At 41.8% G+C, this 115,343-nt stretch carries 117 protein-coding genes, 2 riboswitches and 1 other annotated feature (1 of these 120 cut by a window edge); of the genes, 35 read left to right on the top strand and 82 right to left on the bottom strand.

Going from position 1 to position 115,343, the window contains the following annotated elements:
- The first annotated feature begins 97 nt into the window (after positions 1-97).
- Positions 98-2,410, top strand: coding sequence for an ATP-dependent helicase (locus MHH65_RS05740; RefSeq protein WP_335351104.1), 2,313 nt, complete (start codon positions 98-100; stop codon positions 2,408-2,410).
- A gap of 16 nt (positions 2,411-2,426) precedes the next feature.
- Here the strand turns inward: MHH65_RS05740 and MHH65_RS05735 are convergent, their stop codons facing one another.
- The 5 genes from MHH65_RS05735 to MHH65_RS05715 form a co-directional block, all read right to left on the bottom strand.
- Positions 2,427-2,684, bottom strand: a complete 258-nt coding sequence (locus tag MHH65_RS05735; protein WP_008348417.1) for a stage VI sporulation protein F — start codon at positions 2,682-2,684, stop codon at positions 2,427-2,429.
- A 138-nt stretch (positions 2,685-2,822) separates the two neighbouring features.
- Positions 2,823-2,960 (bottom strand): YjcZ family sporulation protein, encoded by a 138-nt coding sequence (locus MHH65_RS05730; RefSeq protein ID WP_024426457.1) that lies wholly within the window; start codon positions 2,958-2,960, stop codon positions 2,823-2,825.
- A gap of 84 nt (positions 2,961-3,044) precedes the next feature.
- Positions 3,045-3,266, bottom strand: a complete 222-nt coding sequence (locus tag MHH65_RS05725; RefSeq protein ID WP_024426458.1) for a hypothetical protein — start codon at positions 3,264-3,266, stop codon at positions 3,045-3,047.
- Positions 3,267-3,355: 89 nt separating this feature from the next.
- Positions 3,356-3,484 (bottom strand): hypothetical protein, encoded by a 129-nt coding sequence (locus tag MHH65_RS05720; protein ID WP_259279657.1) that lies wholly within the window; start codon positions 3,482-3,484, stop codon positions 3,356-3,358.
- 71 nt (positions 3,485-3,555) lie between these two features.
- Entirely contained in the window at positions 3,556-3,906 is a 351-nt protein-coding gene (locus MHH65_RS05715; protein ID WP_024426459.1) for a DUF1360 domain-containing protein, read from the bottom strand.
- A 168-nt stretch (positions 3,907-4,074) separates the two neighbouring features.
- Between MHH65_RS05715 and MHH65_RS05710 the strand changes: the two genes are divergently transcribed.
- From MHH65_RS05710 to MHH65_RS05690, 5 genes are all read left to right on the top strand, one after another.
- Positions 4,075-4,470 carry a spore coat protein gene (locus MHH65_RS05710; protein WP_231506869.1) on the top strand — a complete coding sequence of 132 codons (396 nt, stop codon included), beginning with the start codon at positions 4,075-4,077 and terminating at the stop codon, positions 4,468-4,470.
- Positions 4,471-4,512: 42 nt separating this feature from the next.
- Positions 4,513-4,848, top strand: a complete 336-nt coding sequence (locus tag MHH65_RS05705) for a hypothetical protein (RefSeq protein ID WP_024425013.1) — start codon at positions 4,513-4,515, stop codon at positions 4,846-4,848.
- Positions 4,849-4,936: 88 nt separating this feature from the next.
- Positions 4,937-5,440, top strand: a complete 504-nt coding sequence (locus MHH65_RS05700; protein ID WP_041117155.1) for a spore coat protein — start codon at positions 4,937-4,939, stop codon at positions 5,438-5,440.
- Between the two features lie 146 nt (positions 5,441-5,586).
- Complete coding sequence (locus MHH65_RS05695; RefSeq protein ID WP_003211658.1) at positions 5,587-6,078, top strand: CotY/CotZ family spore coat protein; 492 nt, start codon at positions 5,587-5,589, stop codon at positions 6,076-6,078.
- A gap of 203 nt (positions 6,079-6,281) precedes the next feature.
- Entirely contained in the window at positions 6,282-6,725 is a 444-nt protein-coding gene (locus tag MHH65_RS05690) for a CotY/CotZ family spore coat protein (protein ID WP_024425015.1), read from the top strand.
- Positions 6,726-6,760: 35 nt separating this feature from the next.
- Here the strand turns inward: MHH65_RS05690 and MHH65_RS05685 are convergent, their stop codons facing one another.
- From MHH65_RS05685 to MHH65_RS05640, 10 genes are all read right to left on the bottom strand, one after another.
- Positions 6,761-7,447: a CotO family spore coat protein gene (locus tag MHH65_RS05685; RefSeq protein WP_208946592.1), complete on the bottom strand. Its 687-nt coding sequence runs from the start codon at positions 7,445-7,447 to the stop codon at positions 6,761-6,763.
- 114 nt (positions 7,448-7,561) lie between these two features.
- Complete coding sequence (gene fabI / locus MHH65_RS05680; RefSeq protein ID WP_024425017.1) at positions 7,562-8,338, bottom strand: enoyl-ACP reductase FabI; 777 nt, start codon at positions 8,336-8,338, stop codon at positions 7,562-7,564.
- 150 nt (positions 8,339-8,488) lie between these two features.
- Entirely contained in the window at positions 8,489-9,295 is an 807-nt protein-coding gene (gene thiD / locus MHH65_RS05675; protein ID WP_197172780.1) for a bifunctional hydroxymethylpyrimidine kinase/phosphomethylpyrimidine kinase, read from the bottom strand.
- A gap of 16 nt (positions 9,296-9,311) precedes the next feature.
- Entirely contained in the window at positions 9,312-10,325 is a 1,014-nt protein-coding gene (locus MHH65_RS05670) for a thiazole biosynthesis adenylyltransferase ThiF (protein ID WP_024426465.1), read from the bottom strand.
- Positions 10,322-11,089, bottom strand: a complete 768-nt coding sequence (locus MHH65_RS05665) for a thiazole synthase (protein ID WP_025093416.1) — start codon at positions 11,087-11,089, stop codon at positions 10,322-10,324. The genes MHH65_RS05670 and MHH65_RS05665 overlap by 4 nt, the downstream gene beginning before the upstream one ends.
- A gap of 4 nt (positions 11,090-11,093) precedes the next feature.
- Positions 11,094-11,297 carry a sulfur carrier protein ThiS gene (gene thiS, locus MHH65_RS05660; RefSeq protein WP_024426466.1) on the bottom strand — a complete coding sequence of 68 codons (204 nt, stop codon included), beginning with the start codon at positions 11,295-11,297 and terminating at the stop codon, positions 11,094-11,096.
- Positions 11,294-12,406, bottom strand: coding sequence for a glycine oxidase ThiO (gene thiO, locus MHH65_RS05655; RefSeq protein ID WP_098676821.1), 1,113 nt, complete (start codon positions 12,404-12,406; stop codon positions 11,294-11,296). Before thiO ends, thiS begins: the two co-directional genes overlap by 4 nt.
- Positions 12,390-13,007, bottom strand: coding sequence for a thiazole tautomerase TenI (gene tenI / locus MHH65_RS05650; RefSeq protein ID WP_098676838.1), 618 nt, complete (start codon positions 13,005-13,007; stop codon positions 12,390-12,392). Before tenI ends, thiO begins: the two co-directional genes overlap by 17 nt.
- Complete coding sequence (gene tenA / locus MHH65_RS05645) at positions 12,982-13,692, bottom strand: thiaminase II (protein WP_041110154.1); 711 nt, start codon at positions 13,690-13,692, stop codon at positions 12,982-12,984. The genes tenI and tenA overlap by 26 nt, the downstream gene beginning before the upstream one ends.
- A gap of 78 nt (positions 13,693-13,770) precedes the next feature.
- Positions 13,771-13,880: riboswitch (TPP riboswitch) on the bottom strand.
- Positions 13,881-13,939: 59 nt separating this feature from the next.
- Complete coding sequence (locus tag MHH65_RS05640; protein WP_098676820.1) at positions 13,940-15,781, bottom strand: monovalent cation:proton antiporter family protein; 1,842 nt, start codon at positions 15,779-15,781, stop codon at positions 13,940-13,942.
- 162 nt (positions 15,782-15,943) lie between these two features.
- Between MHH65_RS05640 and prpE the strand changes: the two genes are divergently transcribed.
- Positions 15,944-16,687 (top strand): bis(5'-nucleosyl)-tetraphosphatase PrpE, encoded by a 744-nt coding sequence (prpE, locus tag MHH65_RS05635; RefSeq protein WP_087975598.1) that lies wholly within the window; start codon positions 15,944-15,946, stop codon positions 16,685-16,687.
- Between the two features lie 39 nt (positions 16,688-16,726).
- On the opposite strand, the gene MHH65_RS05630 is transcribed toward prpE, so the two are convergent.
- The 4 genes from MHH65_RS05630 to MHH65_RS05615 form a co-directional block, all read right to left on the bottom strand.
- Entirely contained in the window at positions 16,727-17,620 is an 894-nt protein-coding gene (locus tag MHH65_RS05630; RefSeq protein WP_172400640.1) for an RluA family pseudouridine synthase, read from the bottom strand.
- Positions 17,621-17,637: 17 nt separating this feature from the next.
- Positions 17,638-18,438, bottom strand: a complete 801-nt coding sequence (locus tag MHH65_RS05625; protein WP_003211364.1) for an NAD kinase — start codon at positions 18,436-18,438, stop codon at positions 17,638-17,640.
- Between the two features lie 63 nt (positions 18,439-18,501).
- The gene (locus tag MHH65_RS05620; RefSeq protein WP_075622820.1) at positions 18,502-19,131 is read right to left on the bottom strand and encodes a GTP pyrophosphokinase family protein; all 630 of its coding nucleotides are present in this window, start codon (positions 19,129-19,131) and stop codon (positions 18,502-18,504) included.
- Between the two features lie 33 nt (positions 19,132-19,164).
- Positions 19,165-19,530, bottom strand: a complete 366-nt coding sequence (locus MHH65_RS05615) for a hypothetical protein (protein WP_041110150.1) — start codon at positions 19,528-19,530, stop codon at positions 19,165-19,167.
- Between the two features lie 235 nt (positions 19,531-19,765).
- Between MHH65_RS05615 and MHH65_RS05610 the strand changes: the two genes are divergently transcribed.
- The 5 genes from MHH65_RS05610 (at position 19,766) to MHH65_RS05590 (ending at position 23,184) form a co-directional block, all read left to right on the top strand.
- Positions 19,766-20,344, top strand: coding sequence for a CYTH domain-containing protein (locus MHH65_RS05610; protein ID WP_087975599.1), 579 nt, complete (start codon positions 19,766-19,768; stop codon positions 20,342-20,344).
- Positions 20,345-20,365: 21 nt separating this feature from the next.
- On the top strand, positions 20,366-21,133 hold the full coding sequence (locus MHH65_RS05605) for a lytic transglycosylase domain-containing protein (protein ID WP_098676819.1): 768 nt from the start codon (positions 20,366-20,368) through the stop codon (positions 21,131-21,133).
- 275 nt (positions 21,134-21,408) lie between these two features.
- Positions 21,409-21,807 (top strand): thiol management oxidoreductase, encoded by a 399-nt coding sequence (locus tag MHH65_RS05600; RefSeq protein ID WP_098676818.1) that lies wholly within the window; start codon positions 21,409-21,411, stop codon positions 21,805-21,807.
- A complete protein-coding gene (locus tag MHH65_RS05595) occupies positions 21,804-22,715 on the top strand; it encodes a ClpXP adapter SpxH family protein (protein WP_024425033.1) in 912 nt (303 codons plus the stop codon). Before MHH65_RS05600 ends, MHH65_RS05595 begins: the two co-directional genes overlap by 4 nt.
- Before the next feature lie 295 nt (positions 22,716-23,010).
- Positions 23,011-23,184: a hypothetical protein gene (locus tag MHH65_RS05590; RefSeq protein ID WP_024425034.1), complete on the top strand. Its 174-nt coding sequence runs from the start codon at positions 23,011-23,013 to the stop codon at positions 23,182-23,184.
- Between the two features lie 107 nt (positions 23,185-23,291).
- Here MHH65_RS05590 and pepF read toward each other — a convergent pair whose 3' ends face one another.
- The 4 genes from pepF to mecA all read right to left on the bottom strand — a co-directional run bounded on the left by pepF (position 23,292) and on the right by mecA (position 28,929).
- The gene (pepF, locus tag MHH65_RS05585) at positions 23,292-25,118 is read right to left on the bottom strand and encodes an oligoendopeptidase F (protein WP_283241882.1); all 1,827 of its coding nucleotides are present in this window, start codon (positions 25,116-25,118) and stop codon (positions 23,292-23,294) included.
- Positions 25,119-25,332: 214 nt separating this feature from the next.
- Positions 25,333-26,493, bottom strand: a complete 1,161-nt coding sequence (locus MHH65_RS05580; RefSeq protein WP_098676817.1) for a competence protein CoiA family protein — start codon at positions 26,491-26,493, stop codon at positions 25,333-25,335.
- Positions 26,494-26,655: 162 nt separating this feature from the next.
- Positions 26,656-28,176: a cardiolipin synthase gene (gene cls / locus MHH65_RS05575; RefSeq protein WP_098676816.1), complete on the bottom strand. Its 1,521-nt coding sequence runs from the start codon at positions 28,174-28,176 to the stop codon at positions 26,656-26,658.
- Between the two features lie 87 nt (positions 28,177-28,263).
- Positions 28,264-28,929, bottom strand: coding sequence for an adaptor protein MecA (gene mecA, locus MHH65_RS05570; RefSeq protein WP_024425038.1), 666 nt, complete (start codon positions 28,927-28,929; stop codon positions 28,264-28,266).
- A gap of 264 nt (positions 28,930-29,193) precedes the next feature.
- On the opposite strand from mecA, the gene MHH65_RS05565 reads away from it, so the two are divergent.
- Positions 29,194-29,859, top strand: a complete 666-nt coding sequence (locus MHH65_RS05565; protein WP_034282060.1) for a TerC family protein — start codon at positions 29,194-29,196, stop codon at positions 29,857-29,859.
- A gap of 39 nt (positions 29,860-29,898) precedes the next feature.
- Here the strand turns inward: MHH65_RS05565 and spxA are convergent, their stop codons facing one another.
- The 8 genes from spxA to MHH65_RS05525 all read right to left on the bottom strand — a co-directional run bounded on the left by spxA (position 29,899) and on the right by MHH65_RS05525 (position 37,229).
- Positions 29,899-30,294: a transcriptional regulator SpxA gene (gene spxA / locus MHH65_RS05560; protein WP_003211421.1), complete on the bottom strand. Its 396-nt coding sequence runs from the start codon at positions 30,292-30,294 to the stop codon at positions 29,899-29,901.
- Positions 30,295-30,487: 193 nt separating this feature from the next.
- Positions 30,488-31,066, bottom strand: a complete 579-nt coding sequence (locus tag MHH65_RS05555) for a GNAT family N-acetyltransferase (protein WP_034282062.1) — start codon at positions 31,064-31,066, stop codon at positions 30,488-30,490.
- A gap of 137 nt (positions 31,067-31,203) precedes the next feature.
- Positions 31,204-31,491: a hypothetical protein gene (locus MHH65_RS05550; RefSeq protein ID WP_034282065.1), complete on the bottom strand. Its 288-nt coding sequence runs from the start codon at positions 31,489-31,491 to the stop codon at positions 31,204-31,206.
- A 104-nt stretch (positions 31,492-31,595) separates the two neighbouring features.
- Positions 31,596-32,516, bottom strand: a complete 921-nt coding sequence (locus MHH65_RS05545; RefSeq protein WP_024425041.1) for an ATP-binding cassette domain-containing protein — start codon at positions 32,514-32,516, stop codon at positions 31,596-31,598.
- Position 32,517: 1 nt separating this feature from the next.
- The gene (locus tag MHH65_RS05540) at positions 32,518-33,606 is read right to left on the bottom strand and encodes an ABC transporter ATP-binding protein (protein WP_087975602.1); all 1,089 of its coding nucleotides are present in this window, start codon (positions 33,604-33,606) and stop codon (positions 32,518-32,520) included.
- A gap of 3 nt (positions 33,607-33,609) precedes the next feature.
- A complete protein-coding gene (locus MHH65_RS05535; protein WP_024425043.1) occupies positions 33,610-34,527 on the bottom strand; it encodes an ABC transporter permease in 918 nt (305 codons plus the stop codon).
- A gap of 3 nt (positions 34,528-34,530) precedes the next feature.
- Positions 34,531-35,475: an ABC transporter permease gene (locus MHH65_RS05530; RefSeq protein WP_024425044.1), complete on the bottom strand. Its 945-nt coding sequence runs from the start codon at positions 35,473-35,475 to the stop codon at positions 34,531-34,533.
- 116 nt (positions 35,476-35,591) lie between these two features.
- Positions 35,592-37,229: a peptide ABC transporter substrate-binding protein gene (locus tag MHH65_RS05525; RefSeq protein ID WP_034282068.1), complete on the bottom strand. Its 1,638-nt coding sequence runs from the start codon at positions 37,227-37,229 to the stop codon at positions 35,592-35,594.
- 482 nt (positions 37,230-37,711) lie between these two features.
- Positions 37,712-37,932, top strand: a binding site (T-box leader).
- Positions 37,933-37,985: 53 nt separating this feature from the next.
- Between MHH65_RS05525 and trpS the strand changes: the two genes are divergently transcribed.
- Complete coding sequence (trpS, locus tag MHH65_RS05520; protein ID WP_061109672.1) at positions 37,986-38,981, top strand: tryptophan--tRNA ligase; 996 nt, start codon at positions 37,986-37,988, stop codon at positions 38,979-38,981.
- Between the two features lie 35 nt (positions 38,982-39,016).
- Here the strand turns inward: trpS and MHH65_RS05515 are convergent, their stop codons facing one another.
- The 9 genes from MHH65_RS05515 to MHH65_RS05475 form a co-directional block, all read right to left on the bottom strand.
- Entirely contained in the window at positions 39,017-39,769 is a 753-nt protein-coding gene (locus MHH65_RS05515) for a YjbA family protein (protein WP_024426484.1), read from the bottom strand.
- Positions 39,770-39,914: 145 nt separating this feature from the next.
- Positions 39,915-40,814, bottom strand: coding sequence for an oligopeptide ABC transporter permease (opp4C, locus tag MHH65_RS05510; protein WP_098676812.1), 900 nt, complete (start codon positions 40,812-40,814; stop codon positions 39,915-39,917).
- 33 nt (positions 40,815-40,847) lie between these two features.
- Positions 40,848-41,798, bottom strand: a complete 951-nt coding sequence (locus tag MHH65_RS05505; RefSeq protein WP_024426486.1) for an ABC transporter permease — start codon at positions 41,796-41,798, stop codon at positions 40,848-40,850.
- Between the two features lie 214 nt (positions 41,799-42,012).
- On the bottom strand, positions 42,013-43,647 hold the full coding sequence (locus MHH65_RS05500) for a peptide-binding protein (RefSeq protein ID WP_046310550.1): 1,635 nt from the start codon (positions 43,645-43,647) through the stop codon (positions 42,013-42,015).
- Positions 43,648-43,732: 85 nt separating this feature from the next.
- On the bottom strand, positions 43,733-44,755 hold the full coding sequence (locus tag MHH65_RS05495) for a dipeptide ABC transporter ATP-binding protein (RefSeq protein ID WP_098676811.1): 1,023 nt from the start codon (positions 44,753-44,755) through the stop codon (positions 43,733-43,735).
- On the bottom strand, positions 44,752-45,732 hold the full coding sequence (locus tag MHH65_RS05490) for an ABC transporter ATP-binding protein (protein ID WP_034282076.1): 981 nt from the start codon (positions 45,730-45,732) through the stop codon (positions 44,752-44,754). Before MHH65_RS05490 ends, MHH65_RS05495 begins: the two co-directional genes overlap by 4 nt.
- 149 nt (positions 45,733-45,881) lie before the next feature.
- On the bottom strand, positions 45,882-46,685 hold the full coding sequence (locus MHH65_RS05485) for a DUF2268 domain-containing protein (protein WP_098676810.1): 804 nt from the start codon (positions 46,683-46,685) through the stop codon (positions 45,882-45,884).
- Positions 46,686-46,762: 77 nt separating this feature from the next.
- A complete protein-coding gene (gene fabF / locus MHH65_RS05480) occupies positions 46,763-48,004 on the bottom strand; it encodes a beta-ketoacyl-ACP synthase II (RefSeq protein WP_098676809.1) in 1,242 nt (413 codons plus the stop codon).
- 21 nt (positions 48,005-48,025) lie between these two features.
- On the bottom strand, positions 48,026-48,964 hold the full coding sequence (locus MHH65_RS05475) for a beta-ketoacyl-ACP synthase III (protein ID WP_034282079.1): 939 nt from the start codon (positions 48,962-48,964) through the stop codon (positions 48,026-48,028).
- 171 nt (positions 48,965-49,135) lie between these two features.
- Between MHH65_RS05475 and MHH65_RS05470 the strand changes: the two genes are divergently transcribed.
- Entirely contained in the window at positions 49,136-49,369 is a 234-nt protein-coding gene (locus tag MHH65_RS05470) for a hypothetical protein (RefSeq protein ID WP_098676808.1), read from the top strand.
- 9 nt (positions 49,370-49,378) lie between these two features.
- Here MHH65_RS05470 and MHH65_RS05465 read toward each other — a convergent pair whose 3' ends face one another.
- From MHH65_RS05465 to MHH65_RS05450, 4 genes are all read right to left on the bottom strand, one after another.
- Entirely contained in the window at positions 49,379-49,576 is a 198-nt protein-coding gene (locus MHH65_RS05465; protein ID WP_034282083.1) for a ComZ family protein, read from the bottom strand.
- Between the two features lie 12 nt (positions 49,577-49,588).
- Positions 49,589-50,551, bottom strand: coding sequence for a BMP family ABC transporter substrate-binding protein (locus tag MHH65_RS05460; RefSeq protein WP_024425055.1), 963 nt, complete (start codon positions 50,549-50,551; stop codon positions 49,589-49,591).
- A 91-nt stretch (positions 50,552-50,642) separates the two neighbouring features.
- The gene (locus MHH65_RS05455; RefSeq protein WP_024426490.1) at positions 50,643-51,218 is read right to left on the bottom strand and encodes a hypothetical protein; all 576 of its coding nucleotides are present in this window, start codon (positions 51,216-51,218) and stop codon (positions 50,643-50,645) included.
- A 73-nt stretch (positions 51,219-51,291) separates the two neighbouring features.
- On the bottom strand, positions 51,292-52,032 hold the full coding sequence (locus MHH65_RS05450; protein WP_024425057.1) for a hypothetical protein: 741 nt from the start codon (positions 52,030-52,032) through the stop codon (positions 51,292-51,294).
- A 212-nt stretch (positions 52,033-52,244) separates the two neighbouring features.
- Here MHH65_RS05450 and MHH65_RS05445 point away from each other — a divergent pair, with 212 nt between their 5' ends.
- On the top strand, positions 52,245-52,439 hold the full coding sequence (locus MHH65_RS05445) for a YjzD family protein (protein WP_003211779.1): 195 nt from the start codon (positions 52,245-52,247) through the stop codon (positions 52,437-52,439).
- A gap of 112 nt (positions 52,440-52,551) precedes the next feature.
- Here the strand turns inward: MHH65_RS05445 and MHH65_RS05440 are convergent, their stop codons facing one another.
- From MHH65_RS05440 to MHH65_RS05380, 13 genes are all read right to left on the bottom strand, one after another.
- Positions 52,552-53,817, bottom strand: coding sequence for an MFS transporter (locus MHH65_RS05440; RefSeq protein ID WP_041117120.1), 1,266 nt, complete (start codon positions 53,815-53,817; stop codon positions 52,552-52,554).
- Positions 53,818-53,980: 163 nt separating this feature from the next.
- Positions 53,981-54,160 carry a YjzC family protein gene (locus tag MHH65_RS05435; protein WP_008348517.1) on the bottom strand — a complete coding sequence of 60 codons (180 nt, stop codon included), beginning with the start codon at positions 54,158-54,160 and terminating at the stop codon, positions 53,981-53,983.
- Between the two features lie 102 nt (positions 54,161-54,262).
- Positions 54,263-55,213 (bottom strand): ornithine carbamoyltransferase, encoded by a 951-nt coding sequence (argF, locus tag MHH65_RS05430; RefSeq protein WP_046310537.1) that lies wholly within the window; start codon positions 55,211-55,213, stop codon positions 54,263-54,265.
- On the bottom strand, positions 55,210-58,290 hold the full coding sequence (locus tag MHH65_RS05425) for a carbamoyl phosphate synthase large subunit (RefSeq protein WP_335350982.1): 3,081 nt from the start codon (positions 58,288-58,290) through the stop codon (positions 55,210-55,212). The genes argF and MHH65_RS05425 overlap by 4 nt, the downstream gene beginning before the upstream one ends.
- Positions 58,283-59,344: a carbamoyl phosphate synthase small subunit gene (locus tag MHH65_RS05420; RefSeq protein WP_098676806.1), complete on the bottom strand. Its 1,062-nt coding sequence runs from the start codon at positions 59,342-59,344 to the stop codon at positions 58,283-58,285. Before MHH65_RS05420 ends, MHH65_RS05425 begins: the two co-directional genes overlap by 8 nt.
- Before the next feature lie 71 nt (positions 59,345-59,415).
- Positions 59,416-60,567 (bottom strand): acetylornithine transaminase, encoded by a 1,152-nt coding sequence (locus tag MHH65_RS05415; protein WP_098676805.1) that lies wholly within the window; start codon positions 60,565-60,567, stop codon positions 59,416-59,418.
- The gene (argB, locus tag MHH65_RS05410; RefSeq protein WP_025093396.1) at positions 60,564-61,340 is read right to left on the bottom strand and encodes an acetylglutamate kinase; all 777 of its coding nucleotides are present in this window, start codon (positions 61,338-61,340) and stop codon (positions 60,564-60,566) included. The genes MHH65_RS05415 and argB overlap by 4 nt, the downstream gene beginning before the upstream one ends.
- Positions 61,341-61,354: 14 nt before the next feature.
- The gene (argJ, locus tag MHH65_RS05405) at positions 61,355-62,575 is read right to left on the bottom strand and encodes a bifunctional ornithine acetyltransferase/N-acetylglutamate synthase (protein ID WP_061109664.1); all 1,221 of its coding nucleotides are present in this window, start codon (positions 62,573-62,575) and stop codon (positions 61,355-61,357) included.
- Positions 62,576-62,597: 22 nt separating this feature from the next.
- On the bottom strand, positions 62,598-63,635 hold the full coding sequence (gene argC, locus MHH65_RS05400) for an N-acetyl-gamma-glutamyl-phosphate reductase (protein ID WP_061109663.1): 1,038 nt from the start codon (positions 63,633-63,635) through the stop codon (positions 62,598-62,600).
- Positions 63,636-63,771: 136 nt separating this feature from the next.
- Positions 63,772-64,320: an MFS transporter gene (locus MHH65_RS05395; RefSeq protein WP_061109662.1), complete on the bottom strand. Its 549-nt coding sequence runs from the start codon at positions 64,318-64,320 to the stop codon at positions 63,772-63,774.
- Entirely contained in the window at positions 64,317-65,762 is a 1,446-nt protein-coding gene (locus tag MHH65_RS05390; protein WP_061109661.1) for an FAD-binding oxidoreductase, read from the bottom strand. Before MHH65_RS05390 ends, MHH65_RS05395 begins: the two co-directional genes overlap by 4 nt.
- Positions 65,763-65,885: 123 nt before the next feature.
- Positions 65,886-66,194: a metal-sulfur cluster assembly factor gene (locus MHH65_RS05385; RefSeq protein ID WP_024425066.1), complete on the bottom strand. Its 309-nt coding sequence runs from the start codon at positions 66,192-66,194 to the stop codon at positions 65,886-65,888.
- A gap of 46 nt (positions 66,195-66,240) precedes the next feature.
- On the bottom strand, positions 66,241-67,026 hold the full coding sequence (locus tag MHH65_RS05380; protein WP_024426501.1) for a prolyl oligopeptidase family serine peptidase: 786 nt from the start codon (positions 67,024-67,026) through the stop codon (positions 66,241-66,243).
- A gap of 137 nt (positions 67,027-67,163) precedes the next feature.
- On the opposite strand from MHH65_RS05380, the gene MHH65_RS05375 reads away from it, so the two are divergent.
- The 3 genes from MHH65_RS05375 (at position 67,164) to MHH65_RS05365 (ending at position 68,402) form a co-directional block, all read left to right on the top strand.
- On the top strand, positions 67,164-67,976 hold the full coding sequence (locus MHH65_RS05375) for a Cof-type HAD-IIB family hydrolase (RefSeq protein WP_024425068.1): 813 nt from the start codon (positions 67,164-67,166) through the stop codon (positions 67,974-67,976).
- A gap of 88 nt (positions 67,977-68,064) precedes the next feature.
- The gene (locus tag MHH65_RS05370; RefSeq protein ID WP_024425069.1) at positions 68,065-68,214 is read left to right on the top strand and encodes a hypothetical protein; all 150 of its coding nucleotides are present in this window, start codon (positions 68,065-68,067) and stop codon (positions 68,212-68,214) included.
- On the top strand, positions 68,211-68,402 hold the full coding sequence (locus MHH65_RS05365) for a DUF3813 domain-containing protein (RefSeq protein ID WP_024425070.1): 192 nt from the start codon (positions 68,211-68,213) through the stop codon (positions 68,400-68,402). Before MHH65_RS05370 ends, MHH65_RS05365 begins: the two co-directional genes overlap by 4 nt.
- A 51-nt stretch (positions 68,403-68,453) precedes the next feature.
- Here MHH65_RS05365 and MHH65_RS05360 read toward each other — a convergent pair whose 3' ends face one another.
- Together MHH65_RS05360 and MHH65_RS05355 are read right to left on the bottom strand one after the other, a co-directional pair.
- Positions 68,454-68,909 carry a BsuPI-related putative proteinase inhibitor gene (locus MHH65_RS05360; protein ID WP_024426502.1) on the bottom strand — a complete coding sequence of 152 codons (456 nt, stop codon included), beginning with the start codon at positions 68,907-68,909 and terminating at the stop codon, positions 68,454-68,456.
- A gap of 14 nt (positions 68,910-68,923) precedes the next feature.
- Entirely contained in the window at positions 68,924-69,766 is an 843-nt protein-coding gene (locus MHH65_RS05355; RefSeq protein ID WP_024425072.1) for a YitT family protein, read from the bottom strand.
- Between the two features lie 139 nt (positions 69,767-69,905).
- On the opposite strand from MHH65_RS05355, the gene MHH65_RS05350 reads away from it, so the two are divergent.
- A complete protein-coding gene (locus MHH65_RS05350; RefSeq protein WP_024425073.1) occupies positions 69,906-70,757 on the top strand; it encodes a DegV family protein in 852 nt (283 codons plus the stop codon).
- 47 nt (positions 70,758-70,804) lie between these two features.
- On the opposite strand, the gene MHH65_RS05345 is transcribed toward MHH65_RS05350, so the two are convergent.
- The 3 genes from MHH65_RS05345 to MHH65_RS05335 all read right to left on the bottom strand — a co-directional run bounded on the left by MHH65_RS05345 (position 70,805) and on the right by MHH65_RS05335 (position 74,422).
- Positions 70,805-72,454, bottom strand: coding sequence for a methyl-accepting chemotaxis protein (locus tag MHH65_RS05345; protein ID WP_024426503.1), 1,650 nt, complete (start codon positions 72,452-72,454; stop codon positions 70,805-70,807).
- A complete protein-coding gene (locus MHH65_RS05340; protein WP_024426504.1) occupies positions 72,451-73,428 on the bottom strand; it encodes a BMP family ABC transporter substrate-binding protein in 978 nt (325 codons plus the stop codon). Before MHH65_RS05340 ends, MHH65_RS05345 begins: the two co-directional genes overlap by 4 nt.
- Before the next feature lie 145 nt (positions 73,429-73,573).
- A complete protein-coding gene (locus tag MHH65_RS05335) occupies positions 73,574-74,422 on the bottom strand; it encodes a S1 RNA-binding domain-containing protein (RefSeq protein ID WP_024426505.1) in 849 nt (282 codons plus the stop codon).
- 225 nt (positions 74,423-74,647) lie between these two features.
- Between MHH65_RS05335 and MHH65_RS05330 the strand changes: the two genes are divergently transcribed.
- The 4 genes from MHH65_RS05330 (at position 74,648) to MHH65_RS05315 (ending at position 81,663) form a co-directional block, all read left to right on the top strand.
- The gene (locus tag MHH65_RS05330) at positions 74,648-75,139 is read left to right on the top strand and encodes a YajQ family cyclic di-GMP-binding protein (protein WP_012009527.1); all 492 of its coding nucleotides are present in this window, start codon (positions 74,648-74,650) and stop codon (positions 75,137-75,139) included.
- 81 nt (positions 75,140-75,220) lie between these two features.
- A riboswitch (SAM riboswitch) is annotated at positions 75,221-75,339 on the top strand.
- A 78-nt stretch (positions 75,340-75,417) separates the two neighbouring features.
- Positions 75,418-77,259, top strand: coding sequence for a bifunctional homocysteine S-methyltransferase/methylenetetrahydrofolate reductase (locus tag MHH65_RS05325; RefSeq protein WP_024426506.1), 1,842 nt, complete (start codon positions 75,418-75,420; stop codon positions 77,257-77,259).
- Positions 77,243-80,671 (top strand): methionine synthase, encoded by a 3,429-nt coding sequence (metH, locus tag MHH65_RS05320; protein ID WP_098676802.1) that lies wholly within the window; start codon positions 77,243-77,245, stop codon positions 80,669-80,671. The genes MHH65_RS05325 and metH overlap by 17 nt, the downstream gene beginning before the upstream one ends.
- Positions 80,672-80,805: 134 nt before the next feature.
- Positions 80,806-81,663 carry a GNAT family N-acetyltransferase gene (locus MHH65_RS05315; protein ID WP_046310514.1) on the top strand — a complete coding sequence of 286 codons (858 nt, stop codon included), beginning with the start codon at positions 80,806-80,808 and terminating at the stop codon, positions 81,661-81,663.
- A 43-nt stretch (positions 81,664-81,706) separates the two neighbouring features.
- Here the strand turns inward: MHH65_RS05315 and MHH65_RS05310 are convergent, their stop codons facing one another.
- The 6 genes from MHH65_RS05310 to MHH65_RS05285 are packed head-to-tail and all read right to left on the bottom strand — an operon-like array spanning position 81,707 to position 90,008.
- The gene (locus MHH65_RS05310) at positions 81,707-83,521 is read right to left on the bottom strand and encodes an IucA/IucC family siderophore biosynthesis protein (protein WP_098676801.1); all 1,815 of its coding nucleotides are present in this window, start codon (positions 83,519-83,521) and stop codon (positions 81,707-81,709) included.
- Positions 83,522-83,534: 13 nt separating this feature from the next.
- Complete coding sequence (locus MHH65_RS05305) at positions 83,535-84,884, bottom strand: lysine N(6)-hydroxylase/L-ornithine N(5)-oxygenase family protein (protein WP_268412985.1); 1,350 nt, start codon at positions 84,882-84,884, stop codon at positions 83,535-83,537.
- Positions 84,859-85,413 carry a GNAT family N-acetyltransferase gene (locus MHH65_RS05300; RefSeq protein ID WP_024426511.1) on the bottom strand — a complete coding sequence of 185 codons (555 nt, stop codon included), beginning with the start codon at positions 85,411-85,413 and terminating at the stop codon, positions 84,859-84,861. The genes MHH65_RS05305 and MHH65_RS05300 overlap by 26 nt, the downstream gene beginning before the upstream one ends.
- Positions 85,410-87,191: an IucA/IucC family protein gene (locus tag MHH65_RS05295; protein WP_024426512.1), complete on the bottom strand. Its 1,782-nt coding sequence runs from the start codon at positions 87,189-87,191 to the stop codon at positions 85,410-85,412. The genes MHH65_RS05300 and MHH65_RS05295 overlap by 4 nt, the downstream gene beginning before the upstream one ends.
- Positions 87,188-88,675: an aspartate aminotransferase family protein gene (locus MHH65_RS05290; protein WP_335350984.1), complete on the bottom strand. Its 1,488-nt coding sequence runs from the start codon at positions 88,673-88,675 to the stop codon at positions 87,188-87,190. The genes MHH65_RS05295 and MHH65_RS05290 overlap by 4 nt, the downstream gene beginning before the upstream one ends.
- Positions 88,662-90,008, bottom strand: coding sequence for an aspartate aminotransferase family protein (locus MHH65_RS05285; RefSeq protein WP_024425084.1), 1,347 nt, complete (start codon positions 90,006-90,008; stop codon positions 88,662-88,664). Before MHH65_RS05285 ends, MHH65_RS05290 begins: the two co-directional genes overlap by 14 nt.
- Before the next feature lie 384 nt (positions 90,009-90,392).
- Here MHH65_RS05285 and MHH65_RS05280 point away from each other — a divergent pair, with 384 nt between their 5' ends.
- Positions 90,393-90,929 (top strand): serine acetyltransferase, encoded by a 537-nt coding sequence (locus tag MHH65_RS05280; protein WP_098676799.1) that lies wholly within the window; start codon positions 90,393-90,395, stop codon positions 90,927-90,929.
- On the opposite strand, the gene MHH65_RS05275 is transcribed toward MHH65_RS05280, so the two are convergent.
- The 3 genes from MHH65_RS05275 to MHH65_RS05265 all read right to left on the bottom strand — a co-directional run bounded on the left by MHH65_RS05275 (position 90,924) and on the right by MHH65_RS05265 (position 92,724).
- The gene (locus tag MHH65_RS05275) at positions 90,924-91,181 is read right to left on the bottom strand and encodes a hypothetical protein (protein ID WP_034282121.1); all 258 of its coding nucleotides are present in this window, start codon (positions 91,179-91,181) and stop codon (positions 90,924-90,926) included. The two genes, MHH65_RS05280 and MHH65_RS05275, sit on opposite strands and share 6 nt — an antisense overlap.
- A gap of 95 nt (positions 91,182-91,276) precedes the next feature.
- Positions 91,277-91,843, bottom strand: coding sequence for a GNAT family protein (locus tag MHH65_RS05270; protein ID WP_098676798.1), 567 nt, complete (start codon positions 91,841-91,843; stop codon positions 91,277-91,279).
- Positions 91,844-91,857: 14 nt separating this feature from the next.
- Positions 91,858-92,724 carry an AraC family transcriptional regulator gene (locus MHH65_RS05265; protein ID WP_041117083.1) on the bottom strand — a complete coding sequence of 289 codons (867 nt, stop codon included), beginning with the start codon at positions 92,722-92,724 and terminating at the stop codon, positions 91,858-91,860.
- Positions 92,725-92,837: 113 nt separating this feature from the next.
- Between MHH65_RS05265 and MHH65_RS05260 the strand changes: the two genes are divergently transcribed.
- Complete coding sequence (locus MHH65_RS05260) at positions 92,838-94,214, top strand: MATE family efflux transporter (RefSeq protein ID WP_081124235.1); 1,377 nt, start codon at positions 92,838-92,840, stop codon at positions 94,212-94,214.
- A gap of 25 nt (positions 94,215-94,239) precedes the next feature.
- Here MHH65_RS05260 and MHH65_RS05255 read toward each other — a convergent pair whose 3' ends face one another.
- From MHH65_RS05255 to asnB, 4 genes are all read right to left on the bottom strand, one after another.
- Positions 94,240-95,079, bottom strand: coding sequence for a phytoene/squalene synthase family protein (locus tag MHH65_RS05255; protein WP_034282127.1), 840 nt, complete (start codon positions 95,077-95,079; stop codon positions 94,240-94,242).
- Positions 95,072-96,547 (bottom strand): phytoene desaturase family protein, encoded by a 1,476-nt coding sequence (crtI, locus tag MHH65_RS05250; RefSeq protein WP_041117079.1) that lies wholly within the window; start codon positions 96,545-96,547, stop codon positions 95,072-95,074. Before crtI (MHH65_RS05250) ends, MHH65_RS05255 begins: the two co-directional genes overlap by 8 nt.
- Positions 96,544-98,061, bottom strand: a complete 1,518-nt coding sequence (gene crtI / locus MHH65_RS05245; RefSeq protein ID WP_098676797.1) for a phytoene desaturase family protein — start codon at positions 98,059-98,061, stop codon at positions 96,544-96,546. Before crtI (MHH65_RS05245) ends, crtI (MHH65_RS05250) begins: the two co-directional genes overlap by 4 nt.
- A gap of 147 nt (positions 98,062-98,208) precedes the next feature.
- Entirely contained in the window at positions 98,209-100,050 is a 1,842-nt protein-coding gene (asnB, locus tag MHH65_RS05240; protein ID WP_041117075.1) for an asparagine synthase (glutamine-hydrolyzing), read from the bottom strand.
- Between the two features lie 154 nt (positions 100,051-100,204).
- Between asnB and MHH65_RS05235 the strand changes: the two genes are divergently transcribed.
- Entirely contained in the window at positions 100,205-100,732 is a 528-nt protein-coding gene (locus MHH65_RS05235) for a DUF2777 family protein (protein WP_041117073.1), read from the top strand.
- A 38-nt stretch (positions 100,733-100,770) separates the two neighbouring features.
- Here MHH65_RS05235 and MHH65_RS05230 read toward each other — a convergent pair whose 3' ends face one another.
- Positions 100,771-101,139 carry a YisL family protein gene (locus MHH65_RS05230; RefSeq protein WP_034282135.1) on the bottom strand — a complete coding sequence of 123 codons (369 nt, stop codon included), beginning with the start codon at positions 101,137-101,139 and terminating at the stop codon, positions 100,771-100,773.
- A 92-nt stretch (positions 101,140-101,231) separates the two neighbouring features.
- Positions 101,232-102,137, bottom strand: a complete 906-nt coding sequence (locus MHH65_RS05225) for a fumarylacetoacetate hydrolase family protein (RefSeq protein WP_061109645.1) — start codon at positions 102,135-102,137, stop codon at positions 101,232-101,234.
- A gap of 949 nt (positions 102,138-103,086) precedes the next feature.
- Here MHH65_RS05225 and MHH65_RS05220 point away from each other — a divergent pair.
- From MHH65_RS05220 to MHH65_RS05185, 8 genes are all read left to right on the top strand, one after another.
- Entirely contained in the window at positions 103,087-104,181 is a 1,095-nt protein-coding gene (locus MHH65_RS05220; protein WP_041117067.1) for a CotH kinase family protein, read from the top strand.
- 122 nt (positions 104,182-104,303) lie between these two features.
- Positions 104,304-104,465: an aspartyl-phosphate phosphatase Spo0E family protein gene (locus tag MHH65_RS05215; RefSeq protein ID WP_029707539.1), complete on the top strand. Its 162-nt coding sequence runs from the start codon at positions 104,304-104,306 to the stop codon at positions 104,463-104,465.
- 125 nt (positions 104,466-104,590) lie between these two features.
- Positions 104,591-104,812 carry a spore germination protein gene (locus tag MHH65_RS05210; protein WP_003211745.1) on the top strand — a complete coding sequence of 74 codons (222 nt, stop codon included), beginning with the start codon at positions 104,591-104,593 and terminating at the stop codon, positions 104,810-104,812.
- Positions 104,813-104,826: 14 nt separating this feature from the next.
- Complete coding sequence (locus MHH65_RS05205) at positions 104,827-105,060, top strand: spore germination protein GerPB (RefSeq protein ID WP_003210877.1); 234 nt, start codon at positions 104,827-104,829, stop codon at positions 105,058-105,060.
- 30 nt (positions 105,061-105,090) lie between these two features.
- Positions 105,091-105,705 carry a spore germination protein GerPC gene (locus tag MHH65_RS05200; protein ID WP_041117065.1) on the top strand — a complete coding sequence of 205 codons (615 nt, stop codon included), beginning with the start codon at positions 105,091-105,093 and terminating at the stop codon, positions 105,703-105,705.
- Positions 105,702-105,878, top strand: coding sequence for a germination protein GerPD (locus tag MHH65_RS05195; RefSeq protein WP_003210893.1), 177 nt, complete (start codon positions 105,702-105,704; stop codon positions 105,876-105,878). Before MHH65_RS05200 ends, MHH65_RS05195 begins: the two co-directional genes overlap by 4 nt.
- The gene (locus tag MHH65_RS05190) at positions 105,878-106,309 is read left to right on the top strand and encodes a spore germination protein GerPE (protein WP_061109643.1); all 432 of its coding nucleotides are present in this window, start codon (positions 105,878-105,880) and stop codon (positions 106,307-106,309) included. Before MHH65_RS05195 ends, MHH65_RS05190 begins: the two co-directional genes overlap by 1 nt.
- A gap of 22 nt (positions 106,310-106,331) precedes the next feature.
- Complete coding sequence (locus MHH65_RS05185) at positions 106,332-106,550, top strand: spore germination protein (RefSeq protein ID WP_003211468.1); 219 nt, start codon at positions 106,332-106,334, stop codon at positions 106,548-106,550.
- Between the two features lie 47 nt (positions 106,551-106,597).
- Here MHH65_RS05185 and MHH65_RS05180 read toward each other — a convergent pair whose 3' ends face one another.
- The 5 genes in view from MHH65_RS05180 to addB are tightly spaced (at most 26 nt apart) and all read right to left on the bottom strand, a layout consistent with a single transcriptional unit that may run on beyond the window.
- Positions 106,598-106,897, bottom strand: a complete 300-nt coding sequence (locus MHH65_RS05180; RefSeq protein WP_034282144.1) for a hypothetical protein — start codon at positions 106,895-106,897, stop codon at positions 106,598-106,600.
- A gap of 19 nt (positions 106,898-106,916) precedes the next feature.
- Positions 106,917-110,312: an SMC family ATPase gene (locus tag MHH65_RS05175; RefSeq protein ID WP_034282146.1), complete on the bottom strand. Its 3,396-nt coding sequence runs from the start codon at positions 110,310-110,312 to the stop codon at positions 106,917-106,919.
- Positions 110,309-111,484 carry an exonuclease subunit SbcD gene (gene sbcD / locus MHH65_RS05170; protein WP_070325681.1) on the bottom strand — a complete coding sequence of 392 codons (1,176 nt, stop codon included), beginning with the start codon at positions 111,482-111,484 and terminating at the stop codon, positions 110,309-110,311. Before sbcD ends, MHH65_RS05175 begins: the two co-directional genes overlap by 4 nt.
- A 26-nt stretch (positions 111,485-111,510) precedes the next feature.
- Positions 111,511-115,215: a helicase-exonuclease AddAB subunit AddA gene (addA, locus tag MHH65_RS05165; RefSeq protein ID WP_098676795.1), complete on the bottom strand. Its 3,705-nt coding sequence runs from the start codon at positions 115,213-115,215 to the stop codon at positions 111,511-111,513.
- On the bottom strand, positions 115,193-115,343 hold the 3' end of the coding sequence (gene addB, locus MHH65_RS05160; RefSeq protein ID WP_098676794.1) for a helicase-exonuclease AddAB subunit AddB. 3,359 nt of this gene lie beyond the right edge of the window; only the last 151 of its 3,510 coding nucleotides appear in the window; its start codon lies off the right edge, out of view; its stop codon occupies positions 115,193-115,195. The genes addA and addB overlap by 23 nt, the downstream gene beginning before the upstream one ends.

Here is a 115,343-nt window from a genome sequence, read left to right as displayed (position 1 = left end):
TCTACTATTCCCTAATTATGACTGTTTGAAACACGCCTCATTTGATATGATTAGATGTGTTTCATTTTAAGATTGATTGACTATTGGAGGACTAGCTTTGAAATGCGCACGACGACATGATCGAACGATCTCATTACATACGTATTCGAGAGAACACTATCAATTCCTCCATGACGAGGGAAAAAAAGGACAATTATTCTGCCCATATTGCGGACAACCGGTCTTTTTTAGATTAAATATACATGATGAACCTGCCTTTATTCATAAGCACATGTCTCAGCAAGAGATTTGTGAAAAAGCTGAAGAACAAGCTGATCACAATAAAACGGCAGATCAAGAGGAAAGGGATTCTTATAAAGAACTTGGCGGCTTCCGTTTTCCAACCGGGAAACAGATCATCTCGCAAACGAACGAATCATATGACTGGCAGGAACCTAGGTCAATTCAATTTAGCGACGCCTTACATTTAGAAGAGAATGAACAAGTTCATACGATCGACCTCTTTCCGCATATCACCTTCAGCACACCACAGCTTCAAGCTGTCACACATCAAGATGGTCCGATGCTTGTGCTGGCTGGTGCCGGCAGCGGGAAAACAAGAGTCCTGACGGCTAGAGCGGCTTATCTCATGTCCCATCATCATATTCCTGCTCATCATATTTTACTCGTGACCTTCACGACCAAAGCGAGCAGTGAGATGAAAGAAAGGCTGCGCAAGCAATACCAGCTTCATCCTTCACAAGCCAGCCAAGTAGTGACAGGCACCTTCCACAGTCTTTTTTATAAAATGCTGCTTCACGATGACGCAAGCAAATGGAACGGCCAGCATCTGATCAAGTTTGACTGGCAAAAGGAGCAATACATTCGAAAAGCCATAATGAATGAAGGGCTTGATGAAAAAGACTACCCTACTGATCAAGTACTGCAATCGATCGGCTATTGGAAAAATGCCTTTTTACCAGGTGAACTTCCTGATTTGAAGGATGAAAAGGAAAAACATATGTGGACGATCTATCAATCATATGAACAGCAAAAACGAGACAATCAGCAATTTGACTTTGATGATATGGCGATTGCCTGCTTACATATGCTGACAGAACAGCCCGAACTGCTAAAACGGTATCAAGAACGATTCCAGTATATTTTAGTGGATGAATTTCAGGATATTAATCCAGTACAATATCAATTGATTCAGCTTTTAGCCGGAGAATCAGAGCAGTTATTTTGTGTAGGGGATGATGATCAAGCCATTTACGCCTTTAGAGGGAGCAATCCTGCTTTCATTCTTGAATTCAAACAAGACTATCCTTCTGCTCAGATCGTCCATTTACATGCGAATTACCGGTCTCACCATACGATTGTCGCAAGTGCTGATGCGATTATTAAGAAAAATCAGCATCGCTATGAGAAGACGTTAAAAGCCGTGCGCGAGGAGAAAATTCCTCCGACGCTTTTTTATCCATATGATGAAGAAGAGGAAGCGACGATGATTGTCGCAGATATTCAGGAGAAAATTAAAAACGGTGCAAAGCCGAATGACTTCTGCGTGCTGTTTCGAACGAACACAGGCGGCCGTGCGATTTATGAACGGCTGCATCAATCGGCCATTCCGTATGAAACGGATGCCGGCGTCAAAGCCTTCTATAGCAGACGAATGGTTCGGGTTCTCCTCGCCTTTCTATCTTTAAGTCAGGATGCAGATGATGTGGCCGCCATAAAACAGCTGCTGCCCGTTTTCTTTTTAAAGCAGCAAACCCTGAATACACTAAAGGCACTGACCATCACAGAAGATTGCTCAATGATAGAAGCGCTCGGAAAACTGACAGATATACAGCCGTTTCAACGGAAAAAGCTGCAATCAATTGTTCCTTTGTTCCGAACGTTACGGACGTTAAAGCCATCGGACGCGGTGACATTTATTGAACAAAAGATGGGACTCGGGGATTACTTAAAAAAACGGGTGAACGATACGAATGTACTTGAAAAAGGAGCGGATGATGTACGTGATGTGAAAACAGCCGCCAAACGCTTTGAAACGATTGAAGCCTTTCTCGCACATGCCGAACATATGAAGTCTGCCGAAAAGGAAAAAACAGCTGAACCCGGTGTTCAGCTCATGACGATCCACCGCGCAAAGGGACTTGAATTCCAGACCGTATACATCACTTGTGTGGTCGACGGAGCACTCCCTCATGATTTCTCACTGGATGAACTCAGAAACGGTCATGAAGAAGCGCTGGAAGAAGAGCGCCGTTTATTATACGTGGCCATGACAAGAGCAGAACAATCTCTTTATCTGTCTGTTCCTTCATTTAGACGAGGAAAAACGGCTCATCGTTCTCGCTTTTTGTATCCTCTTCTAAAGAAAAACCGTGAATTATTTACGCAAAAACAACAGGCCCCCCTTTAAACGGAGAGCCTGTTGTTTATTTTTTGTTGTTCATCATTTTAGCGATTGTATTGAAATCAAGCTTTTCTTTTCCACTTGTAATCGATTGAACGATTTTGTCTTCCATTTCTTTAGGTACACGTTTGTTCGCAAGCTGCGCTACTTTTTTAATGACACCTCGAACGGTATTCTCATCTTTAAAGTTGGCATTTTGCAAAGAGCCTGCAAGTTTAAACACATCATTCATATTCACACCGGTTTTGTTTTCTACGCTTTTAAAGAATTTATTATCCATTCATTTGCCTCCTCTTTGTGGAGTAATCACTTTACTATATGAAAATAGGCGGGATATGTGCCTATCCTAAAGCCTTGTTTGACCAAAGAGAAAGGAAAGCAAAAGGCTTCCCCCTTGCTTCCCTCACCTTCTTACTGTTTAGTAGTTAAAGAAAGAAGCACCAACGATGATTAGAAGGATGAAAAGCACGACAACAAGAACAAATGTTGATCCATATCCGCCGCCGTAGCCTCCACCGTAGCCGCCGCAAGAACCGCCACCGTAACCGTAACTCATATTTAAGCACCTCCTCTTCTCCCTTACAAAGTATGAAAAATGCAAGAAATGGTTTGGACGATCACATAAAAAAGTGCGGAATTTTTATTTCTGCTGTTTAAAGATGTAATCTGCCTCTCTATGACGCACCATGAATGCTTCTGTTTCTTTCGCAAAAGCCTCCATCTTCACGCCAAATGCTTTTAAGTGCTCCTCAAGATCATTCGCTTTATCCGTTAGATCCATTTCAGCCTTTTCGTGCGCTTGTTCTTTCCCATCATGGGGTTTAGTGAACAAGGAACCGATTAATTGTTCGAATGCATCCATTCTGGTCACCCCTTCTCTCTTACATATGCACCACTCAAAAAAAGGCAACAAAAAAACCGGATAAATCCGGCTTTTGTTTTTCTCTTCTATTATTGAGGTTTCTTTTTGTTTCCACAGCCGCAGCCATTTTTTTTGATTTTCTTCGTATATACAGATTGTTGATTTGACTGCGCTGGATAACCTTGAAGCATATGTGACGGCGTTTCAGTTGGTTTCATCGCAACCCTTCCTTTCCTATTCCATGATAGTATATGCATTTATTGAAAGCGTGTCTGATCAGAATGCCTGTTTATTTCACAAGCTTCGAGACGACCGCTTCAATGATGCCTGCTGCTGCGGCAATCGCTAATAGTAAATTAAGCCACATGCTGATGACAGGAAAAAGTATGTATATCAGAAGCAAGGCAGCAGTGCACCATATGCCAGTACACCAATAACAGCTTAACAGTTCTCCAACCCAAGACCGCAGTCCTTCCCCTTTAATGATGATATATGTTTCGACCTCACCTTGTTCGTTTACCTCTTCCTGTTCTTCATGAAATAGACGGCGGAAAGGGGCTGTAATGGTATCAAACACAATCAGTCTCGTCAGTCTAAAGGATGCGAGGGCAAACACGACAAATGACAAAGCACCGCTCAGGGAGCCTCCACCTCCTTCTTTCTTCTTTTTCCGTCCTTTCTTTATATATGCAAGAAAAAAGACCGTCATGATGAATCGAGCGGAAATAAAATTGGGTTGTACTTTTTCACACTTTCCGATTCCACCTTGCGTCCTTGTTGCATTAAATAATGTATAGATAAGAAAGGAGTGAAAGTATTGTCTATTGAAGAAAGTGCTGAAACATTATATACGCAACTGTTAAACGAATTAATCAGCAATTATGATGATTTCATTGAGATCAAAGATTCCGAAAATGTCACAATTCATAAAACAGATGTAACAGCCGCACTCTCCCTTCAAGCGACCGTAACGACAATCATTACTCTTTTAATCCAAATTCTTGTACCAGACGATGAATTGGCTGCTGACATCACAGACCAGCTTTTATCCACACAACAAGTGGAAGTCCAAAAGAAAACTGTGATTCAAATCATCAACTGCTATAACATTACGATTACATTATCAGATGCATCCATTATGAACTCCGTCCAAATTCTCACTCAAACATTGAATGTGCTCTTAGTTGAAGCCGGCATTCTTTGACCCTTTCTTTTTCTAATGACGTATGAAAGAGGTGAAATCATCGTGGCTGAAGAGAACGAAAAAAAGGAGTTTCAAATCAATACTGATATTGACCCATTAACAAGTCTTCTTGTCAGTGATGTGTTAAACAAAAACAATATCACTGATGATCAGAAAGCAAAAATTTCAGACGATCAAAGAAGAATGATTTTGAAATTAGTCGAGGACTTACAAAAGAAAGCAAATGATTTCGTAGAACAGCAGCAGGAGAAAAAAAGGCAGGCTGAGGCAGCAAAACAGCCGGAAGAAGTAGTGCCTGAACCAAAAGTACGTCCAAATCGAAACTCACTTCGAAATCGTATTCAGCAGCGTCGTAATGCGCAGCGTAATAACGATTAAATAAAAATGGGTTGCCTGCTAGGGTAAATGCCCGAGACAAAACCACGCATTCCAGCATTTAATAAAGTAAACGGAAGGAGGAATAGAAATGGATTCTAAACCATATTCTTGGGTCGCTCTAGATCGTAACTGTTCACACCACGGACACCACAGATACCACGAACGCCACGACGATTGCAACTATGAAAGAAAAGCACTTTGTGACGACTATTATGATGATGAAGATGTCTTACAAGACTTGGATCAAGTAAGCTTCACAAAGCAGACATCTGAGGAAGTCATTATCGTCAGAGACTCTTGTGACATTAACGTATCTTCTGTTGATGCACAGGTTGCAGCATCTATCCAAGTAGCGATTCAAACAGCGATCATCACCATTACAAATATCTCAATCGCAGACGGTGATTTGGCAGACCGCGTCACGCAGGATCTCTTACAAGCAGCTACTCACAAACAAACAAACCGCCAAAAACTTGTCATCGAAAATTCAAGAAACGTTACAGTCTCTACAATCGATGCGGACATCTCTATCGCAATCCAAACACTTACACAAACACTTGTTGCGACAATCGTTGCAATCGGTATCCTCTAATGTCCAAAAGCAGAGCGAAAAGCTCTGCTTTTCCTTTTATAAAAATACAACAAATATAAATGGTCATTTACCCACACCAACTAGAGGGCGCATACATATGTTGTTAAGGACTAAAGTCAAATACCTTGTTAAAGGAGCTGAAATCCATGAGCTGCGGAAAACACCATGGCCGACATGATGAAAACTGTGTATGCGATGCGGTTGATAAGATTTTAGCAGAGCAGGAAGCTGTAGAAGATAAATGTCCTACGAGCTGCTACAGTAATTTATTAAGCCCAACAGTTTCTGGAAAAGATACAATTCCGTTTTTACTTTTTGATAAAAAGGGCGGGTTGTTCTCTACTTTCGGAAACATTGGAGGATTCGTTGACGATTGCCAATGCTTCGAATCTATTTTCTTCCGGGTTGAAAAATTACACGACTGCTGTGCTACGTTATCTGTATTAAGACCAGTTGATGTACACGGACATACGCTGAGCGTGTGTCACCCTTGTGACCCTGACTTCTTTGGTCTAGAAAAAACGGACTTTTGTATTGAGGTTGATTTAAACTGCTTCTGCGCAATCCAATGCTTAAACCCAGAGCTTGTCGACAGAGTCATGCCATCGAAAGATAAAAAGCATCATCACCACGGCTAAATCAACAGGCCGCTGATCTAACTTGTCATAAGTCAAAGCATCCCCTTCCTCACGAATGACAGCCAATCATGCGGAGCAGTCAGCATAAGAAGCGGCCGCTTCCGCATTGGTTAAAAGTAGATGCACGAGCCGGCAAAGATAGCTTGTAGATGATGACAGTGCTCAAACACTCAAACAAATTTCCTAGTATAGGAGGGTTGAATATGAGCCGCAACCATTCATGGAGCTGTGTAACAGAGGCTGTTGAAAACATTAGCGACTTGCAAAATGCTGTCAAAGAAGAGTGCCCGACAAGCTGTTACAGCAATCTCCTTTCTCCATCACATTCATTAGGTGACACTGTCCCGTTTGTTCTCTTTACATCCAAATCAAAACCATTCGTCGCATTCGGAAACGTCGGAGAAGTAGATCCAGGCCCTTGCTTCAGCACTGCATTTTTCAGAGTCGAACATATCTGTGATCACTGTGCAACACTCAGCTTGCTTATCGCATTTGACAAAGACCGTCATATTTTAGATTTTACAGATAAAGATTCCTTATGTGATGTGTTCCGATTAGAAAAATCGAAATATTGCATTGAAGTAGACCTTGACTGCTTCTGCGCAATCGAGTGCCTAAACCCACGACTCATCAATCGTAACTGCTAACAAAAAAAGTCCCTATAAGGGACTTTTTTTATTAGTTAAAAACCTAGCGGATGGATGGAAGTAATCTCAGCAATCGCTAATTCGACTGGATTTCCCCCGCCTGCTGTACGAATGATCACAGTATCATCTTTTCGATCCATGATGATTCCTCTATATGTTTTACCATCAGCTTCAATCAGACAAAGAGCTCTTGGCATATTATGAGGCAGTCTTGTGAGAAAATCGACTTTTTCATCAATACTCATCTGACTTAAAGGCTTTTTCACTCGTTTTCTTCTTGGTTCTTCTTTTGTTTCATGAAAGACACCTTCTGGCTGATTTCCCTCTTCTTCTTGAGGCTCTCGCTTTTGTATGAGCTCTGGTTCTTGTGTGATTTCTTGTTCCTGTGTACGTTCGGCTTCTTGTGTATCCTCTTGTTCCTGTGTAGCCTCTGCTTCTTGTGTGATCTCTTGTTCTTCTGTAAACTCAGATTCGTTTGTCATATCTCGTTCTTGTTGAAGTTTAGGCGGCTCGGCTTCTTTTTTTTGCTCTATTTCTTGAGCGGCAGGTTCCTCCTGCGTGCTTTCTTTGATCACATCTTTTGCATTGGTCTCACTTTCTGGCTGTTTTTCTGATTTCTTTCGCTTTCTCACAATATTTTGCATGGCCGGCTTTGATTCTTGATAGCTCGGCTGAACAATATACATCAGCGGCTTTTGATTCTCATCACCTTTATTTGACATACTAATCCCTCCCGAATGATTCATTCCTTATATATATGAACGGAGGCCTCAAATCAGAAGAAAAATAAAAAAACAGCATACCCTTCATCGGTATGCTGCAAGTCATGTATTCGTTTAGCGGGCAATGATATGGAAGCCGGAATCAACATGCAGATTCTCACCTGTCATGCCGCGAGATAGATCACTGAATAAGAATAGAGCTGTATCGCCAACTTCTTCAGGAGTTGTTGTACGGCGGAGCGGTGCACGCTCTTCAATATCCTTCAGAATGGTATTAAAGCCGCTGATGCCTTTTGCAGATAACGTACGAATAGGACCAGCAGAAATACTATTCACGCGGATACCTTCTGCGCCTAAATCAGCTGCTAAATATTTCACACTTGCTTCAAGTGATGCTTTCGCTACACCCATTACGTTGTAGTTTGATACAACACGCTCTCCGCCTAGGTATGTAAGCGTCACAATGCTTCCACCCTCTGTCATCAATGGACGTGCTGCTTTGGCTACAGCAGTTAATGAGTATGCACTAATGTTGTGCGCCAAAAGGAAACCTTCACGGTTCGTGTTCAAGTATTCGCCAACAAGCTCTTCCTTGTTTGCAAATGCAATGGCATGCGCAACGCCATGAATGACTTGTACTTTTTCTTTAATTGCAGCGAAACATTTTTCGATTTCTTCGTCACTTGTCACGTCACATGGAAGAATAATAGAATCATCACGCTCAAGTGTGCTTGCCAGCTCTTTTACCGATTCAGCAAGACGATCTCCGACATAAGTAAAAATCAAACGAGCTCCAGCTTCATGAAGTGAGCGGGCAATTCCCCAAGCGATGCTTCGTTTATTGGCAACACCCATCACCACGATATTACGGCCTTCTAAAGAAAAGTTCATATGTAATAAAGCCTCCTATTTTTTCAAGACATAGTATTAGTACCTGATCATAATATTATCACAGATCATAAGAGAATGACAATTTCCGCTGAAAGAAAGTTTCATTTTCGCGAAAAAACCGTCTTCATAAGTGAAGACGGTTCGATTCCTTTATCGTTTGATTCTGTTTTGCTGATAAGCAAAATGGTTCGTAGGTCCGTGTCCAGATCCAATACGTAAAGGGAATTTAATGGCTTCATGAACAAAGGTTTCTGCTGTTTCAAAGGCTTCCTGCATCGAATATCCTTTCGCAATTTCAGCTGTTAATGCTGCTGCAAACGTGCAGCCTGTGCCATGTGTATGCGGTGTATCAATATGTTCATTTGTGACTTCAATAAAGCCTTTTCCATCATACAGCAGGTCTGTAATCATCCCATCAGATGGACCATGGCCGCCTTTAATCACGACATGTTTCGTACCTAGCTCATAAAGGCGCTCCGCCGCCACATAGCGGTCCTTTTTCGTCTGAATTTGTATCCCTGTCAGTACTTCTGCCTCAGGAAGATTCGGCGTTACAGCATAGCTGACAGGCAGCAAGTGTGTTTTCATCGCAGCGACCGCATCTTCATTTAATAAAGAGGCCCCTCCTTTTGCGATCATGACTGGATCTACAATCAGCTTCATATCATATTGAACCGTTTTTTCAGCTACAATCTTGATCATGTCTGCACTCCACAGCATCCCTGTTTTGACGGCATCTGGCAGTAAGTCTTCTGCCACTGCATCTATTTGACGCTCTAACGCCTCAATTGAAAGCGGGTATATCCCGTGAACACCTAGTGTGTTTTGCGCAGTAATCGCTGTGATCGCAGACATTCCGTACACACCGAGCTCCTGAAAAGTTTTCAAATCTGCCTGAATACCTGCTCCGCCGCCAGAATCAGAACCCGCGATTGTGAATGCTTTTTTGATCGTCATTTCTTCACACCTCTCATTAGCCAATCCATTGATGATAAATGGTTCTTGCTTTGGCAATATCATTCGTACCATGAACAAGCGCTCTGCCATCTTTAAATAAGACAAGCTTAAACTCATCCTTTTGACACGAAAGCAAATATGGATTCTCAAGCACATCCATTCCTGCCCTCTTTAACCGAAGAGCTACTTCATGTATAGGCGGTGGTGTTTCTGCTGCACTGCGGATTTGTACCGTATTGCGGCCGCATAGTACATCCGCCTTCGCTCTCTTGTCATATGAAAGAAATGGATACGTCTTCAGTCCACAGCTTGGACATTGCTTCTTCTTTAAAGACACGGCCGACCGAATGTCAGATCGTTCATTTTTCCATAAATCGAAGGATTTTAATATTGGCGTCACTTGATGTCCTGTTAAATATTTAAGTGCATCTGCCACTTGATATGCGGCCACCTGCTGCACAACTGGACTAATGATACCTGCTGTATCACATGTCATGCCTTGTGCGGGCAAATGTTCAAGCAGACAGTGTAAACACGGCGTCTCACCAGGGATCACAGTGAATTGAATGCCATAACTGGCTACACAGGCCCCATAAAGGAACGGAATTTGATGTTTGACAGCGGCATCATTTGCAATCATTCTTACCTCAAAATTATCCGCTGCATCGACAATGATTGAAGCCTCACTGACAAGTTCGTCAATATTGTGAGCAGTCACATCGATTACGATTCCTTTGATGTGCACGTCACTGTTTACTTGCTTGAGTCTTTTTTCAGCCGCCACAGCTTTTGGCAGTCGATCCTTCACGTCTTGCTCCGTGTAGAGCTGCTGACGCTGAAGGTTGCTCCATTCAATATAATCTCGGTCCAAAATGGTGACAGAACCAACGCCGGCACGAACGAGCATTTCAGCACTTGCGGTTCCAAGTGCCCCCGCTCCAATAATGACCGCCTTTGAGTCATTTAGCCTCTTTTGACCCTCTGTTCCGATTGGCTGAAAAAGCTCCTGGCGTGAATAACGAGTGCTCAAAATGACGGCATTCCTTCCTGTGGACTGCTCGCTGTCCCATAGTTTTTTAGCGGAATACGTCCTGCCTCATAGCCTAGTCTTCCTGATTCAATCGCGAGTTTCATTGCTTTTGCCATTTTCACAGGATCCTTTGCACCAGAGACAGCGGTATTTAGTAATACAGCGTCAGCTCCAAGCTCCATCGCATAAGCTGCATCCTTCGGAGAACCTACGCCAGCATCAATAATGACCGGCACCTTCGCCTGCTCAATAATAAATGAGAGATTCAAAGGATTTAGTAAGCCTTGGCCTGAACCAATTGGTGAAGCACCTGGCATGATGGCATGGACACCGAGTTCTTCTAATTTTCTTGCCAGCACCACATCATCAGATGTATATGGCAGCACGATAAATCCTTCCTCGAGCAGCATTTCAGATGCTTTTAATGTTTCAACTGGATCTGGCAAAAGAGACCTTGAACAGCCAATGACTTCTACCTTGATCATGTCACAAAGTCCAGAAGCCTTTGCTAAACGGGCAATACGCACTGCCTCTTCTGCTGTACTTGCTCCAGCTGTATTCGGAAGCAGCGTATATTTTGATAAATCAAGCTGCTCCAAAAAATTAGGCTGAGATGCTTCGAATATGTTCATTCTTCTGACAGCAAAGGTTAAAATTTCGGCTTCCGATACGTTCACCGCTTCTTTTTGAACCTCAAATGATGGGTACTTTCCTGTTCCGAGTAATAGTCTTGATGTGAATGTTTTTCCGCCAATGTGCAGCATTGGATCATCCTCCTCCTACGAAATGAACGATTTCAATCGTGTCATTTGGTTGAATTTCTACTTGTTGAAACGCTTCTTTATCAATGATTTCATGGTTCTTTTCAACGATCACCACACGGTTTTCAAGCTGATAGGCTGATAGCAGATCATAGATCGTTCCATTCTCTTGATCGAAATCAACGATTCTGCCATTCAATTGAATCTTCATACGAATAGTGCCTCCTTTCGTCCAATACGAAACGCGTGTAGCCATTCCTCTTTGACCGGTTCGTCTAATATCAGGTCACGAATGATTTCTCCAGTAATCGGCGCAAGTAAAATGCCATTCCTGTAATGCCCTGCAGCAAAAAGAATACGCTTGTCTTCTGGATGTCTTCCGATATAGGGATGCCGATCGTTTGTCGCCGGACGAAGGCCTGCCCAGCACTCTTCAATCGGCATCTCCTTAATAGAAGGCATAAGCTGAGACGCCTTTTGAATCACAGCTTCCATGCCGCCAAGCGTTGGAACAGCCTGCCACTCGTTTGGCTTCATTGTTGCGCCGATAACAAGCTTTCCGCTATCTCGCTGAACGATATAACAATGATCATGATAAATGGTGTGTGCGAGCGCCGGACCATTATTCCATACAGACACACATTCCCCTTTTACTGGATAAAGAGAATGCGATAATCCGAGTTCTTCAAAAAAACGGCCAGACCATACACCACTTGCGATTGTCAGATCATCACATGTGAATGTGCCCTTCGTTGTTCTGACAGTTAACGCTTCTTTGCCCCGCTTCACATCGATCACAGGTGTACACTCTTTCACATCTGCTCCGTACCGGACCGCCGCCTGCCATAAAGCCCTGCATACAGCGTAAGGCTCCACATGCACATCCTCTTCAATCAAACCTGCTCCCAGCATGTGATCTGTAACTTGAGGCATACATTTTTTTACGCTGCTAGCGTCAAGCCATTTAAATGTAGACAAATGCTGCATCCGGCAAAGGGCTTGTTTCTCTTCTTCTGTAAAGGCGACCTTCATGATACCGCCCGCTGAAGTTCGAATATCAATGCCTGATTCATGCAGAAGATCGACTTTTAATTTTTCGTACAATGCCTGGCTTGCTCTGCCTGCCTGAAAGAAAACATCCTCATGACCCTCTCCTTCAGCATGTGCACCGAGCATCCCGGCAGCCGCACTTGTCGTTTGCTTCCCTATCTCACTCGCTTCAAATAAGACCACCTGTTTTCCTGCTTTTGCAAGGTGATAGGCGATGGAGACCCCTATGATTCCACCACCAATGATTGCAACGTCATAATGCTTTTTCATAAGGATTCTCCTTTACCTTTTCAGAAAATGCTTGTGCCATCATACGCGGCTGATGATGAGCAAAAATCCCAGACATGACAGCAATTCCTTCCACATTTGCGTGTTTCAATTCTGGAACTCGTACTGGGGTCACCCCGCCGATGGCCACCACTGGAATTGTTAGTGCAGAAGTCAGTTCTTTCACAAGCTGTACACCTCTTGCCTGAAGTCCTGGTTTACAAGAGGTGTCATATACGTGCCCAAACATGACATACTCTGCTCCATTTTTCTCTGCTTCTTTCGCTTCTTCTATCGAATGGACAGATACTCCCGCATGAAGGTGAGGAAATTTTTTTCGCAGCTCTTTTGGCGAAAAGCTGTGGCCCGGGAGATGCACCCTGTGAATATTGGTAAGCAGCGCAACGTCTACTCTGTCATTGATCACGAGCTTTTCTTTCGGCACACCTTCTAAAAGGAGATTCTTCACGAGATCAACAAGCTCACTTGCTGTTTTAGACCGTTCCCGAATATGAATAAAATCCACTTCAGACGCTATGGCTTTTATTTGTTTGATCAGTTCACCCGCAGAAAGGGAATCATTTGTCACTGCGTGGAGTTCCATTTGCACCAACCCCATCTAAGCAAGCTGTTTGCCACATTTCTTTTTGATACGCCATCTCCCAAAAGTGATATTCATAATAGCTTGAAATCACGAAATTTTCTTTCATATTGGCCCGTACATGGTCTGGTGCTTTTTCTGCTAGTTCATCAAAGCGGTTCACTTGTTCGAAGACGAGTTCCTTAAACCAATCGCCTCCGTATGTCAAAATCCATTCTTGGTAAATTGGATGGTCAGGTGTTGTTTGTTTCAGCTTTTCACCTACCTCATAATAGAGCCAGTAACACGGTAATAACGCGGCTAAAATCTCTTCAAACCGTCCACTTTTTACAGATCGGTACATATGAGAGGTATACGCATAAGCAGTGGGAGAAGGCTTAAAGTTCTCAATGGCTTCATCAGAAATTTGCAGAAGCTCTGTAAATTTCCTATGCAGCGACAGCTCTGCTTCATACGTGCCCTGGGCATGATACGCCATTCTGCCCGTCGTATGTAAGTCCTCACTCATCGCCGCTCCATATGCCTGCACCTTTGCAAAATGAGTTAAATAATAAGAATCCTGCATCACGTAATAGGTGAAACGATCGAGTGAAAGTGTTCCATCTCCAATCCCTTTGACAAAAGGATGTGTAAAGCTTCCATTCCACCATGTTGCTGCAGCCTCTTTACATTCTGTTGAAAACGTCATGTTCCTCTCCTCCTGTTTTTCCATATAAAAAAGCCACTTTCCGCGTGGAAAGTGGCTTGGAATTTGTAAAAAGCATAGTCAAAAACCGCACCACTTCCCTACGCAGGTATGAACCTGTTCAGGTAATGAGGGTCTAAAAGTGAACACTTTTATCTCAGCCCTTTTAAAGGACTCCCCTAGTGGATCAAATATATGATGTTGTACCTCTATCTTAATCAGGAATTGTTCATTGGTCAAGGGTTCATTGTCATTCTAATTGGGCTCTTAGTCCTGCCACATACTCACGAGAGCCCGATACAAGCACACGGTCGCCGCTTCTGAGTGTCGTATCTCCATGCGGTACTAAGCTGTCTATCCCTCTGAAAATGCGGACAAATACCAAATCACCGGTGAAAGGAAATTCTCTCAGCATGACATTATGATAACGATGATTGTTCATTTGAATTTGATACAAAGAAGAATCCTCATTTGTTAGCAATCGAATCGCATCAGGTGCTTCAATCAAAGCTCTTAGCACCGTTTTAGATGAAAGGAAAGTAGAAAACGTATCAATGCCCGCTTCCTTCAAAGTCAACTCTGCCTCTGCTTTGTTGACACTTGCAATGACTTGTTTCGCTCCTTCTTCTTTTGCAAATAAAGCAATTTCCTTATTTTTCGTCTCACTGCCTGTTGCGACGACAAGGACATCCTCTTGACCGACGCCTGCCTTTCTCAGCGTCTCATCGTCGTATTGTTCAATTGATTCGACTTCAAAGATAGAGTCTGCCAGCAGTGCTTCCTTATTTTCTTGAAACACATGCAAAATCCGAATGTCATATTCATCTTGATGTAAATCAAGTGTGACAGGTAAGGTCAGCTGATTTGCTCCAATAAAGGTCACACGCTTCTTATGGCTTGCCGCTTGTTCTTTTTTAAACAGCGCTTTAAACCAAACAGGTGTTAAAATACTCGTTAGCACAGCAACTAAAATCAGCGCTCCTGACATTTTATGATCAATGACACCTAGCCGCTCACCAATCGTCGCAGCTGCAATGACGAGAGATAGCGTTGAAGTTAATAAAAAGCCGGAGCCAATGACCTTTTTCATGTCATACCATTTTTTCAAATAAAGAATCGGGATGAGCTTACTCATAAGCAGCGCAATAAACAGCAGCGGAATCATGATCATGATGGTTGGGTCTTTAAACAGTGCCCATATATTCAGATCTACTCCGACCATCACAAAAAAGATCGGGATTAAAAATCCGTAGCCAAATGAGTCCAGTTGCTGAACGAGTTCTTTATTTGGCGAAAGAAGGGACACAAGCACGCCAGCTAAAAACGCCCCTAGAATATTTTCAGCCCCGAGTGATTCAGATAAGGCAACTAAGACTATAATGAGAGTAAAGATTGCCCTTGTCCCAATTTGCACGGTTCCTTTAGACATCGACTGAAAAATTGACTTTGTCTTAAATACGCGGCCAAATAAATAAAGAAGAATGCCTGCAGCAAATAATAAGAGCAGGAGCCACATGTTCCCTGTTCCATCTCCATAAATGGAGGAAAACACAGCAAGCAAAATCATCGTGACCAAATCGGCAATGACAGCTACAAGCAGAATGATTTGACCGATATTCGTCTGCATCAACTTTTCCTCTTTTAAAGTTGGAACCACTACGCCTAATGAGATGGTAGAGATAATGAGTGTCATTAAAAAGGCATTTTGGATAAACCCTGCGAGTACAAACGCATAGGACAGAATAAAAGAAATACAAAATACCCCAAGAAAAATAATGGTGGCAGCTTTAAATGTATTTGGTTCTTTTAATCCATTTGGAAGTTCTCGTGCTTTCTTCTTTGACTCAAAAGAAGAAAAATCTATTTCAAGTCCACTTAAAAACATCAGAAAAATAAAACCGAGCATGGATAATGTATCTAACCACGCATCATGTTCGACAACCAGTTGAAGACCGCTTTTCCCAATGATGAGCCCCATGATGATTTCAGCTACAACGACCGGAATGGTCAGCTTAAATCGGTGCAATAAAATAGGGGTGAAAAAGGCGACAATGATAACGACAACGAGTGATGAAACAGATGTATGCTCCATTGGCTAAAGCCTCCTAACATTCATGTTTAATTTTTTAAGTCTTACGTTAAAGCATTGATTCTAACAATTGCCCAAATGAAATGAAAGCCATTCGTTATATTTTCTAAAATTCAAACTTCTTTATATCCGACGAATGGATGAAAAAAATCAGGAGGAAACCTTATGAAATTCGATATCATTGGCGATATCCACGGCTGCTACGAAGAGCTGCTTACCCTCATACACAAACTAGGATACGAACTCAAACATGGATTACCCGTCCATCCTGATAAGAGAACGCTGGCCCTTGTTGGTGATCTAACAGATCGTGGACCTCAGTCAGTAGACGTCATGCGATTTGTCATTCATGCCTATTCACACGGCGCAATCCGCTATGTACCTGGCAACCATTGCTTTAAGCTTTATCGTTACTTAAAAGGAAATCCCGTCAAATTGCTTCATGGCATCGAAACCACAGTGAACGAAATAAAAAAACTGCCAATTCATGAACAAAATAAATTGTCACATGAATTTAAGCAGTTATTCGAGAAGGCTCCGCTTTATGATGTACTCATTCCTGATGAGCTGATCATTGCACACGCAGCGATCAAGGAAAAGGATATTGGAAAAAAGCCGAATAAACAAATGCGGTCCTATTTATTATTTGGTGCCGTCACAGGAGAAACATGGCCAGATGGACGACCTGTTCGCAAGGACTGGGCAAAGGAGTATCACGGAAAACCGTGGATTGTGTATGGCCATACACCAGTGAAAGAACCTCGATTCGTTGGCAGAACCGTCAATATTGACACAGGCTGCGTATTTGGCAACAAGCTGTCTGCCCTCACATACCCTGAGCTTAAAACGGTCTCCGTTCCTTCATCCATGCCTTATGATGAGTCAAGATTTCAGCATTTCACATCATAAAAAACCCGGCCCTGCGCTGCAGGTGACCGGGTTCTCTATTTAAAAAAGCAATGATTTCATATCATCAGGAAGCGGGGCTGAAAATGTCATTTGCTCACCTGTCATCGGATGAGGAAATACAAGGGTTTCACTATGCAGTGCCTGCCGGTCTATCCGCTCGGCCGTTCCGCCATACAGCGTATCTCCGATGAGCGGATACCCAAGAAATTGCATATGAACACGAATTTGATGTGTTCTCCCGGTTTCAAGCGAGAGAGACACATCCGACATGTTCAACTCGGCGATTACCGCTCGCACGGAATAATGCGTCACTGCCTCCTGCCCAGTATCATCAACCATCCGCTCGATAATACTATCCCCTTTTCGGGCAATTTTTGCAGCGATCGTTCCATGTTTTTCTGTGATCATGCCATGTGTAAACGCTCTGTATGTTCGCTTAACCGCTCCACTTTTTTGCGCCTTTGATAAAAGGCTATGGGCAAAGCGATGCTTCGCCACAAGCATGACGCCAGATGTGTCACGATCAAGACGGTTCACCAAATGAACCGTATGCCGAACAGACTGCTTGGCATAATGATGCAGCAATCCATTCGCAATACTGTGCTCAGGGTGCTCCCGAGAAGGGATCGAAGGAATATACGGCCTTTTATTCAGCACAAGGACATGCTCGTCCTCAAATATAATATCAAGCGGAATCGGTGCAGGCTTCAGCCCTTCACTCACTTTTTCCTCGGGAAATAAAATGGTGAGTCTGTCCCCTTCATGCAGCTCGCACTTCACGGTAACATGCTCTCCATTAATGAGGAGGTCACCGCCATCAAACTTAATATCCGTCAGCATTCTTTTCGAAATGCCAAGATCAATTAAATATTCCTTTAAAAGCAGCCCTTCTTCTTTGGCTGTTATGGTTTTGTTTAACGTAAAGTATTCCAGCGGGAACAACCTCTTTCTTATTCTCCTTTTCCGATAAAGGAATCTTGCACCCTTTTCCAAAACGGAAACGGTCTAAATCTGGCAAAACGGACATTCTCGTCTGCCACCCGGCATTGAATGGATTTGACGTCTTTATGAAGCAGTGTCAAATGATCAATGGTCACCTGAAAATCGACATCATTCCTCGGTTTAATCACACAAGTATGATGGTCAGGCAAAATAAGCGGTGAACCGACCGTCCGAAACACTCGGTTGTTGATTGAAGCCATTTCTGCCAGCTGAATGGCTCTAATGGAAGGATGAATAATGGCGCCACCCAGTGCCTTATTATAGGCCGTACTGCCAGATGGTGTAGACAGACAAAGGCCGTCACCTCTGAATGTTTCAAACAGCTGGCCTCTAATTTCAACATCTGCCACAAGTGTCCCTTCCATACTTTTAATTGTACATTCATTCATTGCTAAATATTTCTCTTCTCTGCCGCCGTCGTTGTATCTGACAATGACTTCTAAGATCGGATATTCCACAATATGATAAGGCGTTTTCGCAATGGCTAAGACGAGTTTTTCAATTTCACTCGGCACCCAGTCAGCATAGAAGCCAAGATGACCTGTATGAACACCGACAAAAGCTGTTTCATTTAGACGGTCGCTATAACGGTGAAACGCATAAAGAAGGGTGCCGTCTCCACCAACCGTAATGACAAGATCCGGTTCCTCTTCATTTAGTTCCATACCAAAATCCAATAAGTAGGTCTGAATTTTACTTTTGAGCGTGTCAGATACAGAATTCCCTTTTGAAGAAACTGCAAATTTCATGAATTCTTCTCCTTTTTTACCTTGCTGCTATAAGAGGGCAGCATCATATTTGATCAAACTGGCTCAGTTGTCGTTTTTCTTTTTCCGGGAAAATGCCACTTGTGCTTCTTGAATTTCCCCTCTGATTTCGGACATTTCTTCATCGAGACGAGATGCTGCCTCAGATGCTCTTTGAAGGCGCAGCTTGACCTTCTCCGGGATATTCCCACTATATTTATAATTCAGAGAATGCTCAATGGTCGCCCAAAAGTTCATCGCAAGCGTACGAATTTGGATTTCGACGAGGAGCTGTTTCTCTCCACTTACGGTTTGCAGCGGATATAACACAACAAGGTGGTAAGAGCGGTATCCGCTTTCTTTATGTTCTGCAATATAGTCGCGTTTATCTACAACCACAAAATCTTTACGTGACTGGAGCATTTTTTTCACGACTTGTATATCTTCTACAAACTGGCACATAATGCGAAGCCCAGCAATATCCTGCATCGTTTCAATCTCATGCATCGGGATGTTTTTACGCTTTGCCTTTTCTAATATGCTGGCAACGGGTTTCACTCGGCCTGTGACAAATTCTACTGGTGAATGGTCATCCTCGAATTCATACAGCTTTCGAATGCCTTTTAGTTTCACTTTTAATTCTTCGACTGCTTGTTTATACGGTGCGAGGAATTGATCCCATTGTTTTTTGTCCATGAAACTTCCCCCAATTCCATATACCTAATTATTTCAGAGGAATGTGCTTTTCACTTTCTCTTCCATATCTCCGTAATTGGCATTGTCTTTAATATTGTCGATTAAATAATGTAATTCCTGTTGAAGCTGAATGAGTTCCAGCGATTGTTCACCCGATGCCAAATAGACAGGGATGTCACGATTCATTGCTTCTTTTAATGGAGCCCATGTATGTTCCCCTAAAATAAGATACGAAAAGGACTCCTCGGTTTCAAGTATGTAAACGAACGCAAAGTGATCAGAATCAACAAGCATTTGTCCTGATGCTTTTGCTTTTTGGATTTGCTCTTCTGACTGGATTGTCAAAATCAGCCTGTCTTCTTTTAAAGTTGCTTCTGTGATTTCAATTCTGTTTTGCATCATGATCTCCTTTACAACAAAGTACAGCTTTATTTTATCATATCAAGTTCAATATTGATAAACCGAACTTTTTGAGAAAATCCTGTTTTTCTCTTTTAAATGATCCTTTCCCAAGATTCTTCATTCATTTTGGTCCATACCTAAAGAAAATAGAGAGAAAAAAACAGTCTTTTACATGGTGAATACACTTCATGTACAATAATCATATTTCCTCTAATGAAAGGTTGATGTCAAAATGGCACAGGAAATTGAAATCGAACTAAAGCAATTATTAATGAAAGAAGAATTTGAACAGCTGAAACACCATTTTCAATTGAAGGATGCGGATTTCCACACGCAAACCAACTATTATTTTGATACACCTCAATTTGATATAAAATCTCAATTGGCTGCATTAAGAATGAGAGAAAAAAACGGTCAATGGGTGCTCACATTAAAAGAACCGCACGAATTAGGCTTGCTCGAAACCCACCAAACAATCGCTCCCCCATCTCAACTTGACGATTTTGAGCTGCCAGAAGGTGAAGTTGCGGACAGATTAGACCACCTGAACATACAAAAGGATCAAATTGTGTACTTTGGTTCACTTGAAACGTCAAGAGCAGAAAAAATGATCCAAGAAGGCTTAATTGTTTTGGATCACAGCCGATATTTAACAGTAGAGGACTATGAACTTGAATTTGAAGTGAGCGACCTGGAAATTGGACAAGCCGCTTTCTCCACATTGCTCCGCAAATTTCATATTCCAGTACGAAACACGAAAAACAAAGTCGTTCGTTTTTATGAAGAAAAAATGAAAACACAGAATAGATGAATTCCTTGAAGGAGGAACATGATGAACGTCAATCAACTTCAATCCTTTATGCAGCTTCAAGCGCTTAAAACGTTACAGACAGATCCAGCACAAACGCCAATGTCTGCAGGTCAAGAATCGAATGCCCAAGCTTCATTTCAGTCGTTGCTGCAAGATTTTTTAGGCGGATCAGAATTATCACGTCTCCCGCTTTCCATCTCTGCTTTTATGGGCACGGACCCGTCAACGGCTCCGAACACGCAATATGCGCGTACAAATCCATATTTATCTGCCATTTCCGGCAGTGAGCAGCTTCAGGCCCAATCTTTGTACGCAAATGACAATCAATTAAATACAGCGAATGGCATTGGAAATGTCTTAAACAACAGCTACACACCGCCGCTTCAAAAGGCAGTCTCAAGCGGCTCATCATCAAAAGAGATTAATCAAATCGTGTCACAAATGGCTCAAAAGCATGGCGTTCCCGAAAAGCTGATTCACGCGGTCATCAAGCAGGAATCCGGCTACCGCACAAATGCTGTCAGCCATGCAGGTGCGCTTGGACTCATGCAGCTCATGCCATCTACGGCTAAATCACTTGGCGTCAATAATGCCTTTGATGCCGCCCAAAACATTGAAGGCGGAACGAAGTATTTAAAACAAATGCTCCATAAATATAACGGAAATATCTCACTCGCCTTAGCGGCCTATAATGCAGGCTCAGGAAATGTAGATAAATATGGAGGCATTCCTCCATTTAAAGAAACACAAAATTATGTAAAGAAAATCACAGCTCAATATTTCGCTTAAACCGAAGAGAATAACCTCTTCGGTTTTTTGTATGTCGCTTTTCCCCCTTTTTTGACTGAATGTGTTATGATATGGTCAATTGATCACAGAATCCGATTCTCTCTTTATTTCGAGCAGACCAAAGCGGTTTGTTTGTGGAATTGAGATGAGGTTGTTAAAATAAGTACAAGAATAGAAACAATAAAATAGAACAAACTGAATATCACTTTTGAAATAAATGAAATGCGCAATAGGGTGAGTCATCCTATTAACTACGAGTAAAAGGAGTAGTCAACATGGTACAATCGTTTAACGCACCTTACGAAGCGGTTGGAGAGGAACTTCTATCGCAACTTGTTGATACTTTTTATGAAAATGTAAAGTGTCATCCTTTGCTTCATCCTATTTTCCCGGATGACTTAAAAGAAACAGCAAGAAAACAAAAACAGTTTTTAACGCAATATTTAGGCGGACCACCGCTTTATACAGAAGAGCATGGCCACCCAATGCTGCGGGCGAGACATCTCCCTTTTCCGATTACTGAGGAGCGGGCTGACGCATGGCTTGAATGCATGGAGGATGCAATGGATCAAGTAGGATTAACCGGCGATATTCGTGACTATTTATTTGAACGGCTTTCTCTGACGGCTCGTCATATGGTCAACCAAACACCTGAAAAGGATGGACGATCTTGAGCTGCAATACGCACGATCAATATTTCTCACACTGTCACGGACATCCTCAAAAGCCGATTGAAATCTATGTATTCATTGATCCTCTAAGCCCAGACTGCTGGTTATTAGAGCCATCCATTAAAAAGTTGAAAATGAAATATGGCCGTTTTTTCACTTTACGAACGGTAACAAGTTCTAGTATTAATGCTTTGAATCGGAAAAGAAAGAAACATTTACTGACTGAAGCATGGGGGAAATTTGCCACTAAAACGCAGACCAAAAAAGAACAAATGCTGTCTGAACAAATTGTGACATCACCCTACCTCGCCTCACTCGCACTAAAAGCAGCGGAGCTTCAAGGCAGAAAATGCGGAATGAAATTTTTGCGTCTTATTCAAGAATCACTTTTTTGCCATCAGCAAGATGTCACAAGTGAGCAGGTACTGATAGAAAATGCAAAAAGTGCTGGTCTGGACATCGAGGAATTCCAGCGGGACATTCATTCTCAAAGTGCTGTGAAAGCCCTGCAATGTGATATGAAAATTGCAGCTGAAATGGACGTATCTGAGCTTCCGACCTTCGCCTTTTTTAATACCGTAAATGGAGATGAAGGATTAAAAATTTCAGGTGCCTACTCTTATGATATATACGAGGAAATCCTTTTTGAAATGATTGGTGAAAAACCAACACCATCAGAACGGCCTCCAATTGAATGGTTTATTGCTTACTTTCAATTTGCTTCCGCAAAAGAAATAGCCGTTGTCTATGACCTGACGCTTGAAGAAGTTGAACGAGAAATGAAGAAGCTGGCTTTCGCTCAAAAGGTAGAACGTGTACAAGTGCAGCAAGAAATGTTTTGGCGCTATAAAGAGAATGACCACCATACAGATCTTGATGTCTATCGCTGTGAAAATGAACATGGGTGCTGACCCATGTTTTTCTTTACCTTCACCAGGAACATGTGTTCTATTTATAAATACGAAGAAACCGCGCCGGGATAAGCGCGGTTTCACTATGTCTTAACGACAACAAAGGGGATGGGAGAAATTTTTCACGGTCAAACAAAGGGGTAATGTTTGTATGTGATTAATTTCACATCTGTAGTATATCAAATTTTGTCGACTTATGACAACAGATATACTATATGTTCATATTTTTGTCACAAAACATAAGAGGGTTGTCACTTTCATATAGTAAAAGTAACAAAAAAATGGGGGGATCTGCATGCGCAGCACAACTATTGGACTTGTTGCCATTGGCTTATGTTTCTTTTTAAATATATTAGGCTTAATGAAGATGCTTCCTCTTTATTTGACGTCTCCACTCTTATTTGCTTCGATTCTTTTTACGCTTTATCGAATGAATCACCGTAAGACCTTTAGAGGTTTTAAAGGTTGATGCTTGACCAGGAACGGCCTCGACATCTGAAGAGGTCTTTTTTTATGAGAAAAAAACTCCTGTCAAAAGATGAGATAGCACTCACACGTCTGACAGAAGTCTTTTCATTACTCACCTGTTTTGGAGATGAGCTCTTCCATTTCTTTTAGTTTTTCTTCGAACAATTGACATGCTGCTTCGATTGGTTCTTTAGAAGCCATATCAACACCTGCTTTTTTCAGCACATTGATTGGATAATCAGAGCTTCCTGCTTTAAGGAAATCGGTGTAGCGCTCTACCGCTGGTTTTCCTTCTTGTAAGATTTGCTTGCTTAATGCCTGCGCCGCACTATAGCCTGTCGCGTATTGATACACATAATAGTTGTAATAAAAATGAGGGATTCTCGTCCACTCTAATCCAATTTCCTTATCAACCACCATGCCGTCACCAAAGTACTTCTTGTTCAGGTCGTAATAAAGGTTCGTCATAAATTCTGGCGTTAAAGCCTCTCCTTCTTGTGCTTTCACATGAATAAGATGCTCAAACTCAGCAAACATCGTTTGTCTAAATACCGTTCCTCTAAATCCTTCTAACAAGTGGTTTAATACATACAAACGCTGCTTTTTATCGTCTAAATGATTAAGCAGGTATTCGCCTAGTAACGCTTCATTTGTAGTGGAAGCCACTTCAGCTACAAAGATACTATAGTTTCCATACGGATATGGCTGGTGCTTTCTTGTATAGTAGCTGTGGACGGAATGCCCAAATTCATGAGCCAGTGTAAACAAATTATCAATATTATTTTGCCAGTTCATGAGGATATATGGATTTGTACCATAGCTCCCAGATGAATAAGCACCGCTTCGTTTCCCTTTATTCTCATAAACGTCTACCCAGCGATTTTCGAGTCCTTCTTTTAACACGGACACATATTCTTCTCCTAATGGGGCTAACCCTTTCAGCATATAATCCTTTGCTTCATCATAGGTGAGCTTCATGCCAGCATCTTTCACAAGTGGTGTGTACAAGTCGTAATTGTGCACTTCATCAAGCTTTAATACCTTTTTACGTAATTCAATATAACGGTGTAATAACGGTAAATATTGATGAACTGTATCAATTAGATTGTCATACACTTCTTCCGGGATGCTGTTTCGTGATAGTGCTGCTTCTCTTGCCGATTTGTAATTTCGTACTTTTGCATAAAAATTATCCTTTTTAATCGAACCGCTCAGTGTAGAAGCAAGTGTATTCTTATACTGATCATACGTTTTATACACAGCTTTAAAGGCATTCTTTCTCACTTCACGATCATCACTATTTAAAAATGTGATGAAGTTGCCGTGGGTAATCTTCTTTTCCTCCCCATTCTCATCCTTTACAGAAGGAAACGAAATGTCGGCGTTGTTAAACATACTAAACGTAGTAGATGAAGATGAAAGTGGTTCAGATGCCTCAGCTAATAAAGCTTCTTGCTCCTCACTTAAAATATGTGGTCGCTCTTTATTAATTTCTTCGAGAGCATGTGAATACAGTTTTAATTCTTCTTTTTCTAGTATGAATTGCTGCAATTTATCTTCTTGAATCGATAAAATCTCTGGAACAATATAAGCAGATGTACTAGACAGCTGTGTAAATAGATTCGATGCCTTATCATTTAACGCCTGAAATGATGAGTTCGTTGTATCTTCATCATATTTCATGTGCGCATATGTATAAAGCTTGCCAAGCTTTTCAGAAAGTTGATCCTGAAAGGTGAGGGCTTCATACAGAACATCAGCAGAATGGGCCAGCTTGCCTTTAAACTGGGCCAGCTTCGGAATTTCTTTTTTGACCGCTTCGAATTCCTTGTTCCATGCATCGACGCTTGCAAAAATATCTTCAAGACGCCATTTGTTTTCTTCTTTTACTTCGCTTCTGTCTGGTAAATGATTGTTTTTGTTTTGTGAAGTCATATGAATCCCCCTTGCATGAGTTGTGTTGAACCAACCTTTCGGAAAGTGAAAGAAATTGGTGTTGTATTTATCTTCTTTGTTTTGAACTATATTTGTCAAATCATATGCAGAAATAAATACCAAACAGACTAAAAAAATGAGAAAAAAGCGTTTCTTTTGATTCAATAGCAGCACCACCTTTTTCTTATCATGATCAAAGTGGTCATGAAACATGCTAATGAAATAAGAAAGCATCTCGTTTTAACACTTCATCTAGTGTTCGTATAGGCATTTGATTCGACGATACTTCATAATTACCCTCTTTCGTCATATGTAAAAACCCTTGTCTTACAAGCGCATTTACATATGCAGTGACCACCTCTTTTATTTCTTCTCTTGAAACATCGCCATATCGGAGTTTCACTTCTTTCATTTGCACACATCGATTGATTTCCATCATCAGCTGTTGAATCGTCACTCTTCCGCTTCCTTTTTTCCGCATCATCCAATCATAGAGACACCCCTGCCAAACATACACGGGACTTGTAAAGATATACGCTTCTTGCACCGGGATAAATAATTCAGTTGGCAAAAAAGGGAATGCTGTTTGATGATGCTCATAAAAAATATCTCTCAAACGTTTGCTTTCATTTGATAAAATGCGAGGAGGACGCAACCTAAATTGCTGTATACATTTAATCCATTGTTGGTTTACTTGACGCTTGCTTGAAGGCGGAGATAGAAATGCCGGCATTTCGCGGTATGATGAAGGCGGTCTGACAGTCATGGCCGCACATATTTTCGTTGGTTGAAACACGAGGAATTGATCAAGATGGATGAACCTATTCTGGATCGGGCAGAAAAAAATCAACCGCCTTTCCTCTGATTCCCTTAAAATTCCCCAATGAATGGAGGAGAAAGAAAAAAGCTGGGCAGATTTTCGGTTTAAACGATTTGCCCCTATCATCCATATGGGAAAGAGCCCTGCCTCGCGGAGACCTGCTGTTCTTCTGCGAAGCTCTTGCCGGGAAATATTTGCACATTGAAATTCGATTGCATAGGTTTCTTTTCCTATAGAGACGGTCACATCAGGACGCTGATGAATATTTGACATATACTTTTCCAGCGCAGGTTTATGTCCAAGCCCCTTCAGCCAATTCATAATAGTTTCCTTTCCCGCCTGATGATAAGCCGTTTCGCCTGAGGCTAACGGACATGCTGTCAGCTGTTTATGCGCAAAATGATAGACACGATGCTCCCCTAGCTTTAATTGCACCTCCTCCCTGCACTCAGGACAATAAAATTTGCACGTCGTTCTTACATGCTCCAGACGGCTTTTCGATAGATGATGTGTCATTCGGATAAGCTTTCCGTTATCCATAATTGCTGCATTCATTCAGTTCGCCCCTTGCTCTTTGATAACCGTATTATAGCTTGTTCATCTATAAGGAAGCGAAAAAGCAAAATGAATTTTTACCGTGTCAAAAGATGATTTTAATAATCATTTCTTCGGTAAAATCAAAAATCCCCCTTATAGAAAAGGGGGAAAATATAATCTTTATAAAAGTGGTGATAATAATCTTGCGGTTGATTCAAACAGTCTGACCCTCAAAGGTCTCTTTGCGAACTCTTCTGAAACAATTTCATGTGAATGCTCTAAATCACCTAAGAAATCGTTGACGAGCTTCTCTGTGCTTTTCGTTTTATAGAGGAAGGCATTCACTTCAAAGTTCAAATGAAAGCTTCTCATATCCATGTTTGCCGTTCCAATTGAAGCCAGTTCATTATCCACAATAATAAATTTACTATGCATAAAGCCTTGATCATACTCGTACACCTTCGCCCCTGCGTCAAGAAGCTCTGGGAAGTATGAACGAGACGCATGGAAAACAATCCGTTTATCTGGATTCTTTGGAGCAATAATCCGGACATCTACTCCGCTCAATGCGGCAATTTTCAATGCTGACAAAATATCATCATCCGGGACAAAATACGGTGAAGCGATCCAGATGGACTTTTTAGCGGAGATGATCATAGAGAAAAAGAGATTTTTAATGACCTCCCACTGCTTGTCAGGCCCGCCAGCAATCATTTGTACGCCTTCTGTTGTACTCTCAAGGTGGCTGAAATCTTTGAAATAGTCCACACCTGAGCATCTTTCATTCGTCATATAATACCAATCCTGCATGAAAATCTGCTGGAGGTCACGAACAGCTTCGCCTTTAATCATCAGGTGTGTATCACGCCAGAATCCATATTGTCTGCTTCGGCCCAAGTATTCGTCTCCAATGTTAAGCCCGCCGACAAATCCCACTTCTCCATCAATTACGACAATTTTTCTATGATTTCGGAAGTTGATTTTATTATTTAAAAGGGGGAGCCTTACTGGTAAAAACGGAACGATCTGAACGCCAGCCTTTTCTAGATCAGCAATATATTGACGAGAAAGCTTTAAGCTTCCTACATCGTCATATAAAAAGCGGACAATCACGCCATTTTTCGCTTTTTCAATGAGAATCTCCTTTAATTCTTGACCAAGGTCATCGTGGCGGAGAATGTAATATTCTAAATGAATGTGATGAGTTGCTTTTTTAATCTCTTCAAAAATATGAGAGAATGTTTCTTCACCATTGGTTAAGACTTTAGAGGACGTGCGATATGTAATAGGAGTATGTCCGAGTCTGTGGGCCAGCTTAAATAAGAGCTGCTGATGATCACCCATATGCGTCATTTTTTCAATCGCTTCTCTATGGATACGTTCATCTTCCTGGATTAACTTCTCGTCCAATACCGCCTTCTTTTCAAACAGCCGGCGCTTTTTGATATTGCGTCCAAAGAAAATGTAGAACAAAAAGCCGAATAACGGAAAGCTGCCAAGCAGGACAAGCCATGTAATCGTTTGAGACGGATTCCGGTTCTCCAAGAAAATAACAAATCCGATGAAAATAATCGATAAAGTAAATAGAACACTGACAGAACTTAATACACTTACCGCTAAATCACCGACAATCAATTGGATGATTAAATAAGCACCTATCGTAATGATTAGAAAAAATAGAACTTTGACTACATTTCTCATTTCATTTTTCTCCTTGCCGATCTCTTTATTTACCTATTCATTCAGATAAAAAAGCCGATTCCTCTATAGAAATCGACTTTTTGTTAGTTACGAGAAGTGCTGTTGAATCGTTTCAAGGGCATTCCCTTCGATAATCAGCTGACCGTATTCTTTCAGTCTGTAGATGCTGACCACTGATTCATGAGCATATTCAAGCAAAATGCTGAGCTTATTCTCCACTTGCTCATCTGACAAATCCTCGTGGAAGTCAACATATAGATAATAACGGTTTTCAAACGAATATAAACTTGTGGTAAAATCCTGCATATTTAATTGAGAAAGTGCAATCAAATCTTCAAAGTCATCCATTTTCAATACGAATTGAAGTTGAAGTTTTTTATCCTTCTCATTATGGTCTTCTTGATCTTGCTCTTCTTTATGAAAATCATCAAGCAGTGCGTCTAAGCTTTCTTCATCTGTTTGATCTTTTTTATCTTCTGGAATCGGCAATTCGAGCTTTTGTCCATCTTTAGAAAGTTGGGCTTTTGTCACGACAATTTCAAGACCTTTGTCAAGTGCCTGTACTTGAATCCAAAGCGGTCCCTCTACTGCAAATTCTTCTTCTTCGTGCACTTCGTCCATTACTTCCCAAAACAGCTCTTCACTGCGCTCACGATTGTACCAGATCTCTTCACGGTCAAATCCGCGATCTTCAATATCACCGTAGGAAATATAAAATTTGACTGTATGTTCATTTATTCTTTCGATTTCCATTTTGCCAACCTTCCCTTCTATATAAGATGTTGAAGGGACATACAAGCTCCCAATTAATAGTACTTTACTACACTTTACCCGTTCCGTCTACATGTTAACCGTTTAAAGAATTGAGGTATTGCTTCGTACTGTCTATTTTATGATAAAACATGAATAAAAGAAATAAAAACGCATTTTTTGCAGAGAAAACTTGCAGAAACATATATTTGAATTGTCCTCATATATTGGTTGTACGAGCTCTATTTGGGACATGAGGTGAAATGGATGGAAACAGAGTGGATCGTATCCTTACTGATGATTATTGGCATAGACCTAATTTTAGGCGGAGATAATGCGCTCATTATTGCGATGGCGAGTCGCAGTTTATCACATGACAAACGCAATAAAGCCATTTGGATCGGCACTCTTTTAGCCGTGTTGATGAGAATTACAATGACTGGTGCCGCCGTTTATTTATTGACTATCCCTTATTTGCAGTTTATTGGCGGTCTTTTTCTCCTTTATATAGGATACAATCTGTTAATTGAACAAAAGAAGGAATCCATTCGGATAAAGAGCAGCGGCTCCCTTTGGCGTGCGGTTCAAACCATTGTGATTGCTGACCTCTTTATGTCACTTGATAATGTCATCGCAGTTGCAGGTGCAGCAAAAGGCAACATGCTTCTGACCGCTTTTGGTCTCATGATTTCTGTACCGATTATTATTTGGGGAAGCAAGCTGATTCATGCAGCTTTAACTAAATTTCCGTTTCTTTTATACGGAGGAAGTGCTCTCTTGGCCTTTACAGGGGGTGAAATGATTGTACGTGATGTGAAATTGGCTGAATTTATGGCACAGCATGCCACGCTTGAATTGATGCTTCCGTTTTTAACCGTCATAGTGGTCATATTAGCGAGCCTCTTTTACGAACAAACGGCTGAAAATAAATAAAAAAAGCTGCCAAATGATCGGCAGCTTTTTATGTTTTTATTAGTTAGCAAGTCGCTGAGCTTCTCTTAGTTGGAATGTACGAACCGTTCTTGGTAAGAAACGTCTAATTTCATCTTCATTGTACCCAACTTGTAATCTTTTTTCATCCAAGATAATTGGACGACGCAAAAGACCTGGATGCTCATTGATTAGTTTATACAATTGTTGAAGCGGCATTGTCTCAACATTGACATTTAGTTTTTGGAATACTTTTGAACGTGTTGAGATAATTTCGTCTGTACCGTCTTCTGTCATTCGAAGAATTTCTTTGATTTCATCGATTGAAAGAGGCTCAGAAAAAATGTTTCTCTCTTGATATGGGATATTGTGCTCTTCTAACCACGCTCTTGCTTTTCTACATGATGTACAGCTTGGTGATGTGTATAATGTTACCATAAATCTTCACTCCTCAATTTGTAGAATGAATATTGATCTGTATTCTTAAATTAAAATTGTTCTAAATAAGTAATCTTTATAGTGATTATACTATAAAAAAGTAAGTGTGAACAGATTTTCTTGCAATTTTTGTGACAAAAACTAGACAATTTCATTCATTTTGTCGTGCTGCTGGATGTCAGAACATTCTCATTTACTCGAGATGATCGAAAATATTTTTTTGCTTTCTATTTTCAATGATCTTCAATACATCATCAACATCCTCATACGATTGTCCATACCATTCTTCATCTTTATACGTATGGATTCGTTCATAAGTCTTCCTCATGGCTTCCATGATCTCTTCCTCATGATTTGTAAGAGGCGACCAATAAAGAATTTCCATGCGGTTCACTTCATTTGTTGCAAGTGACCTGCGTTTATAACCGATTGATTCTGCATGCTTGAAGTGCTCTCTTTGGTAAAACTTTAGGCGTTTTGCAGTATCTGCATCATCTTCATCTACAGGCTCGACCTCAAGCAAGATCGGTTTCTTTTTTTCCTTCAGCTTATGAATAAGCTTTGACCCGAGGCCTTCACCTCTTGCATCTTTGGAAACAAATAAATAATCAATAAAGATGAAAGAATCAAATTCGGCGTACATCATCACATGATGAGGTCCTTCCTCCTTATGATAAATATCACTTCTTTCCTTTAATAAAGCTTCCATATGCTCTTTTGACTTCATTTCTTCTATCGGGAAGTATTCACTGAGCTTTTCATACCAATTCATGGATCTGCTCCTTATGCTATAGTTAAGAACCACTTCCTTAGATATTCCCGATTTCCTGCTATTTAAACGCCTGTACTAGTAAGACGCAGCAAAGTCTTAAGTAGTTTCACTTTTTTTCAATTAACGCAAAAAAAGTTTTATAACGAACGATTCATGACGAGTTGAATACAGACAAACAGGATAATTGTCATCGCAATTTGAAGCATAATGAAATAAAGATATTTTACGCGCCATGCTTCTTGCTTCTGACCGCTTGTCTTTCGGTTAAGCATATATTCCATTGAAAAAGACACAATCCCAATGAGTACCATAAACGCGAGCATCCACTTTCCTCCGTTTGGTTTCCTGAAAAAAGACGTTGAAAAAAGCATGAATACAATGAGAACATGAAGCAATGAATAACGAAAGGTTTTCCAATTTAACATTTGATTTCCTCCGGTATCTGCTTGTACTTAACTAAAAGTTACCATCATCTTCTTTTTTTGTAAAATAAAAAAAGAAGCACTGACTTAGCAGTGCTTCTTCCTTCTTATGATTGTTTCGCCTGTAGCTCTTTGAATTCTTCCTCTGTGCAGCTCACAAAGTGACCTGGCTTCACTTCACGGAACTCGGTGTTTGTTCCTTTGTGAACAGATGGATCATACTTGATTCGTTTGCGGTTACGCTCATAATCAGGATCTGGAAGCGGAATCGCAGACAGCAATGATTTTGTATATGGATGAAGCGGGTTTTCGTATAATTCATTCGCTGGTGCCAGCTCAACCAATTTTCCAAAATACATCACACCGATACGATCGCTGATGTATTTTACCATGGACAAGTCATGGGCAATGAATAAGTACGTTAAACCTTTTTCCTCTTGAAGCTCTTTCAATAAATTGACGACCTGCGCTTGGATCGACACGTCTAATGCAGAGATTGGTTCATCGGCGATGATGAAATCCGGCTCTACTGCTAATGCACGTGCAATTCCGATTCGCTGTCTTTGACCGCCTGAGAATTCATGCGGGTATCTGTTCGCGTGCTCTTTGTTCAAGCCAACAGTTTCAAGTAATTGGTACACACGCTCTTTACGCGCCTGTTTTGTTTTTGCAAGGCCATGAATGTCGATGCCCTCTGCAATGATATCAAGCACTGTCATTCTAGGGTTGAGTGAAGCATATGGATCTTGGAAGATCATCTGCATTTGACGGTTGAACTCAAGCATTTTTTGTCTTGATTTCTTCCCGTGTACATTTTCTCCCTTATAAAGAACTTCACCATCTGTCGCATCATAAAGTCTAATGATCGAACGGCCCGTAGTGGATTTACCACAACCAGACTCACCTACAAGACCAAGCGTTTCACCTTTGTAAATATCAAATGAAACCCCATCAACTGCTTTCACAGTTCCTCTTGCTGTATGGAAATGCTGCTTCAAATTTTTGATTTCTAACAGTTTTTCTGCCATGCTATTCACCCTCTTTTACTAATACAGGTTTTTCGTAGCTACCTTCTAGTTCACGCATTCTCGCCTTTACAGAAGCAGGCGGTTCAACTTTAGGTGCATTCGGATGAAGTAGCCATGATTTCACATAATGCGTATCTGATACTTTGAACATTGGCGGTTCTTGTTCAAAGTCAATTTTCATTGCATAATCGCTGCGGAGTGCAAATGCATCTCCTTTCGGCGGGTTTGTCAGATCTGGCGGTGTTCCTGGAATGGCAGTCAGCTTTCCTTCATCTCCGCCATCTGTGTCAAGACTCGGCATGGATGCTAAAAGTCCCCATGTATACGGATGCTTTGGATTGTAGAAAATTTCATCGACAGTCCCTGTCTCCACAATCTGTCCTGCATACATAACAGCTACACGATCAGCGACGTTGGCAACAACACCTAGATCATGCGTAATAAAGATAATCGAAGTGTCAACCTTTTGCTGAATTTCTTTCATTAATTCTAAAATTTGTGCTTGAATTGTTACATCAAGTGCAGTCGTCGGCTCATCGGCAATCAGCAGCTTTGGATCTGCTGCAAGCGCCATGGCGATGACAACCCTTTGCCTCATCCCGCCACTAAATTCGTGCGGATATTGTTTAATTCTTTTTTCGGGCATTGGAATTCCAACGAGCTCCAATAGTTCAATGGCTCTTTTTTCAGCCGCTTCTTTTGAAATTTGTTCATGCTTGAACAGTACTTCTGTAATTTGTTTCCCGACTTTCATCGTTGGATTCAAAGACGTCATCGGATCTTGGAAGATCATTGAGATATCTTTTCCTCGAATGGTTTGCATTTGTTTTTCAGTTTTCTTGACAATATCTTGGCCGTCAAACAGGATCTGTCCGCGCTTGAAATAACCTGGCGGCATCGGAATTAATCTCATGATCGCTTGTGATGTCACACTTTTACCAGAGCCAGATTCACCTACAATAGCAAGTGTCTCGCCTTTATTTAAGTGGAAGTTCACACCACGAATGGCTTGAACCTCTCCACCATATGTTTTAAATGAGATTGCAAGGTCTTTCACCTCTAGAATACGTTCACGTTCCATCCTAATCACTCCTTATTTACGCAACTTCGGATCTAAAGCGTCTCTTAGTCCGTCTCCAACCACGTTAAAACCAAACATTGTAATACAGATAAATGCGGCTGGGAACCATAATCTCCAAGGGTAATACGTCATGGCTGGAATTCCGTCAGACGCCATTGTTCCCCAGCTCGCTAACGGAGCCGGTACACCAAGCCCTAGGTAGCTTAGGAATGCCTCTGTGAAGATAGCAGAAGGAATCGTTAACGTCATCGTCACAAGGATTGGTCCCATTGAGTTTGGAATTAAGTGTTTAAATAAAAGTCTAGATGTTTTCGCACCTAATGTTTGTGCTGCAAGAACGTATTCTTGACTCTTTAATTGTAAAACCTGTCCCCGAACAATACGTGCCATGTTAATCCAGCCTACGACTGTCATGGCGAGGATAATCGTTAATAATCCTTTTGGCAGAACAACCATCATTAAGATAACCATTAATAGTGTTGGAATTGCCCATAAAACGTCTGCGATACGCATCATCACTTCATCTGTACGGCCGCCTTTGAATGCAGCAATACTTCCCCAGATAATACCGATAATCACGTCAAGCACCGCTGCAGCAAGCCCGATAAAGATCGAAATTCTTGCCCCGACCCATGTACGGACAAACATGTCACGTCCTAAATCATCTGTACCAAACCAGTGTTCTTTTGAAGGCGGCTGGTCAGCATTCAGCAAATCAGTCGTAGAGTAATCGTATTTAGAAAACATCGGAACAAAGATGGCCAGCATCACGATAATAAAAATGATTGTAAGTCCAACCATTGCAAGTTTATTGGCACGGAAGCGAAGCATGGCATCCTTCCATAAAGATAGACTAGGTTTAGAAATTTTTTCAGATTCTGCTGCGTCAGCTGTCGCAGGCACAAATAAATCTTTTCTCATCTCTTCCATGTGTTAGACCCCTTTCTTCGCCTTCGTCAGTTTAATTCTAGGATCGATAATACCGTAGAGGACGTCAACGACTAGAATACTGATTAATAGAATAATACTGTAGAAGACTGTGACACCCATGATGACGGTGTAATCACGGTTTGTAATGCTTGTGACAAAGTGAGAGCCTAAGCCAGGAATACCAAAAATCTTCTCAACGACAAAACTACCTGTTAAAACTGAAGCAGCCATTGGTCCCATGTATGTGATAACAGGTAACAATGCGTTTCGGATGGCGTGTTTGATCGTCACAGCAGATTTTGTTAATCCTTTCGCTCTAGCCGTTCTAATGTAGTCACTATTTAGTACTTCAAGCATACTTGACCGTGCAAGTCTAGCGATAAATGCCATTGGCATGAAGGAAAGTGCAATAGAAGGTAGTACGGTGCTTGCCCAAGACTCCCATCCTGCAACTGGGAAGATCGCTATAATACTTGCCTCAGATGCAAATACATATTGTAGTAGCGCCGCTAAAATGAAACTTGGAACTGAAATTCCAAAGATCGTTAAAATGGCAATCGTATAGTCTTGCCACTTGTTATGATAGAGCGCTGCAAGGACCCCAAACAATACACCAAATGCTAATGCGAGGAGAATTGCCTCAATTCCGAGGGTAAAGGAAACGGGGAATCCAGAACTGATTAAGTCATTTACGGTTTGTCCTTTATATTTAAATGAGGGACCAAAATCTAATGTTGCAACTGAACCTAGGTAGTTTACATATTGAACAAATAAGGGCTTGTCCAATCCGTAGTGCTCGTTTAGGTTTGCTTCAATTTCAGCAGGAAGTTTCTTCTCACCAGAGAATGGACCACCAGGTGCTGCCTGCATGAGAAAGAAAGTTGCAGTTACAATAACAAACAGTGTGATTAAAATATATATTAATCGCTTACCGATATATTTAAGCAACGGAATTGCACCTCCATGATTTTACAACAATTTCTCTAATCAGCAAGAAAGGTATATGGAGAGACATCCTCCATATACCTTAAGATCCTTGCCGTAGATCTCTTACACTATTACTCTTACTTTTCGAAATGTGCCCATTTGTACTGAACATCACCTAGTCCAGATACAACTACACCTTTAAGTTTTGGATCTTGTACCCAAAGCTGAGTGTAGAAGTAAATTGGTGCTATAGGCATATCGTTGATGATGATTTCTTCTGCTTTTTTCAGCATTTCTTCACGCTTCGTTTTATCTGTTTCTTTTGCAGAATCATTCAACAATTGTTTGTACTCTTTGCTTTCCCATCCAGTGTCGTTGTTTCCGCCGTCTTTATCTTTGTAAAGCTCAAGGAAGTTCACTGGATCGTTGAAGTCACCTAACCAGCCCATACGTCCGATTTGGTAGTCTCCGCTGTGGATTTTGTCGATGTATACGTTCCACTCAGAGTTATCAAGTTCAACTTTCACACCTAAATCTTTTTTCCACATTTCTTGAATTGCTTGTGCAATCTTTTGGTGGCCTTCATCTGTGTTGTAAGAAAGTTTCAATGTTGGAAGATCAGAAACAGACTTATAACCTAATTCTTTCGCACCTTTTTCAAGAAGCTTTTTAGCTGTATCTACATCGTGATCTTTGAAGTAGCCAGTTTTGTTATCTGTGAATCCTTCCATTGTTGGTGGAACGATTGCCATTGCTGGAACTTGTTCACCTTGCGTAATTTTGTCAACGATCGCTTGACGGTTGATTGAGTATGCAAGGGCCTTACGGATGTTTGCATTGTTTAAAGGTTTTACTTCTGTGTTGAATTTGTAGTTATAGATACCAGCGATCGTCTGGATTTTCAGACCGCCTTCTTTTTTCAATGTTTTTAAAGACTCAGTTGGAAGGCTTCCAGTTGGAGAACCAGCCCAGTCAAGCTCGCCTTTTTTGAACATGCTAAGCTCAGTGTTTGTATCTTTGATCATAGACATGTTGATTTTTTTCAATTTCACAGTATCTTTATCCCAGTATTCATTGTTCTTTTCAAGCGTGATAGAACCGCCATGTTTCCATTTAGAAAGAACGAATGGTCCGTTAGATACGTAGTTTTCACCAGCATTTGTGTACCAGTTTTTATTCTTTTCAGCCACTTTTTTGTTGACTGGCATATAAGTATAGAATGCAGTTAGTTCAGTAAAAAACGGTGTTGGGTTTTCTAGCTCAACTACAAGCGTTTTGTCGTCTTTAGCTTTAATGCCAACATCAGCAACTTTCGCTTTCCCTTTGTTCGCTGCTTCAGCACCTTTAATATAGTAAAGCTGGTAAGCATATTGAGATTCATTTTTAGGATCTAATGCCCATTTCCAAGCATATTCGAAATCTTCTGCTTTTACAGGGTCGCCATTAGACCATTTTGCATCACGAAGTGTGAATGTATAAGTTTTACCATCAGCACTTGTTTTGATATCAGAAGCCATTGCATTTTCTGGCTTTCCTTCAGCGTTAATTCTTGTTAACCCTTCAAAAGTCTGACGGATGACACTACCTGAAGTTGAATCATTTGCCAATCCCGGATGTAGAGAAAAAGGCTCAGTGGAGATATTCACATTTAATGTTGTTTTAGCCTCTCCAGAACTGCTCGTGCTGTCGCCTGATTTGTTTCCGCTGAAACCACAAGCGCTTAATACAAGTGTGAAAATAAGCATTAAAGTAACAACAGACCAACGCTTTTTCAACTGTATTCCCCCTTATAATATGTTTTTAGTTCAAAGGTCTCGATAGAAGATGAGATTCAGATTTAAGAAATAGCGTAAAAAAGTCCCTGAATAGCTTACTTTCTATTTCTTTTGTTTTTTCTGAATTTTCACTATGTAAAGAGCCTAGCACAAACGTGTGAACAAATTCATTATAATGAATAGAATAATTTATTGCAATATCAATTTCATATATTTTTTAAAAACGTAAATGGGGATAAAGAGGGATTTTTATAAACTAAAGTCTCAATCACTTCAACAAATTAAAGCGTAAATTGATTAAAATAATTTAACAAATTCAGCAGGAATAATGTTTTATACATATAATTAATCATCCTTTTTAAAAAAATTCTGACAGATATTTGTTATTTTATCTAAAATTTTAAGTGTCAATAGGCATGATGAGAAGGTCACATAAGGGCTTCGTGACTTTTTCATGGTCATCCTTTATAATAGATAGACATATTGTTGCGATGAAAAAGAAGAGTACATATATTCACCATTTACAGAGAATCTGCGGCCGGTGTGAGCAGATAATGGCATGTATGGAATGGGCTTTGGAGCAGCTAACCGAACACTTCTAAAAAAGTGAGTAGGCTTAGACGGAGCAGTCTCCGTTATCAACGTCTTGAGTGATTTCTATGTGAAATAACAAGGGTGGTACCACGGTTCATTCGTCCCTTTTCTGTTGAAAAGTGATGGGTGGGCCTTTTTATATTGAAGAAAAGAGGTTTTAGTATGACAAAGAAGACAATTTTTTCAGGCATTCAGCCGAGCGGTTCTGTCACGTTAGGGAACTATATTGGAGCAATGAAGCAATTTGTTGATTTGCAGCATGACTATAATGGTTATTTTTGTGTCGTGGATCAACATGCGATTACAGTGAGTCAGGACCGATTAGCTCTCCGCCAAAATATTAGAAGCTTAGCAGCTCTTTATTTAGCTGTTGGTCTTGATCCAGAGAAAGCGACATTGTTTATCCAATCAGAGGTACCTGCTCACGCCCAGGCAGGATGGATGCTTCAATGTGTTGCTTATATTGGGGAATTAGAAAGAATGACCCAATTTAAGGACAAATCCGCTGGTAAAGAAGCAGTTGTTTCAGGCCTATTAACGTATCCCCCATTAATGGCTGGCGATATCTTATTATATGGTACTGATTTAGTCCCTGTTGGAGAAGACCAAAAGCAGCATCTTGAATTGACTAGAACGCTCGCTGAACGCTTTAACCGAAAGTACAATGACATCTTCACTGTGCCTGAAGTGAAAATTCCAAAAGAAGGCGCACGAATTATGTCTTTAACAGATCCAACGAAAAAAATGAGCAAATCCGATCCGAACCAAAAATCTTTCATTACCTTATTAGATGAACCAAAGCAGCTTGAAAAGAAAATTAAAAGTGCTGTGACGGATTCAGAAGGCATCGTGAGGTATGACAAAGAGAACAAGCCTGGAATTGCCAACTTGCTGACGATTTATTCTGTTTTAGGCAACATATCGATTGCTGAGCTGGAGCAAAAGTACGAAGGCAAAGGATATGGTGAGTTTAAAGGAGATCTTGCGAACGTTGTCATTGATGCTTTAAAACCAATTCAAGATCGATACTACGAACTCATTGAATCAGACGAGCTTGACCGCATTCTAGACGAAGGTGCTGAAAAAGCAAACCGCGCAGCAAACAAAATGCTGAAAAAAATGGAGAATGCGATGGGTCTTGGCAGAAAACGCAAATAAAAAAAGCTTGCAGCACGACTCGCTGCAAGCTTTTTCTAATTTACTTTTGATTCGTTTTCCATTTCCCAAAGCTTTTCGAAAAAAGGCTGTCCTTTAATCATTTTTTCACAGAAGGCTAAATGATTCTCTGACCACCCATCAATCGTTTCATTGTAAAGCATGTTCCAAATCTCTTCGAAAGACATTCGTTTGATTTGGTTGTACATGCGCGGGTTCCATTCCGTATACCAATACGCAATCTCCGCCCTGTTTTTGAGCCCTTTTAATTGATCGAGCGCCATAAACATCAGCTGTTTCAGCTGTCTTTCTTTTCTCGTTAATCCGCTGATATGCTGCGGCGGCAGTGATAGAATGTGATACTCTTTCGTCGATTCAAGGCTGTCCTTAGAAAATTCATATTCCTCTGCCTTCACATCTTTCACCATTTCATACACCAATTGCTCCTGCCTTGGAATCAAGCGGCTTTTTCTCACAGGTATGGAATACCCTATCGTATCTACAGCAATGATTCGAATTCCGTCGGTGACTACAAAGCAATACTCTAATTTACGGCGTTCATGATTTTTTCGAATATATGATTTCTCAAATACAGACTCTAGCAGCGTCTTCGGCAGCTCTGAAAGATCATTCTCTATGTAATCAAACAAAGGGCTCTGCACCTTAAGTAAAGGCACTTGATCTAACAGTTCAACACTGTCCTCCTTACGCCACTCATGAAAATGACACACATTGTAGCCATTCTCTTCCCCTTCAAACCAATTCACCCATACGTCATGAAGAAATAACATAACCAATCCCTCACTTTATAAAAACTGTTGTCCACAGTATGGGCAAGGGATAGAGAAATTATTCCAACTTTATCAAAACTTCAAGCTGAGAATGATGAGCTTCATGTCTTTCTTTCGTTCAGGAAACGCAGAGCCCCTTTAAACTTTACTTCAGCTTTTTAGGATCAAGCGCATCTCTCAGCCCATCTCCTAAAAAATTAAAGCATAAAACAGTCAGCAAAATGAATAAACCTGGGAAAAGCGGGTACCACCAAGCTTGCACCATAATGGAGAAATTTTGTGCGTCTTGCAGCATGTTGCCCCAGCTTGCCGTTGGCGGCTGAATACCAAAGCCAAGGTAGCTGAGCGTTGATTCAGCTAAAATGACGGAGCCTACTTTTAATGTAGCTGATACAATAATAGGCCCGATACAGTTCGGTAAAATATGCGAAAAGATGATGACATGATTTTTCGTTCCAATGGTTCTCGCCGCGAGGACGAATTCTCTTGTTCGAAGTGATAAGAATTCACTGCGGATGAGTCTGGCCGTTGTTGTCCAGCCTGTCAAAGCAAAGATTAAAATCAATTTATCAATGCCCGGTTTGAAAATGGTGACGAGCGTAATCAATAGAAAAATGTCTGGAATCGACAACACGACATCTACAAACCTCATTAACAAGGAATCAACAAACCCTTTGAAATACCCCGCAACCGCACCAACGACAGTACCAATGGTGATTGCACCGAGCACTGAGACAAAACCGACCAATAAAGAGACCCGCGCGCCATATAGCACCCTTGAGAAAATATCGCGGCCAAACTTGTCAGTGCCCATAAAATGCTCGGCACTTGGCGGCTGGAGCCGCTTCAATAAATCTTGCTGTTCTGGTGTATATGGAGCGATCACTGGAGCGAAAATGGCTGAAAAGATAATGACCAATAAGATCACAGAGCCGGCAACCGCCAATTTATTTTTGAAAAATTTCTCGCAAAATAAACGCAGCATCGTCTCAGGCTTTGGTTGAAGGCCCTCCTTTAATTTGATATCAACAGGAGGTGTTCCCATATTAGGCTGTGCCAATTGTGCTTCAGCTCCCTTCTAATATTCAATACGCGGATCAACGATCGCATATAAAATATCCGCTATTAAATTTCCAACCACCACAAGCACTGCGGAAATAACGGTCATCGCCATAATGACCGGATAATCTCTCGAAAAGGCAGAATCAATGAACAGCTTTCCAAGTCCAGGCCATGTGAAGATTTGTTCCACCACGACTGCGCCGCCAATAAAAGATGGTATCATTAATCCGAAAATCGTTATGACAGGCATAAGACCGTTTCTTAAACCATGCTTAAAAATGACTTTGTTTTCTCTAAAGCCTTTCGCTCTTGCTGTGCGGATGTAATCCTGCCTCATGACATCAAGCATACTCGACCTTGTGTACCGGGTCAGCCCCGCCATATCAGCAGTTGCTAAAACAAAGGCAGGTAAAATGATGTGATGGAGCCGGTCTAACACATTAAAATCGGCATTCAAGGTAGAAACTCCGCCAGTTGGAAACCAACCTAGGTTCACGGATAAAACCATAATGAGGATGAGACCAAACCAAAAGTTTGGAATAGCCAGTCCGATAAAAGATGTAACCGTAATGCCATAGTCAAGCTTTGTATATGGACGTTTTGCTGAAAGAACACCAAATGGGATGGCGATCAGCAGGGCAACTAATGTAGAAAAGATCATGAGGATGAGGGTATTTGGCAGCCGGGCAAAAATCAAATCAGCCACGGGTGTTCCCTTTTTGACAATGGATGTGCCAAAGTCACCTTGTAGCATATTGCCAAGCCATTTCATATATTGCACATATTCAGGATCGTTCAAGCCGTACTTATCAATAAAGGCTTCCCGGTCTGCCGCACTAATAGTAGGATCCATCATGAGTGACATCGGATCGCCTGGTGCTGCTTTCATAATGGCAAAGGACAAAATGGTAATCCCCAATAAGATGGGAATCGAGAGCAATGTCCTTCTAATGATATATGTAACCATATGCACAACTCCTTTTTCATCGGATCGCCATTCTGTGAAAAAAAGGCCAAAATGATGTTATTTTAGCCTTTTGTCTGCTTTTCAGCGTGATCTGAAAACCCTTGAATCCTGTGCCGAAGTGATCTTTTTAGCACCCGCGCAGAGAACTGACACCGAATGCAAGGGATTGTTCTCACGGTGAAAGGGGAGAATCCCCCCCTTCTTCACTATCAGTCTACTGTTCAAGCCACCATTTTTCGATTTTGTAATACTCATCTTTCGGGTGGTAAGAGTAGCCTTGGAGATTAGATGGCATAGCGCGATGTGAATTGGCATAGTAAAGGAACGTATACGGCTGATCCTCTGCGATCAGTTTATAAATTTTTTCATATGCCTTTGAATAATCTTTTCGATCGCTTAAGTTTTTAGCATCGACTAACAGCTTATCGACCTCTTTATTTTTATACCAGATGTTATTTAAGCCTTTTTCAGACTGGCTTGAGTGGAATATGCTGAATTGATCAGGGAATGTCGCAAGGCTCCAGCCGAGCAGCAGCGCATCATAATCCCACTTAGGCGGTGTCGTCTGCTCAATGAGTGCACTGAATTCCACAATTTGCGGCTTCGCTTCCACACCGATTTCTTTGAGCTGCTGCTGGACAACGACAGCGATATCTTCACGAACTTTATTTCCTTGGTTGGTCTTTATGACAAAGGAGAATTTCTTGCCATCCTTATCAAGATAGCCGTCTCCATCTGTATCCTCCCAGCCCTCTTCTTTCAGCATCTTTTTCGCTTTTTCTTGATCAAATTCAAACACTGGCACACTTTCATCCTTTGGATAGTTCCAGGACAGCGGACTTTCTGGAATATTGGCTACTTTGCCGTCTCCATCTAGCACTTGGTCAACAATCGTTTGACGATCAATAGCATGTGTCAGCGCTTGGCGGACCTTTTTACTTTTAAAGAGTTCATTTTTCTGGTTCCAGCCAATGTATGAATAATTGAGTCCTAGATCAGATTCGATTTTAATGTTGCTCACTTTTTCAGCTGTTTGCAGCTCGGAGCCTGGTACAGCAAAGAAATCAATATCTCCTGCTGACAGCTGGGCAATCGCTGCATTCTGATCAGGAATGGTTTTAATTGTGACAGTATCAAGGTAAGGACGTCCATCCCAATAATCGTCAAAGGCTTCTAGTTTGACGTAGTCTCCTTCTTTCCATTCTGCAAATTTAAATGGACCTGAACCGATTGGTTTTTTTCGGTTAAATTCGTTTTCACCGAGATCTTTTATAGGCACATCACCTAAAATATGCTTTGGTAAAATACCGTAGCTTCCTAGTGTGACATTATAAAAATAAGGATCTTTTTTATTGAGCTTGAATTCGATCGAGTAGTCCCCTGTCTTTTTAACAGACTCTAAAACTTCAAAGCCTGATCCGCGCTCCCCGTTGTAGTCCTTATTGATTGGAATGCTGTATGTAAACACAACATCATCAGCAGTCAGTTCTTCACCATCATGAAACTTCACACCTTTTTTAATGGTGACATCAAACTGCTTGCCGTCATCAGATTCTTTAATATCCTCTGCCAGCGATAGCTGAGGGTTGAGCTTTCCGTCTGTTTGAAGTAAGAAGCTGTAGATTCTTTCCTCAATATCAGAGCTTGCCACATCTGTAGAATACAGCGAGTTAAATAATGTTGGCTCTGCAATTGAACCGATGACAAGATCGCCGCCTTGTACCGGTTTACCTGTGGATTTCTTTCCACTGTCTCCAGACGTTTTATTTCCACCAGAACAAGCAGCAAGGATTAATGTAAAAATCAGCAGTAAACTGACCAAAATGGACTTTCTATTTCTACCTTTCATAGACAATTCCCCCTATTCTTTTTTAAAAATAATGACCGAATCCTGTTTCATCCCCCCTCTCAAAGATGAGATCATACAAGCTTGATCAAGCGTTGTAGAGGTGGCAGGCAACAAAGTGGTTCGTTTTTAATTCCTGAAATGCTGGTACTTTTTCTTTACAGATTTCTTTCGCGTGCGGGCATCTTGTGTGAAATACGCAGCCTTTTGGCGGATTTGCAGGACTCGGCAGATCGCCTTGGAGCATAATGCGTTCTCTTTTCGTCTGCCCTTTTTTACGGGTGACAGGAACGGAAGAAAGCAGAGCCTGTGTATACGGATGGAGCGGGTCATCGTACAGACTATGCTTATCGGCAAGCTCCATCATTTTGCCGAGATACATGACGCCGACTCTATCGCTAATATGCCTGACCACACTTAAATCGTGAGAGATAAATAGATAGGTAAGGTCAAATTCCTCCTGAAGCTCCTCCATCAGATTAATAACCTGCGCCTGAATGGATACATCAAGTGCTGATACAGGCTCATCTGCGATGATCATGTCGGGATTCATGGCAAGCGCACGAGCGATGCCGATCCGCTGCCTCTGCCCGCCTGAAAATTCATGGGGATAGCGGTTCGCAAAGCTTGGATGAAGACCTACCTTTGATAAAAGCTGTTCTACTTTTTCATTTCTTTCTTTTAAGGAATATAAGTGATGTGTTTTGTAGGGTTCTTTGATGATGCTTTGAAGTGTTTTTCTAGGGTTGAGTGATGCAAAGGGATCTTGAAAAACCATTTGGATGTTTTTTCGTGTAGATTGTCTTAGCTTTGATTCTGATACGCGCGTGATGTCTTGCCCTTTAAAAAAAATTTGACCGTCTGTTGGTTCGTATAGGCGGATCATTGTCCGGCCTAGTGTGGATTTCCCGCATCCTGACTCCCCGACAATACCTAACGTTTCACCTTTATAAATCTTCAAGTCTATGCCGTCAACAGCTTTCACTGCACCGACTTTCTTTTGAAAGACGCCCGCTTTAATCGGAAAATGCTTTCGAATCTGTTTCAGTTCAAGGATCGTTTCTTTCTCTGGTAATTCCGTTATTTGTGTTTGATTTTGAACAAGGGTCATGTGTGGTCTGCCTCCTCATATAAGAAACATCTGACGCTTCTGCCATTTTCAAATGTTCTCAGCTTAGGCAGTTCTCCCAGGCAGCGTTCCTTCACTTGCGGACATCTAGGAGCAAAGCGGCAGCCGGCTGGAAGCTGATCTGGCGCAGGAACATTCCCTTTGATGGCTGTTAACGGCTGTATGTCTCCGTCAATGACAGGAATCGATTCAAGCAGCCCTTCTGTGTAAGGATGAAGCGGCTGTTCAAACAACTCTTCAACAGTCCCATTTTCAACAACCTGTCCGCAGTACATGACAATCACTCGATCTGCTACTTCAGACACGACACCTAAATCATGTGTGATAAGAAGAATAGATGTACCAAAGGTAGAGCATAAATCTTTCATTAATGTGAGTACCTGTGCTTGAATGGTCACATCCAGGGCAGTTGTCGGTTCATCTGCAATGAGGAGCTTCGGGTCACAGCTTAACGCTATGGCAATCATCACTCTTTGCCGCATGCCGCCTGATAAACGATGCGGATAATCTTTCATGATTTGCTCCGGGCGGGAAAAACCAACAAGCTTCAGCAGATCAACCGCTTTTTTGACCGCTTCTTTTTTTGAAAGTTTTTTGTGATAGATGAGGATTTCTGTTATTTGTTCTCCGATGGTTAAGACGGGATTAAGTGAGGTCATGGGTTCCTGAAAGATCATAGATACATCATTACCGCGGATGCTGCATAATTCCTTTTCACTATATGTAACAAGGTCCTTTCCATCAAGTTTGATGGAACCGTCCATAATTTTCCCACCCGTTCCATGAATCAGACCCATAATGGATAAGGACGTAATACTTTTGCCAGAACCAGACTCACCGACTAATGCGACAGTTTCTCCTCTGTTGATGCTGAAATCAACGCCATCCACAGCAGGTATCGGTTCCTTTTTTCGAAAAAAATATGTTTTTAAGTTTTGCACTTCAAGCAGCGTGCTCATTCATTCGCCCCTTTCTCCATAGATCAATAGAATTTAACCTGAATATTCCGTCTTTTTAAAATAAAAAGAATTATTTGTATATTATTACATCGCTATGACGAAATCAAGAAGTATTTAGTAAATTTGTAATACGTCTCTTTTTATGTGAATTATTCACTTTGTGATTCTATCGCCTTTAAAAAGGTTTCTGCTGGCTCTGCAATCATAGACTCCTCGCTGATTCGGTGCTCATTGAAATATTTTTTCACAATATAAAACCCGGTAGCATAACCAAGCATTTTAGGGTAGTTCCCTTTTCCATAAAGAAGATTCTGTATCAGCCTTTCGTCGTCCTGGACTCTTTGATCAAGATGACTGGATACCCATTTCTTGTACATACGCTGAAGCTGTTCTTCGCTATAGAAGGTGGTCCATTTCGCTGTATAGTTTTCTCCATATCTATGATACACAGCATATTCAGCGAGCCCCTCCATCATGATTGTATCGAGGAATGTAAAGTCTTTTTCTTCTTTTGAGAGAAAATGCAGCCTGCATACATGGTGATATTCGTGAGTCAGCAATGTACCGATTCGCTCCTTCGGGGTATTTGGAGACAAAAAAAGAAAGATCTTGTCATCAAATGCCATGCCGGATTGATAATAAAATTGCTCTCTGATTTCTCTGCTGCTCTCGTTGACAGGTAAAATAAACACGGGAATGTCAGGACCTTTCCACTGCTTTTGAAGCGTTTGATATTCTTTCATGACAAGCTTGAAATACCCTTTTTCCTTGAGCTTGTCGATCATGTTTTTGCACGAGCTCCAAGACCGAACCATCCCGTGATGCTGCAGGTGAGCGAGGATAGACGACCATTCTTTTTCCTCGACCCCTTTAAAATAAGGAACAAAGCGCGCTGCAAGCTCCTGAAATGATGATGATTGATGAATGAGATATTGTGTATTGATCAGACCCATACCGCTGAACACCTCCATTTTCATCATATGCAAAAAAGCGGCGATCTGTTTATCGACCGCCGCTTTCTCAGAAAGTATTACGCTTCGTATTTTTTGAAAATAATTGTCGCATTATGCCCGCCAAAACCAAGTGAGTTACTTAAAGCCACTTGTACTTCTTTTGAACGTGCTTCATTTGCTACATAATCAAGATCACATTCTTCATCCGGTGTTTCAAGGTTAATGGTTGGAGGAAGGATGCTGTCTTTAATCGCAAGAACAGAGAAAATGGCTTCTACTCCGCCTGCTGCGCCAAGTAAGTGACCTGTCATTGATTTTGTCGAACTGATCGCAAGCTGGTTCGCATGCTCTCCGAACACTTCTTTAATCGCTATTGTTTCAAATTTATCATTGTAAGGTGTGCTTGTACCGTGGGCATTGATATAATCAATATCTTCCACAGACAACCCTGCATCTCGAATCGCTTCTTTCATTGCACGGACGCCGCCTTCTCCATTTGGAGCTGGTGCTGTAATATGGTAAGCATCTCCAGTTGAACCATAACCAACGATTTCTGCATAAATGGTCGCACCACGTTTTAAGGCATGCTCAAGTTCTTCAAGAACAATAATCCCTGCACCCTCACCCATGACAAATCCGTCACGGTTTTTGTCGAACGGACGGCTTGCTGTCTTTGGATCAGGATTTGTCGAAAGGGCTTTGTTCGCACAGAAACCTGCAAACGACATTTTTGTTAATGGCGCTTCTGTTCCGCCTGTGATCATTGCATCTGCATCTCCGCGCTGAATAACTTTAAATGCATCACCAATCGAGTTTGTTCCTGTTGCACATGCTGTCACCGTACAAGAGTTAACCCCTTTTGCGCCAAGTGCAATAGAGATTTGGCCTGTCGCCATATCAGGAATCATCATTGGGACGAAGAATGGACTGACGCGTCTTGCCCCTTTATTTGAATACACTTCGAACTGCTCTTCAAATGTTTCAAGCCCGCCAATACCAGACCCAACCCATACACCAACACGCGGTGCGATTTCATCTGTGATTTCAAGACGTGAATCTTCCAGCGCTTTTTGAGCTGCAACGACTGCATATTGTGTGAAGCGTGCCATTTTTCGCGCTTCTTTTTTCTCCATATAATCTTCAATGTTAAAATCTTTTAGTTCTGCCGCTACTTTTGCGGTATATTCACTTGAATCGACACGTGTAATCGGTCCAACCCCTGATACACCCGCTAAAGCATTTTTCCATGTTGACTCTACATCGTTGCCAAGAGGTGTCAAAGCACCTAATCCTGTAACAACTACTCGTTTCTTATCCATTAATTTGTGCACCCCACTCTTTTATCGGCCCCATCGCATAGCGATTGCGCCCCAAGTTAATCCGCCACCAAAACCAACCATTACAATCACATCGCCGTCATGAATTTTTCCGGCTTCGATTTCTTCACATAGTGAAATTGGAATGGATGCTGCTGATGTGTTTCCGTATTTATGAACCGTCTTCGACATTTTTTCAACTGGAAGCTCTAAGCGTTCGCGTGCTGCTTCCATAATGCGAATATTTGCTTGATGCGGGATCAAGAAATCAACGTCTTCTTTTGATAGTCCAGCTTTTTCAATGACATTTACACTTGACTCTCCCATTTGTCTTACAGCAAATTTAAATACTTCTCGTCCATTCATGATTGTATGATCTTTTTCATCTAAGTACAAGTGCTTCCCGCCGCTTCCATCTGCTCCAAGTTCAAATGATAGAATTCCTTTGCCTTCGCTGACTTCTCCCAGCACAGCAGCTCCAGCTCCATCTCCAAACAAAACAGCAGTATTACGGTCATCCCAGTCTGTAATGCGAGAAAGCTTTTCTACACCGACAACAAGCACGTGTTTGTAAGTTCCTGATTCGATAAATTGTTTTCCAGTAACAAGCCCATACATAAAGCCAGCACACGCAGCGCTAATATCCATTGCACATGCTTTATGTGCACCGAGCTGCTCTTGAATCATGCAAGCAACTGTCGGAAATGCTTGATCTGGCGTGACTGTCGCCACAAGAATCATATCGATATCTTCTGCAGCCACATCTGCGGCAGCTAATGCTTTTTTTGCAGCAGCAAGCGCCATATGAGATGTATTGACATCATCAGATGCAATTCTTCTTTCTTCTATACCTGTTCTAGTACGAATCCACTCGTCAGAAGTTTCAACCATTTTTTCTAAATCATGATTTGTTAATACTTTTTCAGGTATATAGCGGCCAAGGCCAATAATTCCAGCATTCATTGAATAAGACTCCTTTTACTCATACGAGCATGTGATATTGTGATCTTATATTAGTATCTGGTACTAATTTTACCTTATTTTTTTCTTCTTGGCAATACAAACGTCTAACCTTTCCTCTCACTTTTTTCATAGATTAATGATATATACCAATAGTAGAAAGGAACATGTGATATGGCACAAAAAGATATTTTCTCAGCAATGATGTTTGGACAGCCGATTGAGAAGGAGAAAAGCAAGACAGAGGCAAAGGAGGAACGTGCGGAGACATCTTCAAGTGAGGATTCAATTGACTACACGCATGTCATGAATCAAATTGGGAACATTATGAACTCCATTGATGAGCTGAAGCCTGTGTTTAAAGATGTTGGCCCTATGATTAGTGCCTTCAAGAAAAAATTATCATAAAAAAAGCCACTATTCTGTGGCTTTTTCTGATTCTGCATCTGCTTTTCCAAGCTCGTATGCTTCCTGCATGACAGATGTAAATAGTGTTAGAAGCGGCTGAAGTGCTTCAGGGTCAAGCTGAATCCCTGCTTTATCTAACTCTTCCTTCGCCTGCGGAAAATACTTCATGGCAATTTGTAAAAATTCCATCGATTTTTCGTGCTGCATGTCGTCGTCTCCTCACTTTTCATTTGGCAGTTTTCCGGTTTTTTTGTAAGACGCAATATCACTTTCAATGTCTTTCACAAAAGCGTCGTCAATGGTGGAACTAAATTTCCCCATCTCGACCACTCCTTCTTTAAAATCAAAGGAGTACTCATCTTGTTCATTTAGCTTGCCTTCATTAAACTTCTTTGCAATGATACTGTACGCTTTATCAACATGCTGTACAGTGCTCGTTAAAACTGTATGGCTGCCGAGGTTGGATTGATCGGTGACGTATCCGATCGCTGATAAATTATCGGCTTTGATTTGTTCAATGACAGGGATATTATAACCATCACCTGCTGGATACACAACATCAACGCCCTGCTTTTTTAATTTTTGATAGAGCTCCACCGCTTTGTCAGCATCATCCCAGTTTTCGACAAACTCTGCTAATACTTGTACATGTTCATCTTGATATTTTGCTCCTTTGATAAAGCCGTCTACTTCACTTTGCCAATCATATGTAGCAAGAATACCAATCTTTTTTGTTTTTGACATATGTGCAGCTGTCATGCCTCCGAAAAAGCCCATCGCTTCACCTTTAAACGTCACGTTTGTGACATTGCCCGCCTGAGGCTTGTTTCCATTGACCGTAATAAATTGTATGTTTGGATAATCTTCACTGATCAAGTTAAAAATTTCACTGTATTCATTGCCATGGCCAATAATCAAATTGACTCCTTTTTTATGGAATTCTTCAATGGCATCAACGATTTTCTCCTTGTCGACCATTCCTTCCTTATAATAAACATCTACACCAAATGTTGATTGGATACTTAATAAGCCTTTATAACCTTTCGTTCCCCAAACTTGATCATTGATCGTATCGGGGACGAGTAAACCCACCTTCTCAATTTTTCCTTTTAAAGGCGCCTGCGAGCAGGCAGATAATAGAAGAAGGAACGAAAAGATCATGACAAGCCGCTGGTACTTCATGCCATGTTCAACTCCCTTTTGCAACATGCAGTGATGAACCTGTATGTTAAATATAGGTTTATTTTATACTGAAAAAAGATAAGATGGAAGATCATTCTTGCTTTTTGTCGAAAAATGTTGAGTTTTGTCTTTTCCATTCTGCAATCATGTCTTCTGCTTGTTTGTCATCTGTTTGGCTTTCTACCTTCAATTCATACGTCATGTCCTGTCTTTGACCTGTGTCCGATGCCCATTGTAACAATTCCTTTGCCACATCTTCTACAAAAAGTGAATCTGCACGCTTTGTTTGATCTTCATTGAGTGTCCATGGTCCGAACATGCGAGGAAGAATAACTGCCGGCACATTCTGTTTCGCGGATTCGTTTTCAGGCTTTTCATAAAGAATCTGGTACATGCCATGCTCTGCTTTGATGTCTTTCTGCCTGTTATGCGGTTCCTCTGATTGAATAAAAATGAGGTCATACGTGTCTTTGCTATCCTGAAGGTCAATGACACGAACGAGATCATTTCTGCCCAGCCACATCATCCGCTCTTCTAACAGTGCCTTTTGTTCTTCTTTAAGATCATGAGGACGCGTGATATCCACTTGAATGCCCTCTTTCATCATATATTCACAAAGTGTCAGGCCAAAAAACTCATCTGCCCCTATGATCAGTCCTGTTTCCATGTTCACGTCCCCTTTTTTAATATCGAATAAAAAGAAGAGCCCTTTCTATGAAGGGCTGTTATCATCCTATTCATCACAATTCTCTTTCATGCGATTTATAAAACTTGTGAATGGATTGAAAGATTCTTCTCGGATGATCAAACATATGCAGCGTGAGATCGACCTGACAATGTTCTGGATTTTTCATATGCTGATCAATAAAAGGCTTTGCGTGAAGTTCATATGCATAAGGTGCGCCGTTTAGCCTTTGCCATATATGAATCGGTACATGAGCAGAATGAACAGGACAAGAAGGCAGTGGATACGTTTCAGCTTCCTTTTCAGAACAGCCATAGCTCTCTGCTAACTCTTTGAGCAGCTGCTTATAAAAGAATTTGTGTTCCTTTTCTCTTTCTCGTTGTGCATCCAGATTCAGACATGGATTCACCATCGCAATGGACCTTAGTACTTCAGGCATCTCCTCAGCAAGGCTCATAGCAACAAGTGCACCCATTCCCTCTGCGAGCACATGAATTTCCCGGTTTAATATTTCTTGTTTTAGTGTGTGATGCACGAGCTGCTTGGCACTAAAAACAGCATCTTCGCATCCCCAGTGATTCCCATGAAGATGACTATTAAACAATGTATATCCTTCATCCTTTAAGGCAGTTAAAAGCTGGTTTCTTCCATAATGCTGAAGCCAGAATGATGTATTTTCCTGCACAAAGTGATTTCGGTCACCGAGGATTAGAATGCCAAAGCCATTTGGTTTTTGAGGAAGGTGAATGATGTTCCACTGGGAACCAAGCTGGAAAAAACGTTCGCTTACACCCATATGGCCAGCCTCCTTTCAGTGATTCTGCTTTCTATGATATGAACAACAACTCTTGTAGGAATAAGGAAATCCCCTAAAGACAGAAGAATTCTTTTTATTTTTATAGCAGAAGGTCTTAAAATGGTCACATAAAGGCGGAAAACAGTCTTTTCCCTTCACTTGCATCTATGGTATGATAATCAATAGATTGTTACATAAAGGACGGTGGGATTATGCATTATATTATCACCCTCATTTGGACTTTTCTGCTGACACATATGGCTGGTTACATCGTTGCCTCTATGAATGGAGCTGCTTATGATTTTACGCTCACTTCCATTCTTGCAGTTGTGTTTACGGTTATTTTATTCATCTTTGCTGAAGTAAGTCCAATGAAAGAAACGGAAAGTTCAACAAAACATTCTTAATATGACTTGTGAAAAAGAGCTAAATTGATGTTTAGCTCTTTTTTCTTTCTTTTCAGAGTGATTGCGGCACGCTAAAACCCCCTGCCTTAAACATACAGGGGGTTTTTATTGTTTATACCTCGACGGTTTCGGACTTCTGTTTGTCTTGAGTCAAATGGCTTTTCGCAAGCCCTGTAAACAGGAAGATCGCGATACCTGATAAAATTTCAAGGATTCCTCCGCCAGCAATGACAGGTCCCGCTCCAAATCTTTCTGCCAGGACGCCTGATACGACAGCTGCAAGCGGGAGAAAGACATTTGATGAGGCATTGATCACAGCATATACTTGCGGCTGATCCTCTTGGTCAACAGATGTTTGAATAATGACCATTTCCGGCACATTGATCGCACTGACAGCAGCTCCGAAAATAAAGGAAGCAAGCAGAACAACCGGCAGCCATGTACTCATCCCTGTCATAAAGAATGCAGCCCCTTCAATCATGCCAGCGACAATAAAGAACAAACCAAATCTCTTAATTTTCACCTTTGCCAGAGCAAAGCCCATCATAAACGCGCCAACTGCGGCAACACCTCTTAAAATGGAATACACCATGGAGTCGCTTTGCAGCGCTTCTGCTACGTATACCGCTGACAGTGCCTGCCACGGAGCTGCTGCGACATTCATTAAGATACAATACAGCGTGAGCGCAAATAAAATGTGATGGTTTTTGACAACGAGAAACCCTCTTTTTAAGTTATACAAATATGTATTCTTCGCTTGTTTAATGCCCGCTGCTTTTTCTTCATCGGTTTTCTTTAGTTTGACCCCGATAATAAACAGACCAGAAATCACAAATAAAGCAGTAGTGATCAGCAGAGTATCTGCAGGTCCAATTAATTTAACCAAAAGACCAGCTACCATGACTGCTGCAAGTGCAACAATCTCAAAAGAAGATTGCAGGATTGCATTTGCTTTTTGAATGAGATGCTTTGGAACAATCTGCGGTAAGATCGCCACCGAAGCTGGATTATATGCTGCACCTGTTGCCGATTGAATAACCATTAATGAAATCAATAACCATAGAGGCAATAGATGCGAAAAGTGCAGAAGTGGAATAATGAGTACAATTGTTGCTCGAACAACATCTGAAGCGAACATCCATTTAGACAAATGGTGCTTTTTCATAAGAGGTCCTAAAATTGGGGCTAACAAAGATGAAGGGAGAACCGTTACTGCTAGAAGAAGTCCTGTACCGAGCGCTCCATCCCCTCTTAAAATCAATAGCCAAAGGACGGATGTAAAAGCAAAACTTTCCCCTGTGTTTTTAATGAGTCTTGATATGAATAATGAGGTGAAGCGTTTATTCCAAACACTTTCACTGAGATTCATCTTTTCCATCACACAAATCCTTTCAACAATATATTACATATTTTACCTTAAGTTCTCTTTTTTTCATACTATTTATTTGAAAATTTGAACTTAATTGTTTTTTATTATAAAGAAAAAAGAGGCATGACACATGCCTCTAAAGTCTTATTCCTGCTGACTCTTAGTCAATTGCTTACGGCTTTCTTTGGTAGGTCCAAACACGATTATGGTTCGAGTTATCAGGAAAGACGTCGCCTGCTTTAAGCTTAATCTTTAAAGGATCTTTCACCATACTGCCAGTTTCACCGATCTCGATATACACACCATTATTCGGTGCTTTATTCCCTGATTTAAACTGATGCTGCTGACCCATTTTCATCCTCCTTTCTCGATTGATGTTATTATGTCCCGTCCCTTGCCTCTCCAATCCTTTATGCAAAAAGTCCCTGCTCATACGAGTCAGGGACACTTGGATTTATTTGGATAGTTGATACATAAGTTCTTTCATTAACGCTTTTTGCACATGCAGGCGGTTTTCTGCCTGTTGAAATACTTTTGAGTGCGGCCCGTCAATAATATCTGCCGTCACTTCTTCCCCGCGATGTGCCGGGAGACAATGAAGGAAAATATAATCCTTTGCTGCATGACTCATCAGTTCGTTATTGACTTGATATTCTTTAAATTCAGCAAGACGTTTCTCTGTTTCTGCTTCCTGCCCCATGCTTGTAAACACATCTGAATAAATAACATCTGCATCTTTTACAGCTGCAACAGGATCTGTTGTCACGGTCACTTCTGCCCCTGATTGTTTTGCAAACTCACGGGCAGTGTCTGTGACTTCTTGAAGTGGTTCATAGCCTTTTGGTGATGCAACCGCAATGTCACAGCCTAGCTGCGCACAGCCGACCATCAAGGAGTGTGCCACGTTATTTCCGTCACCGATATAGGCCACTTTGATTCCTTTTAAAGTACCTTTTGTTTCTTTAATGGTTAATAAATCAGCAAGCGCCTGACATGGATGTGAGTAGTCGGTTAATCCATTAATGACTGGAATAGACGCGTATTGTGCAAGCTCTTCAACCTTCTCATGTTCAAAGGTTCGAATCATAATACCGTCGACATAACCAGACAGCACCTGCGCTGTATCACTGATGGTTTCTCCTCTGCCAATTTGCAAATCATTTGAGCTGAGGAAGAGCGCATGTCCTCCTAGCTGCGTCATCCCCGCTTCAAACGAGACACGGGTTCTAGTTGAAGATTTTTCAAAGATCATCGCTAACGTTTTTCCTTTGAATAAATCTTGATATGGGTTTTGTTTCATTTCTTCCGCTTTTTCAATTAAATATGCAATCTCATGGATTGAGAAATCTTTTAATGATAAAAAGTCTTTTCCGTATAATGCAGGTTGCACGTCGACTTGACTCATGCCGTCACTTCCTTTTTATATAATTCATGGAGCGATACTGGTGATACATCTCCATTTTTTCCTTGCAGGAATGCTTGAACTGTTTCATATTCGGTTAGGACTTGAACGCCGTGTGTGAGTGCTTTTACACGCTGCTCTTTTGCCTCTTCATCTTCTCCTAAATGAATATGAAGGGATTTATTTTCATTCTGCAGCCAAGATTCAAAGCTGCCAGTCCAGACGTCAAAGCCTGCATGCTTCGCTTCATCTATCAATTGCTCGCTGCCTTGTATAAAAAGGCTTCCTTTTTGCTTCCAGATCGGCGCAAATACTTTTTTCAAGGCGCTTTCGGCGTTCTTGCCTACACACATTCCTTCTCCTGTCGCTTTCATTTCAGGTGTCAGCTTGAGGTCGATATCTTGAATGGCATGTGATGAGAACACTGGGAATTTGACCGCTGTCCCCCCTTTGTTTTTCGTTGCAGGGTTTAGTTCTTCAAGCGACGCACCAGCTAATAATTGAGTGGCCATTGTGATCATATCAATGCCCATTACCTTACTGACGACCGGTACAGTCCGGCTTGCCCTCGGATTCACTTCTAATACAAGCGCCTGATCCCCTTTGATGACAAATTGGATATTCATAATGCCCTTGAACGCTAATTTCTTCGCTATTTGTTCAGACGCGGTATGCACCTGCTGTTTGATGTCTTCACTGATTGAGATACTTGGTAAAATGGCAAAGCTGTCACCTGAGTGCACGCCCGCTTTCTCAATATGTTCTACGATGGTTGGAATGAACGCCTTTTTTCCGTCAGAAATAAGATCGACTTCAATTTCTTTTCCAGTGACGTACTCATCAATTAAGATTGGGTATGGCAAATGATCTGGCTGATCAAGCAGTGACGCCAAATGTGCTTCTGACTGAACAACGATCATTCCCATTCCGCCAATGACATACGATGGGCGAATTAATACAGGGTAACCGATGCTTTTCGCATGTACGAGTGCTTCTTCTTTTGAATGAGCCGTATCTCCTTTTGCGTGAGGAAGATTCAGTTCATCAAGAAGCTGATAGAATAAATCACGGTCTTCAAGTGCATCCAGCGTATCAAAGGACGTACCTAACAACGTGACACCGGCTTTTTCCAAGCCTTCTGCGACATTGATTGCAGTCTGTCCGCCAAATTGGACAATGACGAAATCAATTTGTTCTGCTTCCACAACATTTAAAATGTGCTCTAATGTAATCGGCTCAAAATATAAACGATCTGCAATCTCATAATCAGTACTGACTGTTTCTGGATTGTTGTTCATCATGATGGTTTCAAATCCAAGCTTTTGCAAGGTCAGAACGCCATGAACAGCGCTATAATCAAACTCGACCCCCTGCCCGATTCGAATCGGACCAGAGCCAATGATGAGTGCACGTTGCTTTGTTTTTTCTTGATGTTCACCATCGCTTTTGCCGAAGTACGTGGAATAGAAGTAATTCGTTTTAGCATCAAATTCCGCCGCACATGTGTCAACAATTTTAAATGAAGCAGCAATGCCGTATTCTTGACGAAGCTGCCTGATTGACTCTTCCGTGTGACCCGTAAGTAGAGCAATCGTTTCATCAAGGAAACCCTTTTCCTTTATCTTTTTCAAGGTATCTTTTGATAGCGTCCCCTTATGATCTTTCAATTCTTGTTCGAGCGTAATCATATTCTGGAACACATGTAAGAAGAATCGATCGATTTTCGTCGTTTGATGAATTGTTTCAACCGTTTCTTCTCTTGAAAGAAGTTCCATAACAGCGAAAAACCGGCGATCGTCTGGTGTTTTGATGAGTTCAAATAATTGTTCTGTCGATTGCTCTTTCAGTTCTGGCAGGTGGAAGCCCTTCGTTTTAATTTCAAGTGATGCAACTGCTTTTTGAATGGCTGACTCTAAATTCCGATCAATCGCCATGACTTCACCAGTCGCCTTCATTTTTGTGCCTAATTGACGGTCTGCCTGTTTAAATTTATCAAACGGCCAGCGCGGGAATTTCACGACAACATAATCTAGTGCCGGCTCAAAACTAGCATAGGTTGTACCTGTGAGCGGGTTTTTCAATTCGTCTAGCGTATAACCCACCGCAAGCTTAGCTGCCATTTTCGCAATCGGATAGCCTGTTGCTTTTGATGCAAGAGCAGAAGAACGGCTGACCCGAGGATTCACCTCAATGACAAAGTATTCTTTACTGAGTGGATCAAGGGCAAATTGAATGTTGCAGCCGCCGACTACATCCAGCGCTGAAATGATTTTCAGGCTCGCTGAACGGAGCATTTGATAATCCTGATCCGTTAATGTTTGGGAAGGTGCAACGACAATCGAGTCTCCTGTATGCACACCAACTGGATCGATATTTTCCATGTTGCATACCGTGATACACGTATTTTGACGGTCTCTCATGACCTCATATTCGACTTCTTTAAAGCCAGCTATGCTTTTTTCAACTAAACACTGGTGAATCGGACTCGCTAAAAGAGCTCCTTCAATGAGCGGCTTAAACGCCTCCTCTGTTAGAGCGATTCCGCCGCCTTTACCGCCAAGTGTGTATGCTGGTCTTAGGATGACTGGGAAGCCGACTTCTTTTGCAAATTGAAGAGCATCTTCCGCATTATCCACAATTTCACTATCTGGCACAGGTTCGTTCAAATGCTTCATGAGAGCACGGAATTTCTCTCGATCTTCACCGTTTTCAATGGTTTCAACTGACGTTCCGAGCAGAGTCACCCCATGCTTTTTCAGCACACCGGCTTTTTCCAGCTCGACAGCAAGGTTTAAAGCCGTCTGTCCGCCAAGGTTGGCTAAAAGACCATCTGGTTTTTCCTTTTCAATGATTCTTGTCACTGAATCAACTGAAAGCGGTTCAAAATAGATTTCATCAGCAAATGACTCGTCTGTCATAATGGTTGCTGGGTTATTATTCACTAAGATGACTTTGTAGCCTTCTTCTTTTAAGGCCATACATCCTTGTGTTCCTGAGTAATCAAATTCTGCTGCCTGACCAATGATGATTGGACCAGACCCGATGACTAGAATGGTTTGTATGCTTTGATCTTTAGGCATGTGCGACTTCTCTCCTTGCTTGTTTCACTTTCTCAATAAAATCATCGAATACCCATTCACTTTCAGCAGGCCCTGGGTGTGCTTCTGGATGAAATTGAACTGACATAATCAGCTTTTCTTTATGAATGAATCCTTCTACAGATCCATCATTGACATGAAGGAATTTCACATCCACTTCTTTGTCATTCATGCTTTTTTCATTCACAACATAGCTATGGTTCTGACTTGTCATAAAGACACGTTTGGATTCTGTATCCTGGACAGGATGATTCGCTCCCCTGTGGCCAAATGGCAGCTTATACGTATCTCCGCCAAGTGCAAGAGCGATTAATTGGTGACCTAGGCAGATCCCAAGTGTCGGAAATGACATCATGATGTCATGAATTGTTTTTAAATACGGTGTCATGGTTTTCGGGTCTCCAGGTCCGTTTGACAAGAGGATCGCATCCGGCTTGATCTCAAATACCTTTTCCATTTGTTTATATGGAATGACGGTTACTTTACAGCCACGCGCTGCAAGCGAATCTGCAATTGATTTTTTAAAGCCAAAATCAATGAGCGCCACATGTTCCTCACCGCAGCCTTGTGTGTAAATCTCACTATCTGTCACCTGTGCGACGACATTGTCTTGTTTCATTGCAGGCGGTGTTTCGTTTTCGTCTACACTGAGCACAGCGTTCATCGTTCCATTTGCCCGGATGTTTTGCACGACTGCGCGCGTATCTGTATGTGTCAGAAGCGGGATATTCCACTTTTGTAAATAATCTTTTAAGCTGACCGCTGCAAGATGATGTGAAAAATGCTCTGCTGCCTCGTACACAACCACCGCTTTTACTTGAGGCTTCTTGCTCTCAAAGTCTTCATGGTTAATGCCGTAATTTCCGATCAGCGGATATGTGAAAACAATGATCTGACCTTTATAGGAAGGATCTGTGAGCACCTCTTGATAACCTGTCATACCTGTAAAAAAGACCACTTCACCTGTGATGCCAGCTTCTCCTGTCAGATCTCCTTCAAAAGAGGCTCCATCTTCTAAATTTAAATAACCTTTCATGCTTATGTCACCCCAAAAATTGAATAATTAATGATACAAATGTATTTTTATACGTTCGTTTGTAAAAAAATTTACACCGAAACTGTTTTATTGGCTAATACTTGAACAATTGCTTCGATCGCTTGATCCAGCTCTGCTTTCTTCACATTCAGCGGAGGTAATAAACGAATGACATTCGGACCAGCTGGAAGCACCAGCAGCCCTTGTTCTCTAAGAGCTGTGATATAGCCGGCGACTGGCTGATCACATTCAATACCTGCCATCAATCCTTTTCCCCGCACTTCTTTTACGATATTCAGCTGTTTGACATTTTGCAGCTTTTCTAACAGGTAATCACCCTTTTCTTTCACTTCTGAAAGAAACTCTTCTTTGAAAATGACATCGAGTGTCGCATTCACAGCGGCCATGGCGAGCATATTCCCACCAAATGTTGTACCATGTGAACCTGGAGAGAATGCATCTCCTAGAGCTTTTTTCCCTATGACTGCACCAACTGGAAAGCCGCTTCCTAACCCTTTTGCCGAAGAGATAATATCAGGGTCAAGACACGTCTCTTCGTACGCAAATGCTGTTCCTGTACGACCGATGCCCGTTTGAATTTCATCTACAATCAGCAGTGCTTCATGCTTTTTGCAAAATGCTTGAACGGCTTCAAGGAATGCTGGTGTCGCTGGATTCACTCCACCTTCACCTTGCACAACCTCCAGCATCACTGCTGCCACATCATCGACTTCACACGCTGACATAGCGTCTGGATCATTAAACGGTACGTAGTGAAAGCCTTCTAGCATAGGACCAAAGCCAGTTTTGATTTTATCTTGACCTGTGGCAGCCATACCAGCATACGTGCGCCCATGGAAAGAGTGCAAAAATGTGATGATATTTGTTTTCCCTGTCGCTTTACGTGCTAATTTAATGGCACCTTCATTTGCCTCTGCCCCGCTATTGCAGAAAAACACGAGATCCCCTGAACTGTTTTCTGCCAGCTTTTCTGCTGCTTTTTCTTGCAGTCCATTTTCAAATAGATTTGAAACATGCCAGACGTGGTCAAGCTGTTCCTTAATGGCTTCATTGACCTTTGGGTGATTGTGGCCTAAATTTGTAACCGCAATGCCTTGTATAAAGTCTAAATATTTTTTTCCATTTGTATCGACTGCCCAAGAACCTGCAGCCTCTTTAATTTCAACATTCCACCGACCATAAGTTTGAAAGAGATGACTCACAGGACCGCCTCCTTTTGTTTCACAATTCTTGTTCCTTTAAAGGTTTCTCCTGTAAAGATACTGCCTTTGCCATTTACGATCATCACTTCATCCACATCACCTGATAAAGCACTCAATGCGGATTGTACTTTTGGAATCATTCCCCCGGAAATAATGCCTTCATCAATGAGTGAAAGGGCTTCTTGTTCGGTGACGACATCTAATAGTTCACCATTTTTTAAAATGCCTTCAACATCTGTGACAAACATAAGCTTATCAGCCTTCATGGCTCCGGCGACAGCTGATGCTGCTAAATCGGCATTCACATTTAAGGTTTGGCATTCTTCCGTCATAGACAGCGGCGCAATCACAGGAATGAATTGTTTTTCCATGAGTGCTTCTGCCATCTCTGGATGAACTTCTTTGATTTCGCCAACGTACCCGTAAACGTCTTGATCTAGGAAATCGGCGACAAGCATCTGCCCATCTTTACCGGATACGCCGACAGATGAAATATCATGCTTTGCGAGCTCTGACACAAAGTATTTATTGACCGTTCCCGAAAGAACCATTTCGGCTACCTCTAACACAGGCTTCGTTGTTTTACGCTGCCCGTCAACAAATTCTGTTTTCACTTCTAATTTTTGCAGCATGTCGGTGATTTCAGGTCCTCCGCCATGCACGATAGCCAGTTTAAATCCAGCGGCTTGAAGTGAGCGGACATTTTCATAAAAGGTATCTGAAAGTTCTCGAATGACACTGCCTCCACACTTGAACACGATCGTTTTATTCATGTCTATCTCCTTCTTTATGTGCGATAGCTCGCGTTAATTTTCACATAATCATAGGTAAGGTCACAGCCCCATGCTGCTGCTTCACCATTCCCCTCACTCATTTGAATGAAAATCGTAATCTCATCCTTTTCTAGATATGCTTTTGCTTCCTCTTCTGAGAATGGCTGCGGTTCATTGCGTTTGAACAAACATTGTCCGCCTAAATAGACTTCTACCTCTTCCGGTGTGACGGAAGCTGCGCTATGACCAATGGCTCCAACGATTCGGCCCCAGTTGGCATCCGTACCATATACGGCAGTTTTAACAAGACTTGAACCAACGATTTTTTTCGCAATGATGCCGGCTTCCAAGTTATTTTTAGCACCAGCGACTTTCGCTTCAATTAATTTTGTTGCGCCTTCTCCATCTCTCGCAATCTCTTTGGCTAAATCCTCACAAGCAAGTTTTAATCCTTCTTTAAACAATGGCCATTCTGGATGCTCTTCATTGAGTACATCGTTTTGTGCCATGCCATTTGCCATCACAAGCACCATATCGTTTGTCGAAGTTTCTCCGTCGACGGTAATTTGATTAAAGGTCACATCCGTAATGTCACGAAGCGCTTGCTGTAAGGCTTCCTGTTCAACATTTGCATCTGTTGTGACAAAGCCAAGCATTGTCGCCATGTTCGGGTGAATCATGCCAGAGCCTTTTGCTGCGCCTGAAATGATAATCTCTTTTTCGTCTATCGTAAGAGTGTATGCTGTATTTTTAATGACAGTATCTGTCGTTAAGATCGCTTCTTCAAAATGGCCTTTTTCGGCTTTTGCTTCTTTTAAATCGGCGATGCCCTTTTTGATTTTATCCATCTCCAGACATTCCCCAATGACACCAGTAGAAGAAACAGCAATGTAATCAGGTGCTACACCTAACATATCTGCACAGGCTGCCTGCATGTCGTATGCGTCTTTTATTCCCTGCTCACCAGTACATGCATTGGCGATAGCACTATTGACAATGACACCTTTTAATTGTCCTGTCTTTTTTAAGCTTTGTTGTGTGACTTTGAGAGGCGCAGCTTGAAAGTGACTTTGTGTGTAGACCGCTGCACTTGCTGCTGGTACTTCGCTGACGATGAGGCCAAGGTCTTTTTTTGAATAGCGCAAGCCAATGTGAATCCCCTTTGCTTCAAAGCCTTTTGGTGATGATACGTCACCGTCTATTTTGACAATGCTTTTTTCATTCAATTCGATCATGTTTGTTGTCTCCCCTGTTCTCTTATGGATAAAGAGGTGTCATTGTGAGGCCCGCCTCTTCATGTAAGCCTTTGATAATGTTGAAGTTTTGAACCGCTTGGCCGGCCGCGCCTTTCATGAGATTGTCTATGACCGACACGATTGTCAGTCTCCCTGTTCGCTCATCTAAATGAAAGCCAATATCACAGAAGTTACTGCCGTATACTTCTTTCGTTTGTGGATAAACGCCGTGATCTCTCACTCTGACAAAATAGGAATCTTCATAAAAGTCTTTCATTCGCTTCATCAATTCTTCTTTTGTGGCTTCTGTTTTTAATTGTGTATACATCGTCGCCATAATCCCTCTTGTCATCGGGACAAGATGCGTAGAAAATGTGACGTTCGCCGTCTGCGGATTCCATTCTCTTAATATTTGCTCTATTTCTGGCGTATGCTGATGCTCATTCACCTTATAAATTTTAAAGTTATCGTTTAGTTCTGAAAAATGCGTGCCAAGTGAGGCAGATCGTCCGGCACCGGACACCCCTGTTTTTGCATCTATTATAATCATGGATTCATCGATGACATTCTGTTTGATGAGCGGTGCTAAACCGAGAAGAACTGCGGTAGGAAAGCAGCCCGGATTGGCAATCACTTCAGCCTGTTGAATTTTGTCACGATTCAGTTCGGATAAACCGTACACCGCTTGCTGGACAGATGCTGCATCCGCTGCCCTTCGTTTATACCAAGCTTCATAGGTTGCTCCATCTTGAATGCGCAAATCACCTGATAAATCAATGATCGGCACTCCTTGATTCATCAGCTTTGGTGTCAGTTCACTAGATACGCCTGCTGGTGTCGCTAAAAACACAGCATCTGTCTCTTGCACAATGGCAGCCGGGTCAATGGCTTTTAATGTTTGGTCAGTCATGTTTGTCAGATGCGGATAAGATTGACTGTATGATTGCCCATCACCACTTGATGAATACAATATACATTCCTCCACATGCGGGTGATGCTTGAAGATACGAACCAATTCCGCACCACCGTACCCTGTAGCACCTATAATACCTATTTTCAACGTCAATACACCCTCTTGATCTTTGTGAAATTATTTAACATTATAACATGTATAAAAATTAATTCAATTGTATATTTAATATTCGTTTTCATTTTTTTCAACAAAAAAACCGCATATCTTCATGAGACATGCGGATTTATCTTTCGTTTTTGATATAGAGGACCATGAGTGCACTGCATAAATATAATATGGAGCTTGCATAAAAAATGAAGTAAACGGTAAAGAAATCAGCAAACAGGCCGCCAAGCATAATGGCAATGGATGAAAATAGGGCTGTCCAAAAATGATAGTGACCGACTTCTTTCATTCTTTTGTTCTCTGTTGTCAGATCAGTGACAAGCAGTTTCTCCCCATGTTTTTGAAAGCCGCCCAGCGCACCAAGTGCAAGCTGAATGATATACACTTGCTCCACTTCTGTTATATGCGGAAAAAGCAGCAAAAGAAACGCCATACCGAACGAATGAATGATTAAAAAGAGCCGCCTGTCAGTGGTTTCCGGCAGTTTTCCTAAAAGTAAATGAATAAACGCACCGCTTAAACCAAACAGACCATAGGCGAGTCCAAACTGTGAATAGCTTGATCCAACATTTTTAATAAAAAGAATGTAAAAGGGGAATATCAAACTGCTGGCGAAAAACAGCAGACTTTGAGAGTAGACGAACCATTTCATTGCTTTTGCATTCATTGTGTATTGTACCTCTCATAAAAGTAGTTGGTAAACGTGCCATCTGGATCTGCTTGTTTTTTCTTTTGGAAAAATACATCGGTTTTAGGATAAGCCCGCTTCATTTGCGCCTTCGTTTGATAAGGCATGTACGGTAAGTAATAGCTTCCATCGTGCCGCAGCGTGATATCTGTCATTTTTCGAATGATCCGCTCTGCTTCCGCCTTCTCTTCTTTTTCGAACCCGTAATTCACTAAAAGCACAAGGGCAAACATATCTTGTTTCGCATATGAGAGATCCGCTTTTTCATTTTTTTGAACGTAGCGGATTGTGATATTCATTAGATTCAAATCTTCCTGTTGTAAGAAGGCTCTCATGTCATCGATGTACGCACGAAAACGGTCAACTGGGACGAAATATTCCTGCAGCACATCTGTGTCTGACTCATTTTCATATTCCAAAAAGGCAGAATCAGAACGCATCACATTGTTTCTTGTGATCAGCTGATCATTTTGACTTAGGAAATACTTCTTTTGCAAATTCCAGAGCAGATCTTTCCCCATATCAAATCTCCTTGAAAGGCCGAGCATAAATTTCAATGGCATAACGAGTTGATCTTCTTTCAGCTCTTGATATGATTCGTTTTTTTGATCTGAAGAGAGGGAATAATTCGTCACATACATTTCTTTCAAAAAGTTTGTTTTTGCTGTTGAGATTCTGGCAAGATGCATGCGTACTTCTTTATTGTGTTTGACATGCTTTTGAAAATAATCCGTATACTCATCGTAATCTAGAGAGGTTGTCTCCATTTTATATAATTCATCTTTTGTTAAAGAAAGATCAGCATCTAAAATGACACCGAACAATCCGTATCCCCCAATGACCGCAGAAAACAAATCATCACCTGGCTTTACTGTGACAATCTCACCATTTGCTTTTAACAGCCTAAAGGAACGTACCGTATCAATGAGTGACCCGTAGCGAATGTCACGTCCATGTGCATTTGCACTTAAAGATCCGCCAATTGTAAAGATATTCTGCGATTGCATCACCTTCACAGCTAGGCCATATGGATTCACATATTTTTGTATATCATCCCATGTAGCACCGCTTTGAACGCGAATCGTTTTCTTTTTTGGATCAAACGCTAAAATCTGGCGGAATTCCGTCATATCGAGCACGATGCCGTTTTCATAATATGTGTGGCCGCCCATACTATGCTGTTTTCCGGCAATAGAAATCGGCAGGTGTTTAGCTTTTGCTTCTTTCAATACTTCTTTTAACGTGTCTATCTCTTTCCCTTGAACAATTTTTTTGATTTTGACAGGCATGAGATGACTGACATCAGTAAAAGCCTCAAGATCCTTTTTTTTGTGTACTTGGCCTTCTCGTATAGTGATTGATATAAGAAATGCAGCAGCATATACGATCAAAAGAACGATCCATAGCCATTTTTGTTTCATGATAGGTACTCCGTTCTATAAAATTACATCCATTATATCAAGCTACTCTCTTCCTCCACCTTAATTTTTCATAAAAAAACCTGGCATGAGTTCAACTCATACCAGGCATTTTTCATTTTGTGCTTATTGAATACCGAGCGCGATTTTTGCGTATCTTGACATTTTGTCTCGTGTCCAAGGGGGATTCCATACGATGTGAACTTCTGTTTCTTTTACTTCTGGAAGATCACTTAATGCTTTTTTGACTTCGTCTACGATAATTGGTGCAAGAGGACACCCCATTGATGTTAAGGTCATGGTGATATCCGCTTTTCCATTCTCATCAAGATCGACATCATAGACAAGTCCAAGATTGACGATGTCGACATTCAGCTCAGGGTCAATCACCTGTTCTAGGGCGCCTAAAATATTTTCTTTCAATGCTTCATCCATGATATCCACTCCTTTTTCCATTAGTATAACGTACTTTTTCTTATGACTAAACGTTTGTGCTTTTCAGATGTGTCTCAAACCAGTCTATCGTTTCGAACATCGCTTGTCTTGAGACCTTATGTCCAGCTTGTCCATCAGTGATAAAACGAATCAGATGCGGATCCTGCTTATATTGTGTGGCTACTAACTCATCATATAGAGTTTTTGCGTGCCGGTAAGGGACGACAGGATCGTTTTCTGCATGCCAGAATAACAGCGGTCTTTTGTTTAATCGATCTGTTTGCAGCGTTAAATCATATGGGCGCAGGGCGTCTAATTGCAGATGAACCTCTTCGTCTGTAATGTCTTTCATCAACCCTTTGTGACGCATGTCCATGATTTGTGCTTTTAGAAATGTCGTATAGTTTGGACTTCCCATCAAGCTGACAGCGACTTTGATCCAATCATGCTTGGCAAGTGCACCAAAGGTGGTGATGCCGCCCATGGATGTACCCGCAACGCCTATCAGATCGGCTTCAATCAATTGTTTTTCTTGAAAGTATGTTTTAAGTATATCGATTTCACGAATTTCGTTCAGGACAATTTCCCAGAACTTTGATGCCAGTTCCTCTAAGCTGAGGTTTTCTGATCTTACACCATGATAAGCACAGTCAGGTAAAATGACTCTCATGCCTTTTTCCGCCAAATGGAAGGCAAAGTGTAAATTATGCTCACGTGCACTTGTAAATCCGTGAATAAAAAATACAAGCGGCAGCGGTTTGTCTTTATTTTCAGCTTTTACGATATGTAAAAATGGAATATCGCGCGTAATTTGCTCATCAATGGTGATCACAGCCTATGAATCCTCCTTTATCATTCCCGTCTTTGTTTATTTTAACATGTAGACAACAAAGATGTGATAAAGATACACTATAGAAAGAGGCGCTAGCATGAATTGCCTCCTATCACTTACAGATCAAAGGAGATTTTATGGAGACTAAACCTTATCTAATCGCACTTGACCTGGATGGCACATTATTAAAAGATGATAAAACCATTTCTGCGCATACACTTGACGTCATTCAAAAAGTGAGAGACAGCGGGCATCACGTCTGTATATCAACAGGCCGGCCATTTCGTTCCAGCTCTCCTTATTATCAGCAATTACAGCTTGATTCACCCATTGTGAATTTTAACGGAGCGTTTGTCCATCATCCTCTTGATGAAAAATGGGGCAGATTTCATACGTCACTTGATCTTCAAGTAGTCAAACAGCTTGTAGACATTAGTGAAGAATATAAAGTGCATAATGTCTTAGCTGAAGTGTTAGACGATTTGTATTTCCATTATCATGATGAAAAACTCATTGATATCTTTAATATGAATGCAAACAAAGTCACTGTTGGAGACCTTAGGGACAACCTTGGAGAGAATGTGACGAGCGTGTTAATTCATGCAAAAGAAGAGGACGTTGGAGCCATTCGAAGCTATTTATCAGATGTTCATGCAGAAGTGATTGATCACAGGCGCTGGGCTGCCCCGTGGCACGTGATTGAAATCATTAAAACAGGCATGAACAAAGCCGTTGGACTGCAAAAGATCAGTGATTATTACGGTGTTCCTAAGGAGCGGATTGTGGCATTCGGAGATGAAGACAATGATTTAGAAATGCTTGAATTTGCTGGATGCGGTGTAGCAATGGGCAACGGAATTGATGCCGTGAAACGTGTCTCAAATGAAGTCACTGATACAAATGAACAAGATGGGATTGCAAAGTTTCTAACGAATTACTTCTCGCTTTAATTTTTCCATTCATACATAGCAGATGAAAGCGGGCATACTACCGTTAGACAGGTTGTCCTGTCAGCTTGTGTAAAGGGGCGGATTCCGAATGGGTAAAAGAAGCAAATCGAAACGCTTTATACAACAAGGTAAAGATTCAGTCAGTCTTCATGACGCACGTTTTCCTTATCGTTCGACACTTGAAGAAGCGTCAGACAGAGGGAATATGAAGACTGATGCTTCTGGAGGTTCATTGTGAGAAACGAACTTTTTGATCAAGCCAAATCGTTTACTGAAGAAGCTCTTACTTCTTCATTTTCATCTGGGTTAGAGCGTCAGCAGGCAGTCAAACGAGCGAAAAATGCCGTATCCTCTGCATTTGCCAATTCGACAGATGCAGAAAGAAACCAGCTGCATACCTTCCAAGACTTGCTCGATGATCTCTAACATAAAAAAAGCTGTTCACCTAATGTGGACAGCTTTTTCTGATTCCCTCGCTTATTTGACTTGGAATGTTTTCTTCTCCGTGATTTGTTTCAGCCCTTCTGCTTTTCCTTTAAACGTTACGACTGCTTCGTATGTTCCGGGCTTTACACCGTTTGACCATGTATCTTGAAAATCATAGGCCTCGCCTTTTTTCAGCACAAAAGTCTGGATGGCCTGTGTGAACATACGGTCTTTCGAATAGCGGTATTGTTCATTCCCGTTTTCGTCATACACACTAAGCTCGAATTTTTGGCTTGTGTTAAAAGTAAATTCAAAATCTCGATCTGATTCATTTTTCAGTGACATGTTAAATTGAACTGAAGAACCTTTCTGGACGGGGTCTACTGTGAGCTCAACCGTTTTTTCTCCCATTTGACCGGATACCTCCTTGTCTGGTTCATCCTTTTTTTGTTGTCCACAAGCGGCTAAAACCAATAGAATGAGAAGAAGCACAAACCCTTTTTTCATCTGCTACCCACCTTTTAATCTCGTCTGAAAAATCCAAGAATATTGGTTGTCTGCACAATATTTGTAAAGGCTTTTGGATCGACTTCTTTAATAATTTGTTCAAGTTCATAAAGCTCATACCTTGTAATAACGATCACCATCATTTCCTTTTGCTCGTTGGTGAATGCGCCTTTTGCAGGTACAGTCGTAATGCCTCTGACCATTTTTCCGTAAATGGCTTCTTTGATTTCATCTGCTTTCTTCGTGACAATCATCGCGGTCAGCTTCTCATGTCTTGTATGGATGGCATCAATGACCCTTGTAGTCACATATAATGTGACAAGGGTATATAATGCTTTCTCCCAACCTTGTAATAATCCTGCTGTAAAAATGATGATTCCATTTAAAATGAAGAAATACGTGCCAACTGGTTTATCCTTCCACTTCGCTAAAACCATAGCAACAATGTCTAGTCCGCCTGTCGATGCCCCGTATTTGAGCGTAATCCCAATCCCTACTGCGGATATGACACCGCCAAACACAGCATTTAATAAAATATCGTGGGAAACACTCGTTTCTGGTAAAATGCCAAGGAAAATGGTCGTCAGTGCAACACTGATGATGCTGTACAAAGTAAAGGAACGGCCAACTTTCATCCAGCCTAAAATGCCGACTGGAATGTTTAAAATAAATAATAGAATCCCTGTTGATACATAAAATGGCGCATATTGATCGATTAAGCTGGATAACAGCTGGGCTACCCCTGTAAAACCGCTTGCATATACGTCAGCTGGGATTAAAAATAAATTCAGTCCAATCGCATTGAGTAATGCACCAATAACGACGACAATGAGTTTTTTTGCTTCTCCAATGAACATGTTGTCATTCCTCCACTTACCATTCTCTCTATGGTTTTCCCTAAAATTTAGAATTTGAACACGAAAAGATGATTTCTATGATATAGTTAGGCTAAAAAGATGTAAAATATGGCTTATTTTTTAGAAAGAAGGGATTTATATGACTGTTCATATCATAGCAGACAGTGCTGCTGATCTGCCTCTTTCTTATTATGATGAACATAACATAACGCTCATTCCGCTCCGCGTGTTACTTGGCGAGCAGGAATTTGAGGATTTGATCACCATTGAACCAAAACAAGTATTTGATGCGATGAGACAAGGAGCCAGTCCAAAAACGTCACAGGCTTCACCAAACCGGATCAAGGAAACCTTTGTTTCTGCCGCTCAAACCCATACATCTGCTATCTATGTCGCTTTTTCATCAGAGCTTTCAGGTACATACCAGACAGCTGTGATGATGGCAAACGAAGTGAAGGAAGAATACCCTGATTTTGATTTACGAATCATTGATTCTAAATGCGCTTCACTCGGCTATGGGCTTGCTGTCAAACACGCTCAATCACTTGCCATTGACGGAAATACAATACAAGAAATTGAAACGTCTGTAAAGCATTTTTGTGAATCTTTACAACATATTTTTACTGTAGACGATTTATCGTATTTAGCAAGGGGCGGAAGAATCAGTAAAGCGTCCGCATTTGTTGGCGGTTTGTTAAGTATTAAGCCCATTTTACATGTCGAAGATGGAAAACTCATCCCGCTTGAAAAAATCCGCGGACGTAAAAAACTGCTGAAACGCATTATTGAACTAATGAAAGAACGCGGAACGGATTGGTCGAACCAAACGGTCGGTATTAGTCATGGTGATGATCCTGCACTGGCGGAAGACATGAAACAGCTGATCGAAGCCGAATTTCATCCAAAGGAAATTGATATTCAAATCATCGGTGCCGCTGTTGGGTCCCATTCAGGGCCTAGCACGCTTGCGATCTTTTTTACAGGCAAATGATCATAAAAAGCACCCTTCCCTGACACAACACGGGAAGGGTGCTTTTCTTATGAAAGTTTAAATCGCTGGACGGTTTCATTTAACCTCGCCGTCATACTCATCAATTCTTCGACCTGTTTGTTCATTTGATGGAACGATTGCAGCTGTTCATTGGCTGAGGCAGAAATTTCTTCGCTGCCAGCTGCTGTTTCTTCTACAACTGCACTAATATTTTCAATCGAGTGCAGCACTTGTCCGCCAAGTTCTGTTGATTGCATAATTTGGTCATTTAAGACCGCCATTTCTTGTTTAATATGCTGCGCTTTTGTTTCTATATCTTCAAAGGAGTGTGAGGTTTTGTCCATCGCATCCTGCTGCTGAAGTGAAAGTTTGACCCCTTCTTGAACAGTTTGACTAATGGATTGAATGCCTCTTTCAATATGACTGACCATGTCAAAGATTTGTCTTGTTGCATTAGACGATTCATCAGCAAGCTTGCGAATTTCATCTGCTACAACGGCAAAGCCTTTTCCAGCTTCGCCTGCTCTTGCCGCTTCAATGGCTGCGTTTAAGGAAAGCAGGTTTGTTTGGTCCGCAATGTCAGAAACCGTTTTGGCCATGGCCGAGATTCCGCTGGCGTATTGCGTAAATTCTCCTGCTGATTCTTCGATTTGTCTCGTGGCATGTGTATTTTTTTCAATCGCTGTTTTTGTTTCTGTTAACGTGTGCTTTCCGCTTTCTACGGCTTCGATGGCATCCTCTGTACTGCGGATGACCGTTTGCGAGCGTTCTGAATTTTTACGTCCATGCTGGTCCATTTTCTCAATCAAGCTGACGCCGTGCTGGAGATCTTCTGAAATCGCTTGTGACCCATTGGCCATTTCGTCTGTCGAAACAGATACTTGATTCGCAGACTCCATCATCTTTTTGTTTTCATCATTCAGGTGGATCGAGAATGTCTCTACTCGGCTTGAGACATTGCTGATTTCTTTAATCAGACTAATCAGCTGATCTGTCATTTGATTAAAGGATTCATTCAAGCCGCCGATTTCATCCTTGCGCTGAATATCCATCCGCTCCACAGCAAGATTGCCTTCTGCGATCTGCTTTGCTCTGTAGGATAGTGATTTGATGGGTGTCACGATGGATCGCGTTAATCCAATATTCAAAAAGACAGCAATGACAATTAGTGTAAGTGCTGAGACGAGTGCACTTGTAATAATCCATTGGACATTGTCTGCTGCAGCCTCTAGATTTTGTTTATACGCTTCTTCTGCCCTTTTATTCATCGTATGCACATCGTTTAAAACGCCATCAATTCTTGCTGCCACACGTCTTGCATCCGATGCGTTTTTTTCACCAATGGCGTTGTTTGCTTCCTTGGTCCACGTGTCAAATTTTGAATTTAACCTTGTTAATGCCTCTTTGTTCATATTTCCTGCATGTTTGTTTAGCGTTTGCAGCTGCTTTTTTGCTGTAGAAATATCGTTTTGAACGATCTCTAGCTGTTCATCTGAGAGTGTCATCGAATAATTGGTCATGGCTTGCTCGACACTTTCAAAGCTTGCCTTCGTTTTTTGTACGTTTAATAAGGTTTGCACATCTGTCTCATTTGATGATTGGATCTTTGTCATGCTGACAATGATAAAGGCGATGACGCCAACTGCTAAAAGAAGTGAAATAAGTGAGTTAAGTAAAATTTTGACGCGTAAGCTCATGATGCGTCCCCCTCTTCTTTTAGAAGCGTCTGCTTCAGACCATTTAATTTTTTGGTCAGTGTCTCAGCATTTTTCAGGATCCGGATTTTTGCCATATCGATTCCATCATTGCTTAAGTCATAGACAACATGACCGCTTTTCATTTGATTGTTCTTGACGAGCTGTTCACTGAATTGATAGACCACTTCATCGACTTTTTTCACCATAGACGAAATGACCGCTTTTTCAGCAGTATAGTACTGATCGCTGTCTACACCAATGGCATATTTACCCTGCGCCTGCGCTTCTTTTAATACACCGACACCTGTATAACCGGCTGCGGCATATAAAACGTCTGCTTTCTTTTTGATCATGTCTTTGGCTATTTTACTACCCTTGCCTGCATCACTAAACGTACCGGCATAGGTGGATAAGATCTTGATTTTCGGATTGACTGATTTGGCGCCTTTTTGAAATCCTTTTTCAAAACGATGAATGACATCTGCGTCAACACCGCCAACAAATCCAATGACATCGCTTTTCGTTGTCATCGCAGCAAGTGCTCCCGCTAAATAGCTGCCTTGCTCTTCTTTAAACGTCACAGAGGTCACATTTTTCAGCTCAGATACAGCATCGATCAAAAGGAACTGCTTCTTCGGATATTTCTTTGCGACTTTTTCCAGGTCTTCTTGCATACTGAAACCTACACCAATGACAAGATCATTTCCATCTTTTACGAGTTCTGTCAGCCCTTTTTCATATGTATCAGTTTCTGCAATTTCTCTATAATCAAATTCAATGCCAAGCTCATCACGTGCTTTTTCTAATCCTTTAAATGATGAATCGTTAAATGATTGATCACCAAGACCATCATCTGTGAGCATAACGCCAATATGCTTCGCAGTTGATTTTGGCGAACTCTCCTGTTGATTACCGCATGCGGCGAGCACCATAAGCATGGCTGCCATCAGAAGTAATGAAATCTTCACTTTCATCCAAAAACACACTCCTTTTATCATCCTTACTCCTTTTTTATCGGATTTGAGAGGCGTTGTTTCAATGATTAGTGAAGGTTTTTCATGACTTTTTTCACAGAAAAAATCCATTATTTAAGACAAAAATAAAAAAGTGAGCAAATGCTCACTTTTTCTCGTATGTCCAGCCTTCTTTTTGGTAAACTAAATCATTTTTCATGAGATGACCTAGTGCTCGTTTAAAGGCTGCCTTGCTCATTTGAAATCTTTCGCGGATATCCTCTGGATCACTTTTGTCCCCATAAGGCATGGCGCCGTTTCTTGTTCTCATATAGGTTAAAATTTCTTCTGCATCGACAGATAGTGCATCCTGTTTTCTAGGAAGCAGAGAAACGTTTACGGTTCCATCCTCTTTCACTGCAATGACGCGTCCTGTCACGGTCGATCCTAATCGTGGCTCTTCCTTTCGTTCCGTGCGGTGAATAAACCCACGCACGCCTGTATCTGTCAGCATAAAAGAACCTGTCGCAATTAAACGATAGATTGTTCCAGTGATTTCTTTGTTCATTAAGGTTTCTGGTGCCTCTGTGAACAATTCACTGATCACGTCTTCTGTGGCTGGTTTTGCGAACATTCTGCCGTAGCTTGTGACTTTCAGCATACAGTAGAGTTTGTCTCCTTTTTTCGGCCATGCTTCCTCAAAAGGCGGGAGGTGTTCTGTTGCAACAAGTGCATCCTTTGACAGCCCAACATCAACAAATGCGCCCATGTCTTCTACCACGTCCACGACTTCTACCCAGTCGTATGTATGTGCGTTAATTGTAGGTATTTTCATCGTGGCAGCGAGTCTTTCTTCATGATCTACATATAAGTAGACCTCTACTTCATCTCGGTCACCAATATCTTCTGTCATTTCACTGCGGTGTAAGAGGACCGAATCTTCACCGTCTGTCAAAAAGTAGCCGTATTCCATTTCATTCTCTATTTGCAAGGTCAGTTGCTCACCTGGTCTCATGTTCTCTTCCTTCCTATCTGCCCATAAAAGAGCGTTCGTTCATCTTTTGATTCACTCTATTCTACTATACTTCTTCCTGCATGAACATCTCTAGTTCTGTTAGCTAAAGTGGACAAACTGGACACGATTTATACGGCTGGCGGCTTTACTCTTTGATAAAGTTTTCTTCTTCTGCTATTTGCATGATAAAATAGACGCAATATCTAAACTTGGAGGTCATGTGTGATGGCAAAAGAAAGCTCATTTGACATTGTATCGAAGGTTGAACTGCCTGAAGTGCAAAACGCTGTTCAAGCAGCACTGAAAGAAATTAAAAACCGTTATGATTTTAAAGGAAGTAAAAGTGATATTTCTCTCGAAAAAGAAGAGCTTGTCCTCATTTCTGATGATGACTTCAAACTTGAGCAGCTAAAAGATGTACTTGTGACAAAGCTGATCAAACGAAATGTTCCAACTAAAAACATCGATTACGGAAAAACTGAGCATGCCCTAGGCGGTACAGTACGCCAGCGTGCGAAGCTGATCAGCGGGATTGATCAAGACAACGCCAAAAAGATCAACGCGCTTATCAAGCAGTCTGGCATCAAAGTGAAATCACAATTTCAGGATGACCAAGTGCGTGTGACAGGGAAAAATAAAGATGATTTACAAGAGGTGATTTCTCTTATGCGCAAGGCTGATTTACCGATTGATGTCCAATTTATAAATTTTCGATAAATTTCAAATTTTCCATTGATTATTTCTGCATTTTTCGTTACAGTTGATGGAAGTTCAATTCATTGACATGTTCATATTGCTTTCTTATCAAGAGAGGCAGAGGGACTGGCCCTGTGAAGCCTCAGCAACCGGTGTAGTAGAAATCTATTTTCTATGACCAAGGTGCTAAATCCAGCAAGCAACTGCTTGGAAGATAAGGAGAAGAATTACGATATAGCCAAAAAGTCTTCTTCTTATCAGAAGGCTTTTTTTGTTACATAGAAATAAGGAGGAATACAATGGGCCTATTACAAGACTTACAAAACCGCGTACTGATAGCTGACGGAGCGATGGGAACACTTTTATACTCTTACGGCATTGACCGCTGCTTTGAAGAATTAAATTTATCGAAAGAGGATGAAGTGAAACGCGTGCACGAAGCATATGTGCAGGCAGGCGCTGACATCATCCAAACGAACACATACGGTGCGAATTATATTAAACTATCCCGCTACGGCTTAGAGGAAGAAACGAAACGCATCAATACAAAAGCGGTACAAATTGCAAAAGCAGCCGCAGGCTCTGCTTATGTACTCGGAACAATTGGCGGCATTCGAACGTTTAACAAAAATGCTTACTCTATAGAAGAAATCAAACGAAGCTTTAGAGAGCAGCTGTACATCCTATTAAATGAAGAGCCTGACGGAATATTGCTTGAAACATATTATGATATAGAAGAAGCGAAGGCTGTTCTCCAAATTGCCCGCAAAGAAACGACTCTTCCGATTGTCATGAACGTCTCAATGCATGAACAAGGCGTTTTGCAGGATGGTACCCCCCTGAAGGATGGTTTATCTGAGTTATCATCTCTTGGTGCAGATGTTGTCGGCATCAACTGCCGGCTGGGCCCTTATCACATGATTCAGGCACTCGAAGGCGTTCCACTTTTGGAAAATTCGCATTTATCTGTCTATCCTAACAGCAGTCTCCCCTCTCTTGAAGCAGGCAGACTCGTCTATGATACCGATAACGATTATTTCCGAAAAAGTGCACTTGAATTTAGAAATCAGGGCGCACGTATTATCGGAGGCTGCTGCGGAACAACACCTCAGCATATTAGCGCAATGGCTGAAGCGGTCAAAGATTTAGCACCGATCACTGAAAAAGAAGTGAAGGTGTTAAAAGAAGAAATCATTTCCATCCAAGATCAGCGCACTGAGCCAGGTCTTGATGAGCTGGCTGTGAAAAAACGATCGATTATCGTAGAGCTTGATCCTCCGAAGAAGCTGAACTTCGAAAAATTTCTCGTTGCTGCAAATGAATTAAAGAATGCTGGCATTGATGCATTGACGTTAGCCGATAATTCTCTTGCGACTCCGCGCATTAGCAATGTCGCTTGCGGCGCATTATTAAAGCAGCAGCTCGATATGCGTTCTCTTGTTCATATCACATGCCGCGACCGTAATTTGATTGGGCTTCAATCTCATTTAATGGGGCTCGACACCCTTGGATTAACCGATATTTTAGCGATCACAGGCGATCCATCTAAAATTGGAGACTTCCCAGGTGCAACATCTGTGTATGATTTAACCTCCTTTGATTTGATTCGTCTTATCAAACAGTTTAACGAAGGCCTTTCTTTCTCAGGAAAGCCCCTTGGCAAAAAGACCAATTTTTCAGTGGCTGGCGCGTTTAACCCAAATGTGCGCCATATTGATAAAGCGGTGAAACGTCTTGAGAAAAAAATCGAATACGGTGCTGATTATTTTATTTCACAGCCTGTTTATTCTGAGGAACAGCTTGTGAAAATTCATGAGGAAAGCCGCCACTTGGATAAACCGATTTATATCGGCATTATGCCGTTAACAAGCAGCCGAAATGCAGAGTTTATTCATCACGAAATTCCAGGCATCAAATTATCTGATTCTATTCGTGACATTATGGCTAAGGCTGGCGAGGATAAAGAAAAGCAGCGAGCAGAAGGCTTAGCGATTGCCCGCTCTTTATTAGATACAGCCTGCGAATTGTTTAATGGCATTTATTTAATTACTCCTTTCCTTCGATCAGATTTAACAGCAGAACTGACCACCTACATCCATCAGAAAGAAAAGGAGTCTAACGTCCATGTCAACTATCACTGAACAGCTCAAAAAACGCATCCTCGTCCTTGATGGGGCAATGGGCACAATGATTCAAAACGCCAACCTGACAGCAGAGGACTTTGGCGGAGAAGAGTATGAGGGCTGTAACGAGTATTTGAATGTGACAGCCCCTCACATCATCTCTAAGATCCATAGGGAGTACCTTGAAGCAAGTGCTGACCTCATTGAAACAAATACGTTCGGCGCGACAAAGCTCGTCCTTGACGAATATGGGCTTGGGCACCTTGCCTATGAACTCAATGTTCGAGCTGCGCAGCTGGCAAAGGCAGAAGCTGACCGTTTCTCCACACCAGAAAAGCCTCGTTTTGTTGTAGGCGCAATGGGCCCGACAACGAAAACATTATCTGTAACAGGCGGCACAACCTTCAGTGAGCTCGTCAGAAATTATGAAGAGCAGGCCCGCGCCCTGATTGACGGAAAGTGTGATGCCCTTCTTTTAGAAACAAGCCAAGATATGCTGAATGTAAAAGCTGGATTCAAAGGGATTCAGGAAGCCTTTCAGCAGACGGGCATCCAATTACCACTCATGGTATCAGGAACGATTGAACCGATGGGCACCACCCTTGCTGGTCAGGATATTGAAGCCTTTTATATCTCTCTTGAGCATATGAAACCAATCAGTGTGGGCCTTAACTGTGCGACTGGTCCAGAATTTATGACAGACCACATCCGCACGCTCTCCTCCATTGCAAAGTCAGCGGTGAGCTGCTATCCGAATGCTGGTCTCCCAGATGAAGAAGGCCAATATCACGAATCCCCTGCCTCTCTTGCTAAAAAAATCGCCGCCTTTGCTAAGGAAGGCTGGTTAAATATTGTCGGCGGCTGCTGCGGGACTACACCTGCGCATATTCAAGCATTGTCAGATGAAGTACGCACGCTTCAGCCGCGTCATATCAACCGCGAATCACCGCAGCATACCGTATCAGGAATTGAGCCTCTTATTTATGAGGATTCGATGCGTCCTCTTTTTGTAGGCGAACGGACCAATGTCATTGGTTCTCGCAAATTCAAACGGCTCATTGCGGAACAAAAGTTTGAAGAAGCAGCAGAAATTGCTCGTGCTCAAGTGAAAAATGGCGCTCACGTCGTTGATGTGTGTCTCGCCGATCCAGACCGTGATGAGGCAGCAGACATGGAAGGCTTTTTACAAGAAGCCATGAAAAAGGTGAAAGCCCCTTTTGTCATTGATTCAACGGATAAACACGTGATTGAAAAGGCACTCACCTACTCTCAAGGGAAAGCCATCATCAATTCCATCAACCTTGAGGATGGCGAGGAACGCTTTGAAGAGATTCTTCCTCTTGTGAAGCTATATGGCGGTGCACTCGTTGTTGGCACGATTGATGAAATAGGAATGGCGGTGACAGCAGAACGAAAGCTTGAAATTGCTGTACGTTCTCACGATTTACTAACAAAGAAATATGGTATTCCCGCAAGTGACATCATTTTTGATCCGCTTGTCTTTCCCGTAGGCACTGGAGACGAGCAATATATTGGCGCCGCTGAAGAAACGATCAAAGGCATTAAAATGATTAAGGAAACCCTGCCTGAGTGCCTCACCATTTTAGGCATCAGCAACGTATCTTTCGGACTTCCGCCTGTTGGCAGAGAAATCTTAAATGCCGTCTATTTGTATCACTGCGTGCAAGCAGGGCTTGACTATGCCATTGTCAATACAGAAAAGCTTGAACGCTTCGCTTCCATTCCAAAGGAAGAAATCAAACTAGCTGAAACCTTGCTTTATGAAACAAATGATCAAACACTGGCTGAATTCACCCAATTTTACCGCGGCAAAAAGAAAACGGAGAAAAAACCAAAGATCTCCTTATCACTTGATGAAAGGCTGGCGCTCTATGTCGTCGAGGGAACGAAAGAAGGTCTCATCGATGACCTATCCCTTGCTTTGGAGCAATATGAATCGCCGCTTCATATCATCAATGGCCCGTTAATGCAGGGAATGGCTGAAGTTGGTCGTCTTTTTAATCAAAACGAATTGATTGTAGCCGAAGTGCTTCAATCGGCTGAGGTCATGAAAGCATCTGTTTCGTTTCTTGAGCAATATATGGAAAAGCAGCATGCGAGCGGGAAAGGAAAGATTCTACTTGCGACCGTAAAAGGAGATGTCCATGATATCGGGAAAAACCTCGTCGACATCATTTTGAGCAATAACGGCTTTCAGGTGGTCGACCTCGGCATCAAGGTGACACCTCAAACATTGATTGAAGCTGTGCAAAAGGAAAAACCAGATATGATTGGATTATCAGGCTTACTTGTAAAATCCGCACAGCAAATGGTACTAACCGCTCAAGATTTACAAAAAGCCAATATTTCTGTTCCTATTTTGGTCGGCGGTGCTGCCCTTTCTCGTAAATTTACGAAAATGAAAATTTCGCCTCATTATGATGGACCTGTTCTTTATGCAAAAGATGCGATGGACGGACTATCATTAGCCAATGAGTTAAAAGCGAATCCTCTTCAATTTCAAACAAAACCAAAAGAAGAGCCAGCGGCACCTTTCAAGGAAAAAGAAGGAAAGCAGCCGAAAGCTGTCATAGAATTACTAGAAAAACGCGCAGCACTCCCGAAGGCACCGGTATTTACGCCAGAAAATACCGCACGCCATTATGTGAGAGACATCGATTTGCATCATATTATGCCTTATGTGAATGAACAAATGCTTATTGGTCATCATCTCGGCTTAAAGGGAAAGATCAAAACCTTATTAGCTGAAAAGCACCCAAAAGCATTGGAATTAAAACAGCTTGTCACAGATCTTCTAAACGAAGGCAGAGAGAAAAACTGGTTTGCGCCAGCATTTGTGTATCAATTCTTCCCTGCCAGTTCAGACGGAAATGATTTGCATATTTATGATCCCGAAGAGCCTGACCGCATCATTGAAACGTTCCAATTTCCAAGGCAGGAGAAGCTCCCGTACCGCTCCATTTCTGATTATGTACGGAAAAGTGATGAAAACGAGAAAGATTATATTGCCTTATTCGCCGTCACAGCCGGCGCGCGTATACGCGAGGTCGCGCAGCAATTTAAGCAGGAAGGAGATTATTTAAAAATGCATGCTGTCCAAGCTCTGGCACTTGAGCTTGCAGAAGGATTAGCTGAAAGAGCCCACCAAGTGATTCGTGACAAATGGGGATTCCCTGACCCAGTCGATTTTACAATGGAAAAACGATTCCAAGCGAAATATCAAGGGCAGCGCTATTCCTTTGGTTATCCAGCGTGTCCAAATCTTGAGGATCAAGAAAAGCTGTTCAAGCTGCTTCAGCCTGAAAAAATCGGCATCCATCTGACAGAAGGATTCATGATGGAACCTGAAGCATCTGTTTCAGCGATCGTCGTTTCCCACCCTGATGCTCGATATTTTAATGTTCATTAAGACTGGCCCCTCCGTCATTGGGGGTTCTTTTTTCATACACGCTGAGAGGAAAAGGATCTTCCTTTTCCTTTTTCTTATGCCTTCATATGGTACGATACATATAGATGAAATCAGCTAAGAAGGAGTTGCGTGTATTGGAAAACGTTGTACAACGAACTTTAACACTTGATGACATACCCGATCTTATCGCATTGTCAAAAGAGGTCGACTGGCCTGATTACAATGCGGATGAGCTTACATCTCTTTTAACAAACGGATATTTTACAGGTTTTTCAACAACAGATGGACAAGTGATCTCATGTGCAGGACTTTTCCAATATGATAAAGCAGCATCAATTGGTGCCGTTATTGTATCTGAGACACATCGCGGCTTAGGCCTTGCACGGAAAATGATTGACACCCTGCTTCGCAGAAGCGATCAAAGCGTTCCTGTCGTTTTAACCGCTACTGTACAAGGACAGCCCGTTTACGAAAAAATTGGATTTCAAACGGCCGGCTACATTCATACATACAAAGCACAGACCACGAATCCAGCGGCTTTTCGTGTGTCAGGCGGGATTCACCTTTCTCCTGCTGATGGAGCAGACCTTCCGTCTATTGAAGCACTTGACGAAAAAGGTGCAGGCACCAATCGATCAAGCTTTATAAGAAAGCGAATGGAACGAGCATCGTTCCGGCTGATTGCAAAGAATGAGCACCATGAAACAACTGGATTTGCCTTTGGCATCGAAACCCCTGCTAATCTAATGATTGGACCGCTTACAGCAAACGATGAACAAACCGCTCTCTCGCTCATCCAATCACTCATCTCGTCTTATTCAGGCGCAATTCGTTTAGATATGCAGGAAGAAACTGCTGAACGCCTGCATGAAACACTTGTTGAAGCAGGATTTACAAAAACAAACGTAGCGCATTTTATGATGATTCGCGGGAAAGAAAAACTGAATGATCCCGCCCTTTTCTATTTCCTTGCCTCTCAAGCATTTTCTTAAAAAACAAACAAGCTGTAGACACTTGATGTCTACAGCTTTTCTATTACTTCTCCCCAACTGACGAAAGAACATGAGCGAGTGCATTTGTGACCTTCCCATGCTCTGATGCATGCGGGCGGTCATCTCCATCTCCATAGCCATAATCAATCATTCGATTTCGATTTAAGCAAAGCTTTGTCAGCTTCGGCTGGAATAGATCAAATAATTCAAAACGGTCTTTTAGCTGCGGGAATTGATTTTGATACTGCTGAATTTCTTCAGCAAGCAAACGCCAAAGAGTCGTTTCATCTAACAGATTGTGATTGTCTAATACGTTGGATACATAACGCAGATTGCAAATAAATAGTCCTGTAAAGATAAATTGCACCAGACCTTCTGGCGGCTCACTGCGCAGCACTTCTCTTAAATCTTCTTCTAGTGAAGCTAATTCAGGCAGCGGCTGGTCACTTATATTCACATCATCAACGAAATCTTTGATCGCCAAACGATGCGGCTGATGATTTTTTAATACAAGAATCGTATTTTGCCCATGCGGTGAAAAGACTGTGCCGTATTGATACATGAAGTGCAGCAGCGGCGGCATCACGACATGGAAAAACTTCGCCATCCATTCTTTTGCTGAGAGACCTGATTTTTCAATCAGCTGCTTGATATACGGCTCTCCTTCATGATCCTCATAAGTAAGTGCCGCAAGTGTAACAGGGCTCTCCCCTTCATCTAAGTACGTATAAATGCTTTCTCTAAAAATGACACCGAGCATCTCAAGATATTGATACGGCGCACCAGGCAGTTTGCTGTAGTATGGATGATCGACATTGATACTTGCATTCTCACCTGGTAAAATGACGCGGCACACATCAGATAAAAATGAGTCTTGATCAGCAATCCCTTTAATATGCGCTGTAATGCGCGGGGCAATAACCGTACGTTCTGATGGGAGTCCACGGTACACGAGCGTATTTAAAATACTCATTGGCAGTTTAATATGATGCTTGCCTTTATTTGAGATATTTGTAAAGGTTCTGATCGACTGCTGCGGGATATATTGATCCAGCCCCTCTCCCAAATACACAATCCGGCGCAAGGCCAAATCTTCCGGGAAATGCTGAATAATCATATGCGTCCACTGCCACTTATGGACAGGCATCATATAATAGTCAGCCGCATTCAGTCCTTCATCTTTTAATACGCGCTGAAATTGACGAATCGTGACTTCATCTAATTCTTTAGCGATCACCTGCTCATAGTTTTCATGATCGACTGCATGGAATGTCGCAAGCTCTCTATGTACAGCAATCCAAGACAGCTGCACACATTCTTGACGTTCTGGTGCATAGGCTAAGTAATCATCGTAGCTGAATCCTATACGCCCTTTGTTATACACAATCCAAGGATGGCCTGTCATTTCTCCTTCAATCCATGCATAATCCGTATCTGTTAGCTCATCCGCACGAAGTGCTTTTTTCGACAGCAAATGGACATCGGCTAACAAAGTATGGTGAAGCTCTTTGATAAGATGGCCTGTTGTGTCAGAGGACATTGGAATGATCGGCTGAATGTCTAGTAAAAACACAATGGCACTGACATCCTTTGACCATTTTCCATCTTGACAGCACTCAATTGATTCAGCGATTGTATCAAAACTATCAAACAATCGAGGTTTTGCCAGATAACGATATTTCTTATGTTCATGAATGATTAATTCATACTGCGCGATGCCATCCTTACAATCCAGTTCTACGGGATGAAGCATGTCCTCATACATGTATTCAGACAGCATTTTCGCCACCATTCGCTGGTTTGCCTTTTTCCAAGCAGCAGGATTCACCGCTTTTTTCAATTCATCTTGTACACTCATCGCTTCATCCTCCTTAACCTTTGATTTCTTCAAATGTGTGTGCGTTCTTGTGTGTACCAAATGTCTGGAAGACGTGCTTTTGATAAAGTGGATACACGGTTTGACGAGCAAGTTCATTGATGATCACACTGTTTCGATAAGCCCCCAGCCCCAAATCTGGAGCGCCGACCCCATGTGTATGAAGCTCTGCATTTTGTACAAAAATATCATTTTCACCCATCGTATTTGTTTTCAAACGATATTCACGTTCAACTTGGAAACGTCCTTGATCATCCCATTGAATGTGATGAGAAATAGGGTTGATAAATGGCGGCAGAACTGATTGATAGCCAGTCGCCAATACGACAATATCCGTCTCATGTGTAAAGGATTCTTCCTTGACCCATTGCGTGCAGGAAAGTGATAATCCGCCCGCTGTTTCCTCAATCAAGTTGACCTCCGTCATGGCCTGAAGCACTGTATTCAGCTGCTTTCCGCAGGCAGAACGTTCATAAAGCAAATGATAAATATCACGAATCATCGCCGAACTGATGCCTTTATACAGCAAATCTTGCTGTTTTAATAACGCATCCTTTTTTGTTTGCGGAAGCTCATAAAAGAAATCAATATAGTCAGGGGAGAAATACTCAAGTCCAAGGTTTGAATATTCCATTGGGAAAAATCCTTTTGACCGTGTGAACCAGTGAATATCCTTCGCTTCATCATCTGATAAAATGTCATAAAACACTTCTGCCGCACTTTGACCAGAGCCGATAACTGTCACAGATTTCCCTTTGAAACAGCCTTCTTTCTTTCGTTTTAAATAGTCAGCTGAGTGAAAAACCTTCTCTCCTAAAGCTGGCTGGAGCGATGCGGGTATCGCCGGCTGCGTGCCAATTCCTAAGACGAGATGTTTGCTTTCAAACACCTCTACAGTTTCATCCTTTACATGACGGACATGCACTTCATACCGCTTTTCCCCTGCCTTTTCGATCAGTGAGACAGATTCGACATTCATGCCGAATCGGCAAGAGTCTAACTGGTCAGCGACCCAGCGGCAATAATGACTGTATTCCTTGCGCGGGATATGGAAGTCTTCTAGAAAGTAAAATGAATACAAACGGTTTTGTTCCTGCAAATAGTTGAGGAAGCTATATTTGCTTTTCACATCTGCCATGCTGACAAGGTCCGCTAAAAATGGGACTTGCAGTGTTGTCCCTTCAATGAGCATCCCTGGGTGCCAGTGAAAGGCTTCACTTCTTTCAAAAAACAAAGCGTCGATTTCATTTACCTCTTCAGATAATGCGGCAAGCCCGAGGTTAAACGGGCCAATGCCGATCCCAATTACATCCACTATATTATTTTGCTTGTTGAACCGCGTCATGGTTATACTTCCTTTCGAATCGTTCTCGATCACAAAACATCAAAAGACCTGTTTTATCGGGTAAAGTGACTGGTTTCACACGTTCGAAGCCGCATTTTTCAAATACATGAATCATTTTTTCATTGCGAATATCCGGCTCAGCAACGATTTTTTCTGTTCGTTTGTTCTGCTCAAATTGAAATGCTGTCATTGCCTGAAGGAGCGGCGCAGCAAATCCTTTTCCCACATAATCCGGCTCCCCTATTAACAGGTGGATGCCTTGATCATGCGGAGAAGGCTCATAGTAGGATTCAATGATATCCCCTTTGACGTTGTAAGCCTCAAAATAACTCATTGGCGTCCCATCAATCGTGCCTAAATAAAGGGTTTGATGCGGATCATGTATGGCCTGATAAAAATGCTTTTCAAAAGCAGGAAATGGAATATTCAAATGCCAAAATGGGTGAACGTACTCTTCTTGCATCCACTTATGGACAAGCTGGACATCTCTTTCATATTCAGCACGAATAAACCTGATGCGATGCCTCATCCAATCAGCGCCTCCTTATGTAAAAAGAGCGGATTCAAGACAGCCGTGTAACGAGATTGTGTTTCCAGAGATCCGGTCAGCTCATCCATATCTTCAAATCGTGTCAGCAAATTCGCTTTTGAAGGAAGTTCTTTTGAGCGGAGAAGGCTGTTAGTCAGATCAGATGCTCCGTACGTCTCCTCATGAGCGAGTAATGTATCTCTCACAAGTGCCAGCAAGTCTTCTTCCTTTGCTAATCCTTCCGTGCCAAAGCCATTAATGAGACCAAATAAATGATTAAAGAAGAAATAATAACGGAGTCTCTCAACGGCTACATCATCCGCACAAATGGTTTCACTTCTTACGCTCAAGTTTTGAACTAGATTCGCGAGCTTATCCTTTTTCGATTCACTATAATAGTAGCCTTGGTTGTCACGGTAATAGAAGGTCTCTGGATAACCATCCTTCATTTGCACAACAGCATTTTGCTGATGGGCCTCGAGTGCAAGACCATACGTTTCAAACAGCCAGAGCATCGGCTTTAACGAAATAGTCAAATATTGTTTAAACCAATCTTGGCTGACCGCTTCTGTTGACCTGCCTTCTGCGTCTGCAAGTTTATGAATAATTCCTGCTAATCTCGATTTTCCTCCGTACGCATGATCCTGACACAGCCCAGCAATTAAGCTTGCGCCTTTTTCACGATGCAAGAATGGATTTTGACGAATGACCACTTCAAAGCCAGATTCCGTTTCATCTCCTCGAATAGAGAGATATGCAGGATCTTCAATGACCCGGAATCCAGAGAATTTTTCATATAAAGAAACGCCTAATTCTGTTTTTAAGATGCGGGACATCTCTACTCCTCGATCCAGTTCCTTTTGTTTATTGATGCGTAACGAGTTTGTAATTTTCACAGGAACAGAGAATTTGAGCATGTAAGCAGAATCCTTTTGATAGACCGTTCTAAAGGATGAGGTCGCTGTGTATTCAGACCCGAGCGGTCCTAAATAAGTCAGTTTCCCCTCCTCTATATAACGCTTCACGAATGCCTTCTCCATGACCACTTTGACTTGCAGCGGATGAATCGGAATGAGCACATATTCTCCGTTTTCTGTTAACCTATTCAGCCTCTCTGTTTCTTCTGGCACCTGACGCGAAAGCTCTTCTAACATGAGATTTGCCGCAGATTGTGAAATAGACGAATCCTGAAGCACAATCGAATGGTGCGCTTTAAAGTAATGAAGCTGGAAAGCTCCTTTCAGCTCAGGAGAATAGACGGCTTCCTCTTCTTCTGTCATCCCTTGTCTGCTTTTTGGTGTAGGATGTGTTAAATGGCCAAGGAGAAGTGACTGCTCAGCCTCGATGTACTCAAAATCAGCTTGAGATAAAGCAGCTTGATCACTTTCTCTCTCCTTTAAGAATCGTTCAATATTTCGGCAGCTTAAAATGATGCGAAGCATGAATTCATCCTCTGCATCTGTGCGGCCATATGCAATGAGAAGCTCCTTTGAACATAAAGCAACAAGTGTCGTGTAATCGACGACCGTTCCCTCTTTTTCGCTGCCACTTGGACGAAAGCGAATCGGAAAATCAAAGAGATGGCGGCCTACAGATGAAAAATATCGGATCGGAATCACAAGCTCAAGGTCTTGCTTTGCTAGTTTTGCCACGAATACAAGCGAACCATCTGCTTTCGTCTCTTTTTTTGCAGATCGATCGATTCCTGTTTCACGTAAAAAACAGTTTAAAAAGCTTTGCATAGTTGCATTTTCAGCCATTTGTTTATATTGACTCAACGTAGTACCCTCCCGGATTGAATATGAGCGATCCCGATATCAACGATGTTAGAAAGGATTTCCTCAATATGTGTGATTGTCGTTCTCGGATTTAACAAAGTGAATTTTAAGCATGTTTGACCATCCACCACTGTTTTCGCAATGACAGCAGTTCCTGATTTGAATAACGTTCGATGGATGATTCTATTGATGTCATCCGCCCCCTTAAATCGAAACACAACTGCATTGATTTCTGGTTCAGGATTGATCACTTCAAGGTGATCATTTCTCTCGATAAGCGCAGCCACATCCTTCGCAAAATCAATGGTATGGTCAATAATGTCACCAAACCCTTCCTCCCCAATCAGACGAAGAGAAAGAAGCAATTTCAGTACGTCGAACCGGCGCGTCGTTTGGACAGATTTATGGACAAGATGTAGTATTCCATCCAGTTCATCTTCTTTTGGATTAAGATAATCTGCATGATAATTGATCAAGCCGAAATGTCTCTTATCCTTCAGCAAAAATGCCCCGCAAGAGATCGGCTGATAAAATTGTTTATGAAAGTCAATCGTGATGGAATCAGCAAGCTCAACACCGTCTAATTTATCTCGATAGTTTTCACTTAATACAAGCGCTCCACCATAGGCAGCATCTGCATGAATCCACAGACCATATGGCTTGACGATGTCATACACATTTCGAACCGGGTCAATACTGCCAAAATCAGTTGTCCCGCAAGTCGCCACTACCGCAAAAGGCAGAAGATCCTGTTCCTTTAACTCAACAAGTTTCTTCTTCAAATCGTTGAGGTCCATGCGGTGATGCTCATCTGTCTCTACTAGAACAACTGCCTGCTCCCCTAAGCCTAGCTGGGATGCAGATTTTTTCACAGTAAAGTGAGCATTCTTAGAGCAAAGAATTCTCATGCGGTGAGCCTCACTCGGCAAGCCTTTCTGCTGAACATTCCATTGCCATGTGTTTTCACAAAATGCATCTCTTGCAAGAAGCAGTCCCATGTAGTTAGATTGGGTGCCACCGCTCGTAAATGTCCCATCTGCTAGATTTCCATAAGAAAACTTCGCACATAGCCACTTTAAAATTTCCTCCTCAACCAAAGATGCAATACCGCTTTGATCGAAGGAATCCATTGATTGGTTAAAGGAGCTTACCATCACCTCTGCGGCAAGAGCAGGTATGAGCGGCGGGCAATGCAAATGTGCCAAGCATTTAGGATGCGATACATCAACGAGATGCGGCAAAAGATGCTGCTTTATATCTTGAAAGACAGATTCCATTGATTCGCCAGACGGTTGAAACTGAAATAAGGATTCGACACTAGCCGCTAATTTCCCAGGCAATATTCCGCTGTATGGTCCTTGGTCTTTTTGCCACTGATCCAGTAAGCTGTCGATAGATGTATGAAGAGCCGCTCGGAAGGACTCTCTTCCAAGCTGGCTTTGATTGATAAATAATGAATCCACAGGAGCTTTAGTTGATTGCATCGTAAACGGCCTCTTTGAAAATGGCGATGACTTGTTCAAGCTGTTCTTCTGTCATGATCAATGGCGGTAAGAATCGAATGACGCTACCGAAACGGCCTCCTGTCTCTACAATTAAGCCTTTGTCGAAGCAATTCTTTTGAATAAGACTTGCTAGCTCAGGATTTGCTGGATAACTTCCATCCACATCCTGCTTTTCATTTGGATTGACAATTTCAGCACCAATCATTAATCCTCTTCCTCGAACATCACCGATAGCAGGTACATTTTTTTGAATGTCTTTTAAATAAGCCTGCATGCGATTCCCTAACTGGTCTACATGATCAAGCAGATTGGTTTCTTTTATAAATTTAAGCGTAGCAGTTCCTGCAGCCATCGCCATTTGATTTCCTCTAAATGTGCCAATGTGTGCACCTGGATTCCATTGATCCAAATCTTGATCATAAATCACAACTGAAAGTGGCAGGCTTCCACCAATGGCTTTAGATAATACAATAACGTCTGGCACAATTCCTGCATGTTCAAAGGCAAACATCTTACCTGTTCGGCCAATGCCTGATTGAACCTCATCGATAATGAGCGGAATCCCTTTTTCTTTTGTGATTCTTCTCATTTCTTTTATCCATTCAATAGATGCTGGAATTGAGCCTCCCTCCCCTTGCACAGCTTCAAAGATCATACCTGCTGGCGGAAGAATACCACTTTCAGGATCATTTAATACACGCTCAATATAAGAACTGGAAATACGGTGTGAATCTTTCCCGCCAATACCAAATGGGCAGCGATATTCATATGGATAAGGCATGAAATGCACATCTGGAATTAACCCTTGCACTCTTTCCTTTGGAGACAAATTTCCGCTTAATGACATCGTGCCATGTGTCGCACCGTGATAAGCACCGTGGAAAGAAAGAATGGAACGATTACCTGTCGCTGTCTTGACTAATTTAATCGCAGCTTCTATGGCATCACCGCCAGTTGGTCCACAAAATTGAATTTTTGCTCTCTTTGCAAACTCTTCTGGCAGGTGAGAAAAAATTTCATTCACAAACTCTTCTTTAATTTCTGAGGTTATGTCCAACGTATGCAATGGTCTTTTTTCATGAAGCATACGTTCAATAGCTTCTATAACAACCGGATGATTGTGACCAAGTGCAAGTGTTCCTGCGCCTGCCAGACAGTCATAAAACTCTCTGCCATCTGCATCTGTCACGATCATACCCTCGGCTTTTTGCATGGCTAATGGGAACCGTCTCGGGTAAGACCTTGCATTAGATTCTCTTTGACTTTGCTGCTCTAAAAATTGCTGATTTTTAGAAACGGTTTTGATGGACATAATAAAACACTCCTCCAATTGATAAAGATTATCATTTTCATTTATTAGCCTAGAGGATGTGAGATAGGAAAGTCAATTGTATTCAAAAAGATGATTCAAAAAGCATATGAATGCAATTTTCTCTTTTTAATGAGTATTTTCGAGTAATTTTTACAAACCTTACTGCCATAAGGAGATGGAACGCATGAGACGATTTGATATTGAAAAAAATTACAAATCATTCTTCCTGGTTCTTTTGTTCTATTCAACTCAAAGCGCTCATTTTATGAAGAAATTTGGATGAAATGAAGGTAGAAAATTGAAGAAGTAACATCATTTTTTCTTGATATAAATGGTTTGGATGGTATAATTTCTCTGAAACACAAAGGAATGGAGGGGAATTTGATGATTTTTACAAAGCACGATCTTCACCATTACTTAACGCAGGATAAGAAAGCATTAGCGATTACGCGCAGAAGACCAAAGTGGTTTGGGGACGATATATGGAAATATCAAAGGTATTTACGAAAATATGAATACTATTCTAATAGCGGCGCTCTACTGCGCAAATGGTTTTATCGCTATTTACATAAAAAGAAAGGCATGCAGCTTGGCTTTGATATTCCGATTGGCGTCTTTGGCCCCGGCCTTAGAATCAATCATAGTGGTCTCTTAATTGTGAATAAGCACGCAAAAATTGGGGCATTTTGTGATATTCATCAAGGGGTGAATATTGGCCAAAACCATTCCGAAAAGGATGTACCAACCATTGGAGATCACGTATGGGTTGGCCCCGGTGCTAAGCTGTTTGGAGACATTTACATTGCAAATCATATTTCAATCGGAGCAAATGCCGTGGTGAATCGTTCCTTTCATGAAGAGCAGATCGTCATTGCTGGTGTACCGGCTCAAAAGGTAAAAGAAAAAGGCCCTTCTTCATGAAGGCGCCTGATAAAAAAGAATAACACCGATCAAAACAGAGATGAGCAGCATGAGATAAAACAAGATGGTTAAAATCAAGATCGTCCAGCCCAGCCCCTTCCTCTCTGTCTTGATCAAATAAATACCAAGTACGATGGTGCTAAATAGCACGCCTAAAACAGCCCACAGCCATTTGTCTTTGTTATGTTTTGGCGCATCAAACCATAAATAGATGGCAACAGCAAGTGAAACGAATAGACCCGTTAATCTCATATTTAAATTCCCCCTTATGTAAAAAAACACATTTTCTATTATTCGCTTGAAAAACCGATTTTTTTCAGTTTATTCAAACATACAATACTTTTGTCCTAAAATATTTTATCATTGTTCCGCGGAAGGCTTCTCCATTCTTCTCTCAACATTCCGTAGCGCATTGAATCATAATAAACCCCTTGATAATAACGGACCTTTCTCAGTCTCCCCTCAAGGATAAATCCGCAATTCTCTGCGCACCGCATCATCCGTTCATTCCCTGACCAAGTTGTTAAACCAATTCGAGGGATATCAATATGCGTAAATAACACATCAATCCAAAGATTTAATGCCTTTGTCCCAATACCCCCGTTCCAAAAGCGTGAATCATAAATGATAATGCCGCATTCAAGCCACCTCGTACGTTCATTCTCCCAATAATATGATACGGTGCCTTTGATATCACCATCTATTTCAATGCCATATAGCTTTTGAGGAATGGATTCTTCCTGTAAGTACCGTTTCTTAAATGCAGCAAGCGGGATTTCGTGTTCATAAAAATAAGGGGCATTCCATTTTCGATAGGACTGGTCTGATGCTTTAAATTTTAAATGCCACACCGTTTCTAAGTCCGTTTCGGTTAATGGACGTATGTTCACAAGCTCTTCCTTTTCTTTTTTCATCTGTTCACGTTCCTTTACTTTGTCGTTCTTTTTGCTAAATGACGGTACTCGATCGGCGTCATGCCTTCATTTTGCCGAAACAGCTTAGAAAAATAAGTAGGGTCGTCAATACCTACATGATCTGCAATGGCAGCGATTTTTTCATTCGTTGAGGCCAGCATGCTTTTGGCTTTTTCGATTTTGAGTCGATGGCTGTACTGGTTTGGCGTCAATCCATACACCGTCTGCATACATCTTGTCATGTAATCAGGATGATAGTGCAGTTTCTCTGCAAGCTGCTCCATGTGTAATTTCTCCATAAAGTGATGCTCAAGATAATGAACCACTTCTGATGCGACAGTCTCCTTTGCACTTGGAATATGGAATGCTTCCTTTTGCAGGTGAATGAGCATTTCCTCAAATAATAGCTGTTTTTTCAGCGGAAGTTCAGATGCATCATGATTTAGTGCTCTCATCGCTGAAAGGTGTTTTTTTAACACACTTCGCCCTTTCACTTTTCCTAAACGGGGCAGACTAAATTCATAGGTTGCCGGCTTTTCGAAGGTCGCTTGATTTTGTTTCATATCAATCCAGTGTTCTCTCGGCCGGTTCGTCAGCTCAAATCGGTCAATTGAGAAATGCAGCCACTCATAGTGCGTTTCCTCTTCACATGGCAGATGTCCACCATGAGACAGGCCCGGTGAGAGAATCATATATTCACCTTCTTTTACATGAAAAGCCTCCTCGCCCTCTGTCATCCATAGTTCACCTTTTGTGACATAGAGCAGATCAAATACAGTGAAGGTTCTTGAGATATGTCTTTCTCCTTGATGAAATACCCCTTTACCTGAAGCAATATAAATAGGAAACGGCGGTACAGTAAATGTAATAAATCGATCCATATTCATCCCCTTATGAAGTCGGATTTCTCCAATAAGTTTCGGTTTCATCTCTTCTTATTATAGTCGATGCACGGTACACTATAAATCGGATTTATACGAAAGGAGGCTATGTGATGAAATCTCAAACCCTGTCATATGAAAAGGTTCAAGCCAAAGATGAGAAAACACACCCTTCATTATTTGCATTAACTTGGCCTATTTTTATCGAAATCTCTTTATATATGCTCATGGGGAGCGCTGATACACTTATGCTCAGCCAATACTCCGATAACAGTGTGGCCGCAGTAGGTGTAAGCAATCAGCTCCTGAATTTATTAATTGTCATGTTCAGCTTCATTACAACAGGAACGACCATTGTGATTGCGCAGCTTTTAGGAGCTGACCGCAAGCAGGAAGCGACTCAAGTCGCCTATGTCTCACTAGGAACCAACTTCTTGATCAGCTTTGTCATTAGTCTCCTCATGTTTGTGTTAGCTGTTCCAATCCTGCACATGATGGGCTTATCAAGTGAACTCATGCCGGATGCGGCGGTCTTTTTACAAATTGTCGGCCTGCTTTCTTTTATTCAAGCACTCATTATGACGTATAGTGCTATTTTAAAAAGCTACGGATATACAAGAGACACGATGTATGTCACCATCGGAATGAATTTGCTCAACGTTGCCGGCAATTATTTGGTCATTTTTGGTCCGTTTGGCTTTCCTGTATTAGGTGTCATGGGTGTTGCCTTTTCAACCTCGCTGGCTCGTTTGATCGGATTGATGGCGATGATCCTCATTGTCCGCCGCCGAATTGGATTGCACTTTTCACTGAAGAGTATGTTTCACATCCAGCGGACGCATTTAAGAAAGCTGCTGAAAATTGGCATTCCTTCTGCTGGAGAGCAGCTTTCTTATAACGGCTCTCAAATGATTATTACACTGTTTATTACATTTATGGGGACGCAGGCTTTAGCCGCAAAGGTCTACACTCAAAATTTGATGATGTTTATTATGTTGTTTGGTGCAGCGATTAGCCAAGGGACACAGATTTTAATCGGGCGCCATATTGGAGCGAAAGAATTTGATGCTGCCTACCGCAGATGTATGAAAAGCTTATACTGGGCCATTGGGATCTCTCTTCTTTCTTCCACTGCTTTATCTTTATCATCGACGCATTTGCTTACCTTTTTCACTAGCAATCGTGAAATCATTGAAATCGCCGCCACACTTCTCCTATTGACGATCATTTTAGAGCCGGGACGCTCTTTTAATATGGTCATTATTAATTCATTGCGGGCTGCTGGTGACGCGAAGTTTCCAGTGTATATGGCGATGATTTCAATGTGGGGAATTGGGCTTCCGATCGCTTATTTGTTAGGCATTCAGTTTGAAATGGGGCTCATCGGGGTTTGGATTTCTTTTATTGTGGATGAATGGGTAAGAGGTATCTTCATGTATAGGCGCTGGCGTTCCAGAGTATGGACGGAGTATCGTTTTTCTTCCACATAAAAAGGACTGCGGGTGCAGTCCTTTTTTACGTAATATCTTCTAAAATAAGTGCTTTTTCCTGTTTTGAAATAAATGCTCGCTCTGTAAAGACGCGGTATTCGTTTTCTCTTGTTTTATCTAAAATGGCTTTATAAAAGTAGGCTGCTGCTTTCACCGGTATTCGTGAATAGAGCGGGAATTCATGAAGATGGTCAAAAAACTCCTCGTAGTATGCCTCTGCCTCAAAGGCAATGTACTCCCAGACGTGCTGGAAGGCTTGATTCACAATCCCTTCCTGCAATTCTTGCTCTGTGTACCCGAATTGATCCATCACTTGCTTTGGCAAATAAATGCGGTCTCTTTCAGCCTGATCTTCGCCGATATCTCGAAGGATGTTGGTTAGCTGCATAGCAATCCCTAACGAAATGGCTGCTTCTTTTAGCTGCTCTTTTTTACGCGGTGCAATAATGGGAAGGAGCATAAGCCCAACTGTACTAGCAACATGATAGGAATAGATGAGCAGTTCATCCAACGTTTCGTATCGCTGCTGCTCTAAATCCATCTCCTGTCCTTGGAGCAGGTCACGGAACGGGGCTTCATCCATCCGAAACTCTTGAAATGTATGCTCTAGCGCCACCCATATTGGATCATTCCGGTCTACCTCACCTTGTAAAAATCGATCAAACGTCTCCCGAAAGGATGCAAGGTCCTCTTTTGGCGAAGGAGATTCATCTACAATGTCATCTGCTCTACGGCAAAAGGAATATACGGCCCAGACGGCCTGTCTTTTCTTTTTAGGCAGCATGGAAAAGGCCCGGTAAAACGTTTTTGAATGGGTTTGAATGGTTTCCTCACACACTTTTAATGCTGTTTGTACATCAACCACTTAGCTTCACTTCCTTTCTATCATTCAAATCTTTTAGTAGTACAGAAGCCATAAGCTTCGCACTTTGCATCACGATCGGCACCCCGCCGCCCGGATGGATGGAAGCACCTGCCGCATAAAGATTATCTGTCTCACTGACCTTCACTTGCGGGCGGAAGACACCTGATTGAAACAAATTAGGCGCAAGTCCAAAGCTGCCGCCTTCAAACAATCCTTCTCGCAAGGAATCATTCGGTGTTCTGACCTTTTTCCAGACAATCGACTCTCGCAATCTCGGAAAGCCTCTTTTCTCAAGGACATCCACCATCTTCTCGACAAACTCTGTCTCCTCTTCCCAGTTGATATGATCTCCTGAAGGAACGGGAACGAGCATGTATAGAACACTGCAGCCTTCTGGGGCAAGAGATGGATCAATGATCGATGGATTAAATGTATAAAACGACGGGTCTTGAGGAATCGTTTTCGTTTGAAAAACTTCTTTCATATGCTGATCAAAGTGTTCTCCCATAAAAAATTGATGAACAGGTGCTTCTTGATACATCTTGTTTAACCCGAGATACACCATCACGCAGCCAGAGGACGGCACGTATTTACGGCGATCTTGTTCGTCTAAACCAAGCTGTTTTAACGCAGCTGGATAATCTCCATTGATCACAAATGCATCAGCGGTTTCATATTCATCATTTACTTTAGCTTTGACTGCCCGTTTCCCCTCAAACACCAATTGCGTGACTTCTTCATTTTTTCTTACATGCACACCCATTTTGATGAGCTGCCCTTCCAATATATCTACTAAACTCGCATATCCGCCTTTTAAATAGTAGATTCCATGCGCGTGCTCACTATAGGACACAAGCGAATAAATAGCCGATGCTTCATACGGGTTTCCCCCAACATAGAGGGTTTGAAGTGCGTATGCATCTCGCAGGCGTTCGTCTGAGAAATATTTTTTCAGAGCACTTTGTACCGTTCGATACGCCTTTAATTTCATTAAAATCTTCATATTCGCTTTTGTAAAAAATGTACGTTTTTCGTGAAATGATTTTTCTAGAAAGGCTTGCTGCCCTTCTTGAAACCGGTCTGTCATTTCTTCCATAAACCTCAGGAACCCTTGATCTTCCTTTGGAAATACACGTCTGATTTCATCTAGCTGACGAAGTGCATCAGAGTATTTCGTATAGGAGGTTCCATCTTGATATTGAATTGTGTACAGCGGATCAAGCTGCAGCAGATCAAGAGATGAATCGTCAATTCCTACCTCATGTAAAATGCCTTTTAACATGTCAGGAAGTAGGACAATGGTCGGACCTTCATCTACTTTATATCCTTTCTCACGTACAAAAGCAAGTCTCCCGCCAAGCCGTTCATTTTTTTCGACAAGGGTGACATCATGTCCCGCTTTTTTTAAATAAAGCGCTGAGATCATTCCGCCAATACCGCCGCCTGCAATTAATATATGTTTTTTCATGAGGCGCTCCCCTTTTCTTGATGCGGCATTGTTTTGTGTGAATGTTTCTCTTTTTTAAGAATGGCATTTGTCGTGATACGTGCTGATTCTAAAATGGTTGGCAGTCCGCTTCCTGGATGTGTTCCTCCTCCAACGAGCCAGCAGTGCTTTAATTCATCAAATTCATTGTGCGGCCTTAGGACCATCATCTGCGTCAGCTGGTGGCCGAGGTTAAATGTAGCTCCTTCATATACGTAAAGGTCTTCCTCCCATTGCTTCGGTGTGATCATCCGCTCGACTTCTATATGCTGTCTCACATTCTGAAAGCCTGTTTTCCGCTCCAATGTATCCAGCACAAGCTCTCTAAATTCATGTTGATGCGCCTCCCAATCAATACCGCTTTGGTTATTGGCAACTGGAGCCAGCACATAAAGAGCTGATTTTCCTTTTGGAGCAAGTGAGTCATCGGTTACACTTGCATTTTGAATATAAATAGACGGGTCATCTGGCAGCTCATATGTTTTCGTAATGCCTTTGACAAATCTAGCATAATCATCGGAAAAAACGATGGTATGATGCGGCTCATCATATATGGTATCCAGTCCTAAATAAAGCATAAAGGTAGAGCAAGAGAATTTTTTCTTTTTTAATTTCCTCTCGCTATATTTCTTTAAGAGTCCTGGCTCGACAAGCTTTGTCATCACATGTGCAAAGTCTCCATTGACGACAACCTCATCTGCTTGTATTTCTTCCCCAGATTCTAAACGAATGCCTTTTACTTTCCTTCCCTCCGTGAGCAGCTTTTCGACGCCAGCTGACAGATGAATCTCTGCTCCAGCTTCAAGCGCGGCCTTTGCCATCGCTTCTGACAGCTGATTGACACCGCCCTTCGGATGAAATACACCTGTGTCATGTTCCATAAACGAAAGGATCGAGAACGCACCAGGGCATTCCCACGGGGACATTCCTAAGTACTTTGATTGAAATGTAAAAGCATATTTCACTGATTCATTCGAAAAATAGTCTGACAGCACATCATACAAACTTTTATTTAGTGAAAGCTGTGGAAGTGCTTTGATCACCTTCAGGCGAAGGTAATGATGAAAGCGGTCCATTTTACTTTGTAGAATTGGTGTCAAACGATCCATTTTGCGCTTTGTATCCTTCATAAATCTTAGATACCCTTCGCCCTCACCAGGTGCAAAGGCTTCTAATCGTTTGTACATTTCATCGCGATCCCGAATCATATCGAGCTGATTGTCTTGAAATATTAATCTATACATCTCTTTTAATTCAATCACATCAATATAGTCATAAAGATTTTTACCAGCAAAGGTGAACAGCTCCTCTGCAATATGAATCATGCTGAGAAAGGTAGGACCTGTATCAAACGTGAAATCACCAAGTTGAAACTTAGCGTTACGCCCGCCAACAAAGGGCTGTTTTTCGTATACATGAACATCATGTCCTTTGCTTTGAAGCATCATAGCTGCTGCAAGGCCCCCTGGTCCCGCTCCGATCACAATGATTTTCATTATCCTTTTTCCTCCAAATTAATTCACTTTAAGTTAATTATACAAATTAGAAAGATTAGATCAACTTTTGATGTGCTCAAAAAGTCTCATGTTATGTATCAAAAAAGCCGGCTTCCTTTCAACAAGTGCAAGAAAGCCGACCCTTTATTACGCTTCTATATCAATTCGATACGTTTCAAACCAATGATGAATCTGTGCAAGATGGGCAATCAACTGCGGGCCCTTCATGAGCTGGCCATACCATGGCACATGAAAAGAAGCTCCTTCCGTTTCAATCAGCTGCTTTAATTGATGTGGGTCTAAAAATTCGTGAAGTACAGAGTCTTTTTGCGCGAGGCAGTCTGTTAGCATCTCTTTCACAGCCTGAGTATAGGCTGGATGATGTGTTTTCGGATAAGGACTCTTCTTTCGATAAAGCACTTCATTCGGTAAAATTCCCTCTAATGCTTTTCGTAAAACCCCTTTTTCACGATTTCCATGCATTTTCATTTCCCAAGGAATATTCCACACATATTCGACAAGACGATGATCTGCAAATGGCACACGTACCTCAAGACTAGCCCCCATACTCATTCGATCTTTTCGATCAAGCAGTGTTGTCATAAACCAGATCATATTTAAGTAAAAAAGTTCTCTACGGGCTTTATCAACGCCAGTTTCTCCATCTAAAAGAGGCGTTTCTGCCACCGTTTCTTCATATTTGCTTTGCGCGTATTCCTTAAGTGACAGCTTTTTTTGCCACGAGTCTTGCAGGAGCTGAGTTCTCGCTTCAGTCGATCTCATCCACGGAAAACCATTCGTTTCATTTTCCATATGGAACCAAGGGTAGCCGCCAAAGATTTCATCAGCACATTCACCTGACAAGCCAACAACGAAGTCCTTTTTAATTTCTCGGCAAAACCAAAGCAAGGAAGAATCAATATCTGCCATACCCGGTAAGTCTCGAACCTCAACGGCTTCCTTCAGATAGGAAGCGAGCTCTTTTTGTCCAATGATACAGCTGTGATGATTCGTTTGAAACGCTTTTGTCATTTGATCAATCCATGGGCCGTCAGCATTCGGCTGGAATTGATTTGCCTCAAAGAATTGATCGTTTCCTTCGTAGTCAATGGAATACGTATGAAGCGGTGCTTCCCCTATTTTCTCAAAGTGCTTAGCGGCAATGGCAGTAATGGCACTAGAATCGACGCCACCAGATAAAAATGTACATACAGGCACATCAGAGACGAGCTGTCTTGTCACGGCATCTGTAAAGAGATGCTTAATGTGCTGTGCGGTGTCATCAAGTGAGTCGGTATGCTCCTTGCTTTTGACATTCCAATATCTCCACACGCGCAGTCCGTCTTTTGAAAAGGTCAAGGCATGTGCAGGTCTCAGCTCTTTTATCCCTTTAAACACTCCTTGACCTGGTGTTCTTGACGGTCCTAAGCCAAAGATCTCCGACAGCCCTTCATAATCGACTTTTGCTTTGATATCAGGATGAGCAAGAAGTGCTTTGATCTCTGAACCAAATAAGAAGGAATGATGACGTTCTGTATAGAAAAATGGCTTGACACCTAGCCGGTCTCTCCCTGCAAATAACAATTCACGCTCACTATCCCAGATCACAAATGCAAAAATGCCATTAAAATGGGAGACACACTCTTCCTTCCATTCTGTATAGGCATGAAGAAGAACTTCTGTATCAGAATGCCCAAGAAAGCGGTGCCCCCTTTTTAATAATTCTTTTCTTATATCCTCCGTGTTATAGAGCTCTCCATTGTATACAATCGTATAAGCATGGTTTTGATGTGTATATGTCATCGGCTGCTTTCCGCCTTCTACATCTACCACCGCTAACCTTTTATGCCCGAAAAGAACGTGCTCACTTTTCCACGTATTTGTATCATCTGGCCCTCTTTTAGATAATGTATCTGTCATTTGATTGATTACATGATCCTGTTGGATGAGCTGCTTTTTAAAGTCTGCCCAGCCTGTAATTCCACACATCATCATCAGCTCCCATCCGTTTTTCCTCAAGTGTTCTCATTCAGCCTTTCTTAGTTTATGCATCGTTTCCTTGATAGTTGATTTGTCCTTTTTTCCCGGCGTATAGGACAAGCTTGATTTGGTAAGAAAAGAAAGAAGAAAGGAGCTTTTGCAAATGGAAAATCGAATGAAGCAGCTTGAACGCTGCAGCCGAAGATGGTGTAACGGGTATTTGCTCATTGAAAACGGGCATTGTCTGATTGAAGATGAAGAAGGAGAGATCATGCTGCCAGAAAGTCTTCAAAGCACAATGATCTGTTTGAAGGAAAATGACCAATGGACAAAAGGGGAATTGCTCGGTTCTATGATTCTTCATGAAAACGGGCAACTAATAGAAGTACAGGGAGGAGAAAACATTCAATATACGGCGTCCCTTGCCAAAGGATGGCTTGATCTTCTCATGTTCGTACCGGAAAACGTTTTTGATCACATCCTTGAACAGGTAGAGCAGCTTGGTTTTTCCGTCTATGATTGTGTCTTCTCCTCCTTTTATTCAATGCAGCGCGTCTCTTTCTTTCAGTTTTCGACAGATACGCAATCACTTGCACTTCAATGTCACTATGAGCCTGCAGCCAGCCACATTCGTTTTGAATGGACCACTTCAGACGGACAACGGATCGTTTCACAATTTGATGCCACATAAAAAGGACACTGCTTCGTATAAGCAATGCCCTTTTTATATTAAAAGATATGGAAACCGATCGGCAGACGTAAACCGAGAAGAATGGTCACAATCGCAAATACGATAAACCCAATCAACACACCAGTCACCGATTTTCCTTTTTTCTTGCGCACTAGGACCATTTCCATGAAACCGATCACGAGGATACCGAGAATCATTTTTCCAATATACTCGCCCCCGAAACCTGGAATTTTCATTCCTGTGCGAACATACAATTCTACGCCTGTTGCGATAATGATCAAGTAGAATAAGCGAACGATCATGTGCACAATTTTAGCGCCTTTGTCGTTTTTACCTGCAAGAGCAAAGGCTACGAAGAATAAAATAATCCCCAGCACCCATGCTGTGATATGTAAATGTGTTCCCATTTGTGATTTCCCCCTTTATCAGAACAAGTACCTTCTCATCGTACCACGAAATAAGTCGAACACAAAGCGACAATCCTGTGTCATCACGCGCTTTATTTGACGTGATTTGTCAGCGTTCCAATCGGCTCAATTGTGATGTCAATTCGATCTCCAGAAGCTAAAAACTTAGGCGGTTCAAAGCCCTTCCCTACCCCAGAAGGTGTACCTGTTGCAATGATGTCACCCGCTTCTAATGTCATCCCTTTTGAAAGAGTGGAGACAATGTCTTCAATTGTGAAGATCATTAATTCCGTACTGGCAGACTGACGAACCTCTCCGTTTACCTTTGTTTCCACATGGAGCGCACCATGGTCCTCGATCATTGACTTATGAACGATATAAGGTCCTATCGGACAGGTAGCATCTAAGCTCTTGCCAATGAAAAATTGTTTATGTTTTTTCTGCAAATCTCTTGCCGTCACATCATTTAAAATGGTGTAACCGAATATATAATCTTGGACCTCTTCAGGAGCAATGTTTTTCCCTGATTTGCCCATCACAATGGCAAGCTCTCCTTCATAATCCAGTTCACTGGTCACACCTTCATGAAGAAGAATGTCCGCTCCGTGTCCAATGACAGAAGTAGGTGCCTTTGTAAAAATCATCACGTCTTTAGGAATATCCGCCGCACTTCCCATCTCCATGACATGGTCTTGATAATTCTTTCCGACACACATGATGTTTTTAGACGGCTTTGGAATCGGCGCATGGAGTTTCACGTCCGAAAGCGGATATACATAAGAACCGCGGTCTTCTTCTTTTTTCTCAGCCCAATCAAGAAGCTGTCCTACATGTTCAACAAACTTGTCCCCCATTTTGATACACTCAGATAAAGAGTTTGGCAGTGTCTCAAGCTCAAATAATTTGGCTTCTGCCTTTTTGACGTCCATCACCCATTCATCATCAATGACTACCCCAATAAACATGCTGCTATGTATCTCACCTGTAAAAAACTTCATGTCTTCCCCTCACAATCTTCATTTCGCTAAGTTATGATGTCTCATTTTATTTCTCTACGAAATAAAAAAAACCCTTTTTTATCATACTCTCTTTTAAAAAGGGTTTCAAAAATGATGATTGAATGCTTAGCGGAAACGGCGATACTCCCACATGTTCCCTTGATCCCATTTACGCTCAACATTTCCTCTATTTCTGGAACGATGCGACTTCTTTCCACATCTTCGGCAAGAGCGGCTGCGTTTATGGTGATGAGAACGTTTAGATCTATGGCTGCGGCGCGACTTTCGGCTCTTCTTATGATGAGATCTGCATTTGCTGCGGTGTGACTTGCGGCAGCTCTTCTTATGGTGCGATCTGCATTTGCTGCGGTGTGACTTGCGGCAGCTCTTCTTATGATGAGATCTGCATTTGCTGCGATGTGACTTTTTCGGTTCGCTCTTTTTGCTTCTGTAAGATTTTTTGCTTTTATATGACTTTTTACTCTTCATGCTTTTCTTCGAACGATAGCTTTTCTTAGAGCGATAACTTTTCTTTGAACGATAGCTTCTGTAGCTTTTTTTACTGCGGCGTGATTTACGGCGTCCACCACCGCCAAAGAACCAATGACCGCGACTTGAATGACGAGAACGAGCTGACTTATGCGAACGTCTCGATTCTGGTTCACGATCTAAGTGATGATCACGTCCCTCACTTCGAAGTGAAGCTACTGCATGTTCAATGTGTGAATGATCAAATGTACTCACGAACAATTCCCCTCCCAGTCTATCTTCGACAAAACAAACAGACAAAGCTGTTTATCTTCTCTGCTTTATGTTACGAGACTCGGTAGACAAGTGTTCGTGACGAATGCCTCTTTCCTTGAAAACTCCATGAATACCTACCAGCCGGTACAGGACATTCCTTCACTTTCATATCGTAAAGAAGAGCATATAGGAGGCTGATGAACATATGAACACAGAACCTTTAAAACAACTTGATATGTGGATTCATCCAAAGGACCTGATTGAATTAAAAAAAGACATTTGGAACGATGAACCTGTTGAAGCTATTCTAAAAACCGGCCAAACCAAATCACATATTTATGCTTCATACCGCGGATCGCACATTAGAAAGCTTAAGAAAAAGTCCTATCAAATTGAATACCGAAAGCCAAAACAAAGACAAGGCGAATCCATCTTTCATTTAAATGCAGAGTACAATGATCCGTCGTTTATCCGAAACAGGCTGTCCTTTTATTTCTTTGAGCAGATGGGGGTGCATAGCCCAGCCGCTTCTCATGTGTTTCTCACCATAAATGGAAGAAAAGAAGGGATTTATTTGAAAATAGAATCTGTCGATGAGTTCTTTCTTCAAAAACGGCAGCTTTCAGGAGGCGGCATTTATTATGCGGTTGATGATGACGCGAACTTCTCCCTTTTGAGTTCTTTTGATAAAAAACCAAAAAAGCACCTTCTTCTCGGATATGAGAAAAAAACGGGGACTTCTCAACATGATCAGCAGCTGAGCGAATTTATTTACTTTCTCAACACAGCGAAAGATGACACTTTTGCAGAAAAAATTGAACAATACCTAGATGTGACACAATATTTCCGCTGGCTCATCGGTGTGGTATGCACACAAAACTTTGATGGTTTTGTTCATAACTACGCTCTTTATGTAAATGAACAAGGGAGGTTTCAAGTACTTCCTTGGGATTATGATGCAACATGGGGTCGTGACATTCATGGAGAAGAAATGCCGTTTGATTATATCCCAGTAAACGGGTTTAATACATTAACTGCTAGATTACTAGATATCCCTTCGTTTAAAAGAGCCTATTACACACTTTTCCAGCATGTACTCGATACACATTTTGTAGAAGACCGGCTCTGCCCAATCATAGAGAAATGGCATGAATCGATTGAGGATCGAATTGGAGATGATCCATATACGAAAGGCCGAAAAGACATCTTGCAGTCTGAAAGAGACTTAATCCGGCAATATATCAACAAAAGACGACGTTATTTACAGACTGAGATCAAAAAAGAGATTTTTGGTACGTAAGAACACTTTCGAATTTTGTCACTTTATTACTCATATTGACGAAACAGCTTTTTTTATAGAAAAATAGGGTATACTAACCATATCCTTCTATTTGATAAAAAATGTGAGAGTTGGCGTCCGTTATGATCAATTATGAAATTGAACAAAAAAGATTACATTTAATTGAGACTGCAAAAAAATTCGGGATGAATGCCGAAGAAACGATCAGGTGCAGTCAAGAGCTTGACACACTCTTAAATAAAGGCATCAAATCCACCTCTAAAGATTGCTCAAAAAAAGGGTAAACCATACATCTAATTCCTCTCATCAAAAGCTTTCAAAAAGACAATCACACATTAAAAGACCCATCATAAGCTATGGTGAAACGCCCAAAACAAGTGCCCTAATTTTATAAAGGATGTGCACCGCTATGCCGGCTATTGTGGGAGCCTTTAAAGTAAATGCCGTCGGAACGAGCGGAGTCGTTCATGTTGGAGACTGCATCACTATTTCTCCAAATAGTCAGGTTAAAACGTTTGCTGGCGCAGGCAGTTTTAATACTGGTGATCAATTGCGAATTAGCAACTACAAAAGTGTGACAAATACGTACGACAGTGATGTCATTGATCAACCGCTTGTTGGTAACTTGTAAGGAGTGAGGATCCGTTGAACTTCTATATTAATCAAGCGATACAAATTAATTATTTACGTGTAGAGTCTGTAAGTAACTCCTCTGTTCTGCAAATTGGGAGTGCTGGATCCATCAAGGCCCTTTCCAACCTGTATAACACGGGAAGCTACGTAGAAGCAGCGCCTGCCGCAGCAGGTACACAAGGAATTGAAGAATCTCAAGGCGCAAGCACAGCACCTTTTGTACCGCTTCAGTCACCAACAACTTAAGTCATCTGCAATCCCCGGAGGTGTATGTAAATGTATGATTATCAGAGCAACGCTTCACAGGTATATGGCATCATTCAAAAACACTCGCAACAAATCATGATGCTTGAAAAAAGGCTTAACGAGCTTCAGCAGGAAATACAAATGATCAAAGATAAACCGACAACGAATATTGAACGGATTGATTATCAATTTGATCAACTGAAAATCGAACGGCTGGAAGGAACGCTGAATATCGGCCTCAATCCATCTGATCCAAACAGTGTTCAAAACTTTGAAGTGGGCCAAACAACAACCCCGGGAATTGGAATGATGCAGCAAGAAATGGCTGATCAATTTTTCAATCAAACACGGCAGCTTGTCGATGCATTTTTAAATGAAGAAGCCCCAGAACTTCTTGAAGAACTAGAACAGCGATATGAAGGGTCCCTCGATGAAAGCAACAAACACCATATCATTGAGGATATTCGCAAGCAAATTGACAGCAGGATCAAATACTATGCGGGACAGCTGCCACACCGGGAAGAAATGACACCGCTGCAGCGTTCAGAGCAAATTGCTGAATATGTGAAGCATGATGTAAAGCGGGCGATTGAGCACTTTTTAGCCCATATTCCAAGTGAAACGAAAGGAGAGGAAAACGGATGAATTTCACAGTTGTCAACCGCAACATCGAGACCGGAAGCATTAAAGTAGTCGGGGTTTCGTCCTCTTCCCTGTTTATCATCGGGGACACAGACCATGTACAATTATCCTCGATTTTCGATACACCGCCAGAATCACTGATTATTGGCCCGTTTGTTCCTCTGGCACCTCGATAATGATCAAGCGCACATCTAAAGTGAAGTTCTCAAAGGTGAATTCTGTCGGGATTTCGAGTGTGGTTCAAATTGGTGATACACAAGAGCTGTGCCCGGCAGTCAAGGTTTTAGCTGTTCAACGAACCATTAGTTTGTTTTATGGCTATGAAGCAGAAAATTTAGATGCGAAAGAATTTGAAGTGTATTATGAGCCCATTCCATTGATGCTGCCAGAACGATCAGTGAGAACGGCATTTTACCATGAAAAGCCTGTGATTAAAGTGTCTTCAATCCATGTAGAAGGGGTATCATCGTCCTCTGTCTATCAAATCGGCTCTACTTGTAGAATGAATGGCATTGCGCGAGTGAAGCATATTAGAGAGCTGTTTAGCAATGATGAAAGTCCGCAAAACTCACAAATGGACCTACCTGCGCATATGATGGTGATATGACTTCGAATAAAGGATGTCGATTATGCCAGCAATTGTCGGACCCATTTACATTAACTCTATTTCTGGAGGCGTCGTAAACGTCGGTGACTCATTCTACCTGTCGCCTAAAAGTTCGTCAAAATCTGCTTTAGGCTCTGGAGCGGGGAATACCGGAGATTTCTTGATATTAAATAATGGCATTAGCGCCACCAACTATGTGGATCCTGACTTAAATGATCAGAATATGGTAGGCAATGCATAAAGCAGCTCCTCTACACCCATTTCAAATAGAGGAGCGCTTTTTTATGCTTATTTTTTTCTGCGCTGTCTCGATTTTTTCGTTTTGACCAGCTTGCTTGCCGGCTGTTTCCGAATCCATTTGATGTACGAAGCAAGCTTTTCATCCTGCCTCAGCGCATCAATTGTATTCAAACGTGCGGCAAGCTCCTGGTTTGTAAAGAGGGCATGTACTTGTTTATGACAAGGAATGCATAGGAAGGCAGTCGGTAAAAAAGCCCCGCCCTCTTCTCTTGGCGTTAAGTGATGTTCTGTGAGCAGGACATCTTGTCTTCCGCACATCTCACATAATCCAATTGTTTGCTTTGCCACCGCGTCATCACCTCAATATTTACATTAATTCCATTGAGACTGTTGTCCCTTTCCCGCTTGGATCTGCTGGATGGACAATCAGTTTTTTCGGCAGCCGCATTTTCAATTCTTCCACATGGCTGATGACACCAACAGCTAAGTTTTGAGACTGTAATTTCTCTAATGCGGTAATCACTGTATCGAGCAAGTCTTGATCAAGGGTACCAAAGCCTTCATCAAGGAAAAAGAATTGCAGCGGGAACTCACCTCTCAGCTGAATCTGCGCTGAAAGAGCTAGTGCAAGCGCAAGCGACGTCAGGAAGGTTTCCCCGCCGGACAAGCTGGACACTGGACGTCTGACACCGCCATTCGCATCATCACGCATGACAAAGCCGCCTTCTGAATCAACTTCAATCGCATACCTTTGTCTTGTCAAAATACCAAGACGGGCAGATGCATCACGACTGACACTTTCCAGCTGTTCTTCTGCTAAGAACTCAACAAATGTATTTCCTTTAAACACGGTTTGCAGCTTATCGAGCCGATCAATTTCTTGCTGCAGCTCCGCCAAGCGTTCATGAATACTTGCAAATCGCTGGTGATTCTCTTCCATTACACGCAGATGTTCATATGCAGAGCCGCTCATCACTGTTGCTTCTTCCAATGCCTTCTCTGCCGCTTCTTTCCTCAGTTGAATATCAGTCCACTGCTTTTCATCTAGTGACTCATCTTTCAGCAGCTCAGAAATTCGCTTTAAGTTTGCGGCACATTGCTTTCTTTTATCCTCAAATTCGTCAATTTCCTGTTTAACCGAGTGACGTACTGCCTGATTCATAAAAGCAGATTCAATCTCTTGAGGCTTATCAAAAGGAGAAGACTCCGATTCTTTAGCCCATGCTGCACTTGCTTCTTGTTTTCTCCGGTCAGCCTCTTGAAGCTGACGCTCACAGCTTGAAAAATGACTTTGTGCTTCACTAAAGAGCTCCTGCGCATGCTGTAATTGCTTGTACGATTGCTGTTCCATTTCATTGAGACGAGCAAGCGTGTGTTCCACCTCGATCAGCTCTTCAGAAATAGAGACAGCTTTCAATGGATATCTCCCTAAATCTGTTTCATATTGATAAATGAGCTGCTGCTGGCTTTCTAGCTGATGCGCTAGTTTATCAAGTTCCTTCTCTACATCATATATGGCTGTTTGCAGCTGTTCTTTTGCCTGCTGTTTTTCTTCCAAAAATGAAATACTTTTCTCAATACGCTCTTTATAGCCTTCCGCTTGCTGGTCCTTTTCGTCGATCTGCTTTTGCATCTCTTGTACTTGGTGCAATGTAAAGTGCGGGAAGGCCTGTTCAAATTGAGACGTTTGCTCTGAAAGCTCAGATTGAAGCTCCTTGATCAGCCCGTCTAATTCTTCGATACGCTGCTGATCAAATGTCATTTGATCTTTCGTCTTGCTTATCTCTGCTGCTTGATCGTATGTTTCATCCATTAAACGAGCTCGTTTACGTTCAACTTCTTGAATATCTTGTTTCAAGCCTTTCCATTCTTGCATGAGATACTGCAAGGACTCCGGCTTTTGCACTGCTTCTACTGCTGCTGCAACTTCCGCACCTGGAGCTTTCTGAGATAAAAAGGCAAACTGCTTTACTAATTGATTGGCGTGCGTTTCCAATAACTGCTTGGCGGCATACATGTCTCTTGTATATTCCTCTGCCTGCTTGAGCTCTGTGTCCATCCGTTGAATCACTTCATCGATTTGTGCCACTGTTTCTTCATGGTCATTGTTTTCCAATGCCTTTGGATCATGATGAATCGATCCACAAACAGGACATGGCTCACCATCTACGAGCTCTGCCGCTAATTCTTTTCTTAATTCTGCCGCCCTAACAGCATCACGCTGTTTTAATTTTGCGAGCTTCTGACTTTGTTCTCTTTTACTCCATTCTGTAAAAGCCCGTTCGAATTCACATACATAGAAATAGAGCTGTTCAATCGCTTGAAACGATTGGTCTATTTTTTCATGATGGTCTTTTTGCTGTTTTTGAAGCTTTTCATATGCTGCTGCGGTCTGTGTTGATCGCTTTTTGAGCTCCTCCATCTTTTGTTCTTCCTTGTGTATGCTTTGGTGTATTCTTTGAACATTTTCGCTTAAACGCAAAGCATCCTGTACACTTTTCCGTTCTTTTACAGAGACTTGTAATTGCTCCAGCTCACGCTTCAGCTGTGTTTGTTTTGCCAGTGCACGTTCTAACAAAGATTGGAGATTGTCTGCTTCTTCTTTTTTTTGTAATAATTGCTGCGCTGTATCGTTTTTTCGCTGTTCGATTGCCGTCTTTTCCTGAAGAGCCGCCTCTTTTTTCCGTTCAATTTCCTTTAGCTGAAGCAGCTGCTCTTTCTTTTGAAGAAGTTCTGGCTCAGTTTCTATTTTCTTTTGCCTTGCTTGCTCATAGTTCTGCGTCATTTGATCATAGATCGTTCGTTGATGCAGTAGCTGATTTTCTGCTTCCTGCTTCTCTTTTAATGCTTGAGAAAGCTGATTTTCAGCCTTTGTTAATGCATCCGCATAAGGCTTTAATGCCTCTGCCTGCTCAGCAATATGAAGCTTGGCCTTTTTTTCTTCCATTGATGGTGCCAGTTGATTCAGATGGTTTAGTTCCGTCTCATAGGCTTCTCGTTCCTTTTGATACTGCCAAATTGTTTGCGCCTTTGTAAAAGCAGTGAACGCTTCATCCCGTGCTTGTTTTTTCTCATGAAAAATAGCCTTTGCCTGCTCAGCCGCTTCCTTTGCCTTTGCGAGCGCCTCTGGGCCAGCTTCTCCTAAGCCATTCAGCTCAGCAAGCAGTTCATTTTTTTGTCCATACTGATTCTGCGCTTTTGCGCGCAAACGTTTAACGAGCTGATCCCCATATTTTTCCAGGTTAAACAAACGCTGTAGCATTTGTCGTCTATCGGCTCCTTTTAGGGAAAGGAATTCTGCAAACTTCCCTTGAGGCAGGACAACCGCTCGCGTAAAATCATCAATGGTTAACCCGAGTAATTCTTCTATTTTACGATTGACCTCACTCGCTTTATCTGCAAGAACTGTCTGTGTATCCCCAATTTCAATCAGACGGCATAGTGTCGTTCTGACTTTCATTTCATCTGCCCGCTTGAAAGCACGTTCGACTTTATAAGAAATGTGGTGTTCCTTTTGTAAAGCGAACGTAAAGGAAACTGACAGCTTCTCTTCCGCTTGGTTCAAAATACCATGTGTATTATTTAACGCACGTTCCACTTTGCCATAAAGTGCCAGGGTCATGGCGTCTAATATGGACGACTTTCCGCTTCCTGTCGGTCCAAAAATGCCAAACACACCTGCATCACATAATGAGCTAAAGTCAATTGTTTGTTCTTCTCTGAAGCTATGAAGTCCTTTAATGGTTAGCGTAATCGGCTTCAAGTCGCTTCCTCCTCTTGCATTTCATTGGCGAGCTCCAAAAACAGCTTGACTGTTTTTTCATCAGGAAGACCGCCGCCTGTCTGGCGCTCATAAAATTTCACGAACCGCTCCTCGATTGAGAGCTTTTCGGCTTGCTTTTGTTCTTCCATTTGCTGAAGTTCTTTAAATTTCGGTCTAATATGGACAAACCCGCTATGCTGCTTTCGGAGCTGATGGATCTCTTCTATGGAGAGCTGATCTGTTAAATGAATCTCTAAATCAATCCATGCCTGAAGATCCCGTTTTTCATCCAGCCACTCGTGCACTTGACTCAGTCCCTCAGTTGCCTTCCATTTCACAAGTGGTTTTCCGCTTGATAACAACACTTCTTTCCAGCTTGCTTTTTCATTAGGTTTTGCCTCTACAATTGTGACTGATTTGGCATATCCTGATTCAGAAAAGCTGTAAGCAAGAGGTGACCCGGAATAGCGGGCAATCGTTTTGGCACGCTTAATGGTTTGCGGGCGGTGCAAATGACCAAGGGCCACATAGCAGGCTGCTTCTGGCAGGCTTTCTGCCGCAACGGTATATGCACCGCCTACTTCAATCGGTCTTTCTGAATCTGTTTGACTTCCTCCTGCCACATAAATATGGCTCGTTGCGATATTGACCGTATCGGCTTGAAATTGAGTGCTTAAATGTTGGAACGCTTGCTGTATTTTTAAATTGTAATGATCGCGAAGCAATTTCTCTTCAAATGTTTCAGCCAGCACCTCGTTTAGTCTCGCTTCAGACGGATAAGCGAGTGCTGCAATGGATAAACGTTCACTTGAAGAGGGAACATCGACGCGGATGATGTCATTTGTCGGATAACCAATTAAATGAATCCCCTGATCATTAGTTAAAGGAGATGCGGCAGATAGTCGATCCGGATTATCATGGTTGCCTGAGATGACCACGACCTGACGTTTTCCTTTATCAGATAAGGCGGATAGACTTTCATAAAAAAGCTGTTCTGCTCTAGCAGGCGGATTCACTGTATCAAAGGCGTCTCCAGCCATGACAATGACATCAATGTGTTCGTCTTTTACGATTTGATACAGCTCATCTAAAAACTGTGCTTGCTCATCAAGCCGGCTCCGGCCTTCAAGGGTTTTTCCTAAATGCCAATCTGCCGTATGCAGAATCCTCATGTGATTCACCTCTCATTCCGATACATTTATAATGAAATTTCTAAATTACCATCAAAGAAATAAAGAATTTTCTCCTCTAATTTTCTGTTTGTTAAACGTTCTACTGCTTTTGCATATAACGCTATTTGAGTTTCATAGCGCTTTTTCAATATAGGTACAGCTGCTTCAAGACCGTCTGTATATCTGCCTTGCACTCTATCTGTTTTATAATCTAGTAAATATAGTTTTCCATCCGTTTCAAACAAACAGTCAATCATCCCTTGAATAAGGACAGGCTCCCCCTCTGCATCAATATGGCTGTATACCTCTTTAACAGGTAACACCATACTAAATGACACTTCTCGTTTCACCCAGTCCGCTTTCCGCAGCTTTTGACCAATAGAAGTAGAGAAGAAAGCTGCAATTCCTTCTTGATCAATTGACTGGACTTGTTCATTTGTTAGCAAGTCTCGCTGCTGTAAGAAATCGAGCAGCTGATGTATACGGATTTCATCGAAGGGCTCGTCAGAAGGAAGCGCAATATGCTGCATGACTGTATGCATTGCGGTGCCTTGCTCTGCGGCAGTGAGTGTTTTTTTCTTCATGAAAGCCGGCCGGTCATACATCGTGGCACGGGCTTTTCGAAGAGAAGAAGGAACACTATACTCATCCTGTATTTCTTTCATTCTTTTTATCTCGGAAACTGACTGCTTTGTGCCGACTTGTGAGGCCGCTAGGTATGGGTATCTCCATGAAAGTCTCTCTGCTACTTTCTCATCAGCATCACCATATTCTTCAACAGGCAGACCTTCCATCAAAGCTTGTACCACCTCGTCCTGCTGCTTCTTTTCAAGTGACATATCTTCTTTTAGAAGATCGGAAGCTTGAGTAAATGAGATTGTGAATGCTGATGGGTGTGAAAGAACAACATCACCTGTTTCTTCTAAAATAGATGACATTGCTTGGTGACGGATGAGAGCAGGGCCAATAAAATCTAAGTATGTTTTCGATTGATAACGTTCAAAATCAGGGAGGAGCCAGTCCTCTCCGGTTGCAGCATTTTGCCATTTGCTTAATGCCTTCACCTGATTTTTGACAGAGCCGACAAGAAATAATTTTTCCTTAGCCCTTGTGAGCGCTACATATAGAACTCTCAGCTCTTCAGATAATAGCTCTTTCCTCATCTTTTTTTTCATCGCCACAAGCGGTAATGTTGCATAGCTAATTCTCAGCTCTGGATGAATATATTTGCTTCCAAAGCCTAATTCTTTATCAAGCAAGTAGGACTGGTTTAAGTCCATCATATTAAAGTTTCTGCCGAGTCCTGCGGTAAAGACGACTGGAAATTCTAATCCTTTACTGCTGTGGATCGTCATCATGCGAACAACGTCCTCTGTTTCACTGAACGTTTTTGCCGCACCAAGATCATCTCCACGCTCCTGCATTCTTTCGATAAAACGAAGAAAACGGAACAGCCCTCTAAAGGCAGCTTTTTCATACTGCTTCGCTCGATCATAAAGAGCACGGAGGTTCGCCTGTCTCTGCTTGCCTCCAGGCATCCCGCCAACGTAATCTAGATACTGCGTATCGCGGTATACTTCCCAAATCAATTCCGCTACTGAATGATTCATGGAGAAATCACGCCACTTACGCAGCAACCTGAAAAACCGTTCTAGTTTTTTGCATGTAGGGTGATCTGAATGAGTCACACTCATAAATGCCTTCACAGCATCATAATAAGTGCCTTTTTTATCACTCGTGCGAATCAGTGCCATTTCATTTTCGTCTAAATGAACAATTGGTGATCTTAATACAGCTGCAAGCGGGATATCCTGATATGGATTATCGATGACTTTTAACAGAGAAAGAATCACAGACACCTCTGTTGCTTCAAAATAACCCGAGGAAAGATTCGCATACACAGGGATTCCCTGCTTCTTCAATTCCTCCATCATTTGCGGGGCCCAAGGCATGGAGCGAAGTAAAATCACAATGTCCCGATACTGCAAGTTACGGGTCATTTGCTGTTTTGCATCGTACACTTGAAATGGCTGCTCCACCAGTTCTCTTATTTTTTTAGCAATGACTCTCGCTTCTAGTTGTACGGTCTCTAGTTCTTCTCGCTCTTCGTCAGTTTCTGCTTCCTGTTGATCTAAATGTACAAGAAGCATTTCTGTCGTTGTATCTTCGCTTTCTGGATAACTAGCTCCAAGCTTTAATTCAGCTTGTTCATCGTAATCAATTTCTCCAACTGTTTCCCCCATCAGCTGTTTGAACAAAAAGTTCGTACTGTCTAACACATCTGAACGGCTGCGGAAGTTTTTATTTAAATCAATTCTTTTCCCTGTTTCTTCGCCGTCTGGTGTAAATTGTTTATATTTGTTTAAAAAGAGCATAGGCTCAGCCAGTCTAAAACGATAAATGGACTGCTTTACATCACCAACCATAAACAGGTTGCCCTCTGCAGCATGTTCCCCTTTAGATACAAGCCTTAAAATCGTTTCCTGTACAAGGTTTGTATCCTGGTATTCATCAACGAGCACTTCTTCAAACTGCTGTTGATAGTACTTGGCCGCTTCTGTTTCAATCAAATTTCCTTCCGCGTCCTGCTCTGCTAAAATGCGTAAGCAATAATGCTCTAAATCCGAAAAATCCACGATTGATTTTTCTTGCTTCGCTCTTTCGAAACGCTGTCCAAATTGGATGACAAGCTCCACAAGTGTTTCGACCACCGGCTTCATTTCAGCTAAGCTTTTCAAATGCTGGGCGGGACTGCGCATAAAGTATTCATCTTTGAGCTTTTCTAGTTGTTTTTTTGCTTGATTGCGTGCATCTGTGGCTTTTTCTAACAGCACAGGGTCATATTCGTCCCCTTTACATGTTTTGAGCCTTTTAAAATTGATGTTTGGCAAAAGCTCGTAAAGCTTCTCAAAATCATCTTGGTGCCTGATTAATTCATTGATCTGCTCTAAATCATCTATAAAATTTTCTGCTCTCGGCGCGGGGCCACCCGGTTCTTTTGATAGGGCTAGAGCTCGTTTGAGCAGTTCCAGACAGCTTCGAAAAACGAGAGAAAGATCCTCTTTGATATATGGGTAAAACGGTAATTGTTCTACTTTTGTTTGAGCATCTACATCATAAAGAGAAAGGAATGCCCTCATCCATTGTTCAGGTGAAGGATGAGATCTGGAAAACTCATAAATTCTCTTCACAAGCCATTGCAAATCTAAATCATGACGGTCAGAAGTGTAACGATCAACCAGTTCAAAGAACGCTGGCTTTCCAGCCTTATATTCATCCTCAAACAGTTCATCTAACACTTCATCTCCTAATAATTCTCCTTCTGTTTGATCAGCCAAACGAAAGCCTGGATCAAGGTCAATCTCATAGTAAAAGGTGCGCAAAACCTGCAAACAAAAGGAGTGCAGGGTGGAAATATTGGCACGATTCATGAGCGACAGCTGTCTTCTCATATGAAGGGACCCGGGGTTCTTAGCTAATTCCTTTTCAAGTGCTTCTGTGATCCGATGCTTCATCTCTGCCGCAGATGCATTTGTGAAAGTCACAACGAGCAGACGATCCACATCAACTGGATCTTCAGGACGGGTCATTTTTCGAATCAGCCGTTCAACCAAAACAGCTGTTTTACCTGACCCTGCCGCCGCCGCAACAAGGATATCTTGTCCTTCTGAAACGATGGCTTCCCACTGGTCATCCGTCCAAGTACTGTTATTCGGTTTTGGTATTTGCATACTGATCCCCTTCTTTTTTGATCCGGTCTATCACAACATCATCCTTTTCAGATGAAAGCACTCTAAATTCATTATCCTCTATCGATTCATCAAATTGGCAAATAGACTTAAATGAACAAAAGCGGCAT

This window comes from Bacillus sp. FSL L8-0654, from assembly GCF_038629965.1.
Classification (GTDB): Bacteria; Bacillota; Bacilli; order Bacillales; family Bacillaceae; genus Bacillus; species Bacillus safensis.
This window is presented reverse-complemented; position numbering and strand designations above follow the sequence as displayed.

Bases quoted from the DNA above. Each gene is read 5' to 3' on its own strand.
- pepF (WP_283241882.1), bottom strand. From the start codon at position 25,118: ATGACTTCACAAAACAAAAACAATCATTTACCAGACAGAAGCGAAGTA.
- opp4C (WP_098676812.1), bottom strand. From the start codon at position 40,814: ATGGGAACACCTCCTGTTGATATCAAATTAAAGGAGGGCCTTCAACCA.
- MHH65_RS05275 (WP_034282121.1), bottom strand. From the start codon at position 91,181: ATGAGATTAACGGGTCTATTCGTTTCACTTGCTGTTGCCATCTATTTA.
- MHH65_RS05665 (WP_025093416.1), bottom strand. From the start codon at position 11,089: ATGCTGCACATTGGCGGAAAAACATTCACATCAAGACTATTACTCGGA.
- MHH65_RS05235 (WP_041117073.1), top strand. From the start codon at position 100,205: ATGGAAAATCGAATGAAGCAGCTTGAACGCTGCAGCCGAAGATGGTGT.
- thiS (WP_024426466.1), bottom strand. From the start codon at position 11,297: ATGAAGATTCAATTGAATGGCAGAATCGTTGATTTCGATCAAGAGAAT.
- MHH65_RS05425 (WP_335350982.1), bottom strand. From the start codon at position 58,290: ATGCCTAAAGATCAAAGCATACAAACCATTCTAGTCATCGGGTCTGGT.
- MHH65_RS05535 (WP_024425043.1), bottom strand. From the start codon at position 34,527: ATGGAAGAGATGAGAAAAGATTTATTTGTGCCTGCGACAGCTGACGCA.
- spxA (WP_003211421.1), bottom strand. From the start codon at position 30,294: ATGGTAACATTATACACATCACCAAGCTGTACATCATGTAGAAAAGCA.
- MHH65_RS05490 (WP_034282076.1), bottom strand. From the start codon at position 45,732: ATGAGCACGCTGCTTGAAGTGCAAAACTTAAAAACATATTTTTTTCGA.
- MHH65_RS05470 (WP_098676808.1), top strand. From the start codon at position 49,136: ATGGCACAAAAAGATATTTTCTCAGCAATGATGTTTGGACAGCCGATT.
- MHH65_RS05600 (WP_098676818.1), top strand. From the start codon at position 21,409: ATGGTACAATCGTTTAACGCACCTTACGAAGCGGTTGGAGAGGAACTT.
- MHH65_RS05495 (WP_098676811.1), bottom strand. From the start codon at position 44,755: ATGACCCTTGTTCAAAATCAAACACAAATAACGGAATTACCAGAGAAA.
- MHH65_RS05725 (WP_024426458.1), bottom strand. From the start codon at position 3,266: ATGGATGCATTCGAACAATTAATCGGTTCCTTGTTCACTAAACCCCAT.
- MHH65_RS05360 (WP_024426502.1), bottom strand. From the start codon at position 68,909: ATGAAAAAAGGGTTTGTGCTTCTTCTCATTCTATTGGTTTTAGCCGCT.
- argB (WP_025093396.1), bottom strand. From the start codon at position 61,340: ATGAATAAAACGATCGTGTTCAAGTGTGGAGGCAGTGTCATTCGAGAA.
- MHH65_RS05605 (WP_098676819.1), top strand. From the start codon at position 20,366: ATGAACGTCAATCAACTTCAATCCTTTATGCAGCTTCAAGCGCTTAAA.
- MHH65_RS05460 (WP_024425055.1), bottom strand. From the start codon at position 50,551: ATGAAGTACCAGCGGCTTGTCATGATCTTTTCGTTCCTTCTTCTATTA.
- MHH65_RS05440 (WP_041117120.1), bottom strand. From the start codon at position 53,817: ATGGAAAAGATGAATCTCAGTGAAAGTGTTTGGAATAAACGCTTCACC.
- MHH65_RS05310 (WP_098676801.1), bottom strand. From the start codon at position 83,521: ATGAGTGTACAAGATGAATTGAAAAAAGCGGTGAATCCTGCTGCTTGG.
- MHH65_RS05690 (WP_024425015.1), top strand. From the start codon at position 6,282: ATGAGCCGCAACCATTCATGGAGCTGTGTAACAGAGGCTGTTGAAAAC.
- MHH65_RS05370 (WP_024425069.1), top strand. From the start codon at position 68,065: ATGGGTAAAAGAAGCAAATCGAAACGCTTTATACAACAAGGTAAAGAT.
- fabF (WP_098676809.1), bottom strand. From the start codon at position 48,004: ATGGATAAGAAACGAGTAGTTGTTACAGGATTAGGTGCTTTGACACCT.
- MHH65_RS05455 (WP_024426490.1), bottom strand. From the start codon at position 51,218: ATGGAAACAGGACTGATCATAGGGGCAGATGAGTTTTTTGGCCTGACA.
- MHH65_RS05215 (WP_029707539.1), top strand. From the start codon at position 104,304: ATGATCAATTATGAAATTGAACAAAAAAGATTACATTTAATTGAGACT.
- MHH65_RS05225 (WP_061109645.1), bottom strand. From the start codon at position 102,137: ATGAAGTTTTTTACAGGTGAGATACATAGCAGCATGTTTATTGGGGTA.
- addA (WP_098676795.1), bottom strand. From the start codon at position 115,215: ATGCAAATACCAAAACCGAATAACAGTACTTGGACGGATGACCAGTGG.
- MHH65_RS05200 (WP_041117065.1), top strand. From the start codon at position 105,091: ATGTATGATTATCAGAGCAACGCTTCACAGGTATATGGCATCATTCAA.
- thiO (WP_098676821.1), bottom strand. From the start codon at position 12,406: ATGAAAAAGCATTATGACGTTGCAATCATTGGTGGTGGAATCATAGGG.
- argF (WP_046310537.1), bottom strand. From the start codon at position 55,213: ATGAGTCAAGTCGACGTGCAACCTGCATTATACGGAAAAGACTTTTTA.
- MHH65_RS05625 (WP_003211364.1), bottom strand. From the start codon at position 18,438: ATGAAATTTGCAGTTTCTTCAAAAGGGAATTCTGTATCTGACACGCTC.
- MHH65_RS05435 (WP_008348517.1), bottom strand. From the start codon at position 54,160: ATGGGTCAGCAGCATCAGTTTAAATCAGGGAATAAAGCACCGAATAAT.
- MHH65_RS05190 (WP_061109643.1), top strand. From the start codon at position 105,878: ATGATCAAGCGCACATCTAAAGTGAAGTTCTCAAAGGTGAATTCTGTC.
- MHH65_RS05325 (WP_024426506.1), top strand. From the start codon at position 75,418: ATGGGCCTATTACAAGACTTACAAAACCGCGTACTGATAGCTGACGGA.
- MHH65_RS05580 (WP_098676817.1), bottom strand. From the start codon at position 26,493: ATGAATGCAGCAATTATGGATAACGGAAAGCTTATCCGAATGACACAT.
- metH (WP_098676802.1), top strand. From the start codon at position 77,243: ATGTCAACTATCACTGAACAGCTCAAAAAACGCATCCTCGTCCTTGAT.
- MHH65_RS05700 (WP_041117155.1), top strand. From the start codon at position 4,937: ATGGATTCTAAACCATATTCTTGGGTCGCTCTAGATCGTAACTGTTCA.
- MHH65_RS05210 (WP_003211745.1), top strand. From the start codon at position 104,591: ATGCCGGCTATTGTGGGAGCCTTTAAAGTAAATGCCGTCGGAACGAGC.
- MHH65_RS05475 (WP_034282079.1), bottom strand. From the start codon at position 48,964: ATGAATGCTGGAATTATTGGCCTTGGCCGCTATATACCTGAAAAAGTA.
- crtI (WP_041117079.1), bottom strand. From the start codon at position 96,547: ATGAAAAAACATATATTAATTGCAGGCGGCGGTATTGGCGGAATGATC.
- MHH65_RS05385 (WP_024425066.1), bottom strand. From the start codon at position 66,194: ATGGATGAAGCATTGAAAGAAAATATTTTAGGCGCCCTAGAACAGGTG.
- MHH65_RS05615 (WP_041110150.1), bottom strand. From the start codon at position 19,530: ATGCAAAACAGAATTGAAATCACAGAAGCAACTTTAAAAGAAGACAGG.
- MHH65_RS05290 (WP_335350984.1), bottom strand. From the start codon at position 88,675: ATGCAATCAACTAAAGCTCCTGTGGATTCATTATTTATCAATCAAAGC.
- sbcD (WP_070325681.1), bottom strand. From the start codon at position 111,484: ATGAGGATTCTGCATACGGCAGATTGGCATTTAGGAAAAACCCTTGAA.
- thiD (WP_197172780.1), bottom strand. From the start codon at position 9,295: ATGACGATCAAAAAAGCATTCACAATCGCGGGTTCTGATTCTGGCGGC.
- MHH65_RS05565 (WP_034282060.1), top strand. From the start codon at position 29,194: ATGGAAACAGAGTGGATCGTATCCTTACTGATGATTATTGGCATAGAC.
- MHH65_RS05345 (WP_024426503.1), bottom strand. From the start codon at position 72,454: ATGAGCTTACGCGTCAAAATTTTACTTAACTCACTTATTTCACTTCTT.
- argJ (WP_061109664.1), bottom strand. From the start codon at position 62,575: ATGATCGAATTGAATGAAAAAAGCATTGTCAAAATAGACGGTGACGTA.
- MHH65_RS05335 (WP_024426505.1), bottom strand. From the start codon at position 74,422: ATGAGACCAGGTGAGCAACTGACCTTGCAAATAGAGAATGAAATGGAA.
- MHH65_RS05305 (WP_268412985.1), bottom strand. From the start codon at position 84,884: ATGACGCGGTTCAACAAGCAAAATAATATAGTGGATGTAATTGGGATC.
- MHH65_RS05270 (WP_098676798.1), bottom strand. From the start codon at position 91,843: ATGAAAAAAGAAAAGGAAGAGCTTGTGAACATACGTCCATTAACCGAA.
- fabI (WP_024425017.1), bottom strand. From the start codon at position 8,338: ATGAACTTTTCTTTAGAAGGCCGTAATATCGTGGTGATGGGTGTTGCC.
- MHH65_RS05735 (WP_008348417.1), bottom strand. From the start codon at position 2,684: ATGGATAATAAATTCTTTAAAAGCGTAGAAAACAAAACCGGTGTGAAT.
- MHH65_RS05330 (WP_012009527.1), top strand. From the start codon at position 74,648: ATGGCAAAAGAAAGCTCATTTGACATTGTATCGAAGGTTGAACTGCCT.
- MHH65_RS05445 (WP_003211779.1), top strand. From the start codon at position 52,245: ATGCATTATATTATCACCCTCATTTGGACTTTTCTGCTGACACATATG.
- MHH65_RS05350 (WP_024425073.1), top strand. From the start codon at position 69,906: ATGACTGTTCATATCATAGCAGACAGTGCTGCTGATCTGCCTCTTTCT.
- prpE (WP_087975598.1), top strand. From the start codon at position 15,944: ATGAAATTCGATATCATTGGCGATATCCACGGCTGCTACGAAGAGCTG.
- MHH65_RS05375 (WP_024425068.1), top strand. From the start codon at position 67,164: ATGGAGACTAAACCTTATCTAATCGCACTTGACCTGGATGGCACATTA.
- MHH65_RS05420 (WP_098676806.1), bottom strand. From the start codon at position 59,344: ATGAAAGGTTATTTAAATTTAGAAGATGGAGCCTCTTTTGAAGGAGAT.
- trpS (WP_061109672.1), top strand. From the start codon at position 37,986: ATGACAAAGAAGACAATTTTTTCAGGCATTCAGCCGAGCGGTTCTGTC.
- MHH65_RS05550 (WP_034282065.1), bottom strand. From the start codon at position 31,491: ATGTTAAATTGGAAAACCTTTCGTTATTCATTGCTTCATGTTCTCATT.
- MHH65_RS05555 (WP_034282062.1), bottom strand. From the start codon at position 31,066: ATGAATTGGTATGAAAAGCTCAGTGAATACTTCCCGATAGAAGAAATG.
- MHH65_RS05195 (WP_003210893.1), top strand. From the start codon at position 105,702: ATGAATTTCACAGTTGTCAACCGCAACATCGAGACCGGAAGCATTAAA.
- MHH65_RS05730 (WP_024426457.1), bottom strand. From the start codon at position 2,960: ATGAGTTACGGTTACGGTGGCGGTTCTTGCGGCGGCTACGGTGGAGGC.
- MHH65_RS05300 (WP_024426511.1), bottom strand. From the start codon at position 85,413: ATGAGGCATCGCATCAGGTTTATTCGTGCTGAATATGAAAGAGATGTC.
- MHH65_RS05505 (WP_024426486.1), bottom strand. From the start codon at position 41,798: ATGGTTACATATATCATTAGAAGGACATTGCTCTCGATTCCCATCTTA.
- MHH65_RS05640 (WP_098676820.1), bottom strand. From the start codon at position 15,781: ATGGAGCATACATCTGTTTCATCACTCGTTGTCGTTATCATTGTCGCC.
- cls (WP_098676816.1), bottom strand. From the start codon at position 28,176: ATGAGAAATGTAGTCAAAGTTCTATTTTTTCTAATCATTACGATAGGT.
- MHH65_RS05465 (WP_034282083.1), bottom strand. From the start codon at position 49,576: ATGCAGCACGAAAAATCGATGGAATTTTTACAAATTGCCATGAAGTAT.
- MHH65_RS05695 (WP_003211658.1), top strand. From the start codon at position 5,587: ATGAGCTGCGGAAAACACCATGGCCGACATGATGAAAACTGTGTATGC.
- MHH65_RS05285 (WP_024425084.1), bottom strand. From the start codon at position 90,008: ATGTCCATCAAAACCGTTTCTAAAAATCAGCAATTTTTAGAGCAGCAA.
- MHH65_RS05220 (WP_041117067.1), top strand. From the start codon at position 103,087: ATGAACACAGAACCTTTAAAACAACTTGATATGTGGATTCATCCAAAG.
- MHH65_RS05485 (WP_098676810.1), bottom strand. From the start codon at position 46,685: ATGGGTCTGATCAATACACAATATCTCATTCATCAATCATCATCATTT.
- tenA (WP_041110154.1), bottom strand. From the start codon at position 13,692: ATGACGTTTTCAACAGAATGTAAAGAGGCTGCAGCAACATGGTGGAAT.
- MHH65_RS05340 (WP_024426504.1), bottom strand. From the start codon at position 73,428: ATGAAAGTGAAGATTTCATTACTTCTGATGGCAGCCATGCTTATGGTG.
- MHH65_RS05620 (WP_075622820.1), bottom strand. From the start codon at position 19,131: ATGGACAAAAAACAATGGGATCAATTCCTCGCACCGTATAAACAAGCA.
- MHH65_RS05500 (WP_046310550.1), bottom strand. From the start codon at position 43,647: ATGAAAGGTAGAAATAGAAAGTCCATTTTGGTCAGTTTACTGCTGATT.
- MHH65_RS05265 (WP_041117083.1), bottom strand. From the start codon at position 92,724: ATGGATCGATTTATTACATTTACTGTACCGCCGTTTCCTATTTATATT.
- MHH65_RS05720 (WP_259279657.1), bottom strand. From the start codon at position 3,484: ATGAAACCAACTGAAACGCCGTCACATATGCTTCAAGGTTATCCAGCG.
- MHH65_RS05395 (WP_061109662.1), bottom strand. From the start codon at position 64,320: ATGAATGCAAAAGCAATGAAATGGTTCGTCTACTCTCAAAGTCTGCTG.
- MHH65_RS05450 (WP_024425057.1), bottom strand. From the start codon at position 52,032: ATGGGTGTAAGCGAACGTTTTTTCCAGCTTGGTTCCCAGTGGAACATC.
- MHH65_RS05390 (WP_061109661.1), bottom strand. From the start codon at position 65,762: ATGAAACAAAAATGGCTATGGATCGTTCTTTTGATCGTATATGCTGCT.
- tenI (WP_098676838.1), bottom strand. From the start codon at position 13,007: ATGGAACTCCACGCAGTGACAAATGATTCCCTTTCTGCGGGTGAACTG.
- MHH65_RS05260 (WP_081124235.1), top strand. From the start codon at position 92,838: ATGAAATCTCAAACCCTGTCATATGAAAAGGTTCAAGCCAAAGATGAG.
- MHH65_RS05280 (WP_098676799.1), top strand. From the start codon at position 90,393: ATGATTTTTACAAAGCACGATCTTCACCATTACTTAACGCAGGATAAG.
- asnB (WP_041117075.1), bottom strand. From the start codon at position 100,050: ATGTGTGGAATTACAGGCTGGGCAGACTTTAAAAAGCAGCTCATCCAA.
- MHH65_RS05515 (WP_024426484.1), bottom strand. From the start codon at position 39,769: ATGTTATTTCTTCATGACGTATGGGTGAATTGGTTTGAAGGGGAAGAG.
- MHH65_RS05685 (WP_208946592.1), bottom strand. From the start codon at position 7,447: ATGTCAAATAAAGGTGATGAGAATCAAAAGCCGCTGATGTATATTGTT.
- mecA (WP_024425038.1), bottom strand. From the start codon at position 28,929: ATGGAAATCGAAAGAATAAATGAACATACAGTCAAATTTTATATTTCC.
- MHH65_RS05590 (WP_024425034.1), top strand. From the start codon at position 23,011: ATGCGCAGCACAACTATTGGACTTGTTGCCATTGGCTTATGTTTCTTT.
- MHH65_RS05610 (WP_087975599.1), top strand. From the start codon at position 19,766: ATGGCACAGGAAATTGAAATCGAACTAAAGCAATTATTAATGAAAGAA.
- crtI (WP_098676797.1), bottom strand. From the start codon at position 98,061: ATGAAAATCATTGTGATCGGAGCGGGACCAGGGGGCCTTGCAGCAGCT.
- MHH65_RS05185 (WP_003211468.1), top strand. From the start codon at position 106,332: ATGCCAGCAATTGTCGGACCCATTTACATTAACTCTATTTCTGGAGGC.
- MHH65_RS05230 (WP_034282135.1), bottom strand. From the start codon at position 101,139: ATGGGAACACATTTACATATCACAGCATGGGTGCTGGGGATTATTTTA.
- MHH65_RS05355 (WP_024425072.1), bottom strand. From the start codon at position 69,766: ATGTTCATTGGAGAAGCAAAAAAACTCATTGTCGTCGTTATTGGTGCA.
- MHH65_RS05545 (WP_024425041.1), bottom strand. From the start codon at position 32,516: ATGGCAGAAAAACTGTTAGAAATCAAAAATTTGAAGCAGCATTTCCAT.